Source organism: Streptomyces rugosispiralis (assembly GCF_024505145.1).
In the GTDB taxonomy this organism is placed as follows: Bacteria; Actinomycetota; Actinomycetes; order Streptomycetales; family Streptomycetaceae; genus Streptomyces; species Streptomyces rugosispiralis.
Genome location: NZ_JANIAA010000004.1, coordinates 1 through 114,147 on the forward strand (window position 1 = coordinate 1; position 114,147 = coordinate 114,147).

A 114,147-nucleotide genomic window follows, 5' to 3' on the forward strand; every position below is an offset into this window, starting at 1 on the left:
CGCCAGCTCGGAGACGACGAGCAGGACCAGGGCCGCCGCGCTCCGGTCCAGGCCCCAGGCGCGGAGAGCGGCTTCGGCGGCGCGGCGGGCGTGGGGGATCGACAGAGGGACGGGCGTAAACCTCTGCTTCCAGCCATGGAGCGGGTTTACGTCGTGACTTTCCGCGTTCATTCTCCCACTGTCAGTGCAGGCGGCTACCTTCACCAGTAACAGAGCGTCGACTGCGGCGGCCGACAACTCTGGTCGAACGCAGGTTGATTGGCGTTGAGAGTTGTTGAGGGGGTGGCCCGCGTGGCCCAGTCGAAGAAGAAGGACTCCGCTCCGCCGACCGTGCAGTACTTCGCCGCTGTCCTGCGGCTTCTGCGCGAGCGGGCGGGGTTCACCCAGGACGAGTTGGGTGCGCTGATGAACTACACCGGGTCGGCGGTGAGCGCCGTGGAGACGTGCGCGAAGCCGCCGACCGACGAGTTCATCGACGCGGCCGAGAAGGCACTGGACGCGGGCGGGTTGCTTCGTTCCGCGATCAAGTACTTGCGGCTTGAGCGCTACCCGGTGTACTTCCAGGGCTTCGTTCAGCTTGAGCAGGAGGCGGTGGCTGTCTCGTCGTACTGCACACAGGTCATCGACGGTCTGCTGCAAACCAAGGACTACGCCCGCGCGTTGCTCAAGAGCAACTACCCACCATTCGAGCCGGAGGAGCTGGAGCAGCTGGTCGAGGCCCGCATGGACCGCAAGGCGCTGCTCACCCGCAAGCCCATGGCGCTGATCCACACGATTCTCGAAGAGGCCGCACTGCGACGAAGGATCGGTGGCGCGGAGGTAATGCGGGCCCAGCTCAGGCACCTCATCGAGTGCGCCCAGCTACCGAACGTGACGATCCAGGTTATGTCGTTGACTCACGCCGAACACGCTGGCCTTCGCGGGCCGTTTACAGTACTCGAGACTGCCGACCAGACTGCCCTCGTCTACATGGAGAGCAACGGTAAAAGCACCCTCACTACCAAGCCAGAGGAAGTGGGGGAGCTGTCGCGCCGCTATGCCATGATCAGGACGCAGGCTCTCGGGCCGAAGGAATCCGTGAGCTTCATCGAGCAGTTGATGGGTGATCTATGAGCGACTTGATGTGGTTCAAAAGCAGCTACAGCGATTCCGGCGGCGGCCAGTGCATAGAGGTCGCCTACGACTGGCACAAGTCCCGCCACAGCGACGCGGGCGGCGGCGACTGCATCGAGGTCGCCACCACCCCCACGACCGTCCACATACGGGACTCCAAGAACCCCGACGGCCCCCGCCTCCACATAGCCGCCACCGCTTGGGCGGACTTCCTGGCCTTCGCCGCCCGCTGAGCCCGGCCGCTCCGGGGTGTCCGGCGGATCTTTCCCCTCCCTGCCCCGGACCGGGGTCTAGGCCGCCGACGGCGGGGCGAACGCGGCGCGGTGCGCCTCGGCGAAGGCGCGGAAGGAGCGGGGAGCGCGGCCGGTGACCCGCTCGACGGTGTCCGTCGTACGGTCCTCCGCGCCGTGCCGGATGTCCTCGTCGAGCCCGGCGAGGAGCGCGGCGAACTCCGGCGGCAGCCCCGTCGCCCTGATCCTCTTGGCCAACTCCCCGGTCTCCACCGCGATATGGCGGATCGGCCGCCCGGAGACCTCCGCCACGATGCGCGCCGCCGCTGGGTAACCGAGCGCCTCCGGGCCGGTGATGACGTGGGCCGTGTTGTGCGGACGGTCGTCCAGCAGGGCCCGGGTGGCGACGGCGGCGATGTCCGTCGCGTCGACGAAGGCCACCCTGCCGTCCCCGGTGGCGGTGACGATCTCGCCGTCGCCCCGGATGGCCTGGGCCACCGGATGGTCACCGGTGAAGTTCTGCATGAACCACGAGGGCCGCAGCACCGCCCACTCGGGCACGGTCCGCCGCACCAGCGAATGCAGCGCGCCGAGGCCGGTGTCCGCCTCGTCGACCGCGGACGAGCTCAGCAGCACCACCCGCCGTACGCCCCGGGCGACCGCCCCCTTCAGGAACGGCTCGACCACGGGCAGTGGCTCGGCCACCCCCAGGGGCGGGACGAGATAGAGCCGGTCCACGCCGCGCAGCGCCGCCTCGTGGCTGTCGGGGTCGTGCCAGTCGAACCGTACGGCGTCGGCCACGCCCGCCGCGGCCGCGGCCTCGGGCCGCCGGGTGGCGGCCGGCGCCCGCGCGCCCTCCGCGCGCACCATCCGCAGCACCTTGGAGCCGGTGTTCCCGGTGGCGCCGAGGACCAGGACGGTGGGTTCAGCCATGGGTCCGGCCCTCCTCGGAACCGAAGCTCATCTCGTCGAGCATCAGCGGATTCCAGTAGTCACGGTACGAGGCGATCTCGCCGTCCCGGACGGTGATGACGGCGACGTAATCGGGGTGGAGCGGGCGGCCGGTTCCGACGGCCACGGCGTCCATCGAGAACTCCACGATCAGCACGCCGGGGTCCTCGGTGAGATGGACGACCTCATGCGCGACGGCGCGCAGATCGACGTGGTCGGTGTAGTCCCGCACGTATTCGCGCACGGCCTCACGCCCCTCCAGTCGGCGCGGCCGGCCGGGCGGGGCGAAGGGGAACTCCATGGTGCCGTCGACGGCCCACAGATCCGCGAATCCCATCATGTCGTGGCCGAGCAGCAGCTCCTTCGCCCGCTCGAACACCTTGACGCGGTCGTCCATGACGTACCTCTCCTCCATCAGCGGTAATCGACAGGACGGTACGGTGCCGTCCCGTCCACCCAGCATAGGACGAGACGGTACCGTCCCGTCCATCTGTTAACCTCGGGGTCATGTCGGAGCCCACCCGGCGCCCGCCGAGCGGCGCCGCCACCCTGCGCGCGGACAAGACCGCGGCCATCTCCGAAGCCGTCCTCGACGAGCTCGCCGAGCAGGGCTACGGCCGGTTGTCGATGGAGGCGGTGGCCAAACGGGCCGGGGTGGGCAAGAGCGCCCTGTACCGGCGGTGGCCCTCGAAACAGCGGATGGTCATCGCGGTCGTGTCCGAGCTGAGCGTCGCCCTGGTCGAGCTGCCCGACGCCGGATCCCTGCGCGGCGATGTGCTGGCCGGGCTGCGCGCGGTGGCCGACTGGCTGACCCATCCGCGGTTCTCCCGCATCCTGCCGGACCTGATCGCCGAGGCACAGCGCGACGAGGAGCTGAGCCAGGCGCTGGCCCGCTGCGTCGGCGAGCCGCGGCGCGCCCGGATGGCCGATGCGCTGGACCGGGCGGTCGAGCGCGGTGAGCTGTCGCCGGACCTCGACCGCGAGCTGGCGCTCGATCTGCTCGGCGGGCTGGTCTACTGGCGGGTCTCGGCCCGTGGCGCGCCCCTGGAGCCCGGCTACTTCGAGCGCGCCACCGATATGGCGCTGCGGGCCCTGGACGCCCGGCCGCGCGGGGCCTGACGGCCGGGGCGCCGCACGGGTGCGCGCGGGGCGCCTCCTCCGGATGGGGCCGGAGAACAGGGCATGGCGGGGCGCGGCCCCGCATCATCGCTAAGTGACGAGCGATGGTGAGCCGCCGCACGTCCTCGAACCCAAGGAGCCCGCATGTCCATCGGCCTCTCCGTCCACATCGGACTCAACCAGGTCGACCCCGCCGCGTACGACGGCTGGAGCGGTGAGCTGGGCGCCTGCGAGCAGGATGCCGTGGACATGGCCGGGCTCGCCGACGCCGCGGGGTTCGATGTGACCGGCCCGCTGCTGAGCCCGGCCGCCACCGCGGAGACCGTCACCGCCACCCTGGAGGCCGCGGCCGGGCGGCTGGCCGAGGGGGACATCCTCTTCCTCACCTACTCGGGCCACGGTGGCCAGGTGCCCGACCTCAACCACGACGAGACCGGCGACCGCCTCGACGAGACCTGGGTGCTGTACGACCGGCAACTGGTCGACGACGAGCTCTTCGAGCTGTTCGGGAAGTTCGCCAAGGGGGTGCGGATCTGGCTGCTCTCCGACAGCTGCCACAGCGGCACCGTGGCCCGGCGGCTGCCCGGGATGCTCAGCCCCCAGGAACTCGACCGGCGCTTCAGCACCGTCGACCCCCAGGAGGTCGGCCACCGGATCCGGGCCATGCCCCAGTCGGTGCAGACCGCCGTCTACCGGCGCGACCGCGACGCCTACGACCGGATCCAGAACACCCGTACCGCCAAGGACCTCGCCAAGATCGACGCCAGTGTGCTGCAGATCTCCGGCTGCCAGGACAATCAGACCTCGGCCGACGGAATCGTCAACGGACTGTTCACCGGTACCCTGCTGGAGGTCTGGCGGGGCGGTGCCTTCGCGGGCAGCTACCGCGGGCTGCACCGGGAGATCGTCAAGCGGATGCCGCCCGACCAGACGCCCAACCTCTTCCAGGCGGGTGCGCTGAACTCCGCTTTCGCCCGGCAGCGGCCCTTCACCATCTGAACCGGGATCTGAGACCGTGCCCATGTCATATCCGTGTGCGGCGGCTCGCCTGGCGAGGTATGACAGTAGGAGGGCACGGCGAGCCGGTGAGGTGCCGGTATGACGACGCATGACCGTGTGGACCAGGAGGAAGAGGCCGCCATCAGCAGCATGGCGACCGGCCCGGGAGGAGTGCTCGACCTGCTGCGGGTCGCCGCCGTGGCCCTGGACGTCGAGGGCCGGATCGCCCTCTGGAGCCCCGAGGCCGAACAGCTCTTCGGCTACCGGGCGGCCGAGGCGCTGGGGCGCCGCGCGGACAAGCTGCTGGTCCACCCGCGGGACCGCCGGGCCGCCGTGGAGCTCTTCGCACGGGTGCGGGCGGGCGACACCTGGGCCGGTGTCTTCCCGGTCCGCCGCCCGGACGGCTCCACCCTCAAGGTGGAGTTCCGCACCATGGGCCTGCGCGACGCCCATGGCGAGGGCTACGCCCTCGGGCTGGCCGCCGACGAGGGGACCGTACGGCGGCTGGAGACCGATCTGGCCGTCTCCGGCTTCCTGATCAAACAGTCGCCCGTGGGGCTCGCGGTGTTCGACACCGAGCTGCGCTGGCTGCTCGCCAACCCGGCCCTCCAGCGGATGAACTCGATCACCGAGTCCCAGGTGCGCGGCCACCGCCTCGGGGAGGTGCTGCCGGGGCTCGACGTCGAGGCCATAGAGGGCGCGATGCGGCATGTGCTGGAGTCCGGCGAGCCGCTGCTGGACCAGCAGAGCGTCGGCCGGACCCCCGCCGACCCCGACCATGACCACGCCTGGTCGGAGTCGTACTACCGGCTCGAGGATCCCAGCGGCCGGATCCTGGGCATCGCCGTCTCCATCATGGACATCTCCCGGCGCCACCGGGAGACCAGCGAGATCGCCGAGGCGCGCGAGCGGCTGACCATGATCGCCGATGCGAGCGTCCGCATCGGCACCACGCTGGACCTGCGCCAGACCGCCCAGGAACTCGCCGATGTGACCGTGCCCCGGCTCGCCGACCTCGCGGCCGTCGACGTCCTGGACTCCGTGGTGCACCGCGAGGCCACGCCCCGGGTGTGGACCGACGGCTCCGCCCGCTTCCGGGCGCTCGCCGTCGCCGCCGGGTACCCCACCGACGCCGTCCACGCGGCGGACCCGGTCGGGGAGATCGCCCGCTACGACCCCAGCCGGCTGATCACCCAGTGCGTCCGCGAGGCCCGGCCGCTGCTGGTACCGCATGTGACCGAGAAGGACGTACGGCGGATCGCCCGGGACGACGCCGCCGCCAGGGTGCTGCTGCGCGAGGGCGTGCACTCGTACCTCGCCGCCCCGCTGATCGCCCGCGGCAGCGTGCTCGGCACCCTCAGCCTGCACCGCACCATCAACCCCAGGCCGTTCGACGAGGAGGACCTCACCCTCGCCTGCGAACTGGCCATACGCGCCGCCCTGTGCATCGACAACGCCCGGCTCTACGCCCGCGAACGCGACGCGGCGCTCACCCTCCAGCGCAGCCTGCTCTCCCAGCAGCCGCGCGACCTGGACGGCCTGGAGATCGCCTCCCGGTACCTGCCCGCGGTCAGCGCCGCCGGGGGCGACTGGTTCGATGTGCTGCCCCTCCCGGACGGCAAGGTCGGGCTGGTGGTCGGCGATGTCATGGGCAAGGGCATCCACGCCGCGGCGATCATGGGCCAGTTGCGCACCGCCACCCGGGCCTTCTCCCGGCTCGGACTGCCCCCGGCCCAGGTGCTGTGCCATCTCGACGAGATCACGCCCAGCCTGGGGGAGTCCATCGCCACCTGTCTCTACGCGGTCTGCGATCCGCGCACCGGGCGGTGCGAGATGTCCACCGCCGGGCATCTGCCGCCGGTGCTGGTGCATCCCGGCGGCGACGCCGAGCTCATCGACATCCCCACCGGCGCCCCGCTCGGTGTCGGCGGCGTCCCCTTCGCCTCGGTGGAGCGGGAGCTGGCCGAGGGGGCGCTGCTGGCCCTGTTCACCGACGGCCTGGTGGAGAAGCGCCACCAGTCCCTCGACGTGGGGCTGCACACCCTGGTCCAGTTGCTGCGCCGCCACCAGGGCCCGCTGGAGCGGATCTGCGACCAGGTGCTGGCCGCGCTGCACGGGGCGCCGGACGACGATGTGGCCCTGCTGCTGGCCCGGCTGCGCCGCCCTCGCCTGCCGGAGAAGTCCGTGGTTACCGTGGAGAGTGGCTGAAGAAGGGCCGACCCCTCGGGTACTCCATCGATGAGATGACGTCCTCATGGCTCAGCTCGCCCGCCGCTCCGGCGTATCGATCGTTCTGGTGGCCCTCGCCCTGGGGACCTCGGCCTCCCTCGCCGGCGCCGCCGAGCCGATCCCCAGGCCCACCCCCAAGGTCGCCGTGATCGGCACCGGGGGCACCATCGCGGGCGTCAGCAAGACCAAGGTGTCCTTCGACGACTACCAGGCGGGCAAGCTCCCGGTGTCCCGGCTGGTGCACGACCTCGGACCCGGGGTGAACCGGATCGCCGACGTGACCACCCAGCAGTTCGGCAACAAGGACTCCAACGACTACACGATCCCCGAGTACCGCAGGCTCACCGCCGTCGTGGACCACGCCCTGAAGTTCAACGACGGGGTCGTGGTCACCACCGGCACCGACACCATGGAGGAGTTCGCGTACTGGCTCGACCTGACCGTACGCAGCGACAAGCCCGTGGTGCTCACCGGCGCCATGCGCCCCTGGACGGTGATCGGCTCCGACGCCCCGGCCAACCTCTACAACGCCATCCACCTCGCCGCCAGCGGCCGGACCACCTGCTTCGGCACCGTGGTGATGCTCAACGACCAGATCCACGCCGCCCGCGAGGTGCGCAAGTCCGACACCCTGCGGCTGAACGCCTTCAGCAGCGGCAGCAGCGGAGATCTCGGCGTCATCGACCAGAACCACATCCGCGTCAACCGCGCGCCCGCCCGGGTCGAGCAGTGCGGCAAGCCCGGCTGGAAGACCCCGTTCAACCTCGACCGGATCGCCCGGCGGCCGCTGCCGAAGGTCGACATCGCCTACAGCTACCAGGGCGCCGGACCCCAGGCCATCAAGGCGTTCGCCGACGCCGGGGCGGCCGGGATCGTCACGGCGGGCACCGGGGCGGGCGGTCTCTCCCCGGCCATGACCGAGGCCCGGGACGACGCCGTCAAGAACGGGGTGGTCATGGTCTCCGCCTCCCGCACCGGCTCCGGCGCGGTCTACGACCCCGGTGTGCGCGGCGTCATCGGCGCCCAGGACCTGACCCCGCAGAAGGCCCGGCTGCTGCTGCTCCTCTCGCTCGCCACCACCCACAACGAGCACCGGATCCAGACCTGGTTCCACACGTTTGGCACCGGCGAGTTCACGGCCCGCCGTTAGGGGGTGTCCGGGGATCGTGACGCCTGCGGCGCGCTGTTCCCCTCCCCGCCCCTTCCCACAACTGGGGCTCAGCCCCAGACCCCGCTCCTCAATCTCCCCCAGCTACCGCTGGGAGGTGCCCCCTGGAGGGGCTGATTTCAGCCTGTCCGGCGTTTGAGGACACGCCCGAAGGGCGTCCGGGGTCCAGGGGCGGAGCCCCTGCCACGCGGCGGAGCCGCATATCGATGCTGCGGGAAGGGGCGGGTAGGGGAACAGCCTCGCCGGACACCCCCCTAGTGGTGGGCCGCGCTGCCGCGGAACGTGGCGCGGTAGGCGCTCGGTGACACCCCGAGGGCGGTGTGCAGATGCTGCCGCAGCGAGGCGGCGGTGCCGAAGCCCGCGTCCGCCGCGATCCGGTCCACCGGCAGATCGCTCTCCTCCAGCAGCTGCCGGGCGCGCTCCAGGCGCCGCTGGGTCAGCCACTGCACCGGGGTCATCCCCACCTCGTCCCGGAACCGCCGGGAGAAGGTCCGTACGCTCATCGACTCCCGCTCGGCCAGCTCCCGCAGGGTCAGCGGGCGGTCGAGCCGGGTCAGCGCCCAGGCGCGGGCCGCGCCCGTGGAGCCGCCGCGCCGCTCCGGCACCGGCCGCCGGATGAACTGCGCCTGGCCGCCGTCGCGATGCGGGGCCACCACCGAGCCGCGGGCCACCTCGCCCGCCACCGCCGCGCCGTGGTCCCGCCGGATGATGTGCAGGATCAGATCGATACCGGCGGCGTCCCCGGCCGAGGTCAGAACCTCGCCCTCGTCCGCGTAGAGGACGTCCGGGTCGAGCGCGACGGCCGGGAACAGCTCCCGGAACCGGTCGGCCTCCTGCCAGTGGGTGGTCGCCCGGCGGCCGTCCAGCAGCCCCGCGGCCGCCAGGACGAACGCCCCCGTGCAGATCGAGGCGATCCGGGTGCCGGGGCGGATGCGGGCGAAGGCACCGGTGAGCGGGGCGTCCAGCTTGCCCTCGGCCTGTGGCGCGTCCGGTTCGTTGGCGGCCGGGACGAGCACGGTGTCGGCCTCGGCCAGTGCCTCCGGGCCGTATGCGACGTTCATCGTGACATCGGAGTCCGTACGCACCTCACCGGGCACGAGCGCGCAGGTCACCACCTCGTACAGCGGCTCGCCCGCGGCCGATAGGGCCCGGCCGAACAGCCGGTGCGCGATGCCCAGCTCGAACGGCAGCAGCCCATGGCGGACCAGCACCGCCACTCGATGGCGGCCGGGGTGGACGAAGACGGACATGGCGCGATTCTCGCAGACGCGCCGATCCGGCCATCACTTCTTGGCGCGGCTCGGCTGCACCCGCTTCGGCTCGCCCGTCATCTTCGGATGCTCCGGCGGATACGGGAGGTCGCCCAGACCGTGCTCCCGCTCGTCCCGCGCGGCCAGTTCCAGCGCGGCCTCCAGGCGGAAGGTGTGCTCGTCCATGTCCGCGTGCACATCGCCCAGCTCGCGGTAGCGCACCGGCATGGTGGCCAGGTCGAAGTCGCGCGGCCGGGCGTCGGGCACCTCGTCCCAGCGCAGCGGCGCGGAGACCGGGGCATGGGGGCGGGGGCGCACCGAGTAGGCGCTGGCGATGGTGCGGTCGCGGGCGGTCTGGTTGTAGTCCACGAAGATCTTCTCGCCGCGCTCCTCCTTCCACCACTTGGTGGTCACCCGCTCCGGAGCCCGCCGCTCCAGCTCCCGCGCGATCGCGATCGCGGACCGCCGCACCTGGGTGAAGGTCCACTCCGGCGCGATCGGGACGAAGACGTGCAGCCCCCGGCCGCCCGAGGTCTTGGGCCACCCGCGCAGCCCCAGCTCGTCCAGCACCTCGCGCAGCTCTCCCGCGGCCCGCACGGCGTCCTCGTAGTCGGTGCCCGGCTGGGGGTCGAGGTCGATCCGCAGCTCATCGGGGTGTTCGGTGTCCGCGCGCCGCACCGGCCACGGATGGAAGGTCAGGCTGCCCAGATTCGCCGCCCACACCACGGCGGCCGGCTCGGTGGGGCAGATCTCGTCCGCGTGCCGCCCGCTGGGGAAGGAGATCCGGCCGGTCGGAATCCACTCCGGGAGGTTCTTCGGGGCCCGCTTCTGGAAGAACGACTCCCCGTCCACCCCGTCCGGATAGCGCTCCAGCGTCGTCGGCCGGTCCCGCAGCGCCCGCAGCGCGCCCTCGCCGACCGCCAGGTAGTAGCGGGCGAGGTCCAGCTTGGTGAACCCGCGCTCCGGGAAGTACACCTTCCCGGGGTTGGTCACCCGCACCGTGCGACCGCCGACCGTGAGCTCCACCGACTCTCCCATACGCACACGCTAGGCCCGCCCGCCCGGGGCCGCCTCCCGGCGGGCGCCCGGACCGCCACAGGAGCACAATCGGACGTCATGGACCTTCCGGTGATGCCTCCCGTCGAGCCGATGCTGGCCAAGGCCGTGGCCACCATCCCGCCCGGGATGGTCTACGAGGGCAAATGGGACGGCTTCCGGGCCATCGTCTTCCGCGACGGGGCCGAGATCGAGATCGGCAGCCGCACCACCAAGCCGCTCACCCGCTACTTCCCCGAACTGGCCGAGGCGCTGCTCGCCAACCTCCCGCCGCGCTGCGTCCTGGACGGCGAGATCGTCATCGTGCGGGAGGGGCGGCTGGACTTCGACGCCCTCCTGGAGCGGATCCACCCCGCCGACTCCCGGGTGCGGATGCTGGCGGAGCACACCCCGGCCAGCTTCGTCGCCTTCGACCTCCTCGCCCTCGGCGACGCCTCGCTGCTGGACACCCCGCAGAGCGAGCGCCGCGCGGCCCTCACCGGGGCGCTGAGCCACGCCGAGGACCCGGTGCACCTCGCCCCCTGCACCGACGATCTCGAGGTGGCCCGGCAGTGGTTCGAGAGTTACGAGGGGGCGGGGCTCGACGGCGTGGTGGCCAAGAGCCCCGACCTCCACTACCGGCCCGGCGAACGCGTGATGGTCAAGGTCAAGCACGAGCGCACCGCCGACTGTGTGGTGGCCGGGTACCGCGTCCACAAGTCCGGCCAGGGCATCGGCTCCCTGCTGCTCGGCCTGTACGACGACACCGGCCGCCTCCAGCACGTGGGCGTCAGCGCCGCCTTCACCGCGCGCCGCCGCCAGGAGTTGCTGGCCGAGCTGGAGCCGCTGCGCATGGCGACCGTCGAGGGCCATCCGTGGGCCGACTGGGCGCGCGAGGAGGCCCACGCCCAGGGCCGGATGCCGGGCGCGCCCAGCCGCTGGACCGGGGTCAAGGACCTGTCCTGGGTGCCGCTGCGCCCGGAGCGGGTGTGCGAGGTGGCCTACGACCACATGCAGAGCCGCCGCTTCCGGCACACCGCCCGCTTCCGGCGCTGGCGGCCGGACCGGGAGCCCCCGCAGTGCACCTACGACCAACTGGAGGAGCCGGTCTCCTACGATCTGCGCCAGGTGCTGGGGTCGGCCCCGGGGTCGTAGCCGCGGTCCGTCATCGCGTCGCTATGCGGCTTGAAATCAGCCCCTCCAGGGGGCACCTCCCAGCCCCAGCGGTAGCTGGGGGAGTTCGAGGAGCGGGGTCTGGGGCGGAGCCCCAGTTGAGGGAAGGGGCGGGGAGGGGAACAGCCCCGCCGCAGGCGTTCCCCCAGCCGCGCCACGCGCGTCACCGCTTGCCGCCCCGGGCCGGGCGCTTGGCCATCCGTACGAACCAGTCGCGCGCCGCCTCGGCGGCCTGCTCCAGGGTGCCGGGCTCCTCGAAGAGATGGCTCGCCCCGGGCACCACATGGATCTCCTGCGGGGCGGCGAGCATGGCGGCCGCCTGCTGGTTGAGCCGCAGCACCTCGTGGTCGTCGCCGCCCACGATGAGCAGCACCGGCGCCCGCACCCGGTTCAGCGCGCCGCCCGCGAGGTCGGGCCGCCCGCCCCGGGAGACCACGGCCGCCACCCGCTCCGGCCGCTCCGCGGCGGCCGTCAGCGCCGCCGCCGCGCCCGTACTGGCGCCGAACAGCCCCACCGGCAGCCCGGAGGTGGCCGGGTGCCCGTCGAGCCAGTTCATCGCGGCCACCAGCCGACGGCCCAGCAGCGGGATGTCGAAGCGCAGTTCGGCGGTGATCGCGTCCATCCGCTCCTCGGCCTCGGTGAGCAGATCGAACAGCAGGGTGGCCAGATCCGCGTCCTGCAGCACCCGGGCCACCGCGCGGTTGCGCGGGCTGTGCCGGGAGCTGCCGCTGCCGTGGGCGAACGCGACGACGCCGATGGGCTGCTCGGGAAGGGCCAGATCGCCCACGAGCATGGCGTCGTCCGCGGCGATACGAGCGGTCTCGGAGCGCATCGGCCACCTCCTGCCGGGGGTTGCGCGGGCTGGTGCCGCCGCCGGGCGGACGGGCTGCCGCTGGGCGACGGGCTGGTGCGGTCGCTAGGCGTAGGCCATGAGCCCCTGCCGCAGCTCGCTGTAGAGCCGGGAGAGCCTGCGGGATATGTGCATTTGGGAGAAGCCCAGGATCTCACCGATCTGGCTCTGCGAAAGCCCCGCGAAGAACCTCAGATAGAGGACGTAGCGGTCCTGCTCCGACAGCTCGGCGATCAGCACCCGCAGCGCCTCGCGGTTGACGACGCGTTCGATCGCGGCGTCGTCCGCGCCCACCGTCTCGGCGAGCAGCCGCTCCTCGGCGCCCTGTACGGCGGCGTTGAGGGAGAGCGGGGTGCAGGAGGCGCTGGCCTCGAGGCCGGCCTTCACATCCTCCTGGGGCATACCGGTGCGCAGACAGATCTCGTGGATGGTGGGGGTGCGTCCGCCGAGCTCCTGCTCCAGCGCGTCGCGCGCGGAGCGGGTGCGGGAGCGGACCTCCTGGATGTTCCGGGGGATGTGCAGCGTCCACAGATAGTCGCGGAAATGGCGCTTGAGCTCACCCGTGATGACGGGGATCGCATAGGAGGGGAAGGCATGGCCGAGGTCGGGGTTGTAGCGGTCGACGGCCTTCACCAGGGCCAGCGAGGCGACCTGGGTGAGGTCCTCCATGTTCTCGCCCTTGTTGCGGAAGCGCAGCGCCAGGCGTTTGGCGACGGGCAGCCAGGCGCAGATGATCGCCTCGCGCAGCGCGTCGCGTTCGGGCCCGGACGGGAGCCGGGACAGACGCAGGAAGGCACCGCCGGTGTCGGGAGTGTCGTCATGGCGTCGTTGGCGAGTCGCGGTTGCTGACATGGTCACTCGCCTCCGTGGTCCGATGTCACGGCGGTCGCCACCAGATTCGCATGACCCCTAACACCTCGCAATTCGACCGAATTGGTGATGGTATGAGCACCTTTGGGTGGTATCCGGGTTTGAGGTGCTTCGCTCCGGTCGCGGCGGGGTATCCACCCGGGATGAACGCACGCCTTCGTCTCGCCCAGCAGCCCGAGGCGGACGCCCTGCTCGAGCGCGACCCGCTGGCCCTGATGATCGGGATGCTGCTCGATCAGCAGGTGCCGATGGAGTGGGCGTTCTCCGGTCCGTACACCATCGCGCGGCGGCTGGGCAGGGACGAGCTGGACGCCCAGGAGATCGCCGCCCACGACCCCGAGGGGTTCGCCGCGCTGCTGTCGGAGAAGCCCGCCGTGCATCGCTACCCGGGCTCGATGGCGGGGCGCGTCCAGCAGCTGTGCCGGTATCTGGCCGAGCACTACGCGGGCGACCCGACCGCCCTGTGGCGCGACGACCCCTCCGGCCGGGAGCTGCTCCGGCGGCTGAACGAGCTGCCCGGTTTCGGCAAGCAGAAGGCGCAGATCTTCCTCGCGCTGCTGGGCAAGCGGATGGGGGTGCGGCCGGAGGGCTGGCGCGAGGCGGCCGGGGCGTACGGCGAGGAGGGCGCGTATCGCTCGGTGGCCGACATCACCGGGCCCGAGTCGCTGGACAAGGTCCGCGCCCACAAGCAGGAGCTCAAGCGGCAGGCGAAGCAGGCGAAGGGCGGCGCCTGAGACGGGGCTTTCGGGGGGCTTCGGGGGGCTTTGAGCGGGGCGTTCGGGGCGTGGTCCCGGGCGGGAGCGCTCAGGTCGTGTCCAGCGCGTCCCGCAGGGTGTCCACGGCCAGGGTGAGCGCGGCGCGTGCGGCCCGGGTGTCGCGCAGCGCGTCCAGCATCACGAAGTCATGGATGATCCCCTGCATCCGCAGGGCGGTGACCGGCACCCCGGCCTCCCGCAGCTTGGCCGCGTACGCCTCGCCCTCGTCGCGCAGCACATCCGCCTCGCCGGTGATGACGAGGGCCGGCGGCAGCCCGGCGAGCTGCTCGGGGGTGGCGCGCAGCGGGGAGGCGGTGATCTCGGAGCGCTGCGCCGGGTCGGTGGTGTACTGGTCCCAGAACCACTTCATCGCCTCACGGGTGAGGAAGTAGCCCTCGGCGAACTGCTCGTAGGAGCCGGTGTCGAAGGCGGCGTCGGTCACCGGGTAGAAGAGCACCTGCCACACCAGCGGCAGATCGCCGCGCTCCTTGGCGCGCAGGGTGAGGGCGGTGGCCATGTTGCCGCCCACCGAGTCCCCGGCCACCGCGATCCGGGAGGCGTCGAGCCCCGCGCCCGCACCGTGGGCCACGATCCACTGGCCCACCGCGTAGCTCTGCTCCAGCGCCACCGGGTAGTGGGCCTCGGGGGAGAGGTCGTACTCGGGGAAGACGACCGCGGCGCCCACCCGGACCGCCAGCTCCCGGACCAGCCGGTCATGGGTGTGGGCATTGCCGAACACCCAGCCCGCGCCGTGGATGTAGAGGATCACCGGAAGGGTGCCGACGGCCTTCGGAGGGCGGACGATCCGCGCCCTGACGCCACCCGCCGGGATGCCCCCGACGCTGATCCACTCCTCGTCCACCTCGGGTTTGGGCACTCCGCCCGACTGCACCTCGTCGAGCGTGCGGCGGCCCTCGGCGGGCGTCACCTGGTACGGATACGGCGGTTTGGCGGTGGCCTCGGCGAACGCCGCGGCGGCGGGTTCGAGGACGGGGCGGGCCGGAGCGGTGGTGGCCATCTGCTTCTCCTTTGCCGGTCCGGTTCCGTCCGACGATCCCACCCCGGCCGCCGCGGCGCCCACCGCTGTTACGCCACCCGGGCGCTCCGCGGCTCGGCGACCGCCCGGGGCGAGGAGTTCACCGGGTCAAGGGGCCGGGCGCCGGTGAGGGATCCGGGACCGGATCCGGGCCGGGCGGCTTGGGCACCGGATCGGGGGACGGGTCCGGTGGGGGGCCGGGCGTGGGGCTCGGCGGCGGCTCGGGCGGCGGGGAGGGAATCGGGTCGGGCGGCGGACCCGGGGGCGGTCCGGGCACGGGGCCCGGTGCGGGACCCGGTTCGGGACCGCCCGGACCGGGCGACGGGGTCGGAGACGGCGGCCCGGGGTCTCGCAGCGTCGGGTGGATGAGGGTCGGGTCGGTCTGCCGTGCCACGGTGTCCTCCAAAGCTCTCGGCTGGTGGCCACGTCATTTCCGGGGCGGGTGCCCCGGTCCCCTGGGGTGTACGCATGGTCTCGGCGCCGAACGCGCGGAAGCGGGGGAGGCGGGCGACAATTCCTCCGCCCGGCGGAAGCGGCGTCGCCGCACCGCCGTCGCCATGCCACGTTTTCCCGGTCCGGATCGCGGAGATCCGGACCTTCGCTCACCCATATCCTACGTACGACGGGTGCGCGGACCGCGCATGGCGTGCACGGCTCACTCGTCCCCGACGACCGTGACCTCGACCCCCTGGGCGCGCAGTGCCCGGATCTCCTCGGGGTTCGCGTCGGCGTCGGTCACCAGCGTCCAGCCGGGCGGCAGCCGTACCCAGGTGTGGAAGGGGCGGCGGCCGATCTTCGCCGAGTGGGCCAGGACGTACACCGCCTCCGCCCGGCGGGCCATCAGCTCCTTCAGCCGGGTCTGGCGCAGATCCGCCTCGCAGATGCCGTGTTCGGCCGTCACCCCGTCGGCGCCCAGGAAGACCCGGTCGAAGGTCATGCGCTCCAGGGCGGCCTCGGCGAGCGGGCCGAGGAAGCTCTGGCTCAGCGGGCGGAGCGTACCGCCGAGACATTCCACCTGCACGGTCTCCACATCGGCGAGCTCCTGCAGCGCGGTGAGCCCGGTCGTGGCGACCGTGAGTCCCTCGGCGGTGCGCAGTTCATGCGCGAGCGCGCCGACGGTCGACCCGGCGTCGAGCAGCACCGTCTCCCCGGCCCGCACCGTCGACGCCGCCCAGCGCGCGATGGCCCGCTTGGCCTCGAACGCCTCGCCGGTGCGCTGGCGCAGCGACGCCTCCGGGTGCGCCACCAGGGCCATCGCCCCGCCGTACGTCCGCGCCAGCCGCCCGTCCGCGGTGAGCTGGGCGAGGTCGCGGCGGATGGTGGAGGCGGTGACCCCGAAGGTGCGGGACAGCTCCTCCACGCTGGTCAGGCCCGTGGTCGTGGCCAGGTGGACGATCTGGTCGCGCCGGGCTCGGGCTCCGTTCACCGGCATGTCTTTCGCGTTCTTCACCGTGGGCTCGGCCTCGCGTTCCTCAACGTGGCTCCCCGCGTCAGCGGGCGGGGGACGGCGACATCTCGGCGGCCTGCCGCAGCGCCTCGATCATGCTACCGGCGTCGGCCGTGCCCGTACCCGCGATGTCGAAGGCGGTGCCGTGGTCGACGGAGGTGCGGATCACCGGCAGCCCGACGGTCAGGTTGACCCCGGCCTCCAGGCCCAGCACCTTGACCGGGCCGTGCCCCTGGTCGTGGTACATCGCCACGATCAGGTCGTAGTCCCCGCGTCCGGCCAGGAAGAAGGCGGTGTCGGCGGGGAGCGGACCGCGGGCGTCGATGCCGTCGGCGCGCAGCACCTCCAGCGCGGGCACGATCTTCTCCTCCTCCTCGCCGTAGCCGAACAGGCCGTTCTCACCCGCGTGCGGGTTGATCCCGCACACCCCGATCACCGGTTCGGGGGTGCCGGCGCGGACCATCGCCTCATGGCCGCGGCGCACGGTGCGCTCGACCAGGCCGGGCTCGATCTTCCGTACGGCGTCGATGAGCCCGATGTGGGTGGTGACGTGGATGACCTTCACCGTGGGGGTCGCCAGCATCATCGACACCTCCTCGACCCCGGTGAGGTGGGCCAGCAGCTCGGTGTGGCCGGGGAAGACATGGCCGCCCGCGTGCAGCGCCTTCTTGTTGAGCGGCGCGGTGCAGATGCCCTGCACCTCCCCGCTCATGGCGAGTTCGGCGGCGGTCCGTATGTACTGGTACGCCGCGTCCCCGGCCACCGGGGAGAGTTCGCCCCACGGCAGATCGGCGGGGAGCAGCCCGAGGTCGATGACGTTGATCCGGTCCGGGGTGAACACCGCCTCGCCGGGCGCGGCCACGGTGACGACCTGGCACGCGATATCGCGCAGCCGGGCGGCCTGCCGCAGCCGCTCCGCGTCCCCGACGACCACGGGGCGGCAGCGCCGCAGGGTGTCCGGGTCGAGCAGTGCGGGGACGACCACCTCGGGTCCGATGCCCGCGCCGTCGCCCATGGTGACCGCGATCAGCGGAAGCGGGGCGGGACCGGTGTCCGCACCAGCGGCCCCGGTGGGGGCGAGGTGGGGGGAGGAGTTCATGAGGTGACCTTCCGTTCGGTCGAGTGGGGGCGCAGCGCCTGGACGATGTGGCGCAGGGAGTCGGGATCGCCGAAGCTGCCCGGTCGGGTCACGACGGATCGCCCGTCGGGGGCGCGGAGATGGACGGCGCCGTGGTGCACCTGGCCGATGGGGTCGAGTTCGGTCACCGCCAGGGCGTCCAGCACCCGGCGCGCCGTCTCGCCACCGGTGAGTACGAGGTCGACGGCCCCGCGGTGCGCGGTGACGGCCGCGCCGACGACCCGGGCGAGCCCGAGCACCAGCCGCCGCCCGGACACGGGCTCGGCTCCGTGGACGGAGGGCGGCGCGGGCCGGGGGGACGGGAGGGACACCGGCTGGTACGCGGGTGCCGGGTCCGCGGACCCGGGCGAGGCGCCGAGGGAGACGACGGTGACGTCGGCGGTCAGCGCGGGCAGCCCCACCGGTGGCCCGTCCGCCAACAGCCCCGCGAGCGGAAGCCGCTGATGGCCGGCCCCGTCCTCGACCAGCCGCCGGACCTGCTCGACGGCGGCGGGTTCTGCCGTACCCACGACGACCAGCACGGGCCGTCCGGTATGCGCCGAGGGCGCGGCGGCGTCGGGGCCGGCTCCGGTGTCCGTCGAGGATACGGCTGTTCCGGCCGTCGACGCGGCCGCCGACGGTGAGGTGAGGGCCGGAGCCCTGGGGGCGTCGGAGGCGCCCCGGCCCATGGCCTCGGCAGCAGCCGGGCCCGGAGCCGAGGTGGGACCGGTGGCGGTCTGGCCCACGGCGGTGGTGACCGGACTCCCGGCGGCGGTGGCTGCCGGACCCGTGGCGGCGGTGGCGCCCTGCTTCACGGTGGTGGCGGTCGGGCCCTCGGCGGTGGCGGTGGCCGGACCTGTGGCGGCGGGCGCGGCCGGGTCCGGGGTGCCCGGGGCGGCCCGCGCTCCCGCGGCCGGAAGGGTGGTCGCCAGGTGGCGGCCCACGGCCAGGGCCAGGCCGCCCGAGCCGACCAGTCGCATCCCGGGGCCGTCGGCCAGGGACGCCCCGACGATCGCGTCGAGATCGGCGTCCGTCTCCGCGTCGCAGATGGCCACCCGTCCCGCCGCCGCGGCCGCGCGCAGGGCGGTGAGCAGGGTGGGACGGGAGGACCGTACGGTCGTGAGCGGGATCAGGGCGCTGGGCAGGCCGCCGAGCGCCTGGGCCACCGAGGCGGGCGGGGGCACGGTCTCGGCGCGCCAGGCGTCGCCCTCGTGGAGCGGCACTCCGCCGATGTGGACCACCCCCGAGCGCACCACGCGCCCGGCGATCGGCAGCGCGGGGGCGAGCACCACGCCCGTACCGTCCTCGGCCAGGGCGGCGATCTCGGCGGCGACATTGCCCCGCAGCAGCGAGTCGATCTTCTTCAGGACGATGGTGTCCAGGGCGTCCCGTCCGTCCGTCCCGTCCGGCCAGGACATCCGCAGTGCTCCGCGGACCGCCTCCGCCGCCTCCGCCGCCGGGCGGTACCGGGAGTCCAGGTCCAGGACGGTCGCCTCGCCAACGTGGCGGGGGCGAAGGGCCGTTGCCATGCCACCAGTCCCCGGCCCCCCGAGGAGCAGCACCCGGCTGCGTGTTGTGCGCGAGCGCACCGCGGCCGCCACCTCCGCGGCGCCCGACAGGTCGTCCGCGATGGCCAGCAGTCTCCGGCTGGGTGTCATGTCCACCGGTACCTCCTCGAATGACCATGACAGGCGGAGCGGCCCAACACCGTGGGCATCGCCTCCGTGGCCCCGATGATGACATACGTTGCGCGAAGTGCGCGAGAAGTATTGCGTAAAGCGCGCAGTCATGTCACGGTGACCGCCGCGACACTTCGACCCGTACGGCCGCCATCCGGGCGCCGCACGGGTCGAGCGAGCCGGTAGCTCGCCCCCGACACGTCGCTCGCCTCCAGGAACGCCGAGAGGTCAACGATGACCCGTATCCCCTACGCTCCGGCCCTCAGCCGCCGGTCCGTGCTGCGCCTCGGAGCAGGCGCCTCAGCAGGTTTCGCCCTCGCCCCGCTCACCGGGTGCGCGGGCCCCACCGGCGCCCCCGGGCCCGGCGCCATCAGTCTCGGGCTGAACCGCTCGCTGGTCAGCCTGGACAACAAGCTCAACCAGTTCGACGCGGCGGTCACCGTGCAGCGCGCGGTGCGCCAGGCGCTGACCCGGATCGGCAAGGGGCTCCGCCCCGAACTCGTGCTCGCCGACCGCTTCGAGATGACCGAGCCCACCGCCTGGACGGTGCGGCTGCGCGAGGGGGTCCGCTACTCGGACGGAAATCCGGTCACCGTCAAGGACGTCTCGACCGCGCTGAAGATGTACGCGGGCGTCAACGGCTCGTTCATCGTCGGCCTCTTCCCCGAGATGCCCACCGTCGAGCCGGTCGACGAGCGCACCTTCCGGCTGCACACCAAGCGCCCGGTCCCCATCCTCGACCAGCTGATGGCCAACATCCTGATCAGCCCGGCCGCCGGGAACCGGCCCGAGGAGCTGTCCGGCGGGCCGGGCTCCGGGCCGTACGTGGTCACCTCGGCCAACTCCGGCACCGGCGAGTACACCCTCGCCGTCAACCCCCGGTACTGGGGCCGCCGCCCCACCGTGGACCGGGTCCGGGTGCGCTTCGTGCCCGAGGAGTCCAGCCGCGTCGTCGCCGTGCGCAGCGGTGAGCTGGACGTCATCGACACCATCACCCCCGACTCCGCCGAGCAGCTCAAGGGGCTGCCGGGGGTGCGCCTGGACCGCACCTCGGGCACCCGCGTCAACCAGCTGTTCTTCAACTTCCGCAAGCCACGCGGACATCCGCTGGCCGATGCCCGGGTGCGCGAGGCGCTCAGCTACGCCATCGACGGCGAGGCCCTGGTGCGCGATGTGCTCACCGACTCGGCCCAGCAGGCCGAGGGCGTCGTCCCGCTCGCCCTCAAGGGGGCCGTACGCACCGGGGCTTATGTCCACGACCCCGGCGAGGCCCGCAAGCGCCTCGCCGCGCTGGGCGCGAGCGATCTCAAGGTGAAGATCATCTGGGAGTCGGGCGAGTTCCCCGCGGACACCTCGGTGATGGAGGCCGTGCTGGAGATGCTGCGCGGGGTCGGCGTCCGCGCCAGCCTCCAGCAGTTCGAACCGGGCGGCGACATCCAGCAGTGGCGGCAGGGCCGCCGCGGCGACTGGGACGTCCTCGGCAACGGCTTCTCCGTCCCCACCGGCCACGCCTCCACCAGCCTCCAGGGCATGTACGGCGGCACCCCGGAGAAGGAGCGGACACGGGACACCTACCAGGGCTATGTCTTCCCCCGGATCGCCACCCGGCTGGCCGAGGCCTCCGCCGAAACCGACGAGAAGACGCGGAACGAGCGGCTCGCCGCCGTCCAGAAGCAGATCTGGGACACCCGCCCCTGCCTGTGGGCCTTCGTCCCCGATGTGGTGCTGGCCCGCCGCACCCGGGTGCGCGATGTGGGCCTGCTCCAGCTCAACTCCTACGACCTCGCCGCCGTGCGTCTGGAGGGCTGAGCCGTGACGCGCTATCTGATACGCCGCCTGGGCCAGAGCGTCCTGACCGTCTTCCTGACCCTCTCCACCGTCTTCATCCTGGTCCGCATGGCCCCCGGCGACCCCGCCGCCGCCCTGGCCGGGCCCAACCCCTCCACCGCGGACCTCGCCCGGATCCGGGAGCAGTTCGGCCTCGACCGCGGACTGCTCACCCAGTACGGGCTCTTCCTGCGCGATCTGTTCACCGGCGACCTCGGCACCAGCTACTCCTTCCACGCGCCCGCCCTGGACGTGGTGCTGGACCGGGTGCCGTACACCATCACCCTCTCCCTCTCCGCGATCGCCCTCACCACCGTGGTGGCCGTGCCGCTGGGCGTGTGGATGGCCCGCCGCGCCGACACCAAGCGGGAGCTGGGCGCCAATGTGCTGACCATCGCCGGGCAGTCCATGCCGGACTTCTGGATCGGCGTGATGCTGCTGACCCTCTTCGCCGTGGCCGTCCCGGTGCTGCCCGCATCCGGCTTCACCACCTGGGGCGGACTGATCCTGCCCACCGTGACCGTGGCGATCCTCCAGATGGCGCTGATCTCCCGGCTGGTCCGCCGGGAGATGGTGGCGGCGCTCGCCTCGCCGTACGTCACCGTCGCCCGCTCCCGCGGAGTCTCGACCCGCGTACTGACCTGGCGCTACGCCATGGGCAACTCCGCCATCCCGGTGCTCACCGCGCTCGGCACCCGATTCGCCGCGATGCTCAACGGCGTCGTGGTGGTCGAGGTGGTGTTCGGCTGGCCCGGGGTCGGCTCGCTGGTCGTCCGCGCCCTGGAGACCCGCGACTATCCGCTGATCCAGGCGACCGTGCTGGTCACCGCCGCGCTGGCGGTCCTCGTCCAACTCCTCATCGACCTGGCCTACCCGCTGCTCGACCCGCGGGTACGCCTGGGAAAGGCGGCCTGAGATGCAAGGCGCCCTCGAACCCCCGGCCGCCACCGAGGCCGGCCCCGTGACCCGCCCCAGCGCGGTCACCGCCAGGGATCTGGCCCGCGCCACCGCCACCCGGCGCCGCCGCAGCGCGAGCCTGAAGCTGTGGACGGGCGCGGTGTGCACCCTGCTGGTCGTGGTGCCCGTGGCCCTCGCCCAGGTGCTGCCCCTGCCCGGCGCGGGCGACCAGGACCTCTCCAAGCGCAGGCTCGCCCCGCTGACCGACGGCCATCTCTTCGGCACCGACCAGCTCGGCCGCGATGTGCTCTCGCGGGTGCTGCACGGTGGCCAGGTGTCCCTGACGGTCGGGGTGCTCGCCGTCGTCGTCTCCGGCCTCATCGGCATCGTGGCGGGCGCCGCCGCCGGGTACTACGGCCGCTGGGTGGACGCCGTCGTCTCCCGGTTGCTGGAGGCCCAGATGTCGCTGCCGCTGCTGATGATGCTGCTGCTCGTCGTGGCCCTCTTCGGCCCCTCCGTCACCGTCATCACCTGCGTCATCGCCATCGCCCAGTGGCCCGAGGTGGCCCGGCTGACCCGGTCGCTGGTGCTGGTCGAGCGGGAGAAGCCGTATGTGGCCGCGGCCCAGGTGCTGGGGCTGCCCCGGATCGCCATCCTGGCCCGCCATGTCATCCCCAACATCGTCCGCCAGGCCTCGCTCGTGGTCCTGCTGCTGCTCGCCCAGGCGGTGCTGCTGGAGAGCGCGCTCAGCTACCTCGGCGCGGGCCCCCAGCGGCCGTTCGCCACCTGGGGCCGGATCATCTCCGACGGCCAGGACTACATCACCACCTCGTGGTGGCTGGTGACCCTGCCCGGCCTCGTCATCGTGCTGCTGGTGGTCGGGGTCAACCTGCTGGGCGACGGACTGCGCGACCGCACCCGACGGCGTACGACGGAGGGCTCCCGATGAGCGACCCGACGAGCACTCCGACGAGCACTCCGACGGGCGCCCCGGCGAGCGGCCCGCTGCTGGAGGTCGAGGACCTGCAGATCGAGCTGATCACCGACCGCGGTGTGGTGCGCGCGGTCGACGGGGTCGGCTTCACCATCGCCCCCGGCGAGACGGTGACCATCATCGGCGAGTCCGGCTCCGGCAAGTCCACCACCGCGATGGGGCTGCTGCGGCTGCTGCCCGAAGGGCTCGCCGTCCTCTCCGGAACGGCCCGGATCTTCGGCGCCGACGTCATCGCCGACGCCACCGCCGCCGGGCGGATCCGCGGCCGCGGCGTCTCCCTGATCCCCCAGGACCCGATGACCGCGCTCAGCCCGGTGCACACCATCGGCCGCCAGCTGGGCGAGGCGCTCCGGCTGCGCCACCCGGGGATGTCCCGCGCCGACGCCCGCGAAAAGGGCGTCGAACTGCTCGGCCGGGTGCGGATCCCCCGCCCCGAGACCCGCTGGGGCGCCTACCCCCACCAGTTCTCCGGCGGCATGCTCCAACGCGTCCTCATCGCCGTCGCGCTGGCCGCCGAGCCCCGGCTGCTGGTGGCCGACGAACCGACCTCGGCGCTCGACGTCACCGTCCAGGCGGGCGTCCTGGACCTGCTGATGGAGCTGCAGGAACGTACCGGCATCGGCATCCTGATGATCACCCACGACCTGGGGGTGGCCCGGCTGGTCTCCGACCGCATCCACGTCATGCGCGACGGCCGTTTCGTGGAGTCGGGGCCGGTGGAACAGATCGTGGACCACCCCCGCGAGCGGTACACCCGCGATCTGCTGGCCGCCGTGCCCACCCTGGGCCCCTGGGACGAGACCCCCGCGGCCGCCGTCACCGAGGAGGCGCTGTGACCCCCACCCCCCTGCTGGCCGTCGAGGACCTGGTGGTCGAATACCCGGTCGCCGGTGGTGTCTTCCGCGCGGTGGACGGCGTCAGCTTCGCCGTCCCGCCCGGCGGGGCGCTCGGCGTCGTCGGCGAGTCCGGCTGCGGCAAGTCCACCATCGCCCGCTCCATCGTCCGGCTGCTGCGCCCCGCCCGGGGCCGGATCCTGCTCGACGGAACCGATATCGCGGGCCTGCCCGAACGGCGGCTGCGCCCGCTGCGCAAGCGGGTGCAGATGGTCTTCCAGGATCCGTACGGCTCGCTGGACCCGCATCTGACGGCCGAGGAGATCGTGGCCGAGCCGCTGCGGCTGAACGGCATGCGCTCCGGGGCCGAACGCGCCCGCCGCGTCGCCGCACTCATCGACCAGGTCGGGCTGCCCGCCGGTGCGCTCCAGCGCCGCCCGGCCGAGTTCTCCGGCGGCCAGCGCCAGCGGATCGGCATCGCCCGCGCCCTGGCCAGCGGCCCCGAGCTGCTGGTGTGCGACGAGGCCACCTCCGCGCTGGACGTCTCCGTACAGGCCCAGGTGCTGGGGCTGCTGCGGGAGCTCCAGGCCGAACAGGGGCTCGCCTACATCGTCATCTCCCACAACCTCGGCGTGGTCCGCGAGATCAGCTCCGAGGTGGTGGTGATGCGCGCCGGGAGGATCATCGAGTCCGGGCCCACCGGCACCGTGCTCTCCGCGCCCGCCGAGCCCTACACCCGGGCGCTGCGACGGGCGGCGCTGGACCCGACGACCATGCGGGGACGCAAACCGCGCGCCCTCGTGTCCGCGATCGCGACCGACCGGGAGCCCGTCGCGGCCGATCAGGAACCAGGAGCGACGCGGTGAACGCGCATCCGCACACCCACACCACCAGCCAGGCGTCCCCCGGCGGGGTCGCCCTGCCGGGCATCCCGGTGCCGCTCTCGCGGCTGGTGCTGGGCACCATGACCTTCGGTGACACGGTGGACCGCGCGGGCGCCGCCGCGATGCTGGACATCGCGCTGGACGCCGGGGTGACGGGGGTGGACACCGCGAACGCCTACGCGGGCGGCGCCACCGAGACGATCCTGGCCGGGCTGCTGCCCGGCCGCCGCGACCGGATCGTGCTCGCCACCAAGGCCGGTATGCCGCACCCCGACGCCGGCGGCCACGCTCCGCTGTCCGCGCGCGGGATGCGCGCGGCCCTCGAGGGCAGCCTGCGCCGCCTGGGCACCGACCACGTCGACCTGTTCTATCTGCATCAGCCCGACCGCGCCACGCCGCTGGAGGAGACCCTCGGCACGGTCGCCGAGTTCGTGGCCGAGGGCAAGATCCTCGCGCTCGGCGTCTCCAACTACGCCGCCTGGCAGATCGCCGAGGTCACCCACACCGCCGAGCGGGTCGGCGCGCCGCGCCCGGTGGTGGCCCAGCAGTTGTACAACCTGCTGGCGCGGCGGATCGAGGAGGAGTACCGGGAGTACGCGGCCACCAGCGGACTGCGCACCATGGTCTACAACCCGCTGGGCGGCGGCCTGCTGACGGGCCGTCATTCCTTCGAGCGGCAGCCGGAGTCGGGCCGCTTCGGCGACTCGCGGGTGGCGGAGATGTACCGGCGGCGCTACTGGGACGCCGGGCTCTTCGAGGCCGTACGGGGCCTGTCCGGGATCGCCGAGGAGGCGGGCATCCCGCTGGTCGAACTCTCGTTGCGCTGGCTGCTCGGACGGGACGGGGTGGACGCGCTGCTGCTCGGCGGTTCCCGGGCGGAGCACCTCCGCGCCAACCTGGCCGCCGCGGCGGCGGGACCGCTTCCGGCGGAGGTGGCGGCGGCGTGCGACGAGGTGGGGGCGCGGCTGCGGGGGCCGATGCCCGCGTACAACCGCTAGGGGGCTTCTGATGGATCTTCGTGGGGGAAGGAGCGGCGTCAGGGGGCACCTCCCAGCGGTAGCTGGGGGAGCGTGCTCTCGGCGTGCCGGCCGGATCCCCTCGTACTGGGCGTACTTGGGCTTCCGGCCGGTGCGGCGAGAGGGCGTGCCGGGCGTCGCGACGCCGCGGAGATCCATCAGAAGCCTAGGCCCGTGGGCTCATCCCCGCCCCGTCCCGGACTGCGGCCCGCCGCGCCGCCCGGCCGTAGACATCTCCGTAACACCACAACCATGAGGAGCCCGGCGAACATGACCGCCGACGATGACACCGCGATACCGCTGACGGACGGGCGGCTTCGGGCGCGCCCGGGGGACCCGGGGCTGCGGGAGGCGTTCCTGCCCGCGCCCGCCGTGCAGAACCACGCCGCCAACCTCACCGTGTTGCCCGGAGGGGACCTCGGGTGCGTGTGGTTCGGAGGCACGCAGGAAGGCGTGCCGGACATCTCGGTGTGGTTCTCCCGGCTCGCCCCGGGGGCCGACACCTGGACGGAGCCGGTCCGGCTCTCGGACGACGACACCCGCTCGGAGCAGAACCCGCTGCTGTTCCCGACCCCGGCCGGGGAGCTGTGGCTGCTGTACACCGCCCAGCGGGCGGGCGATCAGGACACCGCCGAGGTCCGGCTGCGGGTGTCCGAGGACGCGGGGGTCACGTGGGGCGCGCCGCGTACGCTGTTCCCCGCCACCGAGGCGGGCGGGGTGTTCATCCGTCAGCCGGTGGCCGTTCTGGACTCCGGACGGTGGCTGCTGCCGGTCTTCCACTGCGTGGCCACCCCCGGGGCCAAATGGGTCGGCGACCGCGACACCAGCGCGGTGATGATCAGCGACGACCAGGGGCGGACCTGGCGCGAGCGGCCGGTGCCGGGCTCGACCGGCTGTGTGCACATGAACGTCCACCAACTGCCGGACACCACCCTGCTGGCCCTCTTCCGCAGCCGCTGGGCGGACGCGGTGTACCGCTCGCACAGCACCGACGGCGGGGAGACCTGGAGCGAGCCGGTACGCACCGAACTGCCCAACAACAACTCCTCCGTGCAGTACGTCCCGCTCGCCGACGGACGGCTCGCGCTGGTCTACAACCACAGCAGCCGCGCGGACGCCACGGCCCGCCGGGTGTCCCTCTACGACGAGATCGACGACCAGGGCGGGACCAGTCGGACCCCGGCCCCTTCGGCCGCCGGGCCCGACGACTCCGCGCCCGGCGCCTTCTGGGGCGCGCCCCGTGCCCCCATGACCCTCGCGCTCTCCTCCGACCACGGCCTCACCTGGCCCGTACGGCGCGATCTGGACACCGGCGACGGCCACTGCCTGACCAACAACTCACGCGACCGGCTCAACCGCGAGCTGTCCTACCCCACCATCCGGCAGGGCTCGGACGGCACGCTGCACATCGCGTACACCTACCACCGCCAGGCCATCAAGTACGTCCGCGTCGCACCGGATTGGGCGGCCGATGGCTGAGCCCCGCCACGCTGTGGTCACCGGTGTCAGCTCGGGTATCGGCGCGGCGATCGCCGCCCGGCTGCTGGACGAGGGGTGGCGGGTCACCGGGATCAGCCGTACCGCCCCCGCGCACACGAGTGAGCGGCTGCACTGGATCCCGGGCGACCTGTCCCGGCCGGAGGGGCTCCCCGAGGTGCTCGCCCCGGTGTCCGGGGTGGACGCGATCGTGCACGCGGCGGGCGTTCAGCGCTCGGCGCGGCTGGGGGAGCTGGACCCCGAGGACGGATCCCTCATGTGGCGGATCCATGTGCAGGCGGCGGGCGTCCTGGTGGACACGCTGGTGGACCGGGTCGCGGACGGCGGCCGGGTGGTGCTGGTGGGCAGCCGGACGATGACGGGCGTCCCCGGCAAGAGCCAGTACGCCGCCACCAAGGCGGCGCTGCCCGCGCTGGCCCGGTCCTGGGCGGCCGAGCTGGCGCCAAGGGCGGTCACGGTCAACGTGGTGGCGCCGGGGCCGACGGACACTCCCATGCTGCGGGACCCCGGCCGTAGCCGCACCCCGCCGGTGATGCCACCGCTGGGGCGGCTGGTCCGTCCGGAGGAGGTGGCGGGGCTGACGTCGTTCCTGCTGGGCCCGGAGGGCGGCGCGGTCACCGGCCAGACCCTGGTGATGTGCGCGGGCGCCTCACTCTGACGGCGGCGCGGCGTCGCCGCGGGCGAGCGCCATCAGCCCGGCGGTGTCCCCGGGCCGGGACTGGAGCGAGGGCAGCAGCAGGGTCCACAGATCGGCCAGCCGGTCCTCGACCAGCCGCCGCCCGTCGAGCGCCTCGGACACGGTGTGCAGCCCGAAGAAGGCGCACACCACGGTCCGTGCGGCGGGCAGCGGATCGACATGGGTGGCCAGATCGCCCTCGGCGCGTGCCTTCTCCATCATCTGCCCCACCGCGTCGATCCACCCCACGAAGGGCGGTGGCATGGGCGCCTCGATCAGGGTGCGCTCGGTCCACAGCCGGGCTCCGGCGCGCACCACGATGTCATCGCGGAAGGCGCGGGCCACCGCGAAGCTGAGCCGGACGAGTTGCTCCAGGGGCGGCGCGTCGAGGGCGGCGAAGCGCTCGATCAGCGGGGGCCAGGTGGCGAAGTGCTCCTCCACCACGGCGAGGGCGAGCCTTTCCTTGCTCGTGTAATGGAAATAGATCGCGCCGCTGGTGTGGCCGGACCGGGCGGTGATGTCGCTGATGCTCGTTCCCGCGTATCCCCGTTCGTCGAAAAGGAACGCCGCGGCCTCCAGAAGGGATCGGCGTGTTTGCGCGGCCCGTTCTTGCACGTGTTCGCCGTCCTTACACCGGATCGTCGGATGTGACGGGGAGAACTTAGCGGACTTTCGGCCTGAGATGGTGATGAGGCGAGACAGGTCAAACATTATTAGTATTTTATGGTGATCGTTCGTGAGGCTCATGGCCTTTCGGAGCCGTCCGGTCCCACCGGGCGGCCGCTCAGCTGGTCCCGCACGGTGGCGCGGGAGGCGGTGCACCGGGTCTCGGTGGCCGAGGTGCTGCTCACCGATGTGCGCAACCACGGTGACAACCGGTTCGAGGCCGCGGCCCAGTGGCCGAGGTCCCATCCCACCTTCCCGCACGGCGGAGACGGCCGCCATCATCCGCTGATGATCGCGGAAACCCTGCGCGAGCTGGGGATCTACATCCCCACGCGGTACTACGCGGTGCCCGCGGGGGCGCACTTCCTGATCCGGGACATCTCCTACCGGCTGGACCCCGAGACCGAGCCCCGGGCGCCGTACGGGGCCTCCGACATCACCTGCCGGGCCGCCGTCACCGACATCCGCACCAGCCCCTGCGGACGCTTCGTCACCGGGATGCGGCTGGATGTCGTGCTGTCGGCGGGCGGCAAGCTCTTCGCCTGGGCCGGGGGCACCGCGCGCTTCCTCGACGGTACGACCTACGCGGAGACCAGGGCCGCCGCCCACGGGCACACCGCGCGCCGCAGACTGCGTGCCGCCGTACGGCCCTCACCTGCGCAACTGGCCGTTCCGGCGGCCCGGGACGTGCTGGTGGTGCGGGATGGGGGAGTGGTCTACCTCGACCCCGCCGACCCCCGCCATCCGTTCTTCTTCGACCACTGGAGCGACCATATGCCGGGCCTGGTGCTGCTGGAGGGCGCCCGGCAGGCCGCCGCGCTGGCCACCGGCGGGGCGCTGACCCGGCCCGTCGGCTGCCGGATGAAGGCGATCCGCTTCACCGAGTCGTATCCGCCGGCCGTGGTGGAGTGCACCTCGCACGGCAGGACGTGTGTCTTCCGGCTGCGTCAGGCCGGTATCTGTACGGCGGTCGGCGTACTCCAGTACCTCTGAGCGATGAACACGCCGTGCGACGAACAATATGACGACGAACAGGCTGAACGACGAACAAAACGCCGACACTCAGTGACCTCTTGCTTACTGCGGGTCATCAAACTAACGTAGTGATCGTTATGTTTCGGGCAGGCGAACCCCACGGCCTGTACGACAACAGCGGTCGGCGCTCAGCGCCCTCATGAGCCGCCAGGACGATTTCCACCGCACGGCTCCCGCAGGTACAGGCATCCCCTGCGCCGATTCCTCCACCTCCCATGGAACGGCAGACAGATGACAGCCGAAAAGTTTCTCGGATGGACCCCAGCCGCCATCGTCTTCGACTGCGACGGCACCCTGATGGATTCCGAACGACACTGGGTGGAGGCGCGCGAAGTGGTCCTCAGAAACCACGGAACCGCCCCCGACGAGGAGTTCGCGCGGCGCACGAAGGGGCTCCACTACACCGAATGCGGCCGAATGCTGGCCGAATTCGCCGGGCGTCCCGAACTCGCCGACGAGATGACCGAACAACTCCTGGACGCCTTCCGCCGGCTGGTGGCCGACGACCCGGTCACCATGCCGGGGGCGCCCCAACTGGTCGCGAAGGCGGCCGCCTTCGCACCGCTGGCCGTGGCCAGCAACTGCCCGCGGGACGTCGTCGAGGACGGGCTCGCCAAGGCCGGGCTGCTGCGGTACTTCGGCCATGTGCTGGTCCCCGAGGGGGACGTGCGGCCCAAACCGTACCCCGACGTCTATCTGGAGGCCGCCCGGCTGTGCGGGGCGGCCCCCGGGGACGCCCTCGCGGTGGAGGACTCCCACTGTGGGTTTCTGTCCGCCTCGCGCGCCGGGCTGAGGGTGCTCGGTGTGGGCCCGCGGAAGCCGGTGGACGAGCCCCCGCCGGTCGATGTGTGGGTCTCCACCCTCGCCGACCCGGACCTGGTCAAGTGGGCGGACTCCCGGGCGGCCTGAGCGGCCGATCCACACGCTCCGCCTGGTCGGCGGGTGCCGCGGGTCACCTCTTCCCGTCGAGCCGCGGGTCACTTCTTCCCGTCGTGGCCCGCATGGCTCGCCGAGCCGTCCATGCCCTCCATGCCGTCCATCCCGTCCCCCGTCGTGGCCCCGCCATGGGACCCGCCGTGGGACATGGACATCCCCTTCTCGAGGGATCCGCCGATCTTCTCGCGCAGGGGCTCCAGCGAGCCCATGGACAGGCCGGTGACCGACCAGCGCTTGCCGACCAGGTACATGCCCCCGTAGTCCTTCGACGTGGTCAGCCAGTCGTGCTGGCCCTTGTCGGTGGCGAAGGTGACCATCGTGAACCGCTTCTGCCCGGACCCGCAGGAGCCCTGACGCAGCTCCTCCGCCTCGGTGATGATCGTGGCCTTGCACCCGATGGCGTCGGCGATCCGCGTCAGCGGCGCGGGCTTCCCGGGCCTGGCGAACTCCTTGGCGGCGGGGGACACCTTCTTCTGCTCGTGGCCTGAGCCATGTGCCCGATCGCCTCCACCACAGCCGGCCAGAAACAGCAGGGCCGCGCCGACCGCGGTGGCACGGAGTGCGAGTGACACATCAACCTCCCGTAGAAAATCCGGCGGGGCGGCCCAGGGCTCGGACGCCTCGGGCCACCCGCCGCGGTGGACCAAAAGTAGTGGTTGTCTCCCTTACTGGCCCGCCTTCTTGCCCTTGTCGGTGACCGCGAACCAGGTGCCCTTCACGCCCTGGCCGTTGATGTCACCGGGCTTCTTGTCCCCGGTGAAGGTGTACAGCAGCCAGCAGTCGAACGCCGCCTGCTTGCTGCCGTCGGGGCGCTTGAAGGAGGTGACCTTCGCCGCGTCGAGCCCGGCGACCTTGGTGGTGTCCACGGCCTTGACGGGCTTCCAGGTGTCCAGGCAGGCGCCCAGGCAGCCGGTCTTCATCGGCCAGGCGCTGTCCTTGTCGAACCGGTAGACGGTCATGCCCTTGCCGTCCACGATGATCTTGCCCAGCTCGGCGTTGTTGTTGACCATCAGCTGGAGGCTGTCGTCCGCGGCCGCGGTCTTGCCGGCCGGCTTGCCGTCGGGCGCCAGCGCGTTCCAGGTGCCCTTCACGCCCTGGCCCTTGGTGTCACCGGGCTTGTTGTCGCCCGCGAAGCGGTAGACCGGCCAGCCGGCCAGCGTCAGCTGCTTGGTGCCGTCGGCGCGGGTGACCGAGCCCAGCTTGCCGGCCTCGATACCGGTGGTGGCCGCGGCGTCGTCCGCGGGCACCGCGGGCCACTTGGTGGCGCAGTCGTCGTTGCAGTTGGACTTGGCCGGCTTGGGGGTGTCCTCGTCGAACCGGTAGAGCGTCCAGCCCTTGCTGTCGGTGACGAACTTGCCCAGCTTGGCGTCCTCCTTGACCGCCAGCTGCTTCGCCGGACCGGTGCGCTCGGCCGCGCCGCCCGCGCCGGCACCGGTGTCCCCGCCCGCCTGGTACCCGTCGCCGGCACCGGCCGCGGCCCCCGCGCCCGCCGACGCGGAGGCCCCCGCACCCACGGTCTGGCTGCCACCCGCCGGCTGCACATTGGCGCTGCCCGCGCTGTTGTCCTTGCTGCTGCCGCAAGCCGCCGTCAGCAGAACCATCGCTACCGACACCCCGGCGAATGCGATGTGACGCCGCTTCTCCATGACCATTCCTCTGCAATCTCGATCGGTCCGGCGGTGATTGCGCCGACGCCGGTCCATACGGAGCCCGTGCGGACCGGCGTTCAGCGGCTCGCGAATTTGTCACCGGACGCAAAATTCGCCGGATCGCTGAGCGCACAGCAGTCGACGGCCGTTTCTCACGGCCGTCGCGGTGTCGGTGGTGCGGCTGGATCGTCCCCTCGCTACTCCTCGATGCGCAGCGCCAGCGCGGGGCAGCGGCGGACCGCGCGGACCGCCTGCGCCCGTAGCTGCCGGGGCACTTCCATGTTGGCCGAGGCCGGATAGCCGTCGATGCCGAGCGTCAGCACCTCGGGCGGCAGGATGTCCGCGCACAGCCCATGGCCCTGGCACAGCGACCAGTCCACCAGCAGCTTCTCCATCGGCCCCCGCTGGCGGCGCTCATCGCGCGCCGCGGGGTTCAGCGGGGCGGGCGGCAGGGCGAGCGGCTGCGCGTCCTCCGGCAGCGGCAGCACCCCCATGGTGGGCCGTCCGCAGCCGGCGCCGAGCGCATGCGCCTCGAACTCCTCGGGGAACGCGTCCAGCGCGGTGGTCACGAAACCTGCGGTGCCATCGGGATGGCTGCAGGCCCCGCGCTTCTTCACCGAGTTGACGTAGGCGCGCACATTGTCGATCGCGGACTGGCCACCGCCGCGCTCCACCTGGCCGATGGCGTCCGCGAGCGCGGGCAGCCCGATGAAGCAGGGCCCGCACTGACCGGCCGTCTCGGCGGCCAGCCAGCGCGCGATCCGCGCGGTCTCGCCGAGCGGGCAGGTGTTCTCGGGGATGGGCAGCACCGCACCGGCGCCCAGCCGGGCGCCGTACTTCTTCATGGACTCCCGGGAGATGGTGGCGGCGTTGATGCTCTTGGGATCCAGCCATTTGCCGTGGTAGCCGCCCACCAGTACCGCCTGACCGGCGGTGAGGCCGCACAGCTCCAGGACGTAGGTCAGCGGCACCCCGGTGGGCGTCTCCATCACGTACTTGCCACCGACCGTCAGCAGAGTGGTGCCCGGCTCGGTGGGCAGCCCCACCGAGCGGTACGGCAGGGCGCCCATCCGGGCGGCCACCGCGAGCTGGGCGAACGTCTCGGTGTTGGACAGCAGGGTGGGCAGCCCGCTGAGCCCGCTGTCGCTGGTCCTGATCTTGCGGCCGTTGGGGATGGCCGGGGCGCCGCTGATGCCGTTGATGACCGCGCCGCCCTCACCGGCGACAAACCGGTCGTCGGTGACGTTCACCGAGACCGGGACGCCACTGGGGCCGCGCTCGGCGATCGCGGCGGCCACGGACTCCTGGACGTCCTGGCGGTGCACCGCGATGGCCACCTCCTCGGCGCCGAGCGCCTCGGCGGCGAGCACGGCGCCGTCGATCACCAGATGCGGGGTGTGCAGCAGCAGCGCGGTGTCCTTGAGGCAACTGGGTTCGCCCTCACTGCCGTTGACCACCACGGCGCAGCGGCCCTCGCGCCGGCCGGCCGACTCCACGACGGCCTGGACCTTCTTGGCGAAGGGGAAACCGGCGCCGCCGCGCCCGCGCAGATCGATGTTCTCCGCGAGCGCCACCAGCTCATCCGCCCGGAGGGCGGGCATGGTGCCATGGACGGTCAGATGGCCGACGCGGTCGAGCCGGTACACCTCGTCGAGCCCGGCCAGCAGCCGGGGCGGGTCGACACAGGCGAGCCTGGGTTTGGTCTTGATCACCGGTCCCACCCGCGAGAGGCGCCGAGCGGCTGACTGTCACGCCGTCCGGACTCGGCCGAACGGGGGCGCGGCACGGTGGGATCGGCCCGCCGGGTCCGGCCCTCCTGCATGCTGCGGGCCGGAGGGTTCCTGACCTCGATGCCGTCCGCCCGGTCGATGTCCTGGCGCCGCCGCTGGACCAGCCGCAGCCACAGCGCGATGGCCACACCGGCCAGCGCCGCGATGTAGCCGTAGGTCGCCCAGATCTTGGCGGCGCGTCCCGCCTTCAGACCGTGGATCAGCGCGGCGCACCACGCGGGGTAGGCGCCCACGTGCAGCGCCCGCCACCAGCGGTAGCGCCAGCGGGAGTTCCCCCTGGAGGCGAACGAGCTGCGGGCCGCACCGGTCACCGCGGCTATCACGAAGAGATAGCCGGCGATGGTGCCGAGCCCGATCAGCACCGGCTGATTTGCGTCAGCGAACGGTATCGCGATGGACGCGGCGTTGGTGTGGCTCTCCGCGACCTTGACCCAGATGTGTACGGCCAGGAAGAGCAGTCCGGCGACCGCGGCCGCCCGGTGGATGGCCTGGGCCAGCAGCCGCTGTTTGGTGTGCAGGATCATCTGGTCGGTCGCGGCGAGCCCCCACAGCACCGCCGAGGTGAGACAGACCAGCGCGAGCACACCCGCGCCGAAGTCGAGGAATACGAACATCTTCGAGAACGCGCCGGCGCTCCATGTCACGTACAGGGACAGTGCGATGGTGCCGGCGATGGCATAGATCCGGAGATGGCGTGGCCATCCCAGTCCGGATGGATCATGCTGCTGGGTCCGGCGAGCGGCTCGTCGTCCGCCACGAGCTCGGCGTCCCCCGTGACGCCCCTGCGAGGAGGGGAGCGGCGTTTGGGACATGGACATTGGAGCCTCCCGATCGCGCGGATTCGCGCGGGTGACGAGATACGTCAAAGTCGTCTTGGGGGCAGCAGCTTCTCGGAAGTACACGTGATCTCCATAAGATTTGTCGTAACGTGACAACTTCTAGTGGACGAACCGTGCCCACACCGTCCCTGGCTGATCCACTGTCATCCCAATGGCAAAGAACCGGCAAAGTGCCGGGACCGGGAGGGGGCGGGGTCCTCTATGACGTAGCGGAGGACCCTCGACTCCCTGACCGGTACTGGACGAACCGGTGACGGAGGCAACCTCCACGGACCTGACCGACCCCCCAACGGCCAGGTCTCCCCCCGGCAAGAACGAGGTAATGATGGGCGAACTCGTGAACCGCATCTGGTCCCGCCCCCGTGGCGAGTGGACCCGGGTGCTGCGCAATGAACTCCCGTCCCTGGCCGACGAGGTGGTTGAGAACCTTCGGCACAGAATTCCGGGATTCGCCGAACTCCTGGAGGACTCTGAGCGAGACAAGGTCCGATGGGGAGTCGAGCAGGCTCTCCTGACGGCGCTCGACCACCGCAGGGCGGGCGAGGACGGCGCGGGCGAGCAGGCCGCCGCCTCCGGTGAGGAGGCGCTGGCCGAGGTGCCGCCCGAGCGGGCCCGGCGCGATCTGTTCGAGGCCCTCATCGGCGAGGTGGCGGTCTCCGAGCGCACCCTGGTGGAGCTCTCCCGGGCCGCCCGCTGGCCGCTTCCCGAGACGGTGCAGGCCATCGCCCTGCCCACCCCGGGCGAGGCCCCGCAGCTGGCCGCCGTGCTGGGCGACACCCTCATCGGCGCGGTCGGCGACGAGCTGTGCCTGCTGATCCCCGACCCGGACGCGGACCCGGGGCCCACCGCGGACACCGGCGCCGTCGCCGCCCAGGAGGGCGAGAAGGACCCGGAGCGGGAGGCCACCCCGGCCGAGCCCGGCACCCGGGCGGCGCTGGAGACCGCGCTGCGCGGCCGTACCGCGGCCGTGGGCCATGTGGTACCGCTCAACGACGCGTCCTCCTCGGTGCGTTGGGCCCGGCGGCTGCTGACCCTGACGCCCGCCCGCCCCGGCCCCGAGGCCCGGGTGCTCTTCGTCGACGACCATCTGTCGATGCTGCTGCTCCTGCAGGACGAGTCGCTGGTCCGGGCGCTGGCCGCCCGGTGGCTCAAGCCGCTGGTCGGGCTGACCCCCCGGCAGAGCGAGCGGCTGCAGATGACGCTGCTGGCCTGGCTGGAGGGCGGTGGCGCGCCCGAGGCGGCCAAGGCCCTCAAGGTGCATCCGCAGACCGTGCGATACCGGCTGCGCCAGATCGAGAAGCTCTTCGGGCCCGGCCTGCGGGACCCCCGAATACGCTTCGAGCTGGAGATGGCGCTGCGCGGCCGCAGGCTGATGGCGCAGATGGACCGGATACGGCGCCACGCGTCCCGGGTGAGCCGCCGGACCCGTACCGGCGCGCCCCCCGGTGTCCGGCCGCTGGGCATCGCCAGGGAGGCGCGCGTCAACGGACTCTGACCAGGACTCCGCCACCACAGGGCGAACCGCCGGCCGCGCTCACGCGGTCGGCGGTTTTCGCTGCCCCCGGCGGCCGGGAGTCCGCCGCGACCGCCGGTGCGGGGTGGTTCAGAGCCTGTGTCATATCCCCGGTCGGATCAGCGTGCGGCGTCTGGTGCGTGCGATCGCAAGGCGCAGGAGCGCCCTCGTGGCGGAGCCACTCGGGTGTTTCGGCAACGCCGCGAGCGTGCGTGCCAGGCGTCGCACGCCCGGCCGGGGATATGACACAGGCTCTCAGCCTCTCGCCCCGGCGGGCGCCGCCGTACGCGGGGCCGTGCGCATCGCGGTGTTCAGGCCGAGCAGTTCGCGGTACGCGTGGGAGCAGAAGGCACATTCGGCGAGGTGGCGCGCGAGCGCCCGGCCGCGCACCCCGCCGCGGCGCACCGAGGCGCCGAGCTGGCCGCTGTAGTGCCGGCACCGGTCGTCCCGCGCCGACTCCAGATGGGCCCGCAGATACGACTCCCGCAGCCCCTCCCGGGCCCGGAAGGCCAGCGAGGTCACCCCGCTGGGGGAGATGCCCAGCACCATGGCCACCCGGTGCGGGGGCTCCTCCTCGACAAGGGTCAGCCACAGCACGGTCTGCCAGCGCTCGGGGAGTCCCCGGAAGCTGCGGATGAGCAACCGGCGGTCCTCCCGGGCCACCAGATGCTGCTGAGGGTCGGCCGTGGACGGGTGCTGCCGCCAGGACTCGAAGTCGGCGGTGAGCAGCACCCCGCGCTCCCCGGCGCTCCACTCCATCGCCGTATGCCGCACCACGGTGAGCAGATACGGCCGCCAGGGGCCCCGCGGACCACCCCCGGCGCGAACGGCCTGGAAGGTGCGGAAGAACGCCTCGGAGGCCAGGTCCTCGGCGTCATGGGGGTCACGGCAGCAGGTCCGGGCGTAGCGAAGGGTCGCCGCGTGGTGGCGGCGGTAGAGCAGGTCGGCCGCGGCCGGACTGCTGCTCCCCGACCGGTAGCCCGCCACCAACTCCCGGGTGAGCTCCTGGTCCGATGCGTGACGGTCCGAAGCCTTACGGTCCGAAGCGTGACGGACCGGTCGGTCGGTATGTTCCGGTCCCGGGAACCCCTCGGTGTCCGGATGCTCAGCCGCCGGAGGGTCGGTGGCCGCGTCGTCGTCCGCGGCCTGGTGTAAGTGCTCGGTGACAGCGCGGCGCGCGTCGGCCTTCCGGCCGACGCGCGCCTGGTGAGTGTGGTCCATCAGCCGCACTGCTTGCCGCTGTTGATGCAGTCCACCGCCTCGTTCATCAGGTCCTCCGACATCACGTTGATGAAGTCGTCGTGGTCCGTGATGGGCTTGTGCAACTGCTCGGGGAAGCCGTCCACGGCGAACGGGGTGTTGGCCGGCACGTCGTAGGTGATGGTGTTCACCAGCTGGGGGATCGCCTTGAAGCCGTTGGGGCAGGAGCCGTCCTCGCCCGCGAACGCCACGTGGTCACGGTGGTTGGCGCTGTCGATGTTCTGGCCGTCCCAGCAGCTCTGGAAGTCGAAGGTCCGGGTGACCGAGCTGCCCTCGGGGCAGAGCGGGTACTTGTCGGTCAGCTGACGGTCCTCGAAGCCGGTGCAGCTCCAGGAGGCGTTCGCGTTCTTGTCGCCGTTGGTGAACGCCTTGGCGTCACCGGTGATGATGCGCAGGAACTTCGGCATCGCGGCGACCTTGCTCTGCGCGTTGCCCTTGAACTCGATCTTGGAGCTCTTGGGGGTCAGGATCGTGCCGACGTTGCCCTCCTGGCCGCCGCCGAGCTGGTCGGCGTCCGCCTCGTCCTTGCCGTCCTGGGCGCGGACCACGGGCCAGTAGTAGGTCGACTTGTCGTCCTGGTTCTGGCAGGAGGTGCCGCCCTGCTCGAAGCTCTGGTTGTTGGCGAAGGCGTCGTTCTTGTCGCTGCCCACGTAGTCGTGCATGTGGTGGGCGCCGTTGCCGACACCGGGCGCGACGATGACGTTGTCACTGTTGCGCAGCCCCGGGTCGCCGACTCCGCATTCGGAGCTGAAGGTGCCGGTGGAGCCGTTCCCCTGGGCCTGCGGCGGCTGCTGGACGTTCGGCTGCACCTTGGTGATGTCGACGAAGTCGTCCTGTGACGGGCCGTTGCCCGCCTGGCCGCCGCCGTTGCCGGGCACCTCGTTGGCGCCCTCGCCGCCCTGCTGGTCGCCGCCTTGCTGCTGGCCGCCTTGCTGGTCGCCGCCCTGCTGCTGGCCGCCCTGCTGCTGGCCGCCCTGCTGCTGACCGCCTTGCTGCTGGCCGCCCTGGCCCTGGCCGGCCTGGTTGGCGACCTCCTGCCACTTGCAGTTGGCCATGCCCTGCAACTGGGAATTCTTGCCGCCGCCCATGGCCGCGCCGATGTTGTTCAGCGTCTGGGAGCGGTCGTCGTTGAGCTTGGAGAGCACGGCGCCGTTCGAACCCTGCTGCTGGTTCATCCGCTGGTACGCCTTGGCCACCTGGTTGTCCAGCTCGGCCAGGTTCTTGTCGACCTTGGGCTGGGCCTTCGACGGCACGTCACGCAGTTGCTGCCCCACATCGGGGCACTGGATCGTCCCCGCCTTCGCGGCCACGGTGTTGTTCTGGTCGGAGCCGTTCTTGTCGCCGTGGGCGGACGCGTTGGCGGCGATGATCGCGGCCCCGCCGCCGCCGAGCGCCAGCGCGGCGACGATGGCGACGGTCTTGTTCGTGAACCGCCCGCGTTTGTGGGTCTGTTGCCTCATAAGATCACTTCACTTAGTCGTTAGAGGGCGTCGAAGTCGACAAGCCCGGTGTCCTCGAGGACCGTGATGTGGTCGAGAACGATGGCATTGGCCCTGGTGGCCAGAGATCTGACCATGGAGTTGCGGCTCTCGGCTCGCACCTGCGCCACAAGGTTGAACACCTTGCCGTGAGCGGCGCGCAACCGGTTTGCGAACACCCGCTCGAACTCGGCGCTGCTGCCAGCGTTGGTCATCTCATTCAGCCAGCCCTGCTGCTGCGCGTTGGGCTGACTGGGCAGCTGGATTCCGAGAGCCCGGCCGACCTCCTCGGAGCGGCGGTCGAGTTCGGTGTGCCCCTCGATGAGATGCTCACCCGCGGTCTTCACGGCATCCCGGCTGTCGCGCTCCTGGGCGAGACGCCCGGCGGGGAGCTCCCACGTTCCGGCGAGCCTGACTTTGCGGACAAAGTCCCGGTCAGTGGCCGTGAGCGGCCCGTACTGGGTGCTGACCGTCCCACCGCCGTCGTCCGTGACGCCATTGCGCGGCTGGGCCACGCTGCTCTCACCGAACAACGACACCGGAATGAGGATCGCCGCCAGGGTGACGGCGAGCGCCCCGATGATGAGTCCGGTGCCGATGGTACGGCTGGAGCCGATGGATCTGGTGAGGTTTGCTGATGGCACAGCGCCCTCCTTGGTTCGGAGTGACACCGGACGCTAGTACCTCGTGTGGCTCGGTCGTGGAGACCTCATCACTAGTGAATAAAGCCGGGACAGAGATCATTACCTGCTGGTACTCTGCGCGGCCGCTCTCCGGAGGGCGCTCACAAAGATTTTTCCCGCCGCGTTGAGCAACTCACCGGGCCCGTACGTACGGCAGGGAGAACCCGGTGCACGGCCGTGCCCGAACGCTCGGCCGGACACCGTCCCGACGACCCGGAGGCGCCCCGCCGTGGATGCGACAGCGCGGAAGACCACGCCCACCAGGCCCCGTCATCCGCTCAGAGCCGAGGCCGGATGCGGCGACTGCCGGTACTGCCCCAGTTTGCCGTCGAGGACCCGGGCATCGGGGTGGTTCAGCTCCTGGAGAATCTCCAGGGCCCGCCGCCAGTCGAGGAGGGCGGTGGCCACATCGCCCTGGGCCAACCGGGTGTCCCCCTGGTGGTGCAGGGTGTCGGCCTCCAGATACCGGTCGCTGATCTCGCGGTAGATGGCGAGCGCCCGGCCGTATGAGGTGAGGGCCTGCTCATACCGTCCGAGGTGGTGGTACGCGTACCCCAGGCTGTCCAGCGCGGCGGCCTCGCCGGACGCGTCGCCGATCCGCCGGTGCAGTTCGACGGCCTCCCGGCAGCGGGCCAGGGCGTGTTCGTACTCACCGAGCAGGATATGGGTCCAGCCGATCTCGTTGAGCACGCTGGCCTGTCCGCTGATGTGGCCCAGGGCGACATAGTGGCCGAGCGCCGACCGGTAGTGGGCCAGCGCCTCCTGGTGGCGGCCCTGACAGTTGGCCAGGAAGGCCAGGGCGCGCAGGGTGCGGGCCTGCCCACCCCGCTCGCCGAGGTCCGTGAACAGCTCCAGCGCCCGCTCCAAATGGCCGTACGCCTCCTCGTACCGGCCCAGTCGTCCCTCGGCGAAGCCCAGGGTGCGGTGGCTGTGCGCCTGACCGAGCCGATCCGACAGGGCTCGGGCCGCCCCCAGCGCGGTGCGCTGGATGGCGGTCTGCTCCTGCCAGTGGCCGAGCCGGTCCAGGAAGAGTTCCAGGGTCACGGCCAACTGCCAGGCGTGGGTGGGGAATCCGTGGTCGCGGGCGTGCTCGACGACCGACAGCAGTACCCGCCGCTCGGCCGAGAGCCATGCCTCGGCGCGCTCCTGGCCGCCGAGGTGCTCGGGCGCCGCGTCGGGCCGGGCCGTGGACACGGGCAGCGGTTCGGTCCGGTGGGGGGCGAGCCGCGTGGCGGCGGTACGCGCGGTGTGCAGATAGTGGTCGAACATCCGGTGCCGGGCGTCCTGGCGGATCCCCTCCGCCTCATGGTCCTGGACCAGCTCCATGGCGTACGCCCGCAGCAGATCGTGGAAGGTGTAGCGGCCCGGGTCGTGCTCCACCAGCAGATGGGCGCGGGTGAGCGCGGCCAGCAGGGCCCGGGTGACCCGGAGCGGCAGCCCGGCCAGGCTCGCGGCCGCCGCGGTGGAGACCTCGGGCCCGGGATGCAGGGCGAGCAGCCGGAACAGCCGGGCGGCCTCCGGCTCCAGCGCCCGGTAGGACCAGGAGAAGACGCTCCGCGCGTCGGTGCTCGGATCGGCGCCCGCGAACGCGTCGAGGTTGCCCTGGCTCTCGCGCAACTCCGCGGCGACAGAAGAAAGGGGAAAGGAGGGACGGGTCGCGGCGCGGGCGGCCACCACCGCCAGCGCGAGCGGCAGCCGCCCGCACAGCCGGATGATCGTCGCCACCGCCTGCGGCTCCGCGGCGACCCGGTCCGTGCCCAGCCGCCGGACGAGCGCCTCATGGGACTCGGCCGGGGACAGCGGCCCCAGAGTAAGAGGACGGGCCCCCTCGCTCGCTATCAGACCGTGCAGCTGATTGCGGCTGGTGACGATGGTCAGACAGCCGGGGGAGCCGGGCAGCAGCGGTCGTACGTGCTGGGAGTCCACCACATTGTCCAGCAGGACCAGCATCCGCCGCCCCGCCAGCAGACTGCGGTACAGCGCGGTCTTGGCGTCCAGACCCGTGGGCACCCGGCTCGGCGGAATCCCCAGCGCGTGGAGGAATCCGCGCAGCGCCTCGTTCGGCGACATCATCGAACCGGTCGGATCGAAGCCGCGCAGATTGGCGTAGAGCTGTCCGTCCGGGAACCGGTGGGCGATCCGGTGCGCCCAGTGCACGGCGAGCGCGGTCTTGCCGATCCCGGCCATCCCGTCGATGGCGCTGATCACCAGCGGGGCCGGTGAGGCGACCCCGGCGCCCTCGGGCAGCAGGGCGTGGATACCGGCGAGTTCGCTGTGGCGCCCGCTGAACGCGGGCAGATCGGGCGGCAGTTGCGCCGGGCGGACCGCCGGGGCGGGCGGCGTCGCCGGAGGGGTGGGCTGGACCGGCTCGGCGGGGACCGGGGTGGACCGGGGCACCACCTCGCGGTGGGCGGCGCGCAACTCCGGGCCGGGTGTCACGCCGAGCTGGTCCGCCAGCCGGTTCCGCGCGGTGGAGAAGACCTCCAGCGCCTCGGCCCGGCGTCCGGTGGTGGCGAGCACCCGGATCAGCTGGGCTTGCAGGGTCTCGTCCAGCGTGTGGTGGGCGGCGAGCTGCTGCAGCACGATGGGCAGTTGCTCCGGGACCTCGGAGGCCAGCGCGGTGATGGCGGCCTCCTTGGCGATGGCCAGAAGTTCACGGTCGACACCGGAGAAGACGGGATGGGTCTGGATGTCGGAGGGGACTCCGGTGGCGGTCGGCCCCTGCCACAGGGCGAGCGCCTGGGCGAACAGCTCGGCCGCCCGCTCCGGCGCCCCCTCGGCGGCGGTGTGCCGGGCCGATTCGGTCAAGCGCCGGAAGCGCAGCAGATCCAGCGCGTCCGTGTCGGCGTTCAGCCGGTAGCCGCCGGAACTGCGCACCAGCCGGCTGCCCTCCGCCCGCGCCGCCAGGCCCGGTTCCAGCAGCCGGCGCACCGAGCCCACATGGCGGTGCACCACATTCACCGCGGTGCTCGGCGGATCCTGCACCCAGAGGACATCGACGATCTCGCTGAGCGCCACCGGCTGCCCCGCCCGCACCAGCAACAGCGCCAGCAGCGCTCGCTGTTTGGGCGGGCCCAGCTCCAGTTCGGCGTCCGCACGCCACGCCCTGACCGGGCCTAACACCGTAAATCGCACAACTAGGGATCTTAGTCCAGCCCGTTTCGGGCACCGTGCTCTTCCGGCCGCGTTGTGACGTCAGACTTTCGTCACTCAATCGGCGTCCCCCTTCTTCTACGCTCCCGCCATCGACACATTCGCCTCGGGGGGAACGGGACGATGGACATCAACGCGGCGGCCGTCATGACCGACGCCGACACTTTCTTAACGACGCTGTACCGGCGCCACGGCTCGGCGCTGCTCCGGCTGGCGGCCCGGCTGCTGGGCGGGGACTGGCACCGGGCCCAGGACATCGTGCAGGAGGTGGCGATCCGGGCCTGGCAGCGGCCGATGGACGTCGGCCCCATGGACGCCACCGCCCGCCACCGGCTGTTCACGGTGGTCAGTGATCTGGTCGGCGATCTGGCCGGCGACGTCCACCGGGACCAGGTGGAGCCGAGGATCGAGACGGCCGGTGAGGCGGACCTGGCGCTGCCGGCCACACCGGACGCGGTCGATCAGACGCTCACCGCCCGGGTGGTGTGGGACGCCCTGGCGGACCTGGCGCCCCCGCAGCGCGAGGTGCTGCTGCATCTGCACTATCTGGACCGCAGTGTGAGCCAGGCGGCCCGGGCGCTCGGGGTGCCCACCGGAACGGTCAAGTCGCGGACGTACTACGCGACTCGGGCGCTGCGGACGGCCCTGCGGGCGCGGGGGATCACCGACTGCTGACCGTCCCCGACCACTCGCCGACTGCTTTCTGATCGAATGATCGCTACTATGGCGGTGTTTCGATATGAAGACGAAAGCCGATCGCGTCGGAGGTGGGGAACATGCGGGAGCCGGCGGAGAAGCGGCAGGCACGGATCGCGGCCCTTGTGGAGGCCCGGGGCAGCGCCCGGATCACCGATCTCGCGGATGAGCTGGCGGTGTCCGTCGTCACCGTGCGGCGTGACGTGGAGGAGCTGGCCCAGCGCGGGGAGGTGCGCCGCGGCCACGGGGTGGCGCGCTCGCTGCGGCCTATGCCTACGGAGTCCACCGCCACCGGCGACACCATCGGCATGGTGGTCCCGGAGCGCAACACGTACCTCACCGAGGCCGTCCAGGCGGCGCGCGAGGCCGCCGAGAAGGCCGGGCTGCGGCTCGCGCTGCATATCGCTGCGGATGAGCGCGGGACCGAGCGCGCGGTGCGCCAGGCACTGGACGCGGGCGCGCGGGGGCTGCTGCTCGCCCCGCGCTGGCGTACCGAGGCGGAGGCCCGGGCGGACCACGCCTGGCTCGCCGACCTGGAGGTTCCGGTGGTGCTGGTGGAGCGCAGGCCCCATCGGGGCAGCGCGATCTACGGGGTGGACTGTGTGCGCTCGGACCACGGCTACGGGGTCCATCTGGCGCTGGAGCACCTGATCTCGCTGGGGCACCGGCGCATCGTGCTGGCGGCGCGCGACGACAGCCCCACCGCGCGGGTGGTCCGGTCGGAGTTCGCCGCGCAGACCGTCGCCCGCGGCATCAGCGAGGGGTGCCCGGTGATGCTCAGCTCGCGCACCGCGGGGCCCGACCCCAGCCCGCGCGACGAGCGGGAGGCCGACCTGGCCGCCGCGGTGCGCCGGGCCGGGGCCACCGCCGCCCTGATCCACGGTGACATGGACGCGCTGGTGCTGGTCCAGCGGCTGCGCGAGGCGGGCATCGAGGTGCCGCGCGACTGCTCGGTGGTCGCCTACAACGATGTGGTCGCCGACATGGGGCAGATCGCGCTGACGGCGGTGGCCCCGCCCAAGGGGGAGGTCGGGCAGGCGGCGCTGGAGCTGCTGACCCGCCAGCTGGAGCGGACCCGGGCCGGGCGGTGGGCCGGCGCCCCCCGCCATCTGGAGCTGCTGCCGCACCTGGTGGTCCGGGATTCCACCGCTCCGCTCGGCTGAGCGTTTGACCGATTTAGTTTCTACTGTTCGATGTATTGACGGAAATTCAGTCAAGCGCTCAGGATTCCCTCTGACTCCACCGTTGAATCAGGGGAGGGTCCATGCCTGGCCATAGACGCCCAGGACGCCCGATGCCCGGACACCGGGCGACGGCGGGCACCACCGCACTGCTCACGCTGCTCGTCCTCGTCCTGGCGGGCTGCTCCACCAGCCGCGGGTCCGACACCACCGGTGACGGCCCCGTGCGCCTCACCTTCTGGTCGGCGCTGCGCGGCAGTCAGGAGGTCGTCGACGAGTTCAACCGCACCCACACCGACATCAAGGTGGACTTCCAGCAGGTCCCCTCCGGCGAGCAGGGCGGCTGGGCCAAGCTCAGCAACGCCGCCCGCGCGACCAACGCCCCCGATGTCGCCACCGTCGAATACCCCCAGCTGCCCAGCTTCACCATCGACGGCGTACCCCGGGACATCACCAAGCTGCTGCCCGACTCGGTGCGCCGCAAGATCCTGCCGCAGGCGCTGGATCTCACCACCTTCGACGGGCGCACCTACGCCGTACCGGTGGACATCGAGCCGATGGTCTTCCTGTACCGCAAGGACATCTTCACCAAGAACCACATCCCGGTCCCCAAGACCTGGGCGGAGTTCGAGAGTTCGGCCCGCGAGCTCAAGAAGGCCCAGCCCCGGTCCCGGATCGCCAGCCTCTTCACCACCGGCGGCACCCTCTACATGGCCGGGTACGCCTGGCAGGCCGGGGCCCAGTGGTACCAGACCTCGAACGACACCTGGCGCGTCTCCATGGACGACGCCCCCACCCGCAAGGTCGCCGGCTACTGGCAGCGGCTGATGGACGACGACCTGGTGCGCGTCGAACCCGGCTCCAGCCAGCAGTGGCGGGCCCATCTGCGCAGCGGTGAGACGGCCGGATATCTGGCGGGCGCCTGGGCCGCGGGCTCGATGATGGCGTCCACCCCCGATGGCAAGGGCAAATGGGCCATCGCGCCGATGCCGCAGTGGGACCCGGCGAAGCCCAAGGTGAGCACGCAGGGTGGCTCGACCTTCATGGTCACCAAGGACAGCAAGCACCCCAAGGAGGCCATGGAGTTCATCTCCTGGATGGTGACCAGCCCCGACGCCCTGCGCGCCAAGCTCGCCAGCGGTGTCAGCAGCGCCTTCCCGTCCGTGCCCGGCCTGGTCCCGGTCGCCCGCAAGGAGATGGACACCAGCTACTACTCCGGACAGGACATCTTCGGCCTCTTCGGGAAGCAGGCCGAGATGATCACCTCCACCTGGAAGTGGGGACCGCGGATGGTCTCGACCACCACCTCCGGCGACGACGGGCTCGCCAGGGCCGGAGCCGGCAGCGGCACCGTCCTGGAGGCCCTGCGCGAAGCCCAGAGCAGAACCATGCCCGACCTGAAGAGCCTCGGCCTGTCGGTCACCACCGACTGAGCCCGCCCCGCCACCTCGTACACACCTTCGAAAGCCGCACTCACCACGCCTGAGCCGAGGTACTCCGTGAGCACAGTCACGTCCTCAAGACGGACGGCGCCGCCACAGGCGGCCGCCGCCGACCCGCCCCGCAGAACCGGACGGCGCCAGCAGCGGATCGCCGCCACCGTCCTGCTGACCCCCTTCACGGCACTGCTCATCGCCGTGTTCCTCGTCCCCGTCGGCTACGCCATCTACCTCAGCCTCTTCGGCGAGGACCACAGCGGGCTCGGCTTCGGCGGCGGGGAGACCGTCTTCACCGGACTGCGCAGCTATCTGGCGGTGCTGCAGGACCCCAGCTTCCTCTCCGGGTTCGGCACCATCGCCCTCTACTGCGTGATCTTCGTTCCCACCGTGGTCGTCAGCGCCCTCGCGCTCGCCCTGCTGCTCGACTCGGGCCTCATCCGGCTGCGGCGGACCTCGCAGATGCTGCTCTATCTGCCGCACGCCGTCCCCGGCATCATCGCGGCCGTCATCTGGCTGTACCTCTACACCCCGGGGCTCAGCCCGGTGATCAAGCTCTTCGCACAGGCCGACATCACCATCGACTTCCTCGGCCTGCACACCGTGCTCCCGTCGATCGTCAACATCGCCCTGTGGAGCGGCCTCGGCTACAACATGATCATCTTCTACGCGGCGCTCCAGGCACTGCCGCGCGAGGTGATCGAGGCCGCGACCATCGACGGCGCCGGCGGCATCCGCACCGCGCTCCAGGTCAAGGTGCCCATCATCAGGGGCTCCGTGGTGATGGTGTGCATGTTCTCGCTGATCGGCGCGCTGCAGCTGTTCACCGAGCCCATGCTGATGAACCAGGCCACCCCGATGGTCAACTCCCGCTTCACCCCGAACATGTACATCTACGACGCGGCCTTCCGCCGCAACAACTACGGACTCGCCTCCGCGGCCTCCGTCATCCTCCTGATCGTCACTTGCGTCCTGTCGTACGCCGTGACGCGCTGGTCGGGCCGCCGGGAACGGAGAGCGTGATGACCACGACCACACCCACCACCCCCGTGCGCCCCTCCCCGGGACCGTCCAGGCCGCTCGGCAAGCCCTTCGGCGGCTCCAAGCTGACCAGCCGCGGCATCGCCAACGCCGTGGTCCTGATCGCCGCCCTCTACACCATGCTGCCCGCGCTGTGGCTGGTGCTGGCGTCCACCAAGAACGCCGACGCCCTCTTCGGCAGCGACATCCTCTCGCTCGGCGACTTCTCCTTCGCCCGCAACCTCTCCGACCTGTTCTCCATGGACGGCGGGCTCTACGGCGAGTGGTACGTCAACAGCCTGCTGTACGCGGTCGTCGGGGCCCTGGTCGGCTCGCTCATCAGCGTCGCCGCGGGCTACGCCTTCGACAAGTACGAGTTCCGGCACAAGGAGAAGTTCTTCGGGCTGGTCCTCACCGGCGTCATGGTGCCGCCGACCGTGCTGGCCCTTCCGCTCTATCTGGTGGCCTCCGAGCTAGGGGTGGTCAACACCTTCTGGTCGGTCTTCATCCCGGTGCTCTTCAACCCCTTCGGCGTCTATCTGGCTCGCCTGCTCAGCAGCGGCTATGTGCCCAACGAGGTGCTGGAGGCATCCCGGGTCGACGGCGCGGGGGAGCTGCAGACCTATGTGCGGGTCAGCCTGCGGATGCTCGGGCCCGGGTTCGTGACCGTCTTCCTCTTCCAGCTCACGGCCATCTGGAACAACTTCTTCCTTCCGATGGTGATGCTCTCCGACCAGCACCTTTATCCGCTCAGCCTCGGCCTCTACACCTGGAACAGCGCCGCCACCGTCTCGCCCGAGTACTACCCCCTCGTGGTCATCGGCTCACTGCTCGCCGTCGTGCCGCTGATCGTGGCGTTCGTCATGTTGCAGCGCTACTGGAAGTCCGGACTGACCGCAGGGAGCGTCAAGTGACCGCAACCCACCTCTCCGCCCACCGCCGCCCCCGCGCCGCCCTGGCCATGGCCGAGCGGTCCGCCCGGCAGGTGCTCGGGCCCGCGAGCCTGGACCGGCTCGTCGACCTCCTCGACCTCGACCCCGGCCTCGTCCTCGACGACTTCACCACCCCGGCCGCCCGCCGCGCACTCGCCGACACCGAACTGCTGGTCACCGGCTGGGGCTGCCCGCCCCTGGACCGCCACACGCTCGACGCCGCGCCCCGGCTGCGCGCCGTGGTCCACACCGCGGGCACCGTGCGCCACCACATCACCGACGCCTGCTGGGAACGTGGCATCGAGGTCTCCTCGGCGGCCGCGGCCAACGCCGTGCCCGTCGCCGAGTACACCGTCGCCATGATCCTGCTGTCCAACAAGCGCGTCCTGGACATCGCCCGGGACTACCGCGCGGAGCGGCGCACGATCGACTGGAACGAGCGCTATCCGGACGCGGGCAACTACCGCCGGACGGTGGGCATCCTCAGCGCCTCCGCCATCGGCCGCCGGGTGATCGAGCTGCTGCGCCCGTACGACCTCGACCTCCTGCTGCACGACCCGTATGTCACCGCTCAGGAGGCGAAGGAGCTCGGGGCGCGCCTGGTGCCCCTGCGGGAACTCTTCGCCGGCAGCGATGTCATCAGCGTCCACACCCCCCTGCTGCCCGCCACCCAGGGCCTGGTCAGCCGGGAACTGCTGGCCGCCATGCCGGACGGCGCCGTGCTCATCAACACCGCGCGCGGGGCGGTGGTGGACCAGGAGGCGCTGACCGAGGAGGTGGTGGCCGGGCGGATCCGCGCCGTCCTCGACGTCACCGTGCCGGAGGTGCTGCCCGCCTCCTCCCCGCTGTACGACTGCGACAACGCGCTCATCACCCCGCATATCGCCGGATCCAAGAGCGGTGAGCTGCGCCGCCTGGCCGATCTCGCCATCGGCGAGATCGAGCACTACGTCACCGGCCGCCCCTTCGCCCACCCCGTACGACCGGAGATCCTCGACCGCTCGGCGTAACGTCCCGCGACGACCGCTCGGCACAACGTCCCGCGACCCCCAGGAGGCCCACCCCACCATGCCCGAGCTCCCCTTCCTCCTCCCCGCCGACGACCGCACCCTCAGCCCCCACACCGGCTACACCCGCGCCCACTGGGAGGCCGCCGCGGACGGCATGCTGCACGCCGCCCTCCGCTACGCCACCCCCGGCCAGGCCCTGATCGACCTGCCAGGACCGCCGTCCAGGTCCGGGGTGCGCTCCGACGGGCTCGAAGGGTTCGCCCGCACCTTCCTCCTCGCCGCCTTCCGCGCCGCCGGGGCCTCGGGCAAGGACCAGCACGGCATCCTGGAGCGCTACACCGCGGGGATCGCCCGCGGCACCCTCACCCCCGGGCGCGGTGACGCCGAGTCCTGGCCGGTGATCGGCCATCACGGGGCCCAGGGCCAGCCCATGGTGGAGTCCGCGTCCGTGGCCCTCGGCCTGCGGCTCACCGCGCCGTGGACCTGGGAGGCCCTGCCGTCCGACGCCCGGGACCGCACCGAGGAGTGGCTGCGCGGGGCGCTGCGCCACCAGCCCGCCCCCAACAACTGGTACCTCTTCCCCCTCACCGTGGCCGGTTTCCTCGAGTCCGTAGGACGCGGCGACGCCGAGACGGCCCGCGCCATCGAACGGGGGCTCGGCCTGCTGGAGGGCTGGTACCAGGGTCAGGGCTGGTACTCCGACGGCGACGGGCGGTCGTTCGACCACTACAACGGCTGGGCGCTGCACATGTACCCGCTGCTCCACGCCCATCTCGCGGGCGACGGGGAGCTCCTGGACCGGCTCGGCCCCCGGCTGCGCACCTTCCTCGAGGGCTTCTCGCTGCTCTTCGACGCCGATGGCGCCCCCATCCACCACGGCCGCTCCCTCACCTACCGCTTCGCCGCCGGGGCCTCGGTGGCACTCGGCGCCCTCACCGGCCACACTCCCCTCGCCCCGGGCGCCACCCGCCGCCTCCTCAGCGGAGCGCTGCGCCACTTCCTGGACCGCGGTGCGCTGACCGAGGACGGGGTGCTGAGCCTGGGCTGGTACGGGCCGCACGCCGCGACCCTCCAGCGCTACTCCGGGCCCGGCTCGCCCTACTGGGCCTCCAAGGGGTTCCTCGGCCTGCTGCTCCCGCCCGACCACCCGGTGTGGACCGCGACCGAGGAGGCCGCGCCCGCCGAGGGCCCCGACCGGGCGCTGGCGCTGCCCGCCGCCGGGTTCCTCGTCCAGACCACGGGCCGGGACGGGCTGGTGCGGCTGCACAACCACGGCAGCTACAAGCTCCGCCCCTGGGAGGCCGAACACGCGCCGGCCGACCCGCTCTACGCCCGGCTCGCCTACTCCACCCGCACCGGCCCCACCAGCGCGGACAACAGCCCCGACAATCACATCGCCCTCGAAGAGCGCGGTGTGCGCACCGCCCGGCTGCGCATCCACCCCCTGGCCGCGGGCCCCGACTGGCTCGCCTCCTCCCACACCCCCGCCTTCCCCGACGGCGGCCCCAAGGTGCCCTCGATCCGCATCGACAGCCTGACCCTCGTCCGCGGCCGCCTCGAAGTGCGCGTCCACCGCACCGTGGGCGTCCCCGCCGGAACCCGGATCCACCACAGCGGCTGGGCCGTCGCCCTGCCCCCGGGCACCTCCGCGGAGACCGCGGAGGGTGCGGAGACCGAGGAGACCGCGGAGACCGAGGAGACCGCGGAGGGTGCGGAGACCGCGGAGGGTGCGGAGACCGCGGAGGGTGCGGAGCCCGCGGAGGGTGCGGAGCCCGCGGAGACCGCGGAGACCGCGGAGGGTGCCGAGATACGGCTGGACGGGGGAGAGGTGACCGGTCAGCTCCTCGGACTGCACGGCTGGGAGACCGCCACCGCGGTCCGGGCGCCGCAGGGCACCGCGTACGGGCCGTGGGCCCTGGTCCCCGAACTCACCGGCACCGTCGGCGAGAACCCCTCCGGCACCCTCTTCGTCGCGCTGGCCTCGCTCACCGGGGAGCGCGACCCGGCCCCGCTCGCCGATCTCGCCACCGCCGAGGTGAACGGGCTCGTGGTCACCGTGCGGCCGGTGGACGGCGGGGCGTTCGTGGTGGACTTCGGCGCGGGCGACGCGCCCACCGTCACGGAGGTGGGGGCGTGACGCGGCTCGGCATCTGCTCGGTGACGCTGCGCCGGCTCGACCCGGACCGGGTGATCGCCGCCGTGGCCGGAGCGGGCCTGGAGTGTGTCGAATGGGGCGGTGACGTCCATGTGCCGCCCGGCGACGAGGCCACCGCCCGGCGGGTCCGCGACGCGACCGTGGACGCCGGGCTCGCCGTCGCCTCGTACGGCTCCTACTACCGCGCCGGGCGGAGCGATCCGGAGGAGTTCGACGCCGTGCTCCGCTCCGCCGTGGCGCTCGGCGCCCCGCGCATCCGGATCTGGGCGGGCGCCACCGGCACCGGGGAGACCCCGCCCGAGGGGCGCCGCGCGGTGGTCGAGGACACCCGGCGCGCCGCCGCGCTCGCCGCGGACGCGGGGGTGGAACTCGCCTATGAGTTCCACCGCAACACCCTTACCGACGGCGCGGACCACACCCTCCGGCTGCTGGAGGAGGTGGACCGCGCCGATGTCGCCACGTACTGGCAGCCGCCCGTCGACATGCCCGACGCCGAGGCGCTGAAGGGGCTGGACTTGCTGGGGGACCGGATCGCCGCGGTGCACGCCTTCTCCTGGTGGCCCGGGACCGCCCGGCTGCCGCTGACCGCCCGCGCCCCGCTGTGGCGCAGCGCCTTCGAGCGGCTGCTCACGCACCGCGCCGCGGTGTCGGCCGAGGGCCCGCCGCTGGATGTCCTGCTGGAGTTCGTACCGGACGACGACGAGCGGCTGCTGCCCCGGGAGGCGGCCACGCTGCGGGCGCTCGCCGACGTATAGCCGACGTATAGGGGGGTGCCCCGCGGTACGCGCACGCCTACGGCGGGCTCCTCCCCCTCCCCGCCCCTCCCCGAAACCGGTGCTCCACCCCAGCCCCCGGGGCGGGGGCTCCGCCCCAGACGCCGGGCGGTGGCTGCGCCTCGGGCGTCGGGTGGGGGCTGCGCCTCGGGCGCCGGGTGGGGGTTCTGCCTCGGGCGTCGGGTGGTGGCCGCGCCTCGGACGCCGGGTGGGGGTTCTGCCTCGGGCGTCGGGCGGTGGCTGCGCCTCGGGCGTCGGGTGGGGGCTCCGCCCCGGACCCCGGGCGGGGTTCTGAGTCGGACGCCGGGCGGGGGTTCTGCCCCAGACCTCGGACCGGGGTTCTGCCTCGGGCGTCGGGCGGTGGCCGCGCCTCGGATGCCGGGTGGGGGTTCTGCCTCAGACGCGGGAACTGGGCTCCGGCGCTAGACCCCGGGCAGGGGCTCCGCCCTAGACCCCGGGCGGGGTTCTGTCTCATGACGCCGGACCGGGGTTCTGCCTCGGACGTCGGACCGGGGCTCCGGCCCAGACGCCGGGGTCCAGGGGCGGAGCCCTTGGTATCGGGAAGGGGCGGGGAGGGGAAAGCATCGCTTGGGCAGGCGATCACTGGGGGGTGCGGGAGGCGGCGCCCCCGTAGGAGGTGCCCTCCTCGATGGTGCCGCCGAACCTCTCCCGGAACTCCTCCATGTTCTTCCGGGGCGAGGACGACAGCACCCAGCGGTTGCCGACCAGATAGACACCGCCGTACATCTGGGCGGTCTCCAGCCAGTCGCGCTGGTTCTTGGCGGTGACGAAGTCGAGGAAGAGGAACTTGCCCTTGGAGTTCTTGCAGACGGCCTGGCGGTAGTCGGCCACCTTGGTGGTGAACTCGGGCTTGCACCCGGCGGCCGAGGCGAGTTGCTCCACCCGCGCGGCCTTGGGCGTGGGACTGGCGCTCGCGCTCGGCCGCGCCGCGTCCCGTCCGGTCTCCGCCTTGGCGTCCGCCTTACCGTCCCCGCCGCCGCATCCCGCGAGGGTGAGCAGCGCGCCCACGGCCGCCGCGACCGCCACCGCGCGCGGGCCGTGGCGGCGCGGGGCGCGGTCGGCGGTCCGGACCGGGTGCGGAGCGTCGGCGGCGGTGTCGGCGTCGTCGGCGGCGGCGTCGTACATGGAAGGCCCTCTCGCATCGTCGGATCCGGGGCGCGGCTGTGTCCCGCGCGCCTACGGGTACGGATGGGGGGCGCCGATCGTTCACCGGCCGCGCGCCGTACCGCGTCCGTACCGCGTCCGTACCGCGTCCGTTCCGCACCCGTTCCGCGCCGGGCCGGGCGCGTACGCGGATGTCCGGACCCTTGACAGCCAGGTCGGATGCTGGATTACTGGACCGCGCCCGAACGGTAACCGAATGTTCGGTCGGCATCCGGAGGTGGTGGACGGCCCATGGTGGACTCGCTGAACGCGGCTCCGCTCGACGACGCCGAGCGGATGAGCCCCGAGGAGCTGAGGGCGCTTCAGCTCACCCGGCTGCGTGCCACCTTGCGCCATGCGTACGACCACGTCGAGCTGTACCGCGAGAAGTTCCGCGCGGCCGGGGTCGGCCCCGAGGACTGCCGCACCCTGGAGGACCTGGCCCGGTTCCCCTTCACCACCAAGGCCGATCTGCGCGACAGCTACCCGTTCGGGATGTTCGCCGTCGAGCAGAGCGAGGTGCGGCGGCTGCACGCCTCCAGCGGCACCACCGGCCACCCCACCCTCGTCGGCTACACCGAGCACGACCTGGCGGTCTGGGCGGAGGTGATCGCCCGCTCGATCCGCGCGGCCGGTGGCCGCCCCGGCCACAAGGTGCACATCTCCTACGGCTACGGCCTGTTCACCGGCGGCCTCGGCGCCCACTACGGGGCCGAGCGGCTCGGCTGCACCGTCATCCCCGCCTCCGGGGGGATGACCGCCCGGCAGGTGCGGCTCATCCAGGATCTCAGGCCCGAGATCATCATGATCACGCCCTCCTATCTGCTGACGCTCCTGGACGAGTTCGAACGGCAGGGCGTCGACCCCCGATCCACCTCCCTCCAGGTCGGCATCTTCGGCGCCGAGCCCTGGACGGAGGAGATGCGCCGGGAGATCGAGGAGCGCCTGGACATCCACGCGGTGGACATATACGGGCTCTCGGAGGTGATCGGCCCGGGGGTGGCCCAGGAGTGCGTGGAGACCAAGGACGGGCTGCACGTCTGGGAGGACCACTTCTACCCCGAGATCGTGGACCCGCTCACCGATGAGGTGCTGCCCGGCGGCGAGGAGGGGGAGCTGACCTTCACCACCCTCACCAAGGAGGCGCTCCCCGTCATCCGCTACCGCACCCGGGATCTGACCCGGCTGCTGCCCGGCACCGCCCGCCCCGCCTTCCGGCGCATCCAGAAGATCACCGGCCGCTGTGACGACATGCTCATCGTGCGCGGGGTCAATGTCTTCCCCAGCCAGATCGAGGAGATCGTGCTGCGGGTCCCGTCGGTGGCCCCGCACTTCCAGCTCGAGCTGACCCGGCGCGGCCGGATGGACCATATGGCGGTGCGGATCGAGGCGCGCCCCGGGACCGGCCCCGAGCGGCGCGCGGACGCCGCCACGGCGATCGCGCGCGGCGTAAAGGACGGGGTGGGGCTCACGGTCGAGGTGGAGGTCGTGGACCCGGAGACGCTGGAGCGCTCCGTGGGCAAGATCCGCCGGGTCAAGGACCTGCGGACGGAGGGCTGAGCGGACGCAAGGCCGAGCCGCCCCGGGCACCGTCCGTGGCCAGGACGGGACCCGGGGCGCATGGGCTCGGCGTGCCGGCCCGAGGGTTTCTCAGTTGCCGATCCGAGGGCTGGTCAGGCGCCGATCCGAGGGCTGGCCAGGTGCCGGCCCGAGGGCTGGTCAGGCGCCGGCCCGAGGGTTTCTCGGCCTGCCGGCCCGAGGGCGGCGACCTCGTGATGGAGGGGCAGCCGCGCCCCGCACACGGTCGCCTGGGCCTGCGCCGCGACCCGGCGCCGGTCGTCGACGTCCCGCAGCGGCCGCAGCGGCCGGTGCACATTCACCCGCACCGTGAGCCCGTCGGCCCGTAGCACCCGGCGCAGCGAGTGGCCGAAGTCGTCCTCGCCGACGAAGGCGGCCACCGTGGTCGGGGCGCCGTGCTGGACGTAGTCCAGGGTCACCGGGCGCACCGGCGCCCCCGCGTCCAGTGCGGCCTGGAAGGTGGCCCGGCGGAAGCTGCCGCCGGTGCCCGCACACCAGGTGATGCCCTGCGGGAAGGCCATCACCGACTGGCCGTCGCGCAGCCGGTCCGCCATCTCCCGTACGGTCGCGGGGAGTTCGCGCAGCGAGTCGCGGTCGATGTACAGCGTCCCCGCACGGGTGACCATCGGCCCGATCAGCGGCCAGCCCGCGATCTCCCGCTTGGCCAGCATGACCACGGGCTCTATCGACAGCAGCGCGATGATGTCCAGCCAGGAGATGTGGTTCGCCACGATCAGCGTGCCGGTGGTGCCCGGGGCGCTGAGCGTGCTGTCGCCCGCCACCTCCAGCCGGATGCCGAGGGAGTCCAGCAGCGTCGCCGCCCGCGCCCGCAGCGTCTCGGGCTCGCCGATCCGCCGGCCGGACGCCAGCGCGCCCAGCACCGCCCGGCCGAAGACCGCGGCCCGCCGGGCGACCCGGGTGGCCGGGACGCGGCCGGCGGCGTGGGCGACACAGCCGGTGGTGCACGGCGACCAGGCCGCCCAGGCGTGTGCGGGCAGACTCATCGATGCCGGGACGGTCACTGGGATTCACCCAGGAAGTAGCGGCGGTAGCGGTCGTTCATCCGCTCGGTGTCCAGCAGCACGAAGAAGTCGGCGTCGTTGAAGGCCCGGTCGTGCTGCGGGGAGCCGCACATCCAGGCGCCGACCCGCAGGTACCCGCGCAGCAGCGGCGGCAGATCGGCGTAGCTGGGCTCGCCGTCCAGCGGCCGCGAGGGTATCCAGGGGTCGAGCGGGTGGACCCGCATCTCCGGCGGGGCGGCGTGCTTGGTGGTGCCGAGCAGCCAGGCGTTGGCGGCGGCCTGCTCGCCGTCGGCCAGCGGCACCGAGGCGCAGCCCGCGAGATAGCGGTGGCCGGACAGCAGCACATAGCGGGCCAGACCGGCCCACATGAGATTGATGACGGCGCCCGAGCGGTGGTCGGCGTGCACACAGGCGCGGCCGGCCTCGACCATGGACGAGCGGACCTCGGCCGGCAGCCCGTGCAGATTGAACTCGGTGTCCGAGTAGAGCCGCTCACTGCGCCCCGGGGGAAGCAGCCGGTAGGTGCCGACCACGGTGCCCGTCGCCGTGTCCGTGACGATCAAGTGGTCCATGACCTCGTCGAACTCGTCCACGTCGCGGCCGTCGACCGCCGCGTCCAGCCGACCGCCCCTCTCCTCGCCGAACACCTGGTAGCGCAGTCGCTGCGCGGCGTGGACCTGCTCCTGAGTGTGGGCGATCGAGGTGACGTACGAGCTGGTGGGCGCCGTCGTGGACGTCGTGAGCACGGACATTCCTGTTCTCCGTTCGAGGGAAGTCAGGAGCGGTGGGGACTGGGGAAGAGCGGAAGAAACGCCTCACTCGCCGTGCGGTACGCGGAGGCGGCGCGTACCGGGGCGTCCACCAGTCTTGCCGTGGCGACGTACGTCACAGTGTCCGTGCGGTGATTCGGCGACTGCCAGTCGATGACGAAAACATGCCACAGGTCGGCCGTGGTTACGGAGCGGTAGCGCCGGTGCCGCCGCCGTCATCGGCGGCGCCGGTGGCGTCCGGGAGCGGAAAGCCCAGTGAATGGGCCGCGGTGGCGGGGGTGGGCTGGGACCAGTAGTCGCTTACCGCCTCGGCCGAGGACAGGGAGCGGGTTTCGGCCAGATCCAGATAGAGGACGCCGTCGAGGTGGTCGGTCTCGTGCTGGACGATCCGCGCGGGCCAGCCGGTGAACTCCTCGTCCAGCTCCCGCCCCGTCTCGTCCTGCCCGCGCAGCCGGATCCGGTCCGGGCGGCCGACCACGGCCTGCCAGCCGGGGATGCTCAGACATCCCTCGAAGAACGCCGCCCGGCCGTCGCCGACCGGTTCGTAGCGGGGGTTGACCAGCACCCGGTACGGCTGCGGCACCCGGCCGCGCGCCTCGCGCACCTCGGCCGTCACCTCCGCCGGGTCCTCGATCACCGCCAGCCGCAGCGGCACACCGATCTGCGGGGCCGCGAGCCCCACTCCGGGCGCGGAGTGCATGGTTTCCCGCATCGCCGTCAGCAGCCGGTCCAGCTGGTCCGCGGCCAGCTGGCCCTCGTACGGCAGGGCCGGTCGCCGCAGCACGGGCACGCCCGCGGAGAGGATCGGCAGCGGGCGGGTCCCGGAGAGCAGTTCATCGACGAGCTCGGACAGGGTGGTGGTCGGCATGGGGGACAGCCTGGCAAGACGATCACGCCACGGCAATTCGGGGGTGGGGGCCGGGGTTCTGGCGCCCTCGTGCGCGGATGCTCACCATCGGACAAAAGGTGAACGGGGCACCGATGGGGTCCGTAGACGCTGATGAGCCGCCGGGGAACATCCCACGCCCCCGCGGCTCGGCCGAGTCTCCCGGCTCGGCCGCTGCCGCCCCGCGGTGCTCTCCCCGTTGCGCACGCGGGGCGGCAGCCTTCCCGGCCCCGGCCCCGCGCGGCAGCCCTCGCGGCCCTAGGGCCTGTCTGGGGTTGTGATCTGGGCTCGCGGGGCGTGGCACGCTCCCCCAGCTACCGCTGGGAGGTGCCCCCTGACGCCGCTCCTTCCCCCACGAAGATCCATCAGAAGCCCCCTAAGCGGACGTGAGCCCTACTCGGCCCGTGACTCCGGCAGCAGCTCCCGGATGTCGTTCGGCAGCACGGAGTACAGCTTCTCCATCAGCTCCGGGTCCACGGCCGAGTCCAGCACCTCGAAGAAGGCGGCCGCCTCGCGCAGCGCCTCCTCCTCGGTGTGCTCGGTCCGCCAGGCGATGCGGCCCGCGAAACCGGTGAGGTCGAACCGCTCGCCGTGGTCCCGCCGGTACGCCCGCTCCTCGGGTGAGCCCTCGTGGGACGCGGCGACGCGCCGCAGCGGCTCGGCCGCCTCCTGCGGCAGTTGGGCCGCCATATGGTCCGCCAGCCCGTCCGGAATGCGCTCGGCGAGCGTTTCGAGCGTCGCCCGTACCGCCCGCTCGGCGGACTGCCGGTCGGGGAGCTGGGCCCGGGCCTGGACCAGGCCCGTCATTTCTTCGTAGCGCATGGTCGGCGCTCCTCGTGGTCGGATGCCCGGCTGCTGTGCCGAGTGCCCCGTGCCATGCGCTCAAACCGCCGCCGCGCGCCCGGCCTCCGGGGTGTCCTCCCGCCCGTCCTCCCGCCCGGAGAGCAGCGGGCCGAGCACCCGGGTGCCGGGGCCGGTGCGCCCGCCGGGGCCCGGGAGCTGGGTGGTGTTGCCGACCGTCAGGGGCTCCCCGCAGTGGGCGCACGCGGACACCGGCGTGGTGTCCCGCCCGCAGCCGAGGTGGCGGATCCGGGCCGGGGGCCCGGCGGGGCCCGCGTACCAGCGGTCGCCCCACTCCATCAGCGCCAGCAGCACCGGATAGAGCTCCTCGCCCTTGCGAGTGGCGCGATAGTGCTCACGCGGTGGCCGCTCCTGGTATCGCTCCCGGACCAGCACCCCTTCTTCGACCAGCCGGGACAGCCGCGCGGCCAGGACCTTGCGCGATATGCCCAGGTCATGGGCGAGAGCGTCGAAGCGGGTGACCCCGGTGAGCACATCCCGCATGATCAGCGCCGTCCAGGCGTCGCCGAAGAGATCGGTGGCGCGGGCGATCGAACAGGCCACATCGGCGAGCGGAGTGCGGGTCATGACACGACCCTACCCGAGTTCCCCGAGGGAACTTAAGGGTGTTAGGTTTCCTCGGGGAACCGGGCGAGCCCGCCCGAACCGCCCCAGGCACCGGTGAATCCGCGAATCCGCGCACCCGTGAGGGAGAAGACGATGGCCGCCGCCCCGCACATCGAACTGGACTCACGGTCGCCCGAGGCCGTCGACGGCCGTCAGATCAGGGCCGTCACCTTCCAGGACAGCCGACTCGAGTACGTCCGCACCACGCTCAAGAGCGTGGACCTCTCCGCGTCCGGAAGCCGCGCCGTGGTCGTGGGCAGCGGCCGCGGGCTGCTGGCCCGCGGGCTGGCCGGTCTCGGCTTCGACGTCGTCGCCGTCGACCCCTCCGCCACCGCGACCGAGATGGCGCGCGAGGCGGGCGAGCGCGAGCACCCCGGAATCGACTACCGCACCGCGCCCGCCGAGCGACTCGGCCTCGCCGACGGCGCGTTCGACCTCGCCTACTACGCCGACACCTTCGAGATCACCCCGGATCTCGACCGGGTGCTGGCGGAGGCCGCCCGGGTGCTGCGGCCCGGCGGGGTGCTGATCTACGACACCGTCAACCGCACCCTGCTCGCCCGGGTGATCTACCTCGGCGCCTTCCAGCGCGTCCCGATGACCCGGATCATGCCCGCCGGCCGCTACACGGCGGCCCGGCTGCGCACCCCCGCCGAGCTGACCGCCGCCCTGGAGCGGCAGGGGCTGCGCAACGAGGACATCTGCGACTTCAAGCCCAAGGACCCGCGCAGCCTGGTCAAGGCCACCATGGCGCGCCGCCGGGGGCGGATCACCGATGAGCAGATCCCGCCGATCGTCGACTTCGTCCTCGCCCCGGACGCCCGGCCGCTGGTCACCTACCTCGGCTACGCCCGTAAGGGCTGAGCGGCGAGCCCGGCACCCGGCCCCGGCCGCGTGGGCGCACACTGGGCACCGTGACTCGTCAGCGCAGCGCCGGACTCCTGCTGTACCGGGGGGTGAGCCCGGCCGTTGAGGTTCTGCTCGCCCATATGGGCGGCCCGTTCTGGGCCGCCAAGGACGCGGGCGCCTGGACGGTGCCCAAGGGGGAGTACGACGAGGACGAGACCCCGGAGGCCGCCGCGCGCCGGGAGTTCCAGGAGGAGCTGGGCATGCCCCCGCCCGGCGGGGAGCCGGTTCCGCTCGGCTCCGTGACCCAGACCGGGGGCAAGCTGGTCATCGCCTGGGCGCTGGAGGGCGATCTCGACCCGGCGGGCATCACCCCCGGCACCTTCGCCATGGAGTGGCCGAAGGGCTCCGGCCGGATGCGGGAGTTCCCCGAGATCGACCGGGTCGCCTGGTTCGGCCTGGACGAGGCCCGCCGGAAGATGGTGGCGAAGCAGCGGGTGTTCCTGGACCGGCTGGAGGAGCTCCTCCACGGCGCGGAGGGCGCGGAGGGCGCGGGCCCCGGCGGCGAATGACCGGGACCCGCGCCTGCCAGATGTCCTGTCACTCCGTTCCGCAGCGCACCGTGGCCGCCGCCCAGTCGGCGTGGTCATGCGCGTTGCCGTCGCCGCCGTCGGTGACCCGCAGCCGGAGCCGCTGGGCGCCCTCCACCCGGGCCTCCACCGGTACGGCCGCGTCCGAGCCGCGCACCGTCTCACCCCGGTACACCCGCTCGCCGTCGGCGTAGACCTCGAAGACGACGCTGCCGTCGGCCCCCACCTCGTCGTCCAGGCCGGTCCGCGCGGTGAACGTCGAGCAGTTGCCGCCCAGGAACACCTCGACCGTGGAGTCGGCGTGGGTGCCGAGGCCGCGCTCATAGGCCGTGCCGTCGATGGTGAGGGTCTTGCCGTCGCCCGGTGCGGCCTCGCCGTTGCTGCGGTCGCGTTCGACCGGGCCCCAGCCGTTGTCCGCGGTGATGAAGTCGAGCGAGGACACCGCCGCCTCACCGTGCGGTGGCGGAGGCGTGCCCTCGAGCTCGGCCGACGCCGAGCCGCTCACCCGCGCGCCACCGGCCGAGGTCGCGCGCACATCGGCCACGGCGGGCCGCGGACCGTCCGGGCTGCCCTCCCCACGGCTGATCGTGGTCCGTACGGTCGCGGTCCGGCCCGCCGCGAGATCGCCGAGGTCGAAGGTGCCGGGCTCGGCGGTCCACCCCTCGGGCAGGCCGAAGGAGGCCGTGACATCGCGCAGCGGGGTGTCGCAGGGGTTGGTGACGGTCAGCTCGGCCGGGGTGGAGCCGCCCGCCGGCACCGTGGTGCCGGTGGCGGTGAGCTTCGCCTCGGGGGCGCAGACCACCGGGCCGCGCGGGGTGCCGGTGCGGGCCTCGGCGCCGGTCAGCGGGCGCAGCCGCAGGGTGTAGGCGTACTCCTTGGCGGGCCGCACCTGGTACTCGGGCAGCACGGTGTGGAACGTCTCGCTCACCCCGCTCACCGCGTGGTCCAGGTGCAGGGTGTTGCCTCCCGGGTCCTTGCGGAGGGCGAACGGGTAGGCGGCGCGGTCGATCCCGGTGTAGGGGGTCACCCCGGCCGAGAAGTCGCCGGACACCAGGAGCCCGCCGCCGCCGTCGGACAGCGAGGCCCAGCGGACGTCCTCGTGGTTCCCGTAGTCCTGCGGCTTGGTGTATCCGGCGAATTGCTCGTCCACGTCCGTGGAGTACACCCCCACGGGGGCGCCGTCCTTACGGTCGTTGTAGTTCTCCTGCGGCCCGCGCCCGTACCAGCTGAACCGGTCGTAGCGGTCGGGTATGCGCAGCGAGAGCCCGATACGGGGCAGATAGGGCACCTTGCGCGCGGCGCCCCGGGCCTCCACGCGGTGGTCGAGGCGCAGCTCCCCGGTGCCGCTGACGGTGTACCGCAGGGTCTGGGCGAACGAGGAGTCCTGCACGCCGGGCGCGGCGGCCGAGGAGGCCACGGTGACGACGACCTCGCCGTTCCGCTCGTCCACCGTGACCTTGCCCGGCTTCGTGCGCAGCCGGTCCAGGCCCGCCTCGCGCCAGGGCCCTTCCTCGGAGCCGATCTCATTGCTGACCGGGGCGCGCCAGGCGTCCAGCTCGGGGCCGGAGCCGAGCAGTTCCCGGCCACCGGACTTCATGGAGACGAGCTCGCCGCCGGCCCGGTCGAAGCCGTACGAGAAGCCGTCGCCGGTGACCGTAAGGCGGTCACCGGAGGTGGTGGCCTTCACCTTCCCCGGTGCCCGCGCGGGTGTCGTGCCCGCGAGTTGGCGGCCGCCGATGTCGAACTGCTCGACGGCCACCCGGTGTCCGGCCTTCGCCCAGGCCGTGTCCGCCACCTGCACCGCTTCCACGGTCAGCTGCCGGTCGGTGTCCCGGCGGTTGGCGGGTGGCTTGGGCAGCTGGAGGGTGCTGCGCTCGCCGGGGGCGAGGCCGAGGCCGCGGCTGCCCTGGGCGAGGGTGCGGGCGCCCTCGGTGAGGCGCCAGCGCAGCCGGAGGTCGCCGGTGCCGGTGAAGGACCGCTCGTTGCGCACCTCGATCCGCCCCGCGCGGGCCTCCTCGCCGGAGATCCGGATCGGTGCGTGGACGGCCGCCATGGTGCGGGCCTCGGGCTGGACGGTGCGGTCGGAGGAGACCACCCCGTCGACCCCGCCGGTCCCGGCGCCGTAGGACAGGAAGTCCCCCTTACGGTCGAGCCGGTCGAAGTCGAGCGCGAGCACCGCGTCCGCGCTGGGGTCGGCGGCGAGCTGATCGGGGCTGAGCGCCTGGTGGTAGACGCGGACCTGGTCGACGGTGCCGTGTGCCATCCGGGTGCGGATGTTCTCCTGGTCGGTCTCCGGGTTGCGGCCGATGTTCACCGGCTGCGCGGAGTAGCCGACGGAGCCGGTCCAGCCGGCCGAGGCGATCTGCTTCCCGTCGACGAGCAGCCGGAGCGTCCGGCCGTCGAAGGTGGCGGAGACGCGATGCCATGAGCCGTACCAGCCGCCGGGGACGTCGGCCGCGACGGTGTGCCAGTCCCCGTCGCCGTAGACGAAGAACTCCAGGGTGTCCTTGTCGCGCATCTTCAAGGCATAGCTGTGGTCACCCTTGGCGATCATGGTGAAGGAGCCGGTCCAGTCGGCGGGTTTCACCCAGGCGTCCAGGGTGAGCGCGTCCGACACCGCGTCCAGCTTCGGATCGCGGTAGACCTCCACGAAGTCGTCGAGACCGGACAGCTCAAGCGCCTTGCCCTGGTGTCCCGCCACCAGACCGGGCTTTCCGGAGACGTACGACAGGATGTCGTTGCCGGAGGTGTCGGGGGTGGTGAGCAGCGGCTGGGTGATGTTCTGCTCCGCCCAGTCCCAGATGTAGCCGCCCTGGACCTGGGGGTACTTCCGCACCACGTCCCAGAACTCCCGGAAGTTGCCGAGCGAGTTGCCCATGGCGTGGGCGTACTCGCCCATGATGATCGGTTTGGTGGTGGCCTTCGCCTTCTCCTCCAGGCCCGAGGGGGAGGGGTAGCGCGGGCCCCAGACATCGGCGAACGGGGCGTCGCCGTCCGGGCTGTTGGGCTGGTGGTAGACCGGCCGGGCCGGGTCCTCGCGGTCCAGGAAGTCGGCCATCGCGTAGTGGGCCTTGCCCAGTCCGGCCTCGTTGCCGGTGTCCCACATCAGCACGCTGGGGTGGTTCTTGTCGCGTTCGTACATCGCGGTGAGGCGGTCCATGAACGCCGCCTGCCACTCGGGCCGTTCGGCCAGGCAGTCGTTTGGGCACGCGTCGTGGTGATGGGTCTCGATGTCCACCTCGTCGTCGATCCACAGACCGCGCGCGTCGGCCAGGTCGTAGAGGTACGGATCCGAGGGGTAGTGCGAGGTGCGCACGGAGTTGATGTTGAGCTGCTTCATCAGCGACACGTCCGAGGCGGTGCGCTCACGGGTGGCGTGGCGGCCGGTGTCGGGGTCGGTCTCGGAGCGGTTGACGCCCTTGACGAGGATGCGTTTCCCGTTGACGAGGAGCTGTCTGTCCTTGATCTCGAGCTCGCGGAAGCCGACGGGCTGGGCGGTGGTGTGGGTGACCGAGCCGTCGGCGCCGGTGAGCCGGACGACGAGGGTGTAGAGGTGCGGCGTCTCATCGGTCCACTTGGCCGGGTTGGCCACATCGGCGGTGAGGGTGGTGGAGCCACCGCCGCCGCGCACCGTTCCCGACATCGTTGTCACCCTGCGCCCGCGCTCGTCGTAGAGGGTGCCGAGGACCTTACGGTCGTCCGAGGCGCGCTCCGGGCCCTTGGCGGCCACCTCGACCTCGGCGGTCAGCCGGGCGTCGCGGTACCGGCCGTCCAGATCGGTCTTGACGGTGATGTCCCGCAGATATTCGGCCGGTGTGGAGTACAGCCCGACCGAGCGGAAGATGCCCGAGAACCGCCATTGGTCGTAGTCCTCCAGATGCGACCCAGAACCCCAGCGGTGGACCTGCACCGCGATGGTGTTGCGGCCCGGGTGCAGCCGGTCGCTGATGTCGAACTCGGCGGGGGTGTAGCCGCCCTGGTCGTAGCCCGCGTAGGAGCCGTTCACCCACACCGGATAGCCGCTGGTGACGCCCTCGAAGCGGAGGAACGTCCGGCGCTTCTCCCAGCTCTTGGGCAGCTCGAAGGTCTTGACGTAGGCACCGGTCGGATTGACGTCGTGCGGGACCTTCGGGGGGTCGTCCGGATACATCTCGGTGGGGATGTTCCGGAACACCGGATGGTCCAGGCCGTCCGTCTGCCAGGTGTGCGGCACGCTCACACTGCGCCAGCCGCCCTTGGAGGTGTCGTAGCCCTCGGTGAAGAAGTCCTTCGGCACCTCCTCGGGGCGGTCGGACATATGGAGCTTCCAGGTGCCGTCCAGCGAGGCGGTCCAGCGGCTCCTGGTGCCGCCTCCGAGGGCCTCGGCGGTGTCGGCGTACGGGGTCAGCCGGGCGTGTGCGGGCTCCTGCCCGACCGCGGTGACCTCGGGGTCCTCCAGCAGCTTGTACACATCCGCGGGGGGATCGGGGGTGTCCGCCGCTGCCGCCGGGGAGGCGGGGACGGCGAGCGCGAGGGCCAGGGCGACGGCGGCGAGCCGGGGGAGCCGGGCGAGCGAGGGGAAACGGGGGAGAGGGAGGCGACGTCGGGCGCGTCGGGGCATCTGGTGGTCCACCCTTCTGTGGGTGTGGAAACGCTCCAGAATGAACAGGCCCGAACATTAGCCAACGCACCCCCGCACGCCAAGATGTCCCGCGGCACTCACCGTCGGCCCGGCGCGGCTACCGTGAAAGAAGTGAGGGCCGTGCGGAATGCCGTGCCGAGCACGGTGGGGCCGACGGAGGCACCGTGGGTATGGAGAGCACGAGGAGTACGGAGTACCTGCCCCGGCTGCGGCTGGACGAGCTGCTGGAAGAGCTGCAGGTGCGGATCGACGGGGTGCGTGGCACCCAGGACCGGGTGCACAGCCTGCTCGAAGCGGTCCTCTCGGTCGGCCGGGAGCTGGATCTGTCGCATGTGCTGCGAAGGATCGTCGAGGCCGCGGTGGTGCTGGTGGACGCCGAATACGGGGCGCTGGGCGTGATCGGCGAGGACCAGCGGCTGGCCGAGTTCCTCCCTGCGGGCATCGGCAAGGAGCGGGCCGAGGCGATCGGACGGCTGCCGTCGGGCCACGGGCTGCTCGGCGAGCTGATCCGCCACCCCCGGCCGCTGCGTCTTGGCGAGCTCTCGGAGCACCCGGCCTCCTACGGCTTTCCGCCGAACCACCCGCCGATGCGCTCGTTCCTCGGGGTGCCCATCCGGGTGCGCGACGAGGTCTTCGGCAACCTCTACCTCACCGAGAAGCGCGGCGGTAAGGAGTTCGACGGCGAGGACGAGACGGTGCTGTCCACCCTCGCCGTCGCCGCCGGGGTGGCCATCGAGAACGCCCGGCTGTACGAGGAGGCCCGGCACCGCCAGCGCTGGCTGGAGGCGAACGCCGAGGTCACCCACAGCCTGCTGTCCGGAGTGGACGAGACCAGGGTCCTGGAGCTGATCGTCGAGCACGCCCGCCGGATCCTCTCCGCCGACCTCGGCGTGCTGATGCTGCCGGTGGCCGACACCGACGAACTGCAGGTCGCGCTGGCGGCGGGGACCGACGCCGAGGCCCACCGCGGTCTGGTGCTGCCCTGCCGGGGCACCTTCGGCGGCGCGGCCTTCACCGCCTCCGAGCCGGTCACCAGCACCGATGTCCAGAACGACCCGCGGATCACGGTCGGCCCGCAGCGCTGGGAGGGGCTCGGCCCGGCCGTCGCGGTGCCGATGCGGACGAGGGACGGGGTGGGCGGGGTGCTCTCGCTGGCCCGGGTGGCGGACAGCCCCGCCTTCACCCAGATCGAGACCGACACCCTGCTGGGCTTCGCGGGCCAGGCGGCGATCGCGATGAAACTGGCCGAGCGGCGGCGCGACGCCGAGCAGCTCGCCCTGCTCGAGGACCGCGACCGGATCGCCCGCGATCTGCACGACCTGGCCATCCAGCGGCTCTTCGCCGCCGGGATGACGCTGCAGTCCACGCTGCGGTTCGTCCAGCACCCGGAGGGCTCCGAACGGCTGCTGCGGGTGGTGGACGACCTGGACGACACCATCAAGATCATCCGCTCGACGATCTTCGGACTGCGTTCGCACGAGGCGGGCCCCGCGGTCCAGGGGCTGCGGGTCCGTACCGCCAAGACCATCGAGGAGGCCGTGCCCGCGCTCGGCTTCACCCCCTCGCTGCGCACCGAGGGCCTGGTCGACACCGATGTGCCGCGCTCGATCGCGGACGACATGGTCGCCGTGCTGGCCGAGGCGCTGTCGAACATCGCCCGGCACGCGGAGGCCGACGCCGCCGAGGTCTCGCTGGTCGTGGCGTCCGGGCGGCTGACCCTCACGGTCACGGACGACGGAGTGGGCGTCCCCGGGGGCGGCCGTCGCAGCGGACTGCGGAACATGGCCGAGCGCGCCGAGAAGCTCGGCGGTGAGCTGGAACTCGGCGAGCCGCCGGGCGGCGGCACCCGCCTGGTGTGGGGCGTACCGCTGCCGGAGCGGTAAGGCGGTGGCCGGGCCGCGGCCATGGGTGCTCGCCGGGCCGGAGCGTTGGACGGCGCCCGGTGGCGCGGCGATGGGCGGTGGCCCGTAGCGCCGCGATAGTGGCTGGCCCGTGGCGCGGTGGCCGGCGCCCGCCTGCGGCGCGGCGGCGGGCGCCGGGCCGTGGCGCGGTGACAAGCGTTGGCCCTGGGCGGCGTCAGCGGTGCCGGTCCAGCGCCTCGGCCGCCCCGTCGCGCGGCGTGGCCGGGCCCGCCGGCCCGTAGCCCAGCCGGATCAGCATCTGCACATGGCCGGGTGCCGGGTGGGCGTCGCCCGCCGACCACCGCAGATCGGACCACTCCAGCGGCTGGTGCAGCAGGGACGCCCGTACCGCGTGCGAGGTCGCCAGCAGCAGGACGTGTTCCAGCGCCTGCCCGGCCCGCAGCCAGTCGGTGCGCCGGTCCTGGTCCGTGCTCAGCACGGCGATGGTCGGATGGGTCTCGAACGGGGCGGCGGGCCGAGCCTCGTCCCGGTGGCCGTCCGGCCGCGGGCCTAGGTAGTCGCGCGTCGGCAGCCGCCCGGTGGTGTCCCGTGGACCGAGGGCGGCCGGGGGGATTCCGTACGGCCCGGCGTCGCGGATCCAGGTGCGGCTCTCGGCGAGCCGGCGCGGGTCCCCGGAGGCGCGCCGCTCCGCCTCGGCGGTCAGCCGCAGCAGCCGCGAGGTCTCCTCGGGGTCCGCCAGCCACAGCGTGGCCCCGTTCACGCGCGCCGCCTCCGTCAGGTCGCACAGCACCCGTGCGGGCAGCCGGCGCGCGGAGTAGGGGGAGCGGCTGCTGTGCCGCCGCCAGATGACGTCGTACAGGTCGTCGTGCCCGTCGTCATGGCGCCCGGCACGGTCGGCGGACGACGCGGTCAGGCGCACCGTGGCCAGCAGATCGGGCTGCGACCGGTACGGCAGCAGCTCGACCACCGGGTCCCAGCCGAAGTGGGCCACGGCGACCCGCAGATTGAACACGGCGGCCCCGGCGGAGACGCTCAGCGCCCGGCCCATCGGATCGGCGTACCGCAGCGCCCGCTCGGGGGTGGCCCGGACCTCGAGGGTGACGGTGTCGGGGTTGAGCCGGTAGCGCCAGGGCTGGGTGTTGTGGATCGAGGGAGCGGCCACGGCCGCGGAGATGAGCTTCTCCAGGATCGCCGCGTCGAGCGTTGCGGGCTGCATTGGGGTCCTCTCCTCGCCGGTGAGCCGTCCATCAGGGTGGTTGAGCCGTCAGCGCCACGGGCAGGGCCGTACGGCCCCGGCCCCGGGCCGACCCGGGCCATTCGGGGTCACCCCGGATGGCCGTCGTCGGGGTGCGGGGCCGAGTGGGTCGCCAGGACCGCCGCCTGGATGCGGCGCTCCACGCCCAGCTTGGCCAGCAGCCGGGAGATGTGGTTCTTGACCGTCTTCTCGGACAGGAAGAGCCGCTTGCCGATCTGCCGGTTGGTGAGCCCGTCCCCGATCAGCACCAGGATCTCCCGCTCGCGCGGCGACAGCCCGGCCAGCACCTCGTCCCGCGGCTCCTGTGGGGCGGTGTCGCCCCGCAGGGTGCTCATCAGCCGGGCGGTGGTGGCCGGGTCCAGCATCGACTGGCCGGAGGCCACGGTGCGCACCGCCGAGACCAGGTCCGACCCCTTGATCTGCTTGAGTACATAGCCCGCCGCCCCGGCCATGATCGCGTCCAGCAGGGCATCGTCGTCGTCGAACGAGGTCAGCATCAGACAGGCCAGACCCGGCATCCGGGAGCGCAGCTCGCGGCAGACCGTGATGCCGTCCCCGTCCGGCAGCCGGACGTCCAGGATGGCCACGTCGGGCCGCAGCGCCGGGCCCCGGGCCATCGCGTGGTCCACGGTCCCGGCGTCGCCGACCACCTCGATGTCCGGTTCGGCGTCCAGCAGATCGTGCAGTCCGCGCCGGACGACCTCATGGTCGTCGAGGACGAACACCCTGATGGGCGTCGCTCGTGTCGCTTCGGTCTCGGTCATGGGCTCTCGCACCGTTCGTCCGCCGTCCGCCCGGCCCCCGGTGGGAATCGTGGCGCAGCAGGTCAGCGCGGTACCAGGGCCGAACGGGCCCTCAAGGGGGCTGCCCGGCCCTCGTCCCGCCCTCCCCGCGCGTGCGACGGTCACGGCATGGGCACGCAAGTGCGGTTGTGGCGGTGGCGGCGCAATCCGCTCAGACGCCGCTCGGACGTGATCGAGGCGTGGGTCGTGCTCGTGACCGGCCTGGTGATGGCGGTCGGCGGCCCGGCGGCCGGGGTGGCCGCGGGCACCGCCGTGGACGCGTCACTACGGCAGGAGCGGGCGGACCGGCACCGGGTGCCCGCGGTGCTCAAGGAGGACGCGCCCGTCGCACAGCCCGCCGCCGACGGCTCCACCACCGGCCTGGTACGCGCGATCGTCCGGTGGACCGGCCCGGACGGCGCCGTCCACACGGGTACGGCACGGGTCCACGAGGGGAGCAGGGCGGGCACCGCCACCGAGATCTGGACCGACGGCCGTGGCGGCATGGTCCAGCGGCCCCCCACCCCCGAGCAGATCGCCACCCGCGCGGTGCTCGCCGGGACGTCCGCCGCGGCGGGTGTGGGCGCGGTGTCGCTGGCCGGACGCGGCGTGGCGCGCTGGCGCCTGGACCGCGCCCGCGCCCAGGAGTGGGGCCGCGCCTGGGCCGAGGTCGGCCCCCGCTGGAGCCGCCACATCCGATGACGCGACGGCCGCGCCCGGACGCCCGGGAGCCCCGGCGGGGCCCTGGACATCGCTTGATGAATTAGTTGCGCCAGATCAAGCATTTTTCGGAAGGGGGTGCCGGACCCCGGCCGACCCCTAGGGCCCTGCTGACGGATCTCCGCGGCGTCGCGGCGTCCGGCACGCACTCTCGCCGCACCGGACGCCGCTCCTTCTCCCACGGAGATCCGTCAGAAGGACCCTAGCCGACCCGCAGTCCGGAGCGGCTCCGGCCACCGAGCACGGAAGCCGCCACCGGCCCTGCCCCCACCGGCCCGGCGGTCGGCGACGAGGCCCGCGCTCCCCGCCCCCTGCCCCGCTGCTCAATGGCGCCGAAGGCGCGAAACGAAACCCGCACCCAATAACCGGGCATTCCGGTTATTAGGGGCTGCCGGGCAGTGCCGCTACCGCCGCTGGGTCGTATGGGGCGCCGCCGTCAGTTGGTTGTCGAAGTCGACCACGCCCTCGATCGCACGGATCAGACGGGCCGCCGCCGGGATGAGGACGGCCTCCTTGACCCGTCCGGTCAGGGTGACCACGCCCTCGTTCACGCTCACCCGGACGGTTTCGCCCTGGGCCGGGAAGAGGTGGCTCACCACCTCGCGGCGCACCTCGTCCTCGATGTCGTCGTCCGGCCGCAGGAACACCTTCAGCAGGTCGGCGCGGCTGACGATGCCCTCCAGGCGGCCCTCCTCGTCCACCACCGGGAGCCGTTTGACCCGCTTGTGGGTCATGATCCGCGCGGCCTCGGCGAGGGTGGCGCCCGCGTGCACGGTGATGGCGGGGGACGTCATCAGCTCATCGGCCGTCACCGCGCCCGCCTTGGCGACGCCGGGGAGGTCGAGCGGTTGGGCCATCCGCGCGGGATCGCTGTCGCGGAACTCCTCCTTGGGCAGCAGATCCGCCTCGGAGACCACGCCGATGACCCGGCCCTCGCCCTCCAGCACCGGCAGGGCGCTCACCCGCCACTGTTCCAGCGTTCTGACGATCTCCTTGAACGGCGCTTCGCGGCCGACGGCGACGACGGTATGGGTCATCACATCGCTCACGATGTGCGCACTCCGGGGCACGGCATCCTCCTTGGTCACGCTGCCTGTCTTCCGCCCGCCTCGCCAACGGCCGCCAGCCGGACCTCGATCCGGCGGCGCACCCGCCCCGCGAGCCGGGCCAGCCCGGCGGAGGTGGCGGGCCGGGGCGGGGCCGGGTGGCGGATCCGCCGGGCATGCGGCGGCAGTCCCGCGAGATCGGTGTCGAACCGCCGCCGGGCGCGGTCGAGGGTGTCGGGGGCTCCGGTCCGCACGCCCTCCCGCATCACGGTCTCCAGCAGGGGCGCGCCGCCGTGGGGCGGCAGTTCGTCGCACTCGCCGATCACATCGGCGTAGCCGGGGCGCCGCCACACCTGTTTGCCGCCCGGGGCCGTGGCCTTGGCCGAGGACAGTTTCATCACCGGCCGCCCGTCGTAGGCGACCAGCTTGTACGCGGTGTCGAGGGAGGCGGCGTCGGCTGACACGCCCATCCGGGTACCCACGGCGTAGACGTCGATCGGCGCGCCCGAGTGGATCAGCTCCTCGATGGCGTACTCGTCGAGCCCGCCGCTGGCCACGATCCGCACCTCCGGCAGCCCCGCCGCGTCGAGGATCTCCCGGGCCCGCACCGCCTCTTCGCCCAGGTCGCCGCTGTCCAGCCGGATCGCGCCGCGGGGCCCGGATTCCAGCTCGCGCAGCACCCGCGCCGCCGCGGCCACACCGGTCGCCGTGTCGTAGGTGTCCACCAGGAAGGTGACCGGGCCGGGATGGGCACGGGCGAACGCGCGGAACGCGGTCTCCTCGTCCGGGAACGCCTCGATGTACGCGTGCGCCATCGTCCCGGTGGCCTCGATCCCGTAGGCCGCGGCCGCCGCCACATTGCTGGTCGCCGTGAACCCGGTCATCGCGCTCAGCCGCGCCGACTGCAGCCCGGACCAGGGGCCGTGGGTGCGGCGCAGCGAGAAGTCCACCACCGGGCGCCCCTCCGCTGCGACCACACACCGGGCCGCCTTGGAGGCGATGGTGGTCTGGTGGCTCAGCTGCCCCAGCAGATACGTCTCGACCAGCTGGGCCTGCGGCAGCGGCGCGGTCAGCTCCAGCAGCGGCTCCCCGGCGAGGACGATCCGTCCCTCGGGCACCGCCCGCACCTCGCCGTCGAAGCCGAGCCCCAGCAGCGGCTCGACGTCCTCGTACGGACGGTCCATGGCCGCAGCGTACGCCGTCACGTCCTCGGGCCCCACACGGAAGCCGGACAGGAAGTCCAGCGCCGGCTCCAGGCCCGCGGCGACCAGGAAGCCCCGCTCGGGCGGCAGCCGGCGGACGTAGAGGTCGAAGATGGCCGGGGCGGTCATGCCCTCGCGCACATAGGACAGGGCCATCGTCACCTCGTAGAGGTCGGTGGTCATCGCCTCCGACATGTCACTCCCGCCTCCCTCCGGACATCAGCCGCGCGGAACGACCGCCACCGGGCACGGCGCGTGGTGCACCGCCGCGTGGATCACCGAGCCGAGGTGGGGGACGGGGCCCGGCTCCGTCTTGTCGCGGCCCAGCACGAGCAGCCCCGAGCCCGGTGCGGTGTGCATCACGCCGAGCGCCGGGCGCTCCGCGGTGAACGCCTCCGCCACCGGTACCCCGGGGTACCGCTCCCGCCAGGGGCGCAGCGCCGCGTCCAGCGCGCCCTCCGCCCCCGGCTCCTCCGCGGCCCCCGCTGTCTCCACGGCCCTCGCCGCCTCCTCGGTCCCCGCTGTCTCCTCGGCCCCCGGCCCGTGCGCGCCCGCGTGTACGGCGCGCAGGACACCGCCGCGCCGGGCGGCGGCGTCGAAGGCGAACCGCAGCGCCTCCTCGTTCGGCTGCCGCAGGGACACCCCCACGGTCACATCCGCGGTCAGCGGCCTGTCGTCGGCGTGCACCATGATCACCGGGTGTTCCCCGTGCGCCAGGACCTGGCGGCCGGTCGATCCGAGCAGAAAGCCGCCGGGGGTGCCGCGGCCGCGCGAGCCCAGCACCAGCATCTCGGCGTCCCGCGCCGCGTCCAGCAGGGCGGGCACGGTCTCGCGCGGCACCAGCTCGGCCGTGACCCGCAGCCCCGGGTGGGTATCGCGCAACTCGCCCACCAGGTCGGACAGCAGCCGCTGGGACCAGTAGCTCCGGTCGTCCTCGTGGGGGAGGGCCGGGGCCGGGGGCGACGGCGGGGGCCAGGCGTGGATCAGGCGCAGCCGCAAATCGCGCAGCAGCGCCTCGCGCGCCGCCCAGTGCGCGGCCGGCGGGCTCTCGGCGAAACCGTCGATCCCGACGGTGATGGGTGCTCCCATGCGCATCGGCCTCCCCGCTCAGGTGTCCCGGGCCACCAGCGGACGGGCGGCCTCGCCGAGCGCGATCTTGATCGCGCCGGTTTCGGCGGCGTGGGCGAAGACGTCGTAGGCCTCCTCCATCTGGTCCAGCTCGAACAGATGGGTGATCAGCGTGGACGTGGGCAGCCGCCCGGCGCACAGCAGGGAGAGCAGGATGGGGGTGGAGTAGGTGTCGACCAGCCCGGTGGTGATCGTCACGTTCTTGATCCACAGCTCCTCGAGATGCAGCGTCGCGGGCCGGGCGTGCACACCGACGTTGGCGATCCGGCCGCCCGGCCGCACCATCCGGGTGCAGGTCTCGAAGGACCGCGGGCTCCCCACGGCCTCGATCACCACATCGGCGCCGAGCCCCTCGGTGAGATCGTCGACCAGCCGCTCCGGGTCCTCGGCGGAGTCCGCCACCGCGTCGGCGCCGACCCGCTTGGCGGCGTCCAGCCGGGCCGTGTCCGGATCGACGGCGATGATCCGGCCGGGGGAGAAGAACTGCGCCGTGGCGATCGAGGCCAGCCCGACGGGCCCGGCGCCCACCACGGCGACCGTATCGCCCGGCCCCACCCGGCCGTTGAGGACGCCCACCTCGTACGCGGTGGGGAAGACATCCGCCAGCAGCACGGCGTCATGGCCCTCGGCCGACCCCGTCAGCGGATGGGTGGACAGATCGGCGAACGGTACCCGCACATACTCGGCCTGGGTGCCGTCGACCGTACGGCCCAGGATCCAGCCCCCGCCGTCACGGCACTGCCCGTAGCCGCGCTCCCGGCAGAAGCGGCAGTGGCCGCAGGCCGAGATGCAGGAGATCAGCACCCGGTCGCCGGGTCGGATCCCGCGGACGTCGGCACCGGTCTCGACGACCTCGCCGACCCCCTCGTGGCCGAGCACCCGGCCGGGGTCGACGCCCGGTACCTCGCCGCGGAGGATGTGCAGATCGGTGCCGCAGATGGTCGTGGTGTCGATCCGTACGATCGCGTCGGTGGCGGCCTCGAGTTCGGGGTCGGGCACCTCCTGCCAGGAGGACCGCTCCGGCCCGTGGAAGACGAGTGCTTTCATGGCCGTTTCCCTCTCCTCCGGTTTCCTCCGACTGCCTCGGGTTGCCGTCGGCTTGCGCCGCCTCGTCACGCGGCGGGGCGGGGGCTCATCGCTGGGGCACGACCGCGACCGGGCAGCCGGCGTGGTGCGCCACGGCCTGGGTGACCGGCCCCAGCCGGGGGCCCAACCCCACCCGGCGCGGACCGCGGCCCACGACCATCAGTGCCGTCCCCGCCGCCGCGGCCACCAGCCGCCGGGCCGGGCTGTCCGACGCGACCTCCTCGAAGACCCGCACCTCGGGGAACTTGTCCCGCCACGGCGCCAGCACCTCGCCCAGCGCGTGCTCCGCCTCCTTGCGCGCGTCGCTCAGCCCCACGTCCACCACCCAGGGGGCGTCGCCCCGGATGGCGGGGACCCGGTCGGCGTAGACGGCCCGCAGCACACCGTCGCGCCGGGCCGCGGCGTCGAAGGCGAACTCCAGGATGCCGTCGCACGGCTCGCGCGGCTCCACTCCGGCCACCACATCGCCGTGCCGCTCCTCGTGCCCGTGCGCCCGCATGAGGACCACGGGGGTCATGGAGCGCGCGGCGAGCTCCAGGCCGACCGAGCCGAGGAAGAACCCCGCGACCGTGCCGATCGAGCGGGACCCCACCACCAGCAGCTGGGCCCGTTCCGCCTCGGCCAGCAGGACGGGCGCGGGCTGGCCGGAGATCTGGGCGGTGAGGATCGTCGTCTCCGGGTGGTCGGCGTCCAGCTCGGCACGCGCCGCGCGCAGGGCGCGCTCGGACCAGTACTGCCAGGCGGCCTCCCGGCCCGGTGTCAGATCCTTCTGCTCGGGCCCCGGCCACGCGTTCACCAGCCGCAGCGGCGCCCCGCGCGAACGGGCCTCATGGGCCGCCCAGCCGGCGGCGGCCAGACTCTCGTCGGAACCGTCGAGTCCGACGGTGACGGGGCGCGCCATCGCTGCCTCCTTCCCGGCAGGCCACTCGGCGGCAATGCCCAGTGCCGCGCGTGCCCGAGGCGCGGCGCCGGGGGCGCCCACTTCTCGCGGGCCCTGATTGCGCGGTGCGCGGTAGTGGGACGTCCGCTTCTCCGCGTCTGCTGGTTGCCCCCGGTGCCACTTCCAGCGGACCATGACCGGGCCCCCGCCGACAGGGCCGACCGGTCCCGGGGAGGTCCCGGGGGACCAGGTCTTACGGCCCTTTCCGCCGACCCGCGGTCCGAAGGGGCTCCGGCCACCGGGCACGGAGGCCGGAGCCGTCCCGCCCGCACCGGCCGACGGCGAGGCCCCCGCCTCCCGTCCCCCTGCTCGACGGCGCTGACGGCGCCGACGGCGCCGAAGACGCGAAACGAAACCCGCGCTCGACAGCCGATCGGTGCGCGGGACGTCCATGCCACTGGCGCCTACTCGACCGGCACCAGCGCCACCGGGCAGTGCGCATGGTGCAGTGCCGCATGGGTGACGGGACCGAGCTGCATGCCGAGCCGGGGCGTCCGCCGGTGGACGGCCAGCACCAGGACGTCCGCCGCCCGGGACGCCTCCACCAGGGCCTGTGCGGGGCCGCTGTGGGTGGTGTGCTCCCGCACCCGGATGTGCCCGAACTCCTCGCGCAGCCCGGCCACCATCCCGTGCGCCACCGTCTGCTCCCGTTCGGCGCGCAGCGCCACCACCTCCCGTACGGGCAGGGCGTGATCGCCCGCGAAGACCCGCGGCTTCGGCCAGGCGTAGAGCACCCGCAGCCGGGCCCGGCGCCGGGCGGCCTCCTCGAAGGCGAAACGGGCCGCCGCCGCGTCCGCGCCGCTCTCCACCCCGACCAGCACCTTGCCGTGGCCCTCGGGCCCGTACGCCCTCGTGGAACCGCCGCGCACCACCAGCAGCGGGCGCCGGGTGTGGGCGGCCAGCCGCAGCCCGACCGAGCCGAGCAGCAGCCCGGTGAACCCGCCGAGCCCCCGGGTGCCGATGACGATCAGCGAGGCGTCCTCGCCGATCCGCAGCAGCTCGGGCACCGCGTCCTGGGCCGTCAGGGTGGGCACGATGCGCAGGTGCGGATCCTGCTCCTGGGCCCGCGACATGGCCAGCCGCAGCACGGTCCTGGCGATCTCGACCGCGGGCCGCCGCGGTTCGCTGTCCGGGTCGAAGGCGAGCGGGTCGGTCCGGGCCCACGGCCAGGCGTGCACGATCTCCAGCGTGGCGTCACGGCGCCGCGCCTCGGCGACCGCCCGGTCCAGCGCGGCCCAGGCGCTGTCGGAGCCGTCCAGGCCCACCACCACCCGGCCGTCCCGCATTGGCTTGCCCGCCGGGCGGGTCATCGCCGCGCACCTCCCCGGCCCGCGGAGTCGTCGACCCGGTAGCTGAGCCGGTCGACCACGGCCACCACGCCGTCCACCTGCCCGGCCATCCGGACCGCGATGGGGATCTCGCTGTGCCGGTCCAGCCGGCCCTCCAGCCGTACGACCCCGTCGGTCACGGTGACCGCGACGGACTGCGGGCCGAGCCACAGCGACCGGACCAGCACCTCGTCGATCACCTCCGCGCGGATCTCGTCATCCGGGCGGAGGAAGACCCGCAGCAGGTCCCGGCGGGTGACGATGCCGATCAACCGGTCCTCCTCGTCGACGACGGGCAGCCGTTCGACGCGATGGCGGTCCATCGCGCGGGCCGCGTCCACGATGCTGTCCTGGGGTCGCACGGTGACCGCGGGGCGCGACATCAGCTCACCGGCCGTCGGGGCGGGTTCGCTGAGATCGGTCCCGGTGATCATGCCGATCACCTTGTCGTCCGCGTCCACCACGGGCAGCCCGTTGAAGCGGTGCCGGGAGAGCAGCGCACCGACCTCGTCGAACGACGTCCTGGAGCTCACCCGGACGACGTCGTCGGTCATCACATTGCCGATCTTGCGGTGCTTCATCCGTGCCTCCCCGGTCCGCTCCCAGCGTGGGACGGCGCTCCGGCCCCCTTCTTGGGCTGCCCGGGGTCCGCTCGGGACCGTTCGGCCCGCACGGGCGCCCTGGGCCGAACGACCCCGGGCGGGGCCGAATCGCCCCTCGCGCGGGATCCCGTACGGGCGCGAGGGTGAAGGCGTCGGAACGGGGCGGCGGAGGCGTGCGGAAGGTGGTGGAAACGGTGGAGCTCCCCCTCGTGGTGGGCGTCGACGGCTCGCACCACAGCCTCCAGGCGGTGGACTGGGCGGTGGACGCGGCGGCCCGGAACGCGGTGCCGCTGCGGCTGGTCCACGCCTCGCTGTGGGAGCGGTACGAGGGCATCGCCCCCGCCGCCGACCCCGAGCGGCCCTGGGAGCAGATCAGGGGCGAGGAGATCGCCGCGTCCGCCGCGGAGCGCGCCCGCCGCCGCGGCCCCGATGTGAAGGTCGCCGCCGAGGTCCTGCCGGAGGACCCGGTGGACGCGCTGCTGCGCGCCGGGTGGGAGGCCTCGGGCGTGATCGTCGGCTCCCGCGGCCGCGGTGAACTCGCCGGGCTGCTGCTCGGCTCGGTCAGCCTCGCCGTCGCCGCCCGCGCCATCTGCCCGGTGACCGTCGTACGCGGCGGCGAGCCCAACCGGGGCGGCGCCTTCGGCCGGATCGTGCTCGGCGTGGACGAGCCCGGCGAGGCGGACGGTCCCTCGGCCGCGGTCCGGTTCGCCTTCCACGAGGCCGAGGCGGGCGGCCGCACACTGCGGGCCGTACGGGCCTGGCGGGCGCCCGCCGGTGAGGTGACGGATGATCTGCTGCTGGAGGGGGACCCGGTGCGTGCCCACTGGGCACGGGCGGAGCGGACGCTGGAGGACGCCCTGCGGATCCCCCGACGGGACCACCCCGAGGTCACCGTGGACCGCGCGACGGTCGAGGGCGCGGCGCGCAAGGCGCTCCTCCACGCGGCCGCCACCGCCGATCTGCTGGTCCTCGGCGCCCGCCGCCGCCATGGTCATATCGCCGGGTTGCAGCTCGGCCGCATCGCCCACGCGGCCCTGCACCACGCGCCCTGCCCGGTGGCGATCGTGCCGGAGCGGGACTGACCGGACGACGGCACAACCGGCGGGTACACGACCGTCAGGCGACACGACCGACGGGTACACGACCGGCGGGTACACAACTGGACACCACGAGACGGGCACGTCAACGGAGACCATGAGGGAGAGAGAGGTCCATGCCAGACGCACCGACCACGACGGGCTCGCCGGGCGGCGGGCTCGCCGACGACCGGATCCGCGCCCTGGACGCCCACTGGCGCGCCGCCAACTACCTCGCGGCGGGCCAGATCTATCTGCTGGCCAATCCGCTGCTGACCGAGCCGCTGCGCCCGGACCACATCAAGCCCCGGCTGCTTGGCCACTGGGGCACCTCACCCGGACTCAACCTCGTCCATACCCATCTCAACCGCGTCATCAAGGACCGCGACCTGGACGCCATCTGCGTCTGGGGCCCCGGCCACGGCGGCCCCGCGGTGCTCGCCGGCTCCTGGCTGGACGGCAGCTACTCCGACGTCTACCCGGACGTCAGCCGGGACGCGGCGGGCATGGCCCGGCTCTTCCGGCAGTTCTCCTTCCCCGGCGGGGTGCCCAGCCATGTGGCCCCCGAGACCCCCGGCTCGATCCACGAGGGCGGTGAGCTCGGCTACTCCCTCGCCCACGCCTACGGGGCCGCGCTGGACAACCCCGGGCTGCTGGTCGCCTGCGTCATCGGCGACGGCGAGGCCGAGACCGGTCCGCTGGCCGGATCCTGGCACGCCAACAAGTTCCTGGACCCGGTCCACGACGGCGCCGTGCTGCCGATCCTCCATCTCAACGGATACAAGATCGCCAACCCCACGGTGCTCGCCCGGCTCCCCGGGCCCGAACTCGACGACCTGCTGCGGGGGTACGGCCACGAGCCGATCCACGTCGCCGGGGACGAACCGCTCGAAGTGCACCGGGCCATGGCGCACGCCCTGGACGAGGCGCTGGACCGGATCGCCCTGCTCCAGCGCACCGCCCGCGAGGAGGGCATCGCCGAGCGGCCGCGCTGGCCGGTCATCGTGCTCCGTACGCCCAAGGGCTGGACCGGCCCCGAGGAGGTCGACGGGCTGCCCGTGGCGGGCACCTGGCGCGCCCACCAGGTCCCCCTGCCGGGCGTCCGGGAGAACCCGGAGCATCTGCGGCAGCTGGAGCGCTGGCTGCGTTCGTACCGCCCCGAGGAGCTCTTCGACACCGACGGGCGGCCCCGGCCGCACCTCCTGGCCGAGGTCCCGGAGGGCGACCGCCGCCTGGGCGCCAATCCGCACGCCAACGGCGGACTGCTGCTGCGCTCGCTGCCCGTGCCCGCCCTGGAGCGGTACGCGGTCCCCGTGGACAAGCCCGGCGCGACCCTGCACGAGCCGACCCGGGTCCTCGGCGGGCTGCTGGAGAAGGTCATGGAGGACACCGCCGACCGCCGCGACTTCAGGGTGGTCGGACCCGACGAGACCGCCTCCAACCGGCTGGAGGGCCTCTACCGGGCCACCGGCAAGGCGTGGCAGGAGTCCACCCTGCCCACCGATGAGCACCTCAGCCGCAACGGCCGGGTCATGGAGATCCTCTCCGAGCACCTCTGCCAGGGCTGGCTCGAGGGCTATCTGCTGACCGGGCGGCACGGCCTCTTCTCCTGCTACGAGGCGTTCGTGCACATCGTGGACTCCATGGTCAACCAGCACATCAAATGGCTGAAGGTGTCCCGCTCACTGCCCTGGCGGCGCCCGGTGGCCTCCCTCAACTACCTGCTGACCTCCCATGTGTGGCGCCAGGACCACAACGGCTTCTCGCACCAGGACCCCGGCTTCGTCGACCATGTGCTCAACAAGAGCCCGGAGGTGGTGCGCGTCTATCTGCCGCCGGACACCAACACCCTGCTCAGCGTGGCCGACCACGTGCTGCGCAGCCGCGACTACGTCAATGTGGTCGTCGCGGGCAAACAGCCCTGCTTCGACTGGCTCGATCTCGACCAGGCGCGGGCCCACTGCGCCCGCGGCGCCGGGACCTGGGACTGGGCCGGTACCGAGAACGGCGCGGGGGAGCCGGACGTGGTGCTGGCCGCCGCGGGCGATGTGCCCACCCAGGAGGTCATCGCGGCCGCCGGGATCCTCCGCCGCCATCTGCCCGATGTGGCCGTGCGGGTGGTCAACGTGGTCGACATGACCCGGCTGCTGCCGAAGGAGGAGCATCCGCACGGGATGACGGACCACGAGTTCGACGCCCTGTTCACCCGCGACCGGCCGGTCGTCTTCGCCTACCACGGCTATCCATGGCTGGTGCACCGGCTGTCCTACCGCCGGGCCGTCCACCCCAACCTCCATGTGCGCGGCTACAAGGAGATGGGTACCACGACCACGCCGTTCGACATGGTCGTCCGCAACGACCTGGACCGCTACCGGCTGGTGATGGACGTCATCGACCGGACCCCCGGGCTCGCGGTGCGCGCCACGGCCGTACGGCAGCGGATGCAGGACGCCCGCACCCGCCACCAGGCCTGGATCCGCGAGCACGGCACCGACATGCCCGAGGTCGCCGAATGGTCCTGGACCGGCTGACCACCGGCCGGTGCCGCTCGCAGAGCGTGTGTCACGCACGCTGATCCGGCCGGGGATATGACACAGGCTCTCACCCGGTGGGGAAGTAGCCCTCCAGATAGGCGTTGCGGAACTTCCCCGCCGGGTCGTGCTCGGCCAGCAGCCGCGCGAAGTCGCCGGCCCGGTCGTACGAGGAGAGGATCCGCTCCGGCGCGGCCGCCGTCAGCTTGCCCCAGTGCGGCCGCGCCCCCAGCGGCAGCAGCGCCTCCTCCATCGCGCCCACCACCTCGATCACCGCGTCGTGGTCCGGGACCCAGGTGAAGTGGAAGGCCACGCTGTCCCGGCCGTACGCGGGGCTCAGCCACAGCTCGTCCGCCGCGACCGTACGGACCTCGGACACCTGCACCACGGGCGCGATCCGGTCGCCGAGGCCGCGCAGCGCGGCGAACGCCGCCGAGGCCGCCTCGCGCGGCAGCAGCAGTTCCGACTGCAGCTCATCGCCGTTGCTCGGGGTGAAGTCCGGGCGGAAGTGCGGCAGCCGCTCATGCCACGGCCCCGGCGCGCCCAGCTGCTCGGTGCAGTGCAGCGGCGGCATCGCGGGCACCGGGTGGTGGTGGCGGTTGGCCGGGCGGGCCCCCAGCCACGGCTCCCCGGGCTCGGGGGGATCGGGCAGGTCGGTGCGGCACTTCAGCCACACCACGCCCTCGCCCGAGCGCCAGTCGGTGAAGACGCTGACGCTGTAGGCGGCGCCGAAGATCTCCTCGAAGCTGTCGTCCAGCCGGTCCAGCGGCAGCCCGGTCCACACCCACTGGGCCACGTCGAAGGTGGGCTCGATGTCCAGCGTCATGGCGGTCACCACGCCCAGTCCGCCGAGCCCGACCACGGCCCCGTTCAGCCGGTCCGGCTCCTCGTCCCGGCCGATCCGGGTCACCTCGCCGTCGGGGCCGACGATCTCGAGACCCGCGACCGCCGCCGCCAGACAGCGCTGGTCACTCCCCGAGCCATGGGTGGCGGTGGTACAGGCCCCCGCGACCGTGATGTGCGGCAGCGAGGCGAGGTTGGCCAGCGCGAACCCCTCCGCGTGCAGGGCCTGGGCCACATGGGCGTAGCGCATGCCCGCCGCGATGGTCGCGGTGCCCTTCCCGGGGTCTATCTCCACCCGGTGCGGCAGCCGGTCCAGGTTCACCAGATCGCCCTCGGTGTCGGCGATGCGGTTGAAGGAGTGGCCCGTGCCCAGGACCCGTACCCGGTCGGCGGAGCTGACGATCCGCCGCAGCTCGTCGACGCTGTCCGGGTGGTGCAGCCGGGCGGCGGAGAAGGTGATGTTCCCGGCCCAGTTCGTCGGGGCTTGGGTGGTCGGCATCCGTGTCGTCCTGTTTCGGCTGGAGGGCGATGGGCGAGGGGAGGGCGATGGGTGATGTTGTCAGCACCTTCGTACAGGTCCGCACCCTGATCCGTACAGACCCGGATTCGCCGTCCATGCCCCGGACGGCCCAGCAGGACGGGCCGCCGTGTCATGGCGCGCCCACGATGGGCCCATGACTGCCCCGAAGCCACCGCGTCCGAGGTCGGTGCCGCTCGGCGAGCTCTGCGCGGAGTTCGCGGGCACCATGGTGCTGATCCTCTTCGGCTGCGGTGCGGTGGCGCAGGTCGTGGCCGGCGGCGCCCTCACCAAGCCCCCGGGCGCGCTCGGCGATCACGACTCCATCGCCTGGGCCTGGGGATTGGGCGTCACCTTCGGTGTGTATGTGGCGGCGCGGCTCAGCGGGGCCCATATCAACCCGGCGGTCACCCTCTCCCTGGCGGCCTTCAAGGGCTTCCCCTGGAGCAAGGTCCTGCCGTACACCGTGGCCCAGACGGCCGGCGCGTTCGTCGGGGCCCTGCTGGTGCGCTGGAACTACACCGAGGCGCTGGGCCACGCCGACCCGGGGCACACCTTCAAGACCCAGTTCGTCTTCTCCACGCTCCCCGGCAACGGAGTCCTGCCGGTCAGCGAATGGGGCGCGCTGCGCGACCAGATCATCGGCACCGCGATCCTGGTGCTGCTCATCTTCGCCGTCACCGATGTGCTGAACTCGGCCCCGAAGGCCAATCTGGGGCCCTTCGTCATCGGGCTGATCGTGGTCGCGATCGGCATGGCGTGGGGCGCCGACGCGGGGTACGCCATCAACCCGGCCCGTGACTTCGGCCCCCGGCTGGCCAGCTATCTCACCGGCTACCGCAGCGCCTGGCGGGACCAGTACGGGGATCTGTACTTCTGGGTGCCGATCGTGGGCCCGCTGATCGGCGGGCTCATCGGCGCCGCCCTCTACAAGGTGCTGGTCAGCCGCTTCCTCCCGACGGCCGAAACGGAGGTGGGCCGCACCCCGACCCCCGAGTAGCCGATCCGGGCCGTAGGGTCCTTCTGACGGATCTCCGCGGCGTCGCGGCGTCCGGCACGCCCTCTCGCCGCACCGCACGAAAACCCAAGTAGCTCCGCTACGAGGGTCTCCGCGCGGCACGCCGAGAGCACGCTCCCCCAGCTACCGCTGGGAGGTGCCCCCTGACGCCGCTCCTTCCTCCACGGAGATCCGTCAGAAGGGCCCTAACCCCACCCACGAGAGGCGGCAGCATGCCGGAATTCATCGGTGCGGTGGACCAGGGAACCACCAGCACCCGTTTCATGATCTTCAACCACGACGGTGACGAGGTGGCGCGGTACCAGCTGGAGCACCGCCAGATCCTGCCGCGCGCGGGGTGGGTCGAGCACGACCCGGTGGAGATCTACGAACGCACCAACTCGGTGATGCAGAACGCCCTCCGCGCGGGCGGGCTCTCCCCCGCCGACCTGGCCGCGATCGGCATCACCAATCAGCGCGAGACCACGGTGATCTGGGATCCGCGCAACGGCCGCCCGTACTACAACGCCATCGTCTGGCAGGACACCCGCACCGACAGCATCGCGGCCGCGCTGGAACGGGACGGCCAGGGCGAGGTGATCCGCCGCAAGGCGGGGCTGCCGCCCGCCACCTACTTCTCCGGCGGCAAGATCAAGTGGATCCTGGACAACGTCGAGGGCGTCCGCGAGGCCGCGGAGGCCGGCCACGCGCTCTTCGGCAACACCGACGCCTGGGTGCTGTGGAACCTCACCGGCGGCCCCGGCGCAGGCATCCACGCCACCGATGTCACCAACGCCAGCCGCACCATGCTGATGGACCTGGAGACACTGGACTGGGACGACGAACTGCTGGCGATCTTCGACATTCCGCGGGCGATGCTGCCGACGATCAACTGCTCCTCCCACCCCGAGGCGTACGGCCAGGCCCGCACCTCCCGCCCGCTGCGCACCGCCACCCCCATCACCGGCGTCCTCGGCGACCAGCAGGCGGCCACGGTCGGCCAGGTCTGCTTCGCCCCCGGCGAGGCCAAGAACACCTATGGCACCGGCAACTTCCTGCTGCTCAACACCGGAGCGGAGCTGATCCGCTCGGCCAGCGGGCTGCTCACCACCGTGGCGTACCAGTTCGGCGACGGCCCTCCGGTCTACGCGCTGGAGGGCTCGATCGCCGTCACCGGCTCGGCCGTCCAGTGGCTGCGCGACCAGATGAAGATGATCGACGACGCCGCGGGCAGCGAGCGGCTCGCCCGCACCGTCGAGGACAACGGCGGGGTGTACTTCGTGCCCGCCTTCTCCGGGCTCTTCGCCCCGTACTGGCGCTCCGACGCCCGGGGCGCGATCGTCGGCCTGACCCGTTACAACACCAACGGCCACATCGCCCGCGCCACCCTGGAGGCCATCTGCTACCAGACCCGGGACGTGGTCGAGGCCATGGAGCGGGACGCCGACATCCACATGGACGTCCTGCGGGTGGACGGCGGGGTCACCGACAACGATCTGTGCATGCAGATCCAGGCCGATGTGCTGGGCGTCCCGGTCAGCCGCCCGGCCATCGCCGAGACCACCGCGCTGGGCGCCGCCTACGCGGCGGGGCTGGCCACGGGGTTCTGGCGGGACACCGATGAGCTGCGCTCCCACTGGAGCGAGTCCAGGCGGTGGGAGCCCCAGTGGGACGAGCGGACCAGGAAGGAGGGGTACACGGGCTGGAAGAAGGCCGTCCAGCGCACCCTGGACTGGGTCACGGTCGAGTAGGCCCGGCGGGGCCCGGGACGAAGCGGCCCGCGCCGGACCCGGTTGCGCCGGGCGTTCCACGGGGGTTCGCTGGAAGTACCCGGTGGTGGCCGAGACACCCTGGGACCGTGCCGTGTCCGCCACCACCGCCGCCTGTCAGCGATCGACGCGGAGGTGAGCCAGGTGAAAGCCGTCGTCTATGAGAAGCCCTACTCGGTGGCGGTGAGGGACGTCGACGACCCTCGGATCGAGCATCCGAACGATGTGGTCGTACGCGTCACCTCCAGCGCGATCTGCGGTTCCGATCTGCATATGTACGAGGGCCGGACGGCGGCCGAGCCCGGCATCGTCTTCGGACACGAGAACCTCGGCGTGGTCGAGGAGACCGGTTCCGGCGTCGTCTCGCTGACCAAGGGCGACCGCGTGGTCATGCCGTTCAACGTGGCCTGCGGCTTCTGCAAGAACTGCCTCGCGGGCGACACCGGCTTCTGTCTCACCGTCAACCCCGGCTTCGCGGGCGGCGCCTACGGCTATGTGGCGATGGGCCCGTACAAGGGCGGCCAGGCCGATCGGCTGCGGGTGCCGTTCGCCGACTTCAACTGCCTGAAGCTGCCCCAGGGCGAGGAGCTCGAGACCGACTTCATCCTGCTCGCCGACATCTTCCCGACCGGCTACCACGGCTGTGAGCTGGCCGAGGTCTCCCCGGGCGAGAGCGTGGCCGTCTACGGCGCGGGCCCGGTGGGGCTGATGGCCGCCTACTCCGCGCTGCTGCGCGGCGCCGCCAAGGTGTTCGTGGTGGACCGGGTCCCCGAGCGGCTGGAGAAGGCCGGGGAGATCGGCGCCGTCCCCATCGACTTCAGCAAGGGCGACCCGGTGCCGCAGATCCTGGACCGCACCGGCGGCGAGGGCACCGACAAGGGCATCGACGCGGTGGGCTACCAGGCCCAGGCGCACGACGCCAGTCATGAGGAGCCCGCGTCGGTGCTCAACTCGCTGGTCGATACCGTGCGGCCGACCGGGCGGCTCGGCGTGCCGGGGCTGTACGTCCCCTCCGACCCCGGCAGCCCCGATGAGCACGCCAAACGCGGTCAGCTGCTGGTCTCCATCGGCCGGATGTTCGAGAAGGGCCAGCGCATGGGCACCGGCCAGTGCAACGTCAAGCGCTACAACCGCCAGTTGCGCGACCTGATCATCGCCGGGCGCGCCCGGCCCAGCTTCGTGGTCTCGCACGAACTGCCGCTGGACCAGGCCCCGCAGGCGTACGAGAAGTTCGACAAGCGGATCGAGGGCTACACCAAAGTGGTGCTGCATCCGGCGCTCGCCGCCTGACGGTTCCTCGGCGCCGTGACCCCTGTGATCCCCCGCGGCCGCACATGACCTAAAAGGTCACTGAATGGGGTGATATGTACCATACTTGGTTATGTGCACCCGAACGGCTGGCTCGTTCAGCTCCGGGAGGAGGAGCGATCATGAAGAACTGCCGGGTGGCACTGGCCTTCGCCAGTGGCTATCTCTTCGGGCGCGGCCACAGGGGGACCTTGGTCCTCGGCCTCGCCGGCCTCGCCGCGGGCAAGCGCCTCGCCTCCGGAATCAACCCACCGGGCGCCCAGCAGCTGAAGTCCTCCGAGCTCGGCAGGCTCGGCCAGGACATCGGCAGCCGGCTGGTCTCCGCGGGCCGCGAGGCGGCCATGTCCGCGGCCAGTAACCGCATGGACGCCCTGAGCGACCGGCTGGAGCGGCGCGCCGCGACCCTGCGCACCGGCGGCGCGGGGGACCGGGAACCGGAGGCCGGGGAGCACGACGAGGAGCCGGAGGAGCACGAGGAGCGCGCCGAGGGCGGGAGCGCCGCACGGTCCCGCGAGGGCGGGTCGCGTGAGCGATCCGGCAGACAGCGCAAACCGGCCGACCGTCCGGCGCAGGCCAGGAAGCGGACCGGCTCCGAAGGGTCCGCGCGGCGAAGCCAGAGGTGAGGGCCATGGCTGAGGAAACCAAGGGGCGGACCGACGGGCGCACGCTCGCCCGGGAACTGCCCACCGACCGTCTGCTGAAGGAGGCGCAGGGCCTGCTGCTGGCGCTGGGCGAACGGGCCCTGCAATCGGTCACCCACCTGGGCAACCCCGGGCCGGGCGCGCTGAAGGGCAGTCTGGAGCAGATGAGGGACAAGGTCGTCGACACGGCCAAGGAGCAGATGAAGGACCAGGTCAAGGGGAAGGTCAAGGACCAGGTCAAGGAGAAGGTTGTCGACACGGCCAAGAGCATCATCCCGGGCCTCGGCGGCGGTGACGGCGATGGCGGCGGCAAGGGCGGCAAGAAGCTCAAGGTCACCAACATCGTGGAGCAGATGGACGTCGGCGCGCCCCTCTCCCTCACCTACAACCTCTGGACGGAGTGGGAGAACTTCCCCTCGTACATGAAGAAGGTCGAGGACGTCCGGAACGAGGAGGGGAACGGGGACGAGGATGGCGGCGGGACGGAATCCGAGTGGAAGGCCCAGGTCTTCTGGTCGCACCGCAAGTGGCGGGCCGAGGTCGTCGAGCAGGTGCCGGACAAGCGCATCATCTGGACGTCCCGGGCCGACAAGGGCCATGTGGACGGCACGATCACCTTCCATGAGCTGGCCCCCGACCTCACCCGGATCCTGTTCGTCCTGGAGTACTACCCGCAGGGCTTCATGGAGCGGACCGGCAACCTCTGGCGCGCCCAGGGCCGCCGGGTGCGCCTGGAGATGAAGCACTTCCGCCGCCATCTCATGCGCGAGGTGCTGCTCGAACCCGACGAGGTCGTGGGCTGGCGCGGGGTGGTGCGCGACGGCGAGATCGTGGAGGACGACGAGCGCGAGGGGCGGGAGCGCGAGGAGGAGGAGCCCGAGCAGGGCGAGGAGCGCGAGGAACCGGGGGACGAGTACGAGGACGAAGAGCCCGAAGAGCCCGAGGAGCCCGAGGAGTACGAGGACGAGGAGCCCCGGGACGACTACGAGGAGGAGTACGAGGACGAGGAGCCCGCACGGCGCCGCGTGCGCCGCTGACGGACCCTGCCCCCGGAACGGGTGAGCGCGGTGACCGTAGCACGGCAGCAGCAGAGCCAGTATCTGGACCGGGCGAGTTCCAGCGCCCTGGTCGACGTCGTCGACCTCATCCTGGACAAGGGCCTGGTCATCGATGTGTATGTGCGGGTGTCCCTGGTGGGCATCGAGATCCTGACCATCGACGCCCGTATCGTCGTCGCCAGCGTGGACACGTATCTGCGGTTCGCGGAGGCGACCAACCGACTCGACCTCGCCCGCAGCGGCACCGAAACCCATGGTCTGCCCGGCCTCATGGACGAGATCCAGGAGAGCGGCGGCAAGAAGAAGACCAAGGGCGCCCTGGAGGGCGTCAAGGAATCGGTCTCGGATCTGCTGCGGGACGACGACGAGGACCGGGAACCCGAGGCCGGGGAGCGGGAGCGGCCCCGGCGCACCAGGGGTTCCCCCAGCCACAGGGAGCGCGAACGGTGATGGCCGAGGACGGACGTGCCTGCTATGTCTACGGGGTCGTCACGGACGACCGGCCCGATGAGTCGGTCAAGGACCTGCCCGCCGTCGGGGACCCGGAGGCCCCGGTGACCCTGGTCCGCCAGGGCGGCCAGGCCGCGGTGGTCAGCGAGGTGCCCGTGGACAAGCCGCTGGGCACCCCCGAGGATCTGCGCACCCACGCCAGGGTGCTCGACCACCTGGCCGCGCAGGGGCCACCGGTGCTGCCGTTCCGCTTCGGCACCGTGCTGCGCGACACCGCGGCGGTGACGGACGAGCTGCTGGCCGAGGGGCACGACGACTTCGCCCGCGGCCTCGACCGGCTCCGCGGCCGTACGCAGCTCACCGTGCGGGCCCGCTATGACCAGGACGCGGTGCTGCGCGAGGTGGTGACCGAACAGCCGGAGGCCAGACGGCTCCGCGACGAGCTGCGGGGGCTGCCCGAGGACGCGGGCTACGAGCAGCGGATCGAGCTCGGCCAGCTCGTCATGGACAGCATCGCCGCGAAGCGGAGCGTGGACGCGCTGGAGCTCGACCGGCGGCTGGCGCCGTACGCGCTGGGCTCGGTGTCGGAGGAGCCGGCGTCCTCCGACGGGCTGGTCAACGCCTCGTTCCTGGTGGACGACGCGAAACGGCAGGCGTTCGAGGAGGCGGCCGAGGAGCTCGCCGCGCACTGGCACGGCCGGGTCCGGATGCGGCTGCTCGGCCCGCTGGCGCCGTACGACTTCGTGGCCGAAGCGACGCTCGAAGGGGACCCGACGCTCGAAGGGAAGGAAGGCGACGAGTAGCCATGGGACTGTTCACCGGCCTGGCCACACTGCCGCTGGCCCCGGTGCGGGGCGTCGTCTGGATCGCCGAGCGGATCCATGACGAGGCCCATCGGCAGCTGTACGACCCCGAGGTGATCAAGCAGCGGCTGGAGGAGGTCGCGGAGGCCCGGGAGAGCGGGGAGCTCACCGAGGAGGAGGCGGCCCGGGAGGAGGACGAACTGGTCCGCAGGCTGATGTCCCAGGGGCCGCCCGACGGGGGCCTGGAGGTATGAGCCGTGCCCCGCGAACGGCCCCGCGAGGAACACCACCGCGAGGAGCGGCCACGCGCCGCCCACCCCGGTGAGCAGCGGCCCCGCGAGGAACGGGACCGGCGCGAGCACGAGCCGGACCGGCGCACGGACGAGCCGGACCGGCGCGAGCACGAGCCCGACCGGCGCGCGGACGAGCCCGAGCGGGAGCGCCCCCGGCCCCGCCCCCGGCGTCCCGCCCTCGTGGCCCGCGACGCCGCGCGCAGCGCGGCCCGCCAGGTGCGGGGGCTGACCGGGCGGACCCCGGAGGGCGTCACCTCGCTGGAGCGCACCGAGGACGGCTGGACCATCGGCATCGAGGTGGTCGAGACCCACCGGATCCCGGACTCCACCGACATCCTCGCCGAGTACCGGGTCGAACTGGACGACCGCGGCGAGCTCGTCTCCTACCACCGCACCGAGCGCTACTACCGGGGCAGGGCGGAGAACCGGACATGAACCAGAACTCCGACTGGAACCCGCCGGTCCGGCGCACCGGCGCCACCCGCGAACCCGCCCGCCGGGGTGCCGAGCCGTCCAGCCTGGCCGACATCCTGGAGCGGGTGCTCGACAAGGGCATCGTCATCGCGGGCGACATCCAGATCAACCTGCTGGACATCGAACTGCTGACGATCAAGATCCGGCTGCTGGTCGCCTCCGTGGACCGGGCCAAGGAGATGGGCATCGACTGGTGGGAGCACGACCCCTCGCTCTCCTCCGGCGCCCGGGACGTCCTGGAGGAGAACGAGCGGCTGCGGCGGCGCGTCGGCGAGCTGGAGGACGGCCGCGGCGCCCGCCGGGGGGACGACCCCGGGACCCAAGGCGCGGAGCGGGAGGACGAACGGTGAACGGTTCCCTCGCCACCTGGCTGTACGCGGTGACGGCCGCCCCGGAGGACGGTGCCCCGCCACGGGGGCTCACCGGTGTGGCCGACGAACCGGTGCGCCTGGTGGAGAGCGCGGGGCTGGCCGCCGTCGTGGGCTCCGTACCGCTGGCGGACTTCGGTGAGGACGCGCTGCGCGACCACCTGGAGGACCTGGAGTGGCTGGAGCGCACTGCCCGCGCCCACCACCGGGTGATCAACGGCGCGGCCGGCCACGGCCAGGTCATCCCGCTGCGCTTCGCCACGCTCTACCACGACGACGACCGGGTCCGCGCGATGCTCGAGGAGCGCCGGGACGACTTCACGGCCACGCTGCGGCGAGTGGCGGGCCGCACCGAATGGGGCGTCAAGGCGTATGTGGACCCCAGGTCCTTCCTGCCCGACCCGGACGAGCCCGCCGGCGGCGAGGAGAGCCCCGGAACCGCCTATCTGATGCGGCGGCGGGCCCAGCGGCAGGACCAGGAGACCGCGCATCTGCGCGCGACCGAGCGGGCGGAGGAGATCCACGCCGCGCTCGCCGCGCTGGCGGTGGCCACGGCCGCCCATCCACCGCAGGACACCGCGCTGGCCGCGTACGAGGGGTGGATGGTGCTGAACAACTCCTATCTGGTGCCCGACGCCCTGGGTGCGGAGTTCACCGCCCTGGTGACCGACCTGGGGGAGCGCTACCCCGCCATCACCCTGGAGGTCAGCGGCCCCTGGCCGCCGTACTCCTTCACCGCCCCGCCGAAGCGGGCGGGGGACGCCCAGCCGGAGGAGACACCGTCGTGACCCGGGCGATCGAGCGGCGCGAGGTGGCCCTGGTCGACCTGCTCGACCGGGTGCTCGCCGGCGGCGTGGTGATCGCGGGGGAGATCACCCTGAGCATCGCCGACATCGACCTGGTGCGGATCTCGCTGCGTGCCCTGATCGCCTCCGTACGGGTGGAGAACGAGGAGGCAGGGGAGGGAGATCTCCATGATCGCCGTGAAGGGGGGCCGCCATGACGGATGACCGCGCCCCCCGGCGGCCGGGACGGCGGATCGAGGTGGACGAGGAGTCGGTCCGCAGGAGCCTGGCCGGTCTGGTGCTCACCATCGTCGAGCTGCTGCGGCAGCTCATGGAGCGGCAGGCGCTGCGCCGCGTCGAGCAGGGCGGTGTCAGCGATGAGCAGATCGAGGAACTCGGGCTGACGCTGATGGCCCTGGAGCGGAACATGGCCGAGCTGCGGGAGCACTTCGGGCTGACCGAGGACGACCTCAACCTGGACCTGGGCCCGCTGGGCCCCCTGCTGCCCCGCGACCGCTGACCGGCTCCCAGCCCCGGCCACTCCGCGACGTAGCCCCTGACCTGCCCCTGACCAGGCAGTCCGGCGCCGATTGGCGAGACACCCGGGCCGGGTGCGGCGCCCGCCGAGTAATGTGCGGGTGTGGGGATCACGCTCAACCTCCAGCGCGCCCAGCCGGCCGACGTGCACGTCGGCCGGTCACCGCTGGCCGAGCTCATGTCGGCGCTGCACATCATGGCCGAGCCCGACCACCACCCCGAGGCCCAGCGCTGGACGCGGCGGCTGGGGACGGTGCTCGCCCCCTCCCTCACCCATGAGATGAGTGCCCTGTCCCCGCTGTGGGCCCGGCTCCGCTGCCGGCTGCTGTTCCCGCTGGAGCTCCCGCTGGACCAGCCCTTCGAGGACGAGCTGCGCCATCTGGAGAGGCTGCCGCTCGAGGAGTTCGTGGGTCTGTGCTCCCAGGGGGTGCTCGGCTTCCGTGAGGCCGTGCCCCCGGCCGGCAGCCTGCTCACCGACCCCGAGGCCGCCGAGCGCTATGTGGCCCAGTGCGAGCGGCGGTCCTTCCGGCGCGGCGAGCTGGCCCATGATCTGGTGGCCTCGCCCGAGGGGCTGCGCGACCGGCTCCTGTGCTTCCTGGACTCCTGCGCCGAGGCGTTCTTCGCCTCCGAGTGGCGCACGGTCCGCGACCGGCTGGAGTCGGCCGCCGCCCGGGTCCGTGCCGACATCCGGCGGCGCGGTCTGGCCGAGGTGCTGGCCGGGCTCAGCCCCACCGCGGTGGTCTCCCGGGGCGGCTCGCGGGTGCGCTACGACAAGCTGGCCGTCGCCGAGATCGAGATCGGCCCGCGCCCGCTCTTCCTGCTCCCCTCCGTCCATGTCTGGCCGCATCTGACCGTCAAGGACGAGGAGTGCCACCCCGTGGTGCTCCAGTTCGCCGCCCAGGAGGGCGGCACGGCCGATCAGCTGACCCAGGCCGAGCTGCGGGCCCGGATGTCCGCGCTGGCGTCCCTGGGCCGGATGGAGCTGTGCCGCCATCTGCTGGGCGAGCCCATCACCACCACCGAGCTGGCCCAGCGGCTCGGGCTCGCCGATACCCAGGTCTCCCGCACCCTGCGCCAGCTCAGGGACGCCGGGCTCATCGAGTCCGAGCGCGAGGGCAAGTACGTCTATCACCGGCTGGCCACCAGCACCCTGCTCCGGCTGGGGCAGGACGTGTTGGCGACCATCATGCGGTGACGGCCGTGCGCCGACCGCCGGTCAGCCCGGCTGGGTCCACAGCAGCACCGCCGAGGGGTGGTCCGCGTCCATGTGGACACGGTTGGTCGCCACCACCTTGCGGCGGCTCACCGCCTCCGGCACCCCCGTGTTGGAGTTGACGTCGAACCGGGGGAAGTCGCTCGAGGAGATGTCCACCCGCAGCCGGTGCCCGGCCTCGAAGCGGTTGGCCGTGTCCGGTGCCGGGATCTCGATCTCGTAGATCTCGCCCGGCTCCAGCGGCTCCGGGCGCTCGAAGGACTCGTGGAAGCGGCAGCGGAAGATGCCCTCGGTGAGGTTCATCGCGAAGCCGTGCGGATAGTCCTCGTTCGGCGGATGCACATCGACCAGCTTCACCGTGAAGTCGGTGTCCGGCGCGGACGAGGAGATGAACAGCCGCGCGGTGACCGGCCCGGCCACCACCAGCGGCTCCGCCAGCGGCGGGGTGGCCAGTGAGATCACATCGGGCCGGGAGTTCAGCGGCAGATACGGCGGTTGGGCGCCGTAGAACCGCTCGTCCGGCACCTGGTCGAAGGCACCGCCGACCATCACCGGCTCGCCCGAGGTGACCTGGCCGCCGAGCGTGGGCACCGGGTCGTTCGGGTCGAAGTCGTACTCCACCCAGGCCCGTGTCGCCGTCGGCCGCTCCCCGCTCAGCTCGCCCGAGGTGTGGCAGTAGAACGGGGTCTCCCGGGTCCCGGCCGGGGGCCACTGGGTGTCGGTGTGCCACCGGCCGCCGTGCCGCATCCGCCCGGCCTCGTCCCGCCGGCCGTCGCCGCCGCCCATCAGGAAGTACCGCACCCGCGGGATCGACTCCGGGTCGCCGCCCCCCAGCACCGCGTCGAACCACCGCTGCCGGAAGGACAGATACGAGGTGTCCACATTGCCGCTGAGGGTCGCGGCGGGCCCGAAGTCCACATCGCCGGAGAAGGTGACACAGCGCAGCCCGTGTTTCCACGGCCCCATCACCAGATACGCCGGGGACCGCTTGAGCCGGCCCATGGCGGTGAAGTTCTCGATGGTGGAGCGGACATACGGGTCGTACCAGCTCGACATGTGCAGGGTCGGCACATCCGGGAAGCGGTCGTAGTGGCCGCGCCCGTAGATGGCCGGCTGGCGCCAGTACGCCCCGAAGGCGTCATGCCGCCACTGGTCGAGCAGATAGCGCTCGTAGCTGTCCACCTGGCGCAGCGGTGAGACACCGGTACGCCACGGCAGCACGGTGAACCAGTCGCGCAGATCCGTCCCCGCGAACGCCTTGCGCACCAGCGGGTCCCGCTCCGCCTCCGGGCTCTCCTCACCGTGCCGGAAGGCCCAGGTGATCTGCTTGAGCTCGAAGGCGCCGCCCATCCGCATCCCGGCCTCGTAGGCGCTGGCGAAGCCGCCGGAGTCCATGAACATCGCGGACAGCCCGGTGGGGGACTCGGCCGCGGCGGCCGTCTGGGCGTGGGCCGAGTAGGACACGCCCATCATGGCCACCCGGCCGTCGCACCAGGGCTGGGCGGCGATCCACTCGATGGTGTCCGCGCCGTCCGGGCCCTCGCCGAGGTACTTCACGAAGGTGCCCTCGGAGTCCCCGCGGCCCCGGCAGTCCTGCCGCACCACGTGGTACCCGGCACGGACGAAGAACGCCGAGGTCTCCTCGGGCGTGGGCACCGGCTCGTCGTGGTGGCTGCGGTCGGAGTCGCGCATCTCCCGGCGGCCGTACGGGGTCCGCTCCAGGATGACCGGGCGGGGCCCCGGCCGTTCCTGGTCGGTGAAGAGATCGGCGGCCAGGACGATCCCGTCCCGCATCGGAACGCGCAGGGTGCGTCGCCACACCCGCTCGTCCAGCAGGCGGGCGGGCTCCTCGCGGGCCGCCCGCCCTCTGCCGCCGGTCGTTTCGGTCTGACTGGTTCGTGCCATGGAAGATCTCACTGGGTCTGGGATTGCTTGGAGCCGTTGAGGGCGATCTGGTCCCGGGTGACGGTGGACAGCGGCAGCCCCCACTGGCCGAAGAGCTTGGCGTAGGTGCCCGATTCGTACAGCTTCCGCAGCCCCTTGACGATCACGGGCGCGAGCCCGGCGTCCTTCTTGGCCTGGATGCCGTAGATGGCCGTCGCGGCGGGCAGGTCCAGCATGTCCTCGAGCTCGAGCGTCTCGAAGCGGTCGTGGGAGTTCTGGCTCACCGAGGTGTTGGAGGCGCTGGGCGCGGCCACCGCGTCCACGCGCTTGCTCTGCAGCGCCAGCGAGGCGGCGGGCAGATCGGTGTAGAGCTTCGCGTCCACCGACGGCTTGCCCTTCGCGGCACACCGCTTGTTCTGCGCCGCGAGCACGTTCTGCGTTCCGGCGCCCTTCTCGACGCCGACCTTGTGGCCGCAGACCTCGAGGCCGTTCTTGGGGCGGAAGGAGCCGTCCTTGAGCACCATCATCGTCACACTGCTCTGCGCGAAGTCGGCGAAGTCCACCTCCTGCTGGCGCTCGGTGAAGTCACCGGAGGGCGCGCTGAGGTCGATCCGGCCGGACTTCAGCCCCGGGATGACGGCGTCGAAGTTGGTCCGCTCCACCTTGATCTTGATGTCCAGCAACGAGGAGAGCTGCGCGGCCAGTTCGGGGACCAGCCCGGTGATCTTCCCGTCGGACTCGAAGGTGACATACGGCGCGTACTCGCTGACGCCCATGATCAGCGTCTTCTTGGTGAAGGCCTGGGGCACCTCGGCGGCCAGCGCGCTGTCCTTGGGCTCGGGGGCGAGCGTGACCGCCGGCCGGCTCTTGTTGTCCTTGCCGCCCTCGGGGGTGTCGTCCACCGAACAGGCCGACAGGCCGAGGGTCAGACAGGCCAGCAGGGCGCATGCGGCGACATGGGGACGGTTGCGCATGGGTGCTCCATTCCGGGAGGTGGGGGGTGGCGGATGAGGAAGTGCGGGGCCGCTCAGCGGCCCCAGACGGTCTCGGCGACGCGCCGTACGTTGCCCCCGGCCAGCTTGGCCACGTCCGCTTCGGAGTAGCCGCGGTCGAACAGCCACCGGATCATGTTGCCGACGGCCTCCGCGGGGTTCTCACAGCCCCGTACGTACTCGACCTCCTCGTGCGGCGGCAGTTCGGGGGCCTTGCCGTCGTGCGCGTCGTCCTTGCCGAAGAGCGGGGCGAACGTCCGGTGCCAGGCCGTGTGGTCGCCGAAGTTGGTGTCCGGGCCGAAGGCCACGTGGTCGATGCCGACCAGATCGATACAGCGCTCGATGTGCTCCATCACCGAGTCCAGATCGTGCCGGGGGTGCCGGGCGGTGATGGTCGTGTGCGGCGCCGCCTCGACGCCGATGAACCCGCCCGACCCGGCGCAGGCCCGGATCACGTCGTCGGGCTTCATCCGCGGGGTCGGCCACAGCGCCCGGGACCCGGCATGGGTGATCACCACGGGGGCGGTGGAGCGGCGCACCGCGTCCAGGGCCGTCGCGTCCCCGCTGTGCGAGACATCGACGATGATCCCGAGGTCGTTCATCCGGCGCAGCGCCCGGCGGCCGAGCAGCGTCAGACCGGTGTCCCCGGCGTCGGCGAGCCCCGAACCCAGTTGGTTGCTCTCGCTGTAGACCACGCCGAGCAGCCGTACGCCCAGGCCGTAGAGCAGATCGAGCCGGTCGATGTCATTGCCGATGGGGGAGGCGGACTCCAGGGTCAGCACCACCCCCACCTGGTGGCCGGCCCGCGCCCGGTCGGCGTCCTCGAGGGTGCGGACGGGCGCCACCAGCCGCTGATGGGCGAGGTCCGCCTGGCGCATGGCCAGATCGCTGACCGCGTCGTCCCAGTCCCAGGGGGCATGGGAGCGGATCATGCTGACGGCGGCCGGGCCGCCGTCGAAGAACAGGTCCACCCCCGAGTGGGCGATGCCCTCGTAGGGGATCGACTCCCGGCCCTGGCGGCGGTACGCGGCGAAGTCGCCGGGGTCCGCGGGGCGCAGCGAGAGGTGGTCATGGGCGGAGATCACCAGATGGCGCTCCTCGAAGTCCCGCGCGCGGGACTCGACGTCCTCGCTCCAGGTCAGCGCGGCCGCGGGGAGCCGTCCGAGCGCGGGCGCCAGCTCGAAGGCGCGGTAGTCCTCCCCAGCCTCCAGGTACTGGTACGAGCGGTAGGAGTCCCACAGCTCCAGGCGCCGGGCGGTCTTGGCGGGCAGGGGGAGTTCGGTGCTCATGAGCTGACCTTCGACAGGAACGTGCGGGTGCGGTCGTGTGCTGGAGCGCGCAGCAGCGCGTCCGGGGTGCCCTCCTCGACGATCCGGCCGTCGTCCATGAAGACGATCCGGTCGGCCACATCGGCGGCGAAGCGCATCTCATGGGTGACGACGACCAGCGTCATGCCGTCACGGGCCAGGTCCTTGATGACGCTGAGCACCTCCTGCACCATCTCGGGGTCCAGGGCGGAGGTCGGCTCGTCGAACAGCATCACCTTGGGCCGCATCGCCAGGGCGCGGGCGATGGCCACCCGCTGCTGCTGGCCGCCGGAGAGCTTGTCCGGATAGCTGTCCAGCTTGTGGGCGAGACCCACCCGGGTCATCAGCTCCACGGCCCGCGCGTCGGCCGCGGCCTTGGAGAGCCCGAGCACCCGGCGCGGGGCCTCCACGATGTTCTCGCGGGCGGTGAGGTGCGGGAACAGATTGAAGCTCTGGAACACCATGCCCATCGCCGAGCGCTGGGCGGCCAGTTCCCGGGCACCCAGCTCATGCAGGGTGCGCCCGCGCAGCTGATAGCCGATCACGCTGCCGTCGACCACCACCACGCCCTGGTCGGGCACTTCGAGGTGATTGACACAGCGGAGCAGGGTGCTCTTTCCGGATCCGGAGGGACCGATCAGGCAGACCGTCTCACCTCGGTGGATATCCAGCGAGATGCCGTGCAGTACCTCGGTGCCGCGGAACGACTTGCGGATCCCGCGCAGGGAGACGATGGCCTGCGATTCCATTTTCGATGCCGCGGTCATACCGAGTGCTCGATCCTCTTCACTTTCCCGGCCCTGTTGGCCGAAATCAGGGTGTGTCGTCCCAGACGTCGCTCCAGGCGCTGCTGAAGAAGAGTAATGGCGCCAGTGATGATCATGTACCAAATGGCGGCCACGATCAACAGTGGAACGGTCTGGAAGTTCTTGGCGTAAATCAGCTGGACCGAGTAGAGCAGGTCGGCCAGGGTGATCACGCTGACCAGGGAGGTGGCCTTGAGGAGAGATATCAGCTCATTTCCCATCGGGGGGACGATCACCCGCAGCGCCTGGGGGAGGGTGACGCGGAAGAAGATCTGAGTCGGCGTCAAACCGAGCGCGGACGCCGCCTGACGCTGACCATCGTTCACGGCCAGCAGCCCGGACCGGATCAACTCCGCGATGTAGGCGGTCTCGTGGAGGGTCAGGCCGATGATCGCGGCGGTCAGCGGGCCGATGACGCTGTTCGAATCGAAGGTGACGAAACGCGGCCCCCAGGGAATACCGAGGGACAGCGTCGGAAAAAGGGCCGCGAGGTTGTACCAGAAAAGCAGCTGCACCAGCATCGGAATGCTGCGGAAAACCCAGATGAAGGCGGCCGCGACCGTGGACATGAGGCGGGAATCGCCCATGCGCAGCAACGCGACCAGGGTTCCGAACACTATGGAGAGCGCCATGGTCGCCGCGGTCATTCCAATGCTGACCCCGATGCCCTTCAACACCCGGATCTCAAAGAAGTATTTGCCGACGGTTTCCCACTCGAACCGAGGGTTGGTGAATATCGTGGTCACCGCCATCGCGGCCAGTACCAGCACGATCGCATTGGCCACCAGAAGTCCGGGACGCCGCCGCTTCGCGCGTTTGAGCACGGACGGCTCGGGTAGTGCATCGACGTTCAGGACTTTGGTCATGGCATGCCTTCGGACGGTCGGGTCGCGGCAGAATTACCGCATCCTAAAACCGCGTCCACGGGCGCCCGGCAACAGTTGACACAGAACGGTCAACCGTAAACGGGGAATGCTTCCGTCCGCCCGGAGCGGCCGGGCGGACGGACGGACACGCGTTGGCGGAGGGCGCTCCGCCGGGCCTACAGCCCCTTTTCGAACGGAAGCGGACCGATGGTCTCCGGGTCGGCCGAGATATCGAACAGCGGGGTGTAGCCGGTGGCCAGATACAACCCGCGCGCCTCCGGCTGGCGGGGCCCGGTGGTGAGGTGGATCCGGCGGTAGCCGCGCTCGGCGGCCGACCGCTCCAGCTCCGCCACCACCCGGCGGGCCAGCCCACGCCGCCGATGGCCCGAATGCGTCCAGATCCGCTTGAGCTCCGCCGTCCGCTCGTCGTACCGCCGGTACGCGCCCCCGGCGACCGGCTCACCGCCCTCCAGCAGCAGAAGCAGTTCCCCGTGCGGCGCGGCGAACTCCTCGGCCGGATAGCGGTTCAGCTCACCGTCGGCCGCCCTGCCGTAGCGGGTGGAGTACTCATGCGCCAGCTCGCGCAGCAGCGGCTCGACCCGCGGGTCGTCCACGGTCACCCGGACCACCGTCAGCTGCGGTGGGGGCGGGGACGAGGGCGGGGGCTCCGCCACGGAGGTCATCAGCGCACCGCCGCGAGGGTCTGCGGGCCCCGGGCCGCGCGCTCGGCATCCCGCTTGGCGACCTCTTCGCGGACGATCGGGATGACATGGCGGCCGAAGTCGATCGCGTCGCCCAGCAGGTCGTAGCCGCGCGCGGAGAGGATGTCCACGCCCAGGTCGTAGTAGTCCAGCAGCGCCTGGGCCACCGTCTCCGGGGTGCCCACCAGGGCGTTGGAATTGCCCGCGCCACCGGTGGCGGCGGCGGTCGGGGTCCACAGTGCCCGGTCGTAGCGCTCGCCCGCCTCGGCGATGGAGATCAGCCGCTGTGAACCGGCGTTTTGAGGAGACGCAGCTTCCGGGGTGCCCCTGCGGTGGTGGCGCACGGTCGTCGCCTCGCCCCGCTCCTTACGGACGCGGATGGCGTCCACCGTGCGGTGCGCCTTCTCCCAGGCCAGTTCCTCGGTCGGGGCGATGATCGGCCGGAACGCCACCTGGATCCTCGGCACATCGCTCCGCCCGGCCGCGGCGGCGGCCGCCTTCACCGCCGCGATCTGCTCGGCGGTCCGCTCCAGCGGCTCGCCCCACAGGCAGTAGATGTCGGCCTCGGCGCCACCAGCCGCGTACGCCGCGGGGGAGGAGCCGCCGAAGGAGACGCCGGGGCGAGGCTGCTGGACCGGGAAGACATCGCTGACGAAGTCGTGGAAGCGGTAGTGCTCGCCCTCGTGGTCGAAGGGCTCATGGGTGGTCCAGATCTTCTTGACGATCCGTATGTACTCGCGGGTGCGGGCGTAGCGCTCGTCCTTGGTGAGGGTGTCGCCCTCACGTTGCTGCTCGTGGTCGTTGCCGCCGGTGATGAAGTGCACCGTCAGCCGGCCATCGCTGATCTGGTCGAGCGTGGCGAACGTCTTCGCGGCGTACGTCGGATAGGAGACGTTGGGCCGGTGGGCCAGCAGGATCCGGAGCCGGTCCAGCCTGGCGGCGATGTACGCGGCGGCGGGCGCGGGATCGGGCGAGCCGGAGCCGTAGGCGAACAGCACCCGGTCCCAGCCGTGGTCCTCATGGGCCCGGGCGAGCCGCAGGGTGTACTCCTTGTCGAAGGCCGCGCCGGAGCGTGGCCCGGTCTCGGAGCCGTCGTTGGTGGCGGCGATGCCGAGGAACTCCACGGGCATGGGGTGACCCTTTCGGAAGGCGGAGAAGCCGAGGAAGGTGAGGAAGGTGAGAAAGGCGGGAAGCGCCACGGTCACGGGCCCGGGAAGCGCCACCCGCCACGGGCCCGGGAAGCGGCATTGGCCTACCGGGGGTGCTGTGCTGGCGCGTCAGGCGCGGGAAGCGAGGGGCGCGGGGCCCGGGATCAGAGGAGGGCGGCCGGTCGGGCGGCCCGCTGCCGGGTCAGCCGGAACAGGAGGCGGACCACACCCGACCGAAGTCGATGTGGTCGCGGGTGACCAGGGGCAGCTCAGTCCTCACTCGCATCATTCAGCACCTCGGTGGCCCGTTCCGTCAACCGCTGTCCACATGATGGCCTGTATGCGCCCTGTCACGACAAAGCCGCCCGTATCCCCCGCCGCCGCGGTGTGGACGGGCGGGGGTGGCGGGGCTTGGCGCCTGCGGCGGGCTGTTCCCCTCCCCGCCCCTTCCCTCAACTGGGGCTCCGCCCCAGACCCCGCTCCTCAATCGCCGGAGGGGCTGGACGGGGGGCTTCGCCTCGGATCGGGTTTCTCGAATGGCGGAGGGGCTGGACGGGGGGCTTCGCCTCGGACCGGGCTTCTCAATCGATGGAGGGGCTGGACGGCGGGGCTCCGCCCCGGACCCTCGGGGGTCCAGGGGCGGAGTCCTTGGTATCGGGAAGGGGCGGGGAGGGGAAAGTACCGACCTGCGGCTCCGCCGCGTGGATCGTCGGACGCCCCGTAAGCCCTCTTACTCAGCGGCCCGCCACCGGCTCCGGCGCGCCGGGCCGCTCCGAGGTGGTCGTGAGCCGGTCCGGGCGGTGGCCCGGCAGCAGTGAGGCGACCGCGAGCGCCACCAGCGCGGCGCCGCCGCCGATCGCGAACGCGGTGCGGAAGCCGCTCAGGGACGGGAGTTCGACGGGCCCGAACGCGGTGGTCATATGGGCGAGGACGACGCCGACCACGGCACTGGCGGTCGAGGTGCCGATGGACCGCATCAGGGTGTTGAGGCCATTGGCCGCGCCCGTCTCGGACACCGGCACCGCCGACATGATCAGCGCGGGCATGGCGGAGTACGCGAGGCCGATCCCGGCGCCGATCACCATCGAGATGACCACGATCTGCCACACGGCGTCCATCAGGAAGATGCCCATGCCGTAGCCGACGGCGATCACCCCGGCGCCGAGCATCAGCGACGTCTTGGGGCCCGAGGTGGCCGTGATCCGCGCGGACAGCGGGGAGATCGCCATCATCACCAGACCGGACGGGCCCAGGCACAGACCGGCGGTCATCATCGACTGGCCCAGCCCGTACCCCGTGGCCTCGGGCATCTGCAGCAGCTGCGGCAGCACCAGCGACATCCCGAACATCGCGAAGCCGATGACGATGGAGGCCAGATTGGTCAGCAGCACCTGACGGCGCACGGTGGTGCGCAGATCCACCAGCGGCCCGCTCACCCGCAGCTCCCACCGGCTCCACAGCAGCAGCACGACCACCGTGGCCGCGAACAGCCCGGTGGTGACACCGCTGGCCCAGCCCCAGTCGGCGCCCTTGGAGATGGCCAGCAGCAGACAGAGCAGCCCGGCCGACAGACCGACGGCGCCCACCAGGTCGAACCGCCCGCCGCCGCGCACCGGGGACTCCGGTACGACCAACAGCACCAGCGCGATCACCACCGCGCCCAGGCTCGCCGAGACCCAGAACAGCACGTGCCAGTCGGCGTGTTCGGCCAGCGCCGCGGCGCCGGGCAGGCCCAGGGCGCCGCCGACGCCCAGCGAGGAACTCATCAGGGCCATCGCCGAGCCGAGCCGTTCGGCGGGCAGTTCATCGCGCATGATGCTGATGCCCAGCGGGATCACGCCCGCGGAGAAGCCCTGGAGCGCACGGCCGACGATCATCGGCGCGAGGGTGTCGGAGAGTGCGCACACCACCGATCCGACCACCAGCATCGCCAGGCTGAGCAGCAGCGTCCGCCGCTTGCCGTACATGTCGCCGAGCCGGCCGAGCACCGGGGTGGCCACGGCACCGGCGAGCAGAGTGGCGGTGATCGCCCAGGAGGCGTCCGAGGCCGAGGTGTGCAACAGCTCCGGAAGGTCCGGGACCAGCGGCACCACCAGGGTCTGCATCAGGGAGACGACGATCCCGCCGAACGCCAGGACGGCGACCACCGGGCCGGAGCGCGGCGGGTGGGCGGTCATCGCCGCTTCGGGGGCATCGGGGGTCGGAGGTGAGGAAGTCACGGTGGTCCTTCGTCGGGGCATGGCCGATTCACATCAATGCCGCAGCAGTGTCGCACAATTTTGTGTAACGGGTACGTCAAATATGGGCGCCCTGGTCGCCGGGCGGCTCCTCGGCCATGTCGCGGTAGATCTCCCGCAGTTCACGCTTGAGGATCTTGCCGCTGGGATTCTTCGGCAGCGCCTCGGTGAACCGGACGAACTTGGGCACCTTGAACCCCGCCAGCCGCGCCCGGCAGTGCGTGAGGATCTCCTCCGCCGTCACCTCATGGCCCGGTTTGGCCACCACCACCGCGGTCACCGCCTCGATCCAGTACGGATGCGGCACCCCGAACACCGCGACCTCCGCGACCGCCGGATGGGCGTGGACGGCCTCCTCCACCTCGCGCCCCGAGACGTTCTCCCCACCGCTGTTGACCATGTCCTTCTTGCGATCGACGATCGTCAGAAACCCCTCCTCGTCCAGCACCCCCAGATCGCCGCTGTGGAACCAGCCGCCCCGGAACGCCTCCGCGGTGCGCTCCGGGTCCCGCCAGTAGCCGAGCATGGTGTGCGGGCCCCGGTGCGCGATCTCGCCGACCGTGCCCGGCTCCACCGGCCGGTCCTCCTCGTCCACCACCCGCGTCTCGACGTTCAGCGCGGCCCGCCCCGCCGAACCGGCCTTGCGCTCCTGATCGGCCGGGCCCAGCACGGTCGCGATCGGGGACATCTCGGTCTGGCCGTAGAAGTTGTACAGCGCGAGCCCCGGCAGCCGCCGACGCAGCTCGGCCAGCACCGCGACCGGCATCGGCGCCGCCCCGTAGTACCCCTTCCGCAGCGAGGACAGATCGCGGCTGTCGAACTCCGGATGGCGCAGCAGCGCGATCCAGACCGTGGGCGGGGCGAACAGCTTGGTCACCCGCTCCGCCTCGATCGTGGCCAGCAGCGTCGCCGGGTCCGGACCCGGCAGCACCAGACAGGTGGCGCCCAGCTGGATGTCCGGGGTGAGGAAGGCGTGCAGCTGGGCGCAGTGGTAGAGCGGCAGCGCATGGATCTCGACATCGTCGGCCGACATCCCACCGTCCACGATCGCCGTCTGATACTGCGCGATCAGATTGCGGCTCGTCATGATCGCGCCCTTGGGCCGCGACTCGGTCCCCGAGGTGTACATCAGCTGCACCGGATCGTCGTCCTCCAGGGCGGGATCGGGTACCGGATGCCCGTCCTCCGCGCCCAGCGCGGCGAACTCCTCCCACCCCTCGCGCCGGCCCCCCAGGGCCGCGCGCAGCGCCATCCGGGGCGGTGCCGCCTCGGCCAGCGCGCCCTCGGCCACATCGAGCAGATCCGCGCCCGCGACGATCCCGACCGCTCCCGAATGGTCCAGGACATATGCCACTTCGGACGTGGTGAGCATGAAGTTGACCGGCACCGACACCGCGCCCAGCCGGGCCAGCGCGAAGTACGCCACCACGAAGCCGTGGGAGTTGCGGGCGAAGAGCACCACACGATCGCCCTGGGCGATGCCCCGCGCCGCCAGGGCCCCGGCCGTCCGGCTCACCAGGGCGTCCAGCTCGGCGTAGGTCTGGCGCAGCGGTCCTTCGACGACCGCCGTCCTGGCGGGCAGCCGGGCCGCGGTGCGCGCCAGCAGATCGGCGATGCCGTGGCGGCGGGCGCGCACGATGTCCACGGGCAGGTCGGATGCGGTCATCGTCGGGTCTCCCGGGGGCTCGGACGGGCCGGACAGGGCGTCACGCTGGCACGGCGCGGGGCGGCGTTCAAGGCATCGGACGGCGACGAGGCCCAAGCCGTCGGACGGCCAGGCGGTTCATGGGGGCGAACGGCGACGAGGCCCAAGCCGTCGGACGGCGACGAGGCCCACGGCGTCGGACGGCCACGAGCGGCGCCCGAGTGACCTTGCGTAGCCTTGGAGCCTGGTACGACGGGGGCGAGCGAAAGGACACCGGATGGCCGGGACCGCGGAGGGGACCGTCCGCAGAGGACGTGGGCGCCCGCCCCGTCTGTCGCGCGAGCAGATCGTCAGCAGCGCCGCGGAGCTCGCGGTCCGCGAGCCGGAGACCGCGCTGACGGTCAAGAGGGTCGCCGAGGCGGTCGGCTCCGCCCCCATGGCGCTCTACCGCTACTTCCCCGACCGCGACGATCTCCTCCAGGCCGTTGCCGACCGCGTCCTGACCGAGGCCCAGCACAAGGACCCGCCGGGGGAGACCTGGCAGGAGCGGCTGCGCGCCTGGATGCACAACAGCCGCGACTATCTGCTGCCCTACCGCCAGCTGCTCCCCTATATGGCCGCGACCCAGCAGCCCGCCCGGATCTCCTCCCTGGTGGCCCTCACCCGGATGCTCCGCCCCCTGAAGCTGACCGAGGACGATCTCGCGCTGGCCGTGGCCCTCATCGGCTCCACCGTCATCGGCCACGCGGTCTACGAGACCCACCGCGGCCCGGTCTCCGCCCGCAAGCTGGACGCCCTGAGCGAGGCGCTGGCCCACTATCCCCAGGGCGAGCGGGAGGCGGTGGGCCCGCTGCTGGCGCGGCTGCCGCGGGCGCACAGCAGGCTGTACGACGTGGTGGTGGACCGTACGGTGGCCGCCGTCGAGGCCCTGGCGGCGGAATGACCCGCCCCGGGGACGCGCGTCCCGGAACGGGTCATCACCGATGGCCGAGCCGTGCGGCTAGCCGGTGCACTCCATGGACGCAGGGTCCGCCGCGTCGCGGATCAGCGCCTGATGGGCCTGGCGCAGCCGCTTCACATCGGGCTTGATCTCCTTGCGGTCATAGGTGAGCAGCCCGTTGAGCTCGCCCTCCACATCCGTGATCTGGGTGTAGACGGCCCCGCTGCTGCCGTTGCACGCCACCAGCCCGCGCACCTTGTCCAGCAGCTTCAGATACTCGTCGGTGTACTTGTCCTTGTCCACGCCGACATAGGTGTGCTGCACGGGCCAGGCATGCCCCGGGACGGCCAGGCCCAGACCGCCGTACTCGCCGGTGACCCCCGCCCGTGAGGCGTCCGGGCGCGGATCGCCCGGGCCGGGGTAGGCGTGGATGTCGGCGAGGTCGCCGTTGCCGGTGTCGTTCCAGCCGCTGGCGCCGTTGATGAGCCGGCTGGGGTCCCAGCCCTTCGCGAGCGTCGGCACCTTCGGGCCGCCGTACTGGCCCCAGCCCTCGTTGAAGGTCACCCAGATGACGACCGACGGACTGCTGATGTGCTGGTCGATCATCCGCTTCATCTCGTGCTCGTACTGCGCCTGCGCCTTCTCGGACGGGGCGACCGTGTTCATGGCGGGCATGTCCTGCCACACCATCAGGCCCAGCCGGTCGGCCCAGTAGTACCAGCGGTCGGGCTCGACCTTGATGTGCTTGCGCACCGAGTTGAAGCCCATGCTCTTGTGCATCTTCAGGTCGTACGCGAGGGCCTCGTCGGTCGGCGCGGTGTGCAGTCCGTCGGGCCAGAACCCCTGGTCGAGGGTGGCCATGGAGAAGGTCGGCTTTCCGTTGAGCACGGTGCGCTGCTTGCCGTCCACCTCCTTGACGGCGATGCTCCGCATGCCGAAGTAGCTCTCCACCCGGTCCGCCGAGGCGCCCCGCCCGACCGTCACCTTCAGCTGGTACAGATGCGGATCGTCGGGGGACCACAGGTGCGGGGAGGGCACGGGGACGGTCAGCGGCTTCCCGGTACGCCCGGTGGCGGTGCCGACCACGCGCCGTCCGTCGTAGGCGGTCGCGGTGACCGGGACGCCGTCCCGCACCCCGCGGACCTCGGTGGTGAGGGCCTTACCGGGGACGTCCGGGGTCAGCTTGAGGGTGTCCACGTGGTCGGTGGCGACCGGCTCCATCCAGACGGTCTGCCAGATCCCGGAGGAGGGGGTGTAGAAGATGCCGCTGGGGTCGAGGCGCTGCTTGCCCATCGGCGGGTTCTCGCCGTCGGCCGCGTCCGTCGGGTCGTAGACGCCGACGATCAGCTCCTGGGTGCGGCCCGGCCGCAGGGCGTCGGTGACATCGGCGCTGAACCGGTCGTAGCCGCCGCGGTGGTCGGCCACCCGGGTGCCGTTCACATACACCTCGGCCTGCCAGTCGACGGCGTCGAAGTTCAGCCGCAACCGCTTTCCGTCGCCGACCTTCCAGTCGGCCGGGACGGTGAAGGTCCGCCGGTACCACATGCGGTCCTCATGCCGCTCCACACCGGAGAGCTTGGACTCCACCGGGTACGGCACCAGGATCCGCTCCTTGAGCTTCTGCCCGACCGGGGGCTTCTGGCCCTCCTTCGCGGCGGCGAACTCCCAGCTGCCGTTGAGGTTGCGCCACTGGTCGCGGGTCAGCTGGGGGCGCGGGTACTCGGGGTGGGCGTTGTCCGGCCCGACGTCCTTGGCCCAGGGCGTGCTCAGCTGATACGTCGACTTGTTGCCACCGAAGGAGACGTACGGGTCGATGGCGCCGTCGGCGTCCTCGAGGCCGCCCTCGCCGTCGTAGCGCACGAAGGCCTCGCCGCCGTGGCCGACCACCGGCTCCTTCAGGGAGAGCAGCAGCCGGGACGGGTCGGCCGCGTCCAGCCGGGCGCGCCCGAGCGGCCAGGCCGCGCCGCCGATGATGGCGGACAGATGCGACGTCAGATCGGCCGGGGGAGCGGTCAGGGGCTTGGCGAAGTCCAGCAGCAGCGTCCGGCCGTCGGGCTGGACGGCGCTGGCCACCGGGCCGTCGTAGTCGAAGTCGGCGGGCAGCCGGAAGGCGGACGCGGGCACGGGCGCCTTGGCCGCGCCCGGCGGGGTCCAGGACAGGTGGAAGTTGGAGCCGCCGTAGTGCTCGAAGTACTCGACCTTGATGTCATACGCCTTGCCCGCGGTGAGCTCGACGGGCTGGGAGGTCTGCTCCTTGTCCCAGTCGTCCACCCAGTGGTCGATGACCGGTTTGCCGTCGATCCACAGCCGGAAGCCGTTGTCGGCGGTGATCGAGAAGGTGTGCGCACCGGAGCGCTCCGGTGTGATCTGGCCGGTCCAGCGGACGCTGACGTCGTCGGACCGTCCGGTGGTGGCCTGCAGCCTCGGCTCCAGATTGCCGAAGTCGAGGGCGGGGTCGAGGCTGGTGGCCTTCAGCTCGTGGAAGTCGAAGACCCCCGGGGCGGACTGGAGGTAGTAGTCGCCGCGGAGGCCGTGGACGACCGAGGGGTCGTCGGAGGGGGTGTCGGCCGCGGCCGGACCGGGAGCGGTCAGCAGACCGAGCGCGCCAAGCGCCAAGGTCACGGTCGCGACCACGGATCTGGCGAAAGATGAACGAAAACGCACATGTCCTCCTTGCTGGAGCAGCTTTTGGGCTGCTGCTGGGACAAGTGGGGCGCCGCTATTGCGCCATCTCCAACAGAACCTGTCAATAGTGAACGCAAGGCAACAGCCCGGCTGTTGGGTAGTGAGCCTTGACGGGAATGCGCTTTCTTCCTAGCGTGCTTGTTCATAGATGTGACCGATATTCAACAAGCTGCACTGAGGAGGCCCGTGATGGGGCGACGGATCGTGGTGTCGGGCGGCGGTACGGGCATAGGGCTGGCGACCGCGGAGACCTTCGCCGCCGAGGGCGACCGGGTGGTCATCCTCGGACGCCGCGCCGAGGTGCTGCGCGCCGCGGCGGACAAGCTGAACGCCACTTACGGCGCCGACCTGGTCACCTGGACCAGTGCGGACCTCAGCGACCCGGAGCAGACCCGGCGTGCCGCCGAGTTCATCACCTCGGACGGTGGGGGCGGTGATGTCGATGTCGTCGTCACCAACGCCGGCGGCAATGTCGCGCCGTCCAACGACGGCACCCTCGAGGGCATCGCCGACCAGTACCAGCGGAACTTCGACGCCAATGTGCTGACCGCCGTGCTGCTCACCGAGGCGCTGCTGCCCCACCTCACCCGGCCCGGCGGCCGGATCGTCCATCTGTCCTCGGTCGCGTCGCTGCGCGGCCCGGGATCGTACGGCGGCACCAAGGCGGCGCTGCACACCTACACCTTCGAGCTGGCCAAGCGGCTCGGCCCGGAGGGCGTCACCGCCAACGCGGTGGCCCCCGGCTATGTCGAGGACACCGAGTTCTTCGGCGAGCGCGGCACCCCCGAGTTCATCGCCCAGCAGATCGGGCAGACGCTCACCGGACAGCCCGGGACGCCCGTCGAGATCGCGGCCGCCATCCGCTATCTGGCCTCCCCGGAGGCCGCGTATGTCACCGGCCAGGTGCTGCACATCAACGGCGGGGCGCAGTACGGCCGCTGACCCGGTCCCACCCTGGACAGGGGGCGGGGAATCGTCTTCGCGCTAGGGCCGTATGGCCCTGGAGCGAGGGCCGCGCAGCCCTGCCGCCGCGTTCCGGCCATGGTCCACTCTGGTCCTCCACACAGGTGGGGGGAAGACGGACGGACGGCCGCACCGAAGGAGTCAGCTCGCTGACTCCAAACCATCTTCGGGCGCGGCCGCCCGTCCGTCCTGCGTTACCACTGCTTCATCACGCACCAACGCAAGGGGGGACTCATGTCCGCACACACCGTCCGCATCGGCGCGGCGCTCGCCGCCGGCTGCGCGATCGCCCTGCTCTACCCGGCCACACCCGCCGGTGCCGCGGGCTCCGTACACCTTTCCAAGATCTACTACGACTCGCCCGGCACGGACAACCGGAGCAACTCCAGCCTCAACGGCGAGTACGTCCAGATCAAGAACTCCACCTCGCGCGGGGTCAGCCTCAAGGGCTGGGTGCTCGTCGACGCGAGCAACCACAAGTACACCTTTCCCAGCTACACCCTCGGCGCGGGCAAGACCGTGACCGTCCGGACCGGCTCCGGCTCCGACACCTCGGCCACCAAGTACCAGAACCGCCGGGCGTACGTCTGGAACAACGACCGCGACAAGGCCACCCTCCGCAAGTCCGGCGGCTCCACGGTCGACACCTGCTCGTACAACAACAGCCGGGTCGACTACACGAACTGCTGAGGGCGCGCCGCGCGGTGGCGCGGCGCAGCCGGTGAAGTCCTCCGGCCCGGACCACAATGGGGGTGTCGAGGAGGAGAGCCGGTGAGCGGCCGTGTCGGACTGGGCGTGGGAGTACGAGGGCTACGAGCCCGGCGAGGAGCGGTTGCGCGAGTCGCTGTGCACCCTCGGCAACGGCTATGCCGCCACCCGGGGCGCGGCCCCCGAGACGGCCGCCGATGACACCCACTACCCGGGCACCTATGTGGCGGGCTGCTACAACCGGCTGACCTCGGTGGTCGGCGGACGCCAGGTCGAGAACGAGGACATGGTCAACCTGCCGAACTGGCTGCCGCTGCGCTACCGTGTCCGCGACCCGGACCGGTCCGCGGGCCCCGGCGGCTGGCTCACCCCCGACGGGGACGAGCTCACCGGCTATCACCAGACGCTCGACCTCCGGCACGGCGTCCTCGTACGGCGGCTGCGGTTCACCGACCGGCACGGCCGGGTACTCCATGTCGAGCAGCAGCGCCTCGTCCACATGGGGGATCCGCACCTCGCGGCCCTGCGCACCACCTTCCGGGCCGAGGGCTGGTCCGGCACCGTCGAACTGGAGTCGGGGCTCGACGGTGCCGTGGCCAACATCGGCGTGGCCCGCTACGACGCGCTGGCCGGCCGCCATCTCGTCGACCTCCGCACCGGCGCCGCGGGCCCGGACACCGTATGGCTGAGCTGCCGCACCACCAGCTCCGAGGTGCGGGTGGCCATGGCCGCGCGCACCCTGGCCGTGCGCGGCGGGACGCCCACCGGCACCGGGCAGCGGCTCACCCACGGCGCGGCGCTGCGCACCCTGGCCGTGCCGCTCGCGCCGGACGCCCCCGTCACCGTCGAGAAGACCGTGGCGCTCTACACCTCCAAGGACCCCGCGATCAGCGATCCGTTGCAGGCCGCCCTCGACGGGGTGGCGCGGGCGCCGGAGTTCGGGAAGCTGCTCGCCTCCCACCGCACCGCATGGGAACACCTGTGGCGCGAGGCGGCGTTGGAGGTCCCCGGCGAGCCGGGCCACATCCTGCGGCTGCACCTGTTCCACATCCTCCAGACGCTCTCGCCGCACACCGCGGAGCTGGACGTGGGCGTCCCCGCCCGGGGCCTGCACGGCGAGGCGTACCGCGGACATGTCTTCTGGGACGAGCTGTTCGTGCTGCCGTATCTGAACCTCCACTTCCCCGAGGTGTCCCGGGCCCTGCTGCACTACCGCCACCGGCGGCTGCCCCAGGCGTGCCGCGCCGCCGCGGACGCCGGGCGGGCCGGGGCGATGTACCCCTGGCAGAGCGGCAGCGACGGGCGCGAGGAGACCCAGGCCCTGCATCTGAACCCGCGCTCCGGCCGCTGGCTGCCGGACAACTCCCGGCTGCAGCACCATGTGGGCTCGGCGGTGGCGTACAACGTGTGGCAGTACTGCCAGGCCAGCGGGGACACCGAGTTCCTGCACACCAAGGGCGCGGAGATGCTGCTGCAGATCGCCCGCTTCTGGGCGGACACGGCCGTGCTCGACCCGGGGCGGGGGCGGTACCGCATCCGCGGGGTGGTCGGGCCCGATGAGTACCACGACGGCTACCCCGGCGCCGACCGCCCGGGGATCGACGACAACGCGTACACCAACGTCACCGCCGCCTGGGTGCTCGACCGGGCCCTGGAGCTCGCCCGCACCCTGCCCGAGCCGCGCCGCCGCGAGCTGTTCGAGCGGGTGGGCCTGGACCGCGCGGAGCCGGAGCGCTGGGAGGACGTCTCCCGGCGGCTGCTGGTCCCCTTCCACCAGGGCGTGATCAGCCAGTTCCACGGCTACGGGGAGCTGGCCGAGCTCGACTGGGACGGCTACCGAGCCCGCTACGACGACATCCGCCGGATGGACCGGATCCTGGAGTCCGAGGGCGACTCCGTCAACCGCTACCAGGTCTCCAAGCAGGCCGACGCGCTGATGCTCGGCTATCTCTTCGGCCCCGCCGAGCTGTCGGGCCTCTTCCGGCGGCTCGGCTACGTCCTGGACGACGACATCTGGCGGGCCACGGTGGAGTACTACCTGGCCCGGACCAGCCACGGCTCGACCCTCAGCGAGCTGGTGCACGGCTGGGTGCTGGTCCGGGCGCGCCCGGCCGAGGCGTGGCGGCACTGCCAGGAGGCGCTGCTGGGCGATGTGGCGGACGTCCAGGGCGGCACCACCGGCGAGGGCATCCACCTCGGCGCCATGGGCGGCACCCTCGATCTGGTGCAGCGCGGGCTGACCGGTCTTGAGACCCGCGAGGACGCCCTGTGGCTGGACCCGGTGCCGCTGCCCGAGCCGTCCGGGCTTTCCGAGTACCGGTTCTCGATGCGCTACCGCGGCCACTGGGGCGTCGCGCTGCGGGTGCGGACCGGGCGGCTGTGGATCAGCGTGCCGGACTCCGAGGAGCGCCCGATCGAGGTGCGGCTGGCCGACCGTTCGCTGACCGTGGCGCCGGGCGAATCCCACTGGGTTCCGCTGCCACCCGGCTGAGTCCGCGGTCTGGTCGTTCGCCCTGCCGGCTGCGTGCCGACTGCCTGCCGACTGTGTGCCGGCTGCCTGCCGACTGTGTGCCGGCTGCCTGCCGATCGCCTGCTGAGTGCCTGCTGATCGCCTGCCGATTCAGCCGAGGCCGGGGACCACCATCGCCAGCCAGACGACCGGCGGCACCGCGACCACCATGATCCCGCCGTAGACCATGAGCTGCCGGAAGAACCGGTCCCGGTCCACATCCGGCGCGTTGGCCAGCACCAGCGCCCCGTTGGTCGAGAAGGGGCTGACGTCGACGACGGTCGCCGACACCGCGAGGGCCGCGATCATCCCCACCGCGCCGATGTCGCCCTGGGCGAGGAAGGGAACGGCGAGCGGGATCAGCGCGCCCATGATGCCCACCGAGGAGGCGAAGGCGGAGACGATGGCGCCGATGTAGCAGAGCAACAGGGCGGCGAGCAGCGGAATCCCGATGTCGCTGACCGCCTTGCCCGCGTAGTCGATGGTGCCCATCTCGTCCAGCACCCCGACATAGGTGAGCACACCGCAGATCAGCAGCACGGTGGGCCAGGTGACCTCGTTCACCGCCTTCTTGCCGTGGTCCGGCCAGAAGACGCTCAGGGCCACGGCGAGGCTGATCGAGGTGAGCCCGGCGTCGAGGTCGAAGGCGAGCACCGCGACCACCAGCGCCACCAGCGCGGCCAGGGTGGCGATACGGGCCGGGGTGAGACGGCCCTCCGCGTCGGCCGGTGCCTCCTCCGCCCCGTCTTCCCGCTTCTCATCGGCGGCGACGGCGGCCCTGGGGAGCTTCAGCCCGCCGCAGACGACGAAGACGACTGCTGCGATGATCAGGTTGACCACCAGGCTCGCGAGGAACAGCGTGATCTCGTTGCCGGGGAGCTTCTCCCGGTCCACGATGCCGTTGACGATCGATCCGTAGATGCTGATGGGGGAGAAGCCGCCGCCCTGGGAGCCGTGCACCACCATGGCACCCATCAGCAGCGGGCTGATCTGGTACCGCGCGGCGAACGACAGCGCGAGCGGGGCGACGATCGCCACCGCCGCCGGGCTCACCGCCCCGATCGCGGTCAGCGCCCCGCTGACCGCGAACATCACCCACGGGATCAGCGCGACCCGCCCGCCCACCAGCCGGATCGAGGCGTGCACCAGCCAGTCCGTGGTGCCATTGGCCCGGGCGAGGGCGAACAGATATGTCACCCCCACCAGCACCACGAACAGATCGCCCGGGAACCCGGCGAAGATGTGGTCCGCGCTGAAGTCGGCGACCAGCTCGCCCACGCCGAAGGCGGCGGCGAAGGACAGGGCGCCCATGTTGATCGACCGGGTGGTGGCGATGACGAAGACCACCACCAGCACGAGTATCGAGATCAATTCGTCGGACATCGAGCGCTCCCGTCACGGGGACCCGGTCGGTGGACCGGGGACGGTCGGGCCAAGTGGCCTGCTGGCTGACTCACGTTGAGGGCCGGGCGGTTCGGCCGTCAAGACATCGGTGGCAGATTGGCTCAGCCAATTGACCAATGCTCCACCAGGCCACACAACCACCACACCGCCCCGCCACCCGGTGCTACGCTGCGAAGCGGGGCCATCACAAACCGCGATGGGGGGAGCCCGTATGACCGAGGACGCGCTGCGCCCGATGAACCGTCAGCGCCTGTACGAGCAGGTGCTGGAGAGGCTGCGCGCCTACGTCGAGGAGGGCGGCCTGAAGGCCGGCGACCGGCTGCCCACCGAACGCGAGCTGGCCCAGCGCCTCGGCATCAGCCGCGCCTCCGTCAAACAGGCCATCGTCGTCCTCGAGGTGCAGGGGCTCGTCGAGGTGCGCCAGGGCGGCGGGATGTGCCTGCTGCGCGACAGCCTCGACACCGAGCCCGTCGAGCGGCTGGTGGAGCGCCGCCGCAGGCTGCCCGATGTGCTCGACGCCCGAGAGGCGTTGGAGACCAAGCTGGCCGAACTCGCCGCCGAGCGCCGCACCGACGACGACCTCATCGCCCTCCAGCAGGCCCTGCACTGGATGGAGGACGAGATCGAGTCCGACCGTCACGGCGTCGAGGGCGACCGCCGCTTCCACGTCGCCGTCACCGCGGCCGCGCACAGCCCGCTGCTCGCCGAGTTCATGCGCTCGATCGCCGACCAGATCGCCGAGAGCCGCGAGGAGTCGCTGCGCCAGCCCGGCCGCCCCCGGCGCTCGCTCGCCCAGCACCAGCGCATCCTGGACGCCATCGCCGAGCGCCGCCCCAAGGCCGCCGCCGCGGCCATGCGCCGCCATGTCCGTACCGTCGCCCAGGTGCGCCTGCTCAACTGGAATCCTGACGAAACCCCTTGAGTCCGCGGCCGCGTCCTGCCCG

General features: G+C 72.2%; 100 protein-coding genes. 53 read left to right on the forward strand and 47 right to left on the reverse strand.

The window, feature by feature from the left end:
* The first annotated feature begins 291 nt into the window (after positions 1–291).
* Positions 292–1,113: a helix-turn-helix domain-containing protein gene (locus NP777_RS08730; protein ID WP_256649511.1), complete on the forward strand. Its 822-nt coding sequence runs from the start codon at positions 292–294 to the stop codon at positions 1,111–1,113.
* Positions 1,110–1,346 carry a DUF397 domain-containing protein gene (locus NP777_RS08735; RefSeq protein ID WP_256649512.1) on the forward strand — a complete coding sequence of 79 codons (237 nt, stop codon included), beginning with the start codon at positions 1,110–1,112 and terminating at the stop codon, positions 1,344–1,346. The genes NP777_RS08730 and NP777_RS08735 overlap by 4 nt, the downstream gene beginning before the upstream one ends.
* A 57-nt stretch (positions 1,347–1,403) precedes the next feature.
* Here NP777_RS08735 and NP777_RS08740 read toward each other — a convergent pair whose 3' ends face one another.
* Together NP777_RS08740 and NP777_RS08745 are read right to left on the reverse strand one after the other, a co-directional pair.
* Complete coding sequence (locus NP777_RS08740; protein ID WP_256649513.1) at positions 1,404–2,276, reverse strand: NmrA family NAD(P)-binding protein; 873 nt, start codon at positions 2,274–2,276, stop codon at positions 1,404–1,406.
* Entirely contained in the window at positions 2,269–2,691 is a 423-nt protein-coding gene (locus NP777_RS08745) for a nuclear transport factor 2 family protein (RefSeq protein WP_256649514.1), read from the reverse strand. The genes NP777_RS08740 and NP777_RS08745 overlap by 8 nt, the downstream gene beginning before the upstream one ends.
* A 110-nt stretch (positions 2,692–2,801) precedes the next feature.
* Here NP777_RS08745 and NP777_RS08750 point away from each other — a divergent pair, with 110 nt between their 5' ends.
* The 4 genes from NP777_RS08750 to NP777_RS08765 all read left to right on the forward strand — a co-directional run bounded on the left by NP777_RS08750 (position 2,802) and on the right by NP777_RS08765 (position 7,791).
* A complete protein-coding gene (locus NP777_RS08750) occupies positions 2,802–3,413 on the forward strand; it encodes a TetR/AcrR family transcriptional regulator (RefSeq protein WP_256649515.1) in 612 nt (203 codons plus the stop codon).
* Positions 3,414–3,557: 144 nt separating this feature from the next.
* The gene (locus NP777_RS08755; protein ID WP_256649516.1) at positions 3,558–4,412 is read left to right on the forward strand and encodes a caspase family protein; all 855 of its coding nucleotides are present in this window, start codon (positions 3,558–3,560) and stop codon (positions 4,410–4,412) included.
* 99 nt (positions 4,413–4,511) lie between these two features.
* The gene (locus tag NP777_RS08760) at positions 4,512–6,620 is read left to right on the forward strand and encodes a SpoIIE family protein phosphatase (protein ID WP_256649517.1); all 2,109 of its coding nucleotides are present in this window, start codon (positions 4,512–4,514) and stop codon (positions 6,618–6,620) included.
* A gap of 46 nt (positions 6,621–6,666) precedes the next feature.
* Positions 6,667–7,791 carry an asparaginase gene (locus tag NP777_RS08765; RefSeq protein WP_256649518.1) on the forward strand — a complete coding sequence of 375 codons (1,125 nt, stop codon included), beginning with the start codon at positions 6,667–6,669 and terminating at the stop codon, positions 7,789–7,791.
* Positions 7,792–8,063: 272 nt separating this feature from the next.
* On the opposite strand, the gene NP777_RS08770 is transcribed toward NP777_RS08765, so the two are convergent.
* Together NP777_RS08770 and ligD are read right to left on the reverse strand one after the other, a co-directional pair.
* A complete protein-coding gene (locus NP777_RS08770; protein WP_256649519.1) occupies positions 8,064–9,059 on the reverse strand; it encodes a GlxA family transcriptional regulator in 996 nt (331 codons plus the stop codon).
* Positions 9,060–9,092: 33 nt separating this feature from the next.
* Entirely contained in the window at positions 9,093–10,097 is a 1,005-nt protein-coding gene (ligD, locus tag NP777_RS08775; RefSeq protein WP_256649520.1) for a non-homologous end-joining DNA ligase, read from the reverse strand.
* A gap of 78 nt (positions 10,098–10,175) precedes the next feature.
* Between ligD and NP777_RS08780 the strand changes: the two genes are divergently transcribed.
* A complete protein-coding gene (locus NP777_RS08780; protein WP_256649521.1) occupies positions 10,176–11,249 on the forward strand; it encodes an ATP-dependent DNA ligase in 1,074 nt (357 codons plus the stop codon).
* A gap of 181 nt (positions 11,250–11,430) precedes the next feature.
* Here NP777_RS08780 and NP777_RS08785 read toward each other — a convergent pair whose 3' ends face one another.
* Together NP777_RS08785 and NP777_RS08790 are read right to left on the reverse strand one after the other, a co-directional pair.
* Positions 11,431–12,099, reverse strand: coding sequence for a dienelactone hydrolase family protein (locus NP777_RS08785; RefSeq protein WP_256649522.1), 669 nt, complete (start codon positions 12,097–12,099; stop codon positions 11,431–11,433).
* An 84-nt stretch (positions 12,100–12,183) separates the two neighbouring features.
* A complete protein-coding gene (locus tag NP777_RS08790; RefSeq protein WP_059146221.1) occupies positions 12,184–12,969 on the reverse strand; it encodes a sigma-70 family RNA polymerase sigma factor in 786 nt (261 codons plus the stop codon).
* 161 nt (positions 12,970–13,130) lie between these two features.
* Between NP777_RS08790 and NP777_RS08795 the strand changes: the two genes are divergently transcribed.
* Complete coding sequence (locus tag NP777_RS08795) at positions 13,131–13,721, forward strand: HhH-GPD-type base excision DNA repair protein (protein WP_256649523.1); 591 nt, start codon at positions 13,131–13,133, stop codon at positions 13,719–13,721.
* Positions 13,722–13,791: 70 nt separating this feature from the next.
* Here the strand turns inward: NP777_RS08795 and NP777_RS08800 are convergent, their stop codons facing one another.
* The 4 genes from NP777_RS08800 to NP777_RS08815 form a co-directional block, all read right to left on the reverse strand.
* A complete protein-coding gene (locus NP777_RS08800; RefSeq protein WP_256649524.1) occupies positions 13,792–14,760 on the reverse strand; it encodes an alpha/beta hydrolase in 969 nt (322 codons plus the stop codon).
* Positions 14,761–15,433: 673 nt separating this feature from the next.
* Positions 15,434–16,210, reverse strand: coding sequence for a DeoR/GlpR family DNA-binding transcription regulator (locus NP777_RS08805; protein ID WP_256649525.1), 777 nt, complete (start codon positions 16,208–16,210; stop codon positions 15,434–15,436).
* Between the two features lie 58 nt (positions 16,211–16,268).
* On the reverse strand, positions 16,269–17,324 hold the full coding sequence (gene pdxA, locus NP777_RS08810; RefSeq protein WP_256649526.1) for a 4-hydroxythreonine-4-phosphate dehydrogenase PdxA: 1,056 nt from the start codon (positions 17,322–17,324) through the stop codon (positions 16,269–16,271).
* Complete coding sequence (locus tag NP777_RS08815; RefSeq protein WP_256649844.1) at positions 17,321–19,000, reverse strand: four-carbon acid sugar kinase family protein; 1,680 nt, start codon at positions 18,998–19,000, stop codon at positions 17,321–17,323. Before NP777_RS08815 ends, pdxA begins: the two co-directional genes overlap by 4 nt.
* A gap of 255 nt (positions 19,001–19,255) precedes the next feature.
* Between NP777_RS08815 and NP777_RS08820 the strand changes: the two genes are divergently transcribed.
* The 8 genes from NP777_RS08820 to NP777_RS08855 all read left to right on the forward strand — a co-directional run bounded on the left by NP777_RS08820 (position 19,256) and on the right by NP777_RS08855 (position 27,627).
* Positions 19,256–20,830: an ABC transporter substrate-binding protein gene (locus tag NP777_RS08820; RefSeq protein WP_256649527.1), complete on the forward strand. Its 1,575-nt coding sequence runs from the start codon at positions 19,256–19,258 to the stop codon at positions 20,828–20,830.
* Positions 20,831–20,833: 3 nt separating this feature from the next.
* The gene (locus NP777_RS08825; protein ID WP_256649528.1) at positions 20,834–21,763 is read left to right on the forward strand and encodes an ABC transporter permease; all 930 of its coding nucleotides are present in this window, start codon (positions 20,834–20,836) and stop codon (positions 21,761–21,763) included.
* A 1-nt stretch (position 21,764) separates the two neighbouring features.
* Positions 21,765–22,694 (forward strand): ABC transporter permease, encoded by a 930-nt coding sequence (locus tag NP777_RS08830; protein ID WP_256649529.1) that lies wholly within the window; start codon positions 21,765–21,767, stop codon positions 22,692–22,694.
* Positions 22,691–23,575 carry an ABC transporter ATP-binding protein gene (locus tag NP777_RS08835; protein ID WP_256649530.1) on the forward strand — a complete coding sequence of 295 codons (885 nt, stop codon included), beginning with the start codon at positions 22,691–22,693 and terminating at the stop codon, positions 23,573–23,575. The genes NP777_RS08830 and NP777_RS08835 overlap by 4 nt, the downstream gene beginning before the upstream one ends.
* Positions 23,572–24,438 (forward strand): ATP-binding cassette domain-containing protein, encoded by an 867-nt coding sequence (locus tag NP777_RS08840; protein ID WP_256649531.1) that lies wholly within the window; start codon positions 23,572–23,574, stop codon positions 24,436–24,438. Before NP777_RS08835 ends, NP777_RS08840 begins: the two co-directional genes overlap by 4 nt.
* A complete protein-coding gene (locus NP777_RS08845; protein ID WP_256649532.1) occupies positions 24,435–25,454 on the forward strand; it encodes an aldo/keto reductase in 1,020 nt (339 codons plus the stop codon). Before NP777_RS08840 ends, NP777_RS08845 begins: the two co-directional genes overlap by 4 nt.
* Before the next feature lie 288 nt (positions 25,455–25,742).
* Positions 25,743–26,951, forward strand: a complete 1,209-nt coding sequence (locus NP777_RS08850) for a sialidase family protein (RefSeq protein ID WP_256649533.1) — start codon at positions 25,743–25,745, stop codon at positions 26,949–26,951.
* Complete coding sequence (locus NP777_RS08855; protein WP_256649534.1) at positions 26,944–27,627, forward strand: SDR family NAD(P)-dependent oxidoreductase; 684 nt, start codon at positions 26,944–26,946, stop codon at positions 27,625–27,627. The genes NP777_RS08850 and NP777_RS08855 overlap by 8 nt, the downstream gene beginning before the upstream one ends.
* Here NP777_RS08855 and NP777_RS08860 read toward each other — a convergent pair.
* The gene (locus tag NP777_RS08860) at positions 27,619–28,260 is read right to left on the reverse strand and encodes a ScbR family autoregulator-binding transcription factor (protein ID WP_256649535.1); all 642 of its coding nucleotides are present in this window, start codon (positions 28,258–28,260) and stop codon (positions 27,619–27,621) included. The two genes, NP777_RS08855 and NP777_RS08860, sit on opposite strands and share 9 nt — an antisense overlap.
* Positions 28,261–28,368: 108 nt before the next feature.
* On the opposite strand from NP777_RS08860, the gene NP777_RS08865 reads away from it, so the two are divergent.
* Positions 28,369–29,304, forward strand: coding sequence for a ScbA/BarX family gamma-butyrolactone biosynthesis protein (locus NP777_RS08865; protein ID WP_256649536.1), 936 nt, complete (start codon positions 28,369–28,371; stop codon positions 29,302–29,304).
* 273 nt (positions 29,305–29,577) lie between these two features.
* Entirely contained in the window at positions 29,578–30,255 is a 678-nt protein-coding gene (locus tag NP777_RS08870; protein WP_256649537.1) for an HAD family hydrolase, read from the forward strand.
* Positions 30,256–30,323: 68 nt separating this feature from the next.
* Here the strand turns inward: NP777_RS08870 and NP777_RS08875 are convergent, their stop codons facing one another.
* The 4 genes from NP777_RS08875 to NP777_RS08890 form a co-directional block, all read right to left on the reverse strand.
* A complete protein-coding gene (locus NP777_RS08875) occupies positions 30,324–30,854 on the reverse strand; it encodes a hypothetical protein (protein ID WP_256649538.1) in 531 nt (176 codons plus the stop codon).
* 93 nt (positions 30,855–30,947) lie between these two features.
* Positions 30,948–31,928: an SCO0930 family lipoprotein gene (locus tag NP777_RS08880; RefSeq protein WP_256649539.1), complete on the reverse strand. Its 981-nt coding sequence runs from the start codon at positions 31,926–31,928 to the stop codon at positions 30,948–30,950.
* A 200-nt stretch (positions 31,929–32,128) separates the two neighbouring features.
* Positions 32,129–33,643 (reverse strand): NADH-ubiquinone oxidoreductase-F iron-sulfur binding region domain-containing protein, encoded by a 1,515-nt coding sequence (locus tag NP777_RS08885; protein ID WP_256649540.1) that lies wholly within the window; start codon positions 33,641–33,643, stop codon positions 32,129–32,131.
* Positions 33,640–34,365, reverse strand: a complete 726-nt coding sequence (locus NP777_RS08890) for a hypothetical protein (protein ID WP_256649541.1) — start codon at positions 34,363–34,365, stop codon at positions 33,640–33,642. Before NP777_RS08890 ends, NP777_RS08885 begins: the two co-directional genes overlap by 4 nt.
* A gap of 517 nt (positions 34,366–34,882) precedes the next feature.
* On the opposite strand from NP777_RS08890, the gene NP777_RS08895 reads away from it, so the two are divergent.
* Positions 34,883–36,055, forward strand: a complete 1,173-nt coding sequence (locus NP777_RS08895) for a PucR family transcriptional regulator (protein WP_391858478.1) — start codon at positions 34,883–34,885, stop codon at positions 36,053–36,055.
* Between the two features lie 273 nt (positions 36,056–36,328).
* Here the strand turns inward: NP777_RS08895 and NP777_RS08900 are convergent, their stop codons facing one another.
* From NP777_RS08900 to NP777_RS08915, 4 genes are all read right to left on the reverse strand, one after another.
* A complete protein-coding gene (locus NP777_RS08900; protein WP_256649542.1) occupies positions 36,329–37,294 on the reverse strand; it encodes an RNA polymerase sigma factor in 966 nt (321 codons plus the stop codon).
* A complete protein-coding gene (locus NP777_RS08905; RefSeq protein WP_256649543.1) occupies positions 37,294–38,793 on the reverse strand; it encodes a DUF1996 domain-containing protein in 1,500 nt (499 codons plus the stop codon). The genes NP777_RS08900 and NP777_RS08905 overlap by 1 nt, the downstream gene beginning before the upstream one ends.
* A 20-nt stretch (positions 38,794–38,813) precedes the next feature.
* A complete protein-coding gene (locus NP777_RS08910; RefSeq protein ID WP_256649544.1) occupies positions 38,814–39,455 on the reverse strand; it encodes a DUF4142 domain-containing protein in 642 nt (213 codons plus the stop codon).
* 309 nt (positions 39,456–39,764) lie between these two features.
* Positions 39,765–42,629, reverse strand: coding sequence for an AfsR/SARP family transcriptional regulator (locus NP777_RS08915; protein ID WP_256649545.1), 2,865 nt, complete (start codon positions 42,627–42,629; stop codon positions 39,765–39,767).
* 141 nt (positions 42,630–42,770) lie between these two features.
* Between NP777_RS08915 and NP777_RS08920 the strand changes: the two genes are divergently transcribed.
* From NP777_RS08920 to NP777_RS08955, 8 genes are all read left to right on the forward strand, one after another.
* Positions 42,771–43,322: a sigma-70 family RNA polymerase sigma factor gene (locus NP777_RS08920; protein ID WP_256649546.1), complete on the forward strand. Its 552-nt coding sequence runs from the start codon at positions 42,771–42,773 to the stop codon at positions 43,320–43,322.
* A gap of 101 nt (positions 43,323–43,423) precedes the next feature.
* Positions 43,424–44,506, forward strand: coding sequence for a LacI family DNA-binding transcriptional regulator (locus NP777_RS08925; RefSeq protein ID WP_256649547.1), 1,083 nt, complete (start codon positions 43,424–43,426; stop codon positions 44,504–44,506).
* 131 nt (positions 44,507–44,637) lie between these two features.
* Positions 44,638–45,957, forward strand: a complete 1,320-nt coding sequence (locus tag NP777_RS08930; RefSeq protein WP_256649548.1) for an ABC transporter substrate-binding protein — start codon at positions 44,638–44,640, stop codon at positions 45,955–45,957.
* Positions 45,958–46,023: 66 nt separating this feature from the next.
* Positions 46,024–46,983 carry a carbohydrate ABC transporter permease gene (locus tag NP777_RS08935; RefSeq protein ID WP_256649549.1) on the forward strand — a complete coding sequence of 320 codons (960 nt, stop codon included), beginning with the start codon at positions 46,024–46,026 and terminating at the stop codon, positions 46,981–46,983.
* Positions 46,983–47,894, forward strand: a complete 912-nt coding sequence (locus NP777_RS08940; protein WP_256649550.1) for a carbohydrate ABC transporter permease — start codon at positions 46,983–46,985, stop codon at positions 47,892–47,894. Before NP777_RS08935 ends, NP777_RS08940 begins: the two co-directional genes overlap by 1 nt.
* A gap of 47 nt (positions 47,895–47,941) precedes the next feature.
* Positions 47,942–48,922, forward strand: a complete 981-nt coding sequence (locus NP777_RS08945) for a hydroxyacid dehydrogenase (RefSeq protein ID WP_256649846.1) — start codon at positions 47,942–47,944, stop codon at positions 48,920–48,922.
* Between the two features lie 58 nt (positions 48,923–48,980).
* Positions 48,981–51,059, forward strand: coding sequence for a DUF2264 domain-containing protein (locus tag NP777_RS08950; protein ID WP_256649551.1), 2,079 nt, complete (start codon positions 48,981–48,983; stop codon positions 51,057–51,059).
* Entirely contained in the window at positions 51,056–51,832 is a 777-nt protein-coding gene (locus tag NP777_RS08955; protein WP_256649552.1) for a sugar phosphate isomerase/epimerase family protein, read from the forward strand. The genes NP777_RS08950 and NP777_RS08955 overlap by 4 nt, the downstream gene beginning before the upstream one ends.
* 618 nt (positions 51,833–52,450) lie before the next feature.
* Here the strand turns inward: NP777_RS08955 and NP777_RS08960 are convergent.
* Positions 52,451–52,996: a hypothetical protein gene (locus NP777_RS08960; protein ID WP_256649553.1), complete on the reverse strand. Its 546-nt coding sequence runs from the start codon at positions 52,994–52,996 to the stop codon at positions 52,451–52,453.
* Positions 52,997–53,266: 270 nt separating this feature from the next.
* On the opposite strand from NP777_RS08960, the gene paaK reads away from it, so the two are divergent.
* Complete coding sequence (gene paaK / locus NP777_RS08965) at positions 53,267–54,574, forward strand: phenylacetate--CoA ligase PaaK (RefSeq protein WP_256649554.1); 1,308 nt, start codon at positions 53,267–53,269, stop codon at positions 54,572–54,574.
* A gap of 113 nt (positions 54,575–54,687) precedes the next feature.
* Here the strand turns inward: paaK and NP777_RS08970 are convergent, their stop codons facing one another.
* From NP777_RS08970 to NP777_RS08990, 5 genes are all read right to left on the reverse strand, one after another.
* Positions 54,688–55,596, reverse strand: coding sequence for a lysophospholipid acyltransferase family protein (locus NP777_RS08970; RefSeq protein ID WP_256649555.1), 909 nt, complete (start codon positions 55,594–55,596; stop codon positions 54,688–54,690).
* A 14-nt stretch (positions 55,597–55,610) separates the two neighbouring features.
* Positions 55,611–56,366 (reverse strand): GNAT family N-acetyltransferase, encoded by a 756-nt coding sequence (locus NP777_RS08975; RefSeq protein ID WP_256649556.1) that lies wholly within the window; start codon positions 56,364–56,366, stop codon positions 55,611–55,613.
* A 202-nt stretch (positions 56,367–56,568) separates the two neighbouring features.
* Positions 56,569–57,252, reverse strand: coding sequence for a peptide deformylase (locus NP777_RS08980; protein ID WP_256649557.1), 684 nt, complete (start codon positions 57,250–57,252; stop codon positions 56,569–56,571).
* Between the two features lie 411 nt (positions 57,253–57,663).
* Entirely contained in the window at positions 57,664–58,092 is a 429-nt protein-coding gene (locus NP777_RS08985) for a DUF2267 domain-containing protein (protein ID WP_256649558.1), read from the reverse strand.
* A gap of 60 nt (positions 58,093–58,152) precedes the next feature.
* The gene (locus tag NP777_RS08990; RefSeq protein ID WP_256649559.1) at positions 58,153–58,698 is read right to left on the reverse strand and encodes a winged helix-turn-helix transcriptional regulator; all 546 of its coding nucleotides are present in this window, start codon (positions 58,696–58,698) and stop codon (positions 58,153–58,155) included.
* 132 nt (positions 58,699–58,830) lie between these two features.
* Between NP777_RS08990 and NP777_RS08995 the strand changes: the two genes are divergently transcribed.
* Together NP777_RS08995 and NP777_RS09000 are read left to right on the forward strand one after the other, a co-directional pair.
* Positions 58,831–59,601 (forward strand): class I SAM-dependent methyltransferase, encoded by a 771-nt coding sequence (locus NP777_RS08995; RefSeq protein ID WP_256649560.1) that lies wholly within the window; start codon positions 58,831–58,833, stop codon positions 59,599–59,601.
* A gap of 50 nt (positions 59,602–59,651) precedes the next feature.
* Positions 59,652–60,155 (forward strand): NUDIX domain-containing protein, encoded by a 504-nt coding sequence (locus NP777_RS09000; protein ID WP_256649561.1) that lies wholly within the window; start codon positions 59,652–59,654, stop codon positions 60,153–60,155.
* Between the two features lie 28 nt (positions 60,156–60,183).
* On the opposite strand, the gene NP777_RS09005 is transcribed toward NP777_RS09000, so the two are convergent.
* Entirely contained in the window at positions 60,184–64,773 is a 4,590-nt protein-coding gene (locus NP777_RS09005) for a glycoside hydrolase family 2 TIM barrel-domain containing protein (protein ID WP_256649562.1), read from the reverse strand.
* Positions 64,774–64,964: 191 nt separating this feature from the next.
* On the opposite strand from NP777_RS09005, the gene NP777_RS09010 reads away from it, so the two are divergent.
* Positions 64,965–66,677: a sensor histidine kinase gene (locus tag NP777_RS09010; RefSeq protein WP_256649563.1), complete on the forward strand. Its 1,713-nt coding sequence runs from the start codon at positions 64,965–64,967 to the stop codon at positions 66,675–66,677.
* Between the two features lie 193 nt (positions 66,678–66,870).
* On the opposite strand, the gene NP777_RS09015 is transcribed toward NP777_RS09010, so the two are convergent.
* On the reverse strand, positions 66,871–67,872 hold the full coding sequence (locus tag NP777_RS09015; RefSeq protein WP_256649564.1) for an Acg family FMN-binding oxidoreductase: 1,002 nt from the start codon (positions 67,870–67,872) through the stop codon (positions 66,871–66,873).
* A gap of 107 nt (positions 67,873–67,979) precedes the next feature.
* Complete coding sequence (locus NP777_RS09020; RefSeq protein ID WP_256649565.1) at positions 67,980–68,675, reverse strand: response regulator; 696 nt, start codon at positions 68,673–68,675, stop codon at positions 67,980–67,982.
* Between the two features lie 147 nt (positions 68,676–68,822).
* Here NP777_RS09020 and NP777_RS09025 point away from each other — a divergent pair, with 147 nt between their 5' ends.
* A complete protein-coding gene (locus NP777_RS09025; RefSeq protein WP_256649566.1) occupies positions 68,823–69,395 on the forward strand; it encodes an Rv1733c family protein in 573 nt (190 codons plus the stop codon).
* Between the two features lie 422 nt (positions 69,396–69,817).
* On the opposite strand, the gene NP777_RS09030 is transcribed toward NP777_RS09025, so the two are convergent.
* The 7 genes from NP777_RS09030 to NP777_RS09060 form a co-directional block, all read right to left on the reverse strand.
* Positions 69,818–70,483 carry a CBS domain-containing protein gene (locus NP777_RS09030; RefSeq protein WP_256649567.1) on the reverse strand — a complete coding sequence of 222 codons (666 nt, stop codon included), beginning with the start codon at positions 70,481–70,483 and terminating at the stop codon, positions 69,818–69,820.
* A gap of 14 nt (positions 70,484–70,497) precedes the next feature.
* On the reverse strand, positions 70,498–71,856 hold the full coding sequence (locus NP777_RS09035; RefSeq protein WP_256649568.1) for a nicotinate phosphoribosyltransferase: 1,359 nt from the start codon (positions 71,854–71,856) through the stop codon (positions 70,498–70,500).
* 24 nt (positions 71,857–71,880) lie between these two features.
* On the reverse strand, positions 71,881–72,750 hold the full coding sequence (locus NP777_RS09040; protein ID WP_256649569.1) for a universal stress protein: 870 nt from the start codon (positions 72,748–72,750) through the stop codon (positions 71,881–71,883).
* An 18-nt stretch (positions 72,751–72,768) separates the two neighbouring features.
* Entirely contained in the window at positions 72,769–73,836 is a 1,068-nt protein-coding gene (locus tag NP777_RS09045) for an alcohol dehydrogenase catalytic domain-containing protein (RefSeq protein WP_256649570.1), read from the reverse strand.
* Positions 73,837–73,921: 85 nt separating this feature from the next.
* Positions 73,922–74,776 (reverse strand): universal stress protein, encoded by an 855-nt coding sequence (locus NP777_RS09050; RefSeq protein WP_256649571.1) that lies wholly within the window; start codon positions 74,774–74,776, stop codon positions 73,922–73,924.
* Positions 74,777–75,219: 443 nt separating this feature from the next.
* The gene (locus NP777_RS09055; RefSeq protein WP_256649572.1) at positions 75,220–76,125 is read right to left on the reverse strand and encodes a universal stress protein; all 906 of its coding nucleotides are present in this window, start codon (positions 76,123–76,125) and stop codon (positions 75,220–75,222) included.
* Positions 76,122–76,724: a CBS domain-containing protein gene (locus NP777_RS09060; RefSeq protein ID WP_256649573.1), complete on the reverse strand. Its 603-nt coding sequence runs from the start codon at positions 76,722–76,724 to the stop codon at positions 76,122–76,124. The genes NP777_RS09055 and NP777_RS09060 overlap by 4 nt, the downstream gene beginning before the upstream one ends.
* A 215-nt stretch (positions 76,725–76,939) precedes the next feature.
* Between NP777_RS09060 and NP777_RS09065 the strand changes: the two genes are divergently transcribed.
* Both NP777_RS09065 and NP777_RS09070 read left to right on the forward strand, forming a co-directional pair.
* Positions 76,940–77,827 (forward strand): universal stress protein, encoded by an 888-nt coding sequence (locus NP777_RS09065; protein ID WP_256649574.1) that lies wholly within the window; start codon positions 76,940–76,942, stop codon positions 77,825–77,827.
* 131 nt (positions 77,828–77,958) lie between these two features.
* The gene (locus NP777_RS09070) at positions 77,959–80,352 is read left to right on the forward strand and encodes a phosphoketolase family protein (RefSeq protein ID WP_256649575.1); all 2,394 of its coding nucleotides are present in this window, start codon (positions 77,959–77,961) and stop codon (positions 80,350–80,352) included.
* 70 nt (positions 80,353–80,422) lie between these two features.
* Here the strand turns inward: NP777_RS09070 and NP777_RS09075 are convergent, their stop codons facing one another.
* Positions 80,423–81,694, reverse strand: a complete 1,272-nt coding sequence (locus NP777_RS09075; protein ID WP_256649576.1) for an FAD-binding protein — start codon at positions 81,692–81,694, stop codon at positions 80,423–80,425.
* Positions 81,695–81,869: 175 nt separating this feature from the next.
* On the opposite strand from NP777_RS09075, the gene NP777_RS09080 reads away from it, so the two are divergent.
* The 14 genes from NP777_RS09080 (at position 81,870) to NP777_RS09145 (ending at position 92,390) form a co-directional block, all read left to right on the forward strand.
* Entirely contained in the window at positions 81,870–82,712 is an 843-nt protein-coding gene (locus tag NP777_RS09080) for an MIP/aquaporin family protein (RefSeq protein ID WP_256649577.1), read from the forward strand.
* A gap of 230 nt (positions 82,713–82,942) precedes the next feature.
* A complete protein-coding gene (gene glpK / locus NP777_RS09085) occupies positions 82,943–84,460 on the forward strand; it encodes a glycerol kinase GlpK (protein WP_256649578.1) in 1,518 nt (505 codons plus the stop codon).
* A gap of 162 nt (positions 84,461–84,622) precedes the next feature.
* The gene (locus tag NP777_RS09090; protein WP_256649847.1) at positions 84,623–85,768 is read left to right on the forward strand and encodes a glutathione-independent formaldehyde dehydrogenase; all 1,146 of its coding nucleotides are present in this window, start codon (positions 84,623–84,625) and stop codon (positions 85,766–85,768) included.
* 140 nt (positions 85,769–85,908) lie between these two features.
* Complete coding sequence (locus NP777_RS09095) at positions 85,909–86,409, forward strand: hypothetical protein (RefSeq protein WP_256649579.1); 501 nt, start codon at positions 85,909–85,911, stop codon at positions 86,407–86,409.
* A gap of 5 nt (positions 86,410–86,414) precedes the next feature.
* Positions 86,415–87,464, forward strand: coding sequence for an SRPBCC family protein (locus NP777_RS09100; RefSeq protein WP_256649580.1), 1,050 nt, complete (start codon positions 86,415–86,417; stop codon positions 87,462–87,464).
* A 30-nt stretch (positions 87,465–87,494) separates the two neighbouring features.
* Positions 87,495–87,935, forward strand: a complete 441-nt coding sequence (gvpJ, locus tag NP777_RS09105; RefSeq protein ID WP_256649581.1) for a gas vesicle protein GvpJ — start codon at positions 87,495–87,497, stop codon at positions 87,933–87,935.
* The gene (locus tag NP777_RS09110; RefSeq protein WP_256649582.1) at positions 87,935–88,738 is read left to right on the forward strand and encodes a GvpL/GvpF family gas vesicle protein; all 804 of its coding nucleotides are present in this window, start codon (positions 87,935–87,937) and stop codon (positions 88,736–88,738) included. Before gvpJ ends, NP777_RS09110 begins: the two co-directional genes overlap by 1 nt.
* Before the next feature lie 2 nt (positions 88,739–88,740).
* The gene (locus tag NP777_RS09115) at positions 88,741–88,992 is read left to right on the forward strand and encodes a gas vesicle protein GvpG (RefSeq protein WP_037952520.1); all 252 of its coding nucleotides are present in this window, start codon (positions 88,741–88,743) and stop codon (positions 88,990–88,992) included.
* Positions 88,993–88,995: 3 nt separating this feature from the next.
* The gene (gene gvpO, locus NP777_RS48060) at positions 88,996–89,466 is read left to right on the forward strand and encodes a gas vesicle protein GvpO (protein WP_256649583.1); all 471 of its coding nucleotides are present in this window, start codon (positions 88,996–88,998) and stop codon (positions 89,464–89,466) included.
* Positions 89,463–89,855 (forward strand): gas vesicle protein, encoded by a 393-nt coding sequence (locus NP777_RS09125; RefSeq protein ID WP_256649584.1) that lies wholly within the window; start codon positions 89,463–89,465, stop codon positions 89,853–89,855. The genes gvpO and NP777_RS09125 overlap by 4 nt, the downstream gene beginning before the upstream one ends.
* Positions 89,852–90,661 carry a GvpL/GvpF family gas vesicle protein gene (locus NP777_RS09130; RefSeq protein WP_256649585.1) on the forward strand — a complete coding sequence of 270 codons (810 nt, stop codon included), beginning with the start codon at positions 89,852–89,854 and terminating at the stop codon, positions 90,659–90,661. The genes NP777_RS09125 and NP777_RS09130 overlap by 4 nt, the downstream gene beginning before the upstream one ends.
* Complete coding sequence (locus NP777_RS09135) at positions 90,658–90,876, forward strand: gas vesicle protein (protein WP_256649586.1); 219 nt, start codon at positions 90,658–90,660, stop codon at positions 90,874–90,876. Before NP777_RS09130 ends, NP777_RS09135 begins: the two co-directional genes overlap by 4 nt.
* Positions 90,873–91,178, forward strand: coding sequence for a gas vesicle protein K (locus NP777_RS09140; protein ID WP_256649587.1), 306 nt, complete (start codon positions 90,873–90,875; stop codon positions 91,176–91,178). The genes NP777_RS09135 and NP777_RS09140 overlap by 4 nt, the downstream gene beginning before the upstream one ends.
* A gap of 120 nt (positions 91,179–91,298) precedes the next feature.
* Positions 91,299–92,390, forward strand: a complete 1,092-nt coding sequence (locus NP777_RS09145; RefSeq protein WP_256649588.1) for a DUF5937 family protein — start codon at positions 91,299–91,301, stop codon at positions 92,388–92,390.
* Between the two features lie 21 nt (positions 92,391–92,411).
* On the opposite strand, the gene NP777_RS09150 is transcribed toward NP777_RS09145, so the two are convergent.
* The 9 genes from NP777_RS09150 to NP777_RS09190 all read right to left on the reverse strand — a co-directional run bounded on the left by NP777_RS09150 (position 92,412) and on the right by NP777_RS09190 (position 104,015).
* Positions 92,412–94,313, reverse strand: coding sequence for a CocE/NonD family hydrolase (locus NP777_RS09150; protein ID WP_256649589.1), 1,902 nt, complete (start codon positions 94,311–94,313; stop codon positions 92,412–92,414).
* A gap of 8 nt (positions 94,314–94,321) precedes the next feature.
* Positions 94,322–95,266, reverse strand: a complete 945-nt coding sequence (locus NP777_RS09155; RefSeq protein WP_256649590.1) for a transporter substrate-binding domain-containing protein — start codon at positions 95,264–95,266, stop codon at positions 94,322–94,324.
* A gap of 53 nt (positions 95,267–95,319) precedes the next feature.
* Entirely contained in the window at positions 95,320–96,573 is a 1,254-nt protein-coding gene (locus NP777_RS09160; RefSeq protein ID WP_256649591.1) for a dipeptidase, read from the reverse strand.
* Positions 96,570–97,358, reverse strand: coding sequence for an amino acid ABC transporter ATP-binding protein (locus NP777_RS09165; protein WP_305889557.1), 789 nt, complete (start codon positions 97,356–97,358; stop codon positions 96,570–96,572). The genes NP777_RS09160 and NP777_RS09165 overlap by 4 nt, the downstream gene beginning before the upstream one ends.
* Positions 97,355–98,263, reverse strand: a complete 909-nt coding sequence (locus NP777_RS09170) for an amino acid ABC transporter permease (RefSeq protein ID WP_256649592.1) — start codon at positions 98,261–98,263, stop codon at positions 97,355–97,357. Before NP777_RS09170 ends, NP777_RS09165 begins: the two co-directional genes overlap by 4 nt.
* Positions 98,264–98,439: 176 nt before the next feature.
* Positions 98,440–98,946, reverse strand: coding sequence for a GNAT family N-acetyltransferase (locus tag NP777_RS09175; RefSeq protein ID WP_256649593.1), 507 nt, complete (start codon positions 98,944–98,946; stop codon positions 98,440–98,442).
* Positions 98,946–100,094 carry an LLM class flavin-dependent oxidoreductase gene (locus NP777_RS09180; RefSeq protein ID WP_256649849.1) on the reverse strand — a complete coding sequence of 383 codons (1,149 nt, stop codon included), beginning with the start codon at positions 100,092–100,094 and terminating at the stop codon, positions 98,946–98,948. Before NP777_RS09180 ends, NP777_RS09175 begins: the two co-directional genes overlap by 1 nt.
* Positions 100,095–100,846: 752 nt before the next feature.
* Positions 100,847–102,331 (reverse strand): MFS transporter, encoded by a 1,485-nt coding sequence (locus NP777_RS09185; protein WP_391858473.1) that lies wholly within the window; start codon positions 102,329–102,331, stop codon positions 100,847–100,849.
* Between the two features lie 76 nt (positions 102,332–102,407).
* Positions 102,408–104,015, reverse strand: coding sequence for an acyl-CoA synthetase (locus NP777_RS09190; protein WP_256649594.1), 1,608 nt, complete (start codon positions 104,013–104,015; stop codon positions 102,408–102,410).
* A gap of 256 nt (positions 104,016–104,271) precedes the next feature.
* On the opposite strand from NP777_RS09190, the gene NP777_RS09195 reads away from it, so the two are divergent.
* A complete protein-coding gene (locus NP777_RS09195) occupies positions 104,272–104,937 on the forward strand; it encodes a TetR/AcrR family transcriptional regulator (RefSeq protein ID WP_256649595.1) in 666 nt (221 codons plus the stop codon).
* A 57-nt stretch (positions 104,938–104,994) separates the two neighbouring features.
* On the opposite strand, the gene NP777_RS09200 is transcribed toward NP777_RS09195, so the two are convergent.
* On the reverse strand, positions 104,995–107,556 hold the full coding sequence (locus tag NP777_RS09200; RefSeq protein WP_391858474.1) for a PA14 domain-containing protein: 2,562 nt from the start codon (positions 107,554–107,556) through the stop codon (positions 104,995–104,997).
* Positions 107,557–107,808: 252 nt separating this feature from the next.
* Here NP777_RS09200 and NP777_RS09205 point away from each other — a divergent pair, with 252 nt between their 5' ends.
* From NP777_RS09205 to NP777_RS09215, 3 genes are all read left to right on the forward strand, one after another.
* Complete coding sequence (locus NP777_RS09205; protein ID WP_256649596.1) at positions 107,809–108,561, forward strand: SDR family NAD(P)-dependent oxidoreductase; 753 nt, start codon at positions 107,809–107,811, stop codon at positions 108,559–108,561.
* Between the two features lie 255 nt (positions 108,562–108,816).
* A complete protein-coding gene (locus tag NP777_RS09210; RefSeq protein WP_256649597.1) occupies positions 108,817–109,272 on the forward strand; it encodes a lamin tail domain-containing protein in 456 nt (151 codons plus the stop codon).
* A 91-nt stretch (positions 109,273–109,363) separates the two neighbouring features.
* The gene (locus tag NP777_RS09215; RefSeq protein WP_256649598.1) at positions 109,364–111,781 is read left to right on the forward strand and encodes a glycoside hydrolase family 65 protein; all 2,418 of its coding nucleotides are present in this window, start codon (positions 109,364–109,366) and stop codon (positions 111,779–111,781) included.
* Positions 111,782–111,910: 129 nt separating this feature from the next.
* Here the strand turns inward: NP777_RS09215 and NP777_RS09220 are convergent, their stop codons facing one another.
* Positions 111,911–113,182 (reverse strand): SLC13 family permease, encoded by a 1,272-nt coding sequence (locus NP777_RS09220; protein ID WP_256649599.1) that lies wholly within the window; start codon positions 113,180–113,182, stop codon positions 111,911–111,913.
* Between the two features lie 232 nt (positions 113,183–113,414).
* On the opposite strand from NP777_RS09220, the gene NP777_RS09225 reads away from it, so the two are divergent.
* Complete coding sequence (locus NP777_RS09225; protein ID WP_256649600.1) at positions 113,415–114,125, forward strand: FadR/GntR family transcriptional regulator; 711 nt, start codon at positions 113,415–113,417, stop codon at positions 114,123–114,125.
* The last annotated feature ends 22 nt before the right edge of the window (positions 114,126–114,147 follow it).

Excerpts from the sequence above, each read along its gene's own strand:
- NP777_RS08735 (WP_256649512.1), top strand. The coding sequence starts at position 1,110 with ATGAGCGACTTGATGTGGTTCAAAAGCAGCTACAGCGATTCCGGCGGC.
- NP777_RS08740 (WP_256649513.1), bottom strand. The coding sequence starts at position 2,276 with ATGGCTGAACCCACCGTCCTGGTCCTCGGCGCCACCGGGAACACCGGC.
- NP777_RS08745 (WP_256649514.1), bottom strand. The coding sequence starts at position 2,691 with ATGGACGACCGCGTCAAGGTGTTCGAGCGGGCGAAGGAGCTGCTGCTC.
- NP777_RS08750 (WP_256649515.1), top strand. The coding sequence starts at position 2,802 with ATGTCGGAGCCCACCCGGCGCCCGCCGAGCGGCGCCGCCACCCTGCGC.
- NP777_RS08755 (WP_256649516.1), top strand. The coding sequence starts at position 3,558 with ATGTCCATCGGCCTCTCCGTCCACATCGGACTCAACCAGGTCGACCCC.
- NP777_RS08760 (WP_256649517.1), top strand. The coding sequence starts at position 4,512 with ATGACGACGCATGACCGTGTGGACCAGGAGGAAGAGGCCGCCATCAGC.
- NP777_RS08765 (WP_256649518.1), top strand. The coding sequence starts at position 6,667 with ATGGCTCAGCTCGCCCGCCGCTCCGGCGTATCGATCGTTCTGGTGGCC.
- NP777_RS08770 (WP_256649519.1), bottom strand. The coding sequence starts at position 9,059 with ATGTCCGTCTTCGTCCACCCCGGCCGCCATCGAGTGGCGGTGCTGGTC.
- ligD (WP_256649520.1), bottom strand. The coding sequence starts at position 10,097 with ATGGGAGAGTCGGTGGAGCTCACGGTCGGCGGTCGCACGGTGCGGGTG.
- NP777_RS08780 (WP_256649521.1), top strand. The coding sequence starts at position 10,176 with ATGGACCTTCCGGTGATGCCTCCCGTCGAGCCGATGCTGGCCAAGGCC.
- NP777_RS08785 (WP_256649522.1), bottom strand. The coding sequence starts at position 12,099 with ATGCGCTCCGAGACCGCTCGTATCGCCGCGGACGACGCCATGCTCGTG.
- NP777_RS08790 (WP_059146221.1), bottom strand. The coding sequence starts at position 12,969 with ATGTCAGCAACCGCGACTCGCCAACGACGCCATGACGACACTCCCGAC.
- NP777_RS08795 (WP_256649523.1), top strand. The coding sequence starts at position 13,131 with ATGAACGCACGCCTTCGTCTCGCCCAGCAGCCCGAGGCGGACGCCCTG.
- NP777_RS08800 (WP_256649524.1), bottom strand. The coding sequence starts at position 14,760 with ATGGCCACCACCGCTCCGGCCCGCCCCGTCCTCGAACCCGCCGCCGCG.
- NP777_RS08805 (WP_256649525.1), bottom strand. The coding sequence starts at position 16,210 with ATGCCGGTGAACGGAGCCCGAGCCCGGCGCGACCAGATCGTCCACCTG.
- pdxA (WP_256649526.1), bottom strand. The coding sequence starts at position 17,324 with ATGAACTCCTCCCCCCACCTCGCCCCCACCGGGGCCGCTGGTGCGGAC.
- NP777_RS08815 (WP_256649844.1), bottom strand. The coding sequence starts at position 19,000 with ATGACACCCAGCCGGAGACTGCTGGCCATCGCGGACGACCTGTCGGGC.
- NP777_RS08820 (WP_256649527.1), top strand. The coding sequence starts at position 19,256 with ATGACCCGTATCCCCTACGCTCCGGCCCTCAGCCGCCGGTCCGTGCTG.
- NP777_RS08830 (WP_256649529.1), top strand. The coding sequence starts at position 21,765 with ATGCAAGGCGCCCTCGAACCCCCGGCCGCCACCGAGGCCGGCCCCGTG.
- NP777_RS08835 (WP_256649530.1), top strand. The coding sequence starts at position 22,691 with ATGAGCGACCCGACGAGCACTCCGACGAGCACTCCGACGGGCGCCCCG.
- NP777_RS08850 (WP_256649533.1), top strand. The coding sequence starts at position 25,743 with ATGACCGCCGACGATGACACCGCGATACCGCTGACGGACGGGCGGCTT.
- NP777_RS08855 (WP_256649534.1), top strand. The coding sequence starts at position 26,944 with ATGGCTGAGCCCCGCCACGCTGTGGTCACCGGTGTCAGCTCGGGTATC.
- NP777_RS08865 (WP_256649536.1), top strand. The coding sequence starts at position 28,369 with ATGGTGATCGTTCGTGAGGCTCATGGCCTTTCGGAGCCGTCCGGTCCC.
- NP777_RS08870 (WP_256649537.1), top strand. The coding sequence starts at position 29,578 with ATGACAGCCGAAAAGTTTCTCGGATGGACCCCAGCCGCCATCGTCTTC.
- NP777_RS08880 (WP_256649539.1), bottom strand. The coding sequence starts at position 31,928 with ATGGAGAAGCGGCGTCACATCGCATTCGCCGGGGTGTCGGTAGCGATG.
- NP777_RS08895 (WP_391858478.1), top strand. The coding sequence starts at position 34,883 with ATGATGGGCGAACTCGTGAACCGCATCTGGTCCCGCCCCCGTGGCGAG.
- NP777_RS08900 (WP_256649542.1), bottom strand. The coding sequence starts at position 37,294 with ATGGACCACACTCACCAGGCGCGCGTCGGCCGGAAGGCCGACGCGCGC.
- NP777_RS08905 (WP_256649543.1), bottom strand. The coding sequence starts at position 38,793 with ATGAGGCAACAGACCCACAAACGCGGGCGGTTCACGAACAAGACCGTC.
- NP777_RS08920 (WP_256649546.1), top strand. The coding sequence starts at position 42,771 with ATGGACATCAACGCGGCGGCCGTCATGACCGACGCCGACACTTTCTTA.
- NP777_RS08925 (WP_256649547.1), top strand. The coding sequence starts at position 43,424 with ATGCGGGAGCCGGCGGAGAAGCGGCAGGCACGGATCGCGGCCCTTGTG.
- NP777_RS08930 (WP_256649548.1), top strand. The coding sequence starts at position 44,638 with ATGCCCGGACACCGGGCGACGGCGGGCACCACCGCACTGCTCACGCTG.
- NP777_RS08940 (WP_256649550.1), top strand. The coding sequence starts at position 46,983 with ATGACCACGACCACACCCACCACCCCCGTGCGCCCCTCCCCGGGACCG.
- NP777_RS08945 (WP_256649846.1), top strand. The coding sequence starts at position 47,942 with ATGGCCGAGCGGTCCGCCCGGCAGGTGCTCGGGCCCGCGAGCCTGGAC.
- NP777_RS08950 (WP_256649551.1), top strand. The coding sequence starts at position 48,981 with ATGCCCGAGCTCCCCTTCCTCCTCCCCGCCGACGACCGCACCCTCAGC.
- NP777_RS08960 (WP_256649553.1), bottom strand. The coding sequence starts at position 52,996 with ATGTACGACGCCGCCGCCGACGACGCCGACACCGCCGCCGACGCTCCG.
- paaK (WP_256649554.1), top strand. The coding sequence starts at position 53,267 with ATGGTGGACTCGCTGAACGCGGCTCCGCTCGACGACGCCGAGCGGATG.
- NP777_RS08970 (WP_256649555.1), bottom strand. The coding sequence starts at position 55,596 with ATGAGTCTGCCCGCACACGCCTGGGCGGCCTGGTCGCCGTGCACCACC.
- NP777_RS08975 (WP_256649556.1), bottom strand. The coding sequence starts at position 56,366 with ATGTCCGTGCTCACGACGTCCACGACGGCGCCCACCAGCTCGTACGTC.
- NP777_RS08980 (WP_256649557.1), bottom strand. The coding sequence starts at position 57,252 with ATGCCGACCACCACCCTGTCCGAGCTCGTCGATGAACTGCTCTCCGGG.
- NP777_RS08985 (WP_256649558.1), bottom strand. The coding sequence starts at position 58,092 with ATGCGCTACGAAGAAATGACGGGCCTGGTCCAGGCCCGGGCCCAGCTC.
- NP777_RS08990 (WP_256649559.1), bottom strand. The coding sequence starts at position 58,698 with ATGACCCGCACTCCGCTCGCCGATGTGGCCTGTTCGATCGCCCGCGCC.
- NP777_RS08995 (WP_256649560.1), top strand. The coding sequence starts at position 58,831 with ATGGCCGCCGCCCCGCACATCGAACTGGACTCACGGTCGCCCGAGGCC.
- NP777_RS09005 (WP_256649562.1), bottom strand. The coding sequence starts at position 64,773 with ATGCCCCGACGCGCCCGACGTCGCCTCCCTCTCCCCCGTTTCCCCTCG.
- NP777_RS09010 (WP_256649563.1), top strand. The coding sequence starts at position 64,965 with ATGGAGAGCACGAGGAGTACGGAGTACCTGCCCCGGCTGCGGCTGGAC.
- NP777_RS09015 (WP_256649564.1), bottom strand. The coding sequence starts at position 67,872 with ATGCAGCCCGCAACGCTCGACGCGGCGATCCTGGAGAAGCTCATCTCC.
- NP777_RS09020 (WP_256649565.1), bottom strand. The coding sequence starts at position 68,675 with ATGACCGAGACCGAAGCGACACGAGCGACGCCCATCAGGGTGTTCGTC.
- NP777_RS09025 (WP_256649566.1), top strand. The coding sequence starts at position 68,823 with ATGGGCACGCAAGTGCGGTTGTGGCGGTGGCGGCGCAATCCGCTCAGA.
- NP777_RS09035 (WP_256649568.1), bottom strand. The coding sequence starts at position 71,856 with ATGTCGGAGGCGATGACCACCGACCTCTACGAGGTGACGATGGCCCTG.
- NP777_RS09040 (WP_256649569.1), bottom strand. The coding sequence starts at position 72,750 with ATGGGAGCACCCATCACCGTCGGGATCGACGGTTTCGCCGAGAGCCCG.
- NP777_RS09045 (WP_256649570.1), bottom strand. The coding sequence starts at position 73,836 with ATGAAAGCACTCGTCTTCCACGGGCCGGAGCGGTCCTCCTGGCAGGAG.
- NP777_RS09050 (WP_256649571.1), bottom strand. The coding sequence starts at position 74,776 with ATGGCGCGCCCCGTCACCGTCGGACTCGACGGTTCCGACGAGAGTCTG.
- NP777_RS09055 (WP_256649572.1), bottom strand. The coding sequence starts at position 76,125 with ATGACCCGCCCGGCGGGCAAGCCAATGCGGGACGGCCGGGTGGTGGTG.
- NP777_RS09060 (WP_256649573.1), bottom strand. The coding sequence starts at position 76,724 with ATGAAGCACCGCAAGATCGGCAATGTGATGACCGACGACGTCGTCCGG.
- NP777_RS09070 (WP_256649575.1), top strand. The coding sequence starts at position 77,959 with ATGCCAGACGCACCGACCACGACGGGCTCGCCGGGCGGCGGGCTCGCC.
- NP777_RS09075 (WP_256649576.1), bottom strand. The coding sequence starts at position 81,694 with ATGCCGACCACCCAAGCCCCGACGAACTGGGCCGGGAACATCACCTTC.
- NP777_RS09080 (WP_256649577.1), top strand. The coding sequence starts at position 81,870 with ATGACTGCCCCGAAGCCACCGCGTCCGAGGTCGGTGCCGCTCGGCGAG.
- glpK (WP_256649578.1), top strand. The coding sequence starts at position 82,943 with ATGCCGGAATTCATCGGTGCGGTGGACCAGGGAACCACCAGCACCCGT.
- NP777_RS09095 (WP_256649579.1), top strand. The coding sequence starts at position 85,909 with ATGAAGAACTGCCGGGTGGCACTGGCCTTCGCCAGTGGCTATCTCTTC.
- NP777_RS09100 (WP_256649580.1), top strand. The coding sequence starts at position 86,415 with ATGGCTGAGGAAACCAAGGGGCGGACCGACGGGCGCACGCTCGCCCGG.
- NP777_RS09110 (WP_256649582.1), top strand. The coding sequence starts at position 87,935 with ATGGCCGAGGACGGACGTGCCTGCTATGTCTACGGGGTCGTCACGGAC.
- NP777_RS09115 (WP_037952520.1), top strand. The coding sequence starts at position 88,741 with ATGGGACTGTTCACCGGCCTGGCCACACTGCCGCTGGCCCCGGTGCGG.
- NP777_RS09125 (WP_256649584.1), top strand. The coding sequence starts at position 89,463 with ATGAACCAGAACTCCGACTGGAACCCGCCGGTCCGGCGCACCGGCGCC.
- NP777_RS09140 (WP_256649587.1), top strand. The coding sequence starts at position 90,873 with ATGACGGATGACCGCGCCCCCCGGCGGCCGGGACGGCGGATCGAGGTG.
- NP777_RS09150 (WP_256649589.1), bottom strand. The coding sequence starts at position 94,313 with ATGGCACGAACCAGTCAGACCGAAACGACCGGCGGCAGAGGGCGGGCG.
- NP777_RS09155 (WP_256649590.1), bottom strand. The coding sequence starts at position 95,266 with ATGCGCAACCGTCCCCATGTCGCCGCATGCGCCCTGCTGGCCTGTCTG.
- NP777_RS09160 (WP_256649591.1), bottom strand. The coding sequence starts at position 96,573 with ATGAGCACCGAACTCCCCCTGCCCGCCAAGACCGCCCGGCGCCTGGAG.
- NP777_RS09165 (WP_305889557.1), bottom strand. The coding sequence starts at position 97,358 with ATGACCGCGGCATCGAAAATGGAATCGCAGGCCATCGTCTCCCTGCGC.
- NP777_RS09170 (WP_256649592.1), bottom strand. The coding sequence starts at position 98,263 with ATGACCAAAGTCCTGAACGTCGATGCACTACCCGAGCCGTCCGTGCTC.
- NP777_RS09175 (WP_256649593.1), bottom strand. The coding sequence starts at position 98,946 with ATGACCTCCGTGGCGGAGCCCCCGCCCTCGTCCCCGCCCCCACCGCAG.
- NP777_RS09180 (WP_256649849.1), bottom strand. The coding sequence starts at position 100,094 with ATGCCCGTGGAGTTCCTCGGCATCGCCGCCACCAACGACGGCTCCGAG.
- NP777_RS09190 (WP_256649594.1), bottom strand. The coding sequence starts at position 104,015 with ATGACCGCATCCGACCTGCCCGTGGACATCGTGCGCGCCCGCCGCCAC.
- NP777_RS09195 (WP_256649595.1), top strand. The coding sequence starts at position 104,272 with ATGGCCGGGACCGCGGAGGGGACCGTCCGCAGAGGACGTGGGCGCCCG.
- NP777_RS09205 (WP_256649596.1), top strand. The coding sequence starts at position 107,809 with ATGGGGCGACGGATCGTGGTGTCGGGCGGCGGTACGGGCATAGGGCTG.
- NP777_RS09210 (WP_256649597.1), top strand. The coding sequence starts at position 108,817 with ATGTCCGCACACACCGTCCGCATCGGCGCGGCGCTCGCCGCCGGCTGC.
- NP777_RS09220 (WP_256649599.1), bottom strand. The coding sequence starts at position 113,182 with ATGTCCGACGAATTGATCTCGATACTCGTGCTGGTGGTGGTCTTCGTC.
- NP777_RS09225 (WP_256649600.1), top strand. The coding sequence starts at position 113,415 with ATGACCGAGGACGCGCTGCGCCCGATGAACCGTCAGCGCCTGTACGAG.